116 protein-coding genes and 1 pseudogene (2 of these 117 running past the window's edge) are annotated in these 115,343 nt (G+C 43.2%); 21 read left to right on the plus strand and 96 right to left on the minus strand.

What is annotated here, in order from left to right; translation table 11 throughout:
- Together istA and istB are read left to right on the plus strand one after the other, a co-directional pair.
- A protein-coding gene (istA, locus tag ACY8DX_RS19810) for an IS21 family transposase (RefSeq protein WP_049669382.1) crosses the window boundary here: on the plus strand, positions 1-22 show its 3' portion. Its footprint begins 1,232 nt before the window's first position; 22 of the gene's 1,254 nt are visible here — the last part of the coding sequence; the start codon falls outside the window, past its left edge; the stop codon is at positions 20-22.
- Positions 19-780: an IS21-like element helper ATPase IstB gene (gene istB, locus ACY8DX_RS19815; protein WP_049669381.1), complete on the plus strand. Its 762-nt coding sequence runs from the start codon at positions 19-21 to the stop codon at positions 778-780. Before istA ends, istB begins: the two co-directional genes overlap by 4 nt.
- Positions 781-839: 59 nt before the next feature.
- On the opposite strand, the pseudogene ACY8DX_RS19820 reads toward istB, so the two are convergent.
- From ACY8DX_RS19820 to ACY8DX_RS19830, 3 genes and pseudogenes are all read right to left on the minus strand, one after another.
- Positions 840-1,647 (minus strand): annotated as a pseudogene (locus tag ACY8DX_RS19820) (NAD-dependent epimerase/dehydratase family protein); the annotation flags it as partial.
- A gap of 415 nt (positions 1,648-2,062) precedes the next feature.
- On the minus strand, positions 2,063-2,614 hold the full coding sequence (locus ACY8DX_RS19825) for an REP-associated tyrosine transposase (protein ID WP_462406991.1): 552 nt from the start codon (positions 2,612-2,614) through the stop codon (positions 2,063-2,065).
- On the minus strand, positions 2,614-4,149 hold the full coding sequence (locus ACY8DX_RS19830; RefSeq protein ID WP_462405904.1) for a YifB family Mg chelatase-like AAA ATPase: 1,536 nt from the start codon (positions 4,147-4,149) through the stop codon (positions 2,614-2,616). The genes ACY8DX_RS19825 and ACY8DX_RS19830 overlap by 1 nt, the downstream gene beginning before the upstream one ends.
- A gap of 40 nt (positions 4,150-4,189) precedes the next feature.
- Here ACY8DX_RS19830 and ACY8DX_RS19835 point away from each other — a divergent pair, with 40 nt between their 5' ends.
- Positions 4,190-4,438, plus strand: coding sequence for a hypothetical protein (locus ACY8DX_RS19835; protein ID WP_462405905.1), 249 nt, complete (start codon positions 4,190-4,192; stop codon positions 4,436-4,438).
- Positions 4,439-4,768: 330 nt separating this feature from the next.
- Here the strand turns inward: ACY8DX_RS19835 and ACY8DX_RS19840 are convergent, their stop codons facing one another.
- From ACY8DX_RS19840 to ACY8DX_RS19850, 3 genes are all read right to left on the minus strand, one after another.
- The gene (locus tag ACY8DX_RS19840) at positions 4,769-7,594 is read right to left on the minus strand and encodes a nuclease domain-containing protein (RefSeq protein WP_462405906.1); all 2,826 of its coding nucleotides are present in this window, start codon (positions 7,592-7,594) and stop codon (positions 4,769-4,771) included.
- A 24-nt stretch (positions 7,595-7,618) separates the two neighbouring features.
- Positions 7,619-9,466: an AAA family ATPase gene (locus tag ACY8DX_RS19845; RefSeq protein WP_462405907.1), complete on the minus strand. Its 1,848-nt coding sequence runs from the start codon at positions 9,464-9,466 to the stop codon at positions 7,619-7,621.
- A gap of 274 nt (positions 9,467-9,740) precedes the next feature.
- Positions 9,741-10,184, minus strand: a complete 444-nt coding sequence (locus tag ACY8DX_RS19850; RefSeq protein WP_462405908.1) for a hypothetical protein — start codon at positions 10,182-10,184, stop codon at positions 9,741-9,743.
- A 101-nt stretch (positions 10,185-10,285) separates the two neighbouring features.
- On the opposite strand from ACY8DX_RS19850, the gene ACY8DX_RS19855 reads away from it, so the two are divergent.
- The 3 genes from ACY8DX_RS19855 to ACY8DX_RS19865 all read left to right on the plus strand — a co-directional run bounded on the left by ACY8DX_RS19855 (position 10,286) and on the right by ACY8DX_RS19865 (position 13,480).
- The gene (locus tag ACY8DX_RS19855; RefSeq protein ID WP_462405909.1) at positions 10,286-10,759 is read left to right on the plus strand and encodes a hypothetical protein; all 474 of its coding nucleotides are present in this window, start codon (positions 10,286-10,288) and stop codon (positions 10,757-10,759) included.
- 3 nt (positions 10,760-10,762) lie between these two features.
- Complete coding sequence (locus tag ACY8DX_RS19860) at positions 10,763-11,341, plus strand: SLOG family protein (protein WP_462405910.1); 579 nt, start codon at positions 10,763-10,765, stop codon at positions 11,339-11,341.
- A gap of 1,506 nt (positions 11,342-12,847) precedes the next feature.
- Positions 12,848-13,480 carry a PBECR4 domain-containing protein gene (locus tag ACY8DX_RS19865; RefSeq protein ID WP_462405911.1) on the plus strand — a complete coding sequence of 211 codons (633 nt, stop codon included), beginning with the start codon at positions 12,848-12,850 and terminating at the stop codon, positions 13,478-13,480.
- A gap of 559 nt (positions 13,481-14,039) precedes the next feature.
- On the opposite strand, the gene ACY8DX_RS19870 is transcribed toward ACY8DX_RS19865, so the two are convergent.
- From ACY8DX_RS19870 to ACY8DX_RS19965, 20 genes are all read right to left on the minus strand, one after another.
- Complete coding sequence (locus ACY8DX_RS19870; RefSeq protein ID WP_462405912.1) at positions 14,040-15,080, minus strand: GDP-mannose 4,6-dehydratase; 1,041 nt, start codon at positions 15,078-15,080, stop codon at positions 14,040-14,042.
- Positions 15,081-15,557: 477 nt separating this feature from the next.
- Positions 15,558-16,547 (minus strand): UDP-glucose 4-epimerase GalE, encoded by a 990-nt coding sequence (galE, locus tag ACY8DX_RS19875; RefSeq protein WP_462405913.1) that lies wholly within the window; start codon positions 16,545-16,547, stop codon positions 15,558-15,560.
- 364 nt (positions 16,548-16,911) lie between these two features.
- The gene (locus tag ACY8DX_RS19880) at positions 16,912-17,115 is read right to left on the minus strand and encodes a hypothetical protein (protein ID WP_462405914.1); all 204 of its coding nucleotides are present in this window, start codon (positions 17,113-17,115) and stop codon (positions 16,912-16,914) included.
- 439 nt (positions 17,116-17,554) lie between these two features.
- Positions 17,555-18,583 (minus strand): dTDP-glucose 4,6-dehydratase, encoded by a 1,029-nt coding sequence (rfbB, locus tag ACY8DX_RS19885; protein WP_462405915.1) that lies wholly within the window; start codon positions 18,581-18,583, stop codon positions 17,555-17,557.
- Positions 18,583-19,437 (minus strand): dTDP-4-dehydrorhamnose reductase, encoded by an 855-nt coding sequence (rfbD, locus tag ACY8DX_RS19890; RefSeq protein ID WP_462405916.1) that lies wholly within the window; start codon positions 19,435-19,437, stop codon positions 18,583-18,585. Before rfbD ends, rfbB begins: the two co-directional genes overlap by 1 nt.
- Positions 19,437-20,000, minus strand: a complete 564-nt coding sequence (gene rfbC / locus ACY8DX_RS19895; RefSeq protein ID WP_462405917.1) for a dTDP-4-dehydrorhamnose 3,5-epimerase — start codon at positions 19,998-20,000, stop codon at positions 19,437-19,439. The genes rfbD and rfbC overlap by 1 nt, the downstream gene beginning before the upstream one ends.
- Before the next feature lie 15 nt (positions 20,001-20,015).
- Positions 20,016-20,894, minus strand: coding sequence for a glucose-1-phosphate thymidylyltransferase RfbA (gene rfbA, locus ACY8DX_RS19900; RefSeq protein ID WP_462405918.1), 879 nt, complete (start codon positions 20,892-20,894; stop codon positions 20,016-20,018).
- Between the two features lie 204 nt (positions 20,895-21,098).
- On the minus strand, positions 21,099-22,508 hold the full coding sequence (locus ACY8DX_RS19905) for an MATE family efflux transporter (protein ID WP_462405919.1): 1,410 nt from the start codon (positions 22,506-22,508) through the stop codon (positions 21,099-21,101).
- A 101-nt stretch (positions 22,509-22,609) separates the two neighbouring features.
- Positions 22,610-23,569, minus strand: coding sequence for a capsular polysaccharide synthesis protein (locus ACY8DX_RS19910; RefSeq protein WP_462405920.1), 960 nt, complete (start codon positions 23,567-23,569; stop codon positions 22,610-22,612).
- Positions 23,570-23,620: 51 nt separating this feature from the next.
- A complete protein-coding gene (locus tag ACY8DX_RS19915) occupies positions 23,621-24,274 on the minus strand; it encodes a CatB-related O-acetyltransferase (protein WP_462405921.1) in 654 nt (217 codons plus the stop codon).
- A gap of 51 nt (positions 24,275-24,325) precedes the next feature.
- On the minus strand, positions 24,326-25,474 hold the full coding sequence (locus ACY8DX_RS19920) for an EpsG family protein (RefSeq protein WP_462405922.1): 1,149 nt from the start codon (positions 25,472-25,474) through the stop codon (positions 24,326-24,328).
- Between the two features lie 51 nt (positions 25,475-25,525).
- Positions 25,526-26,440: a glycosyltransferase gene (locus tag ACY8DX_RS19925; protein ID WP_462405923.1), complete on the minus strand. Its 915-nt coding sequence runs from the start codon at positions 26,438-26,440 to the stop codon at positions 25,526-25,528.
- A gap of 91 nt (positions 26,441-26,531) precedes the next feature.
- Positions 26,532-27,629 carry a glycosyltransferase gene (locus tag ACY8DX_RS19930; RefSeq protein WP_462405924.1) on the minus strand — a complete coding sequence of 366 codons (1,098 nt, stop codon included), beginning with the start codon at positions 27,627-27,629 and terminating at the stop codon, positions 26,532-26,534.
- 33 nt (positions 27,630-27,662) lie between these two features.
- The gene (locus ACY8DX_RS19935; RefSeq protein WP_462405925.1) at positions 27,663-28,301 is read right to left on the minus strand and encodes a hypothetical protein; all 639 of its coding nucleotides are present in this window, start codon (positions 28,299-28,301) and stop codon (positions 27,663-27,665) included.
- An 80-nt stretch (positions 28,302-28,381) separates the two neighbouring features.
- Entirely contained in the window at positions 28,382-29,515 is a 1,134-nt protein-coding gene (locus ACY8DX_RS19940; protein ID WP_462405926.1) for a glycosyltransferase family 4 protein, read from the minus strand.
- A 341-nt stretch (positions 29,516-29,856) separates the two neighbouring features.
- A complete protein-coding gene (locus ACY8DX_RS19945; protein WP_462406992.1) occupies positions 29,857-30,480 on the minus strand; it encodes a sugar transferase in 624 nt (207 codons plus the stop codon).
- A 69-nt stretch (positions 30,481-30,549) separates the two neighbouring features.
- The gene (gene galU / locus ACY8DX_RS19950; RefSeq protein ID WP_462405927.1) at positions 30,550-31,443 is read right to left on the minus strand and encodes a UTP--glucose-1-phosphate uridylyltransferase GalU; all 894 of its coding nucleotides are present in this window, start codon (positions 31,441-31,443) and stop codon (positions 30,550-30,552) included.
- Between the two features lie 357 nt (positions 31,444-31,800).
- The gene (locus tag ACY8DX_RS19955; protein WP_462405928.1) at positions 31,801-32,565 is read right to left on the minus strand and encodes a tyrosine-protein phosphatase; all 765 of its coding nucleotides are present in this window, start codon (positions 32,563-32,565) and stop codon (positions 31,801-31,803) included.
- 82 nt (positions 32,566-32,647) lie between these two features.
- Positions 32,648-33,346 (minus strand): CpsD/CapB family tyrosine-protein kinase, encoded by a 699-nt coding sequence (locus tag ACY8DX_RS19960; protein WP_462405929.1) that lies wholly within the window; start codon positions 33,344-33,346, stop codon positions 32,648-32,650.
- Positions 33,327-34,082, minus strand: a complete 756-nt coding sequence (locus tag ACY8DX_RS19965; protein ID WP_462405930.1) for a YveK family protein — start codon at positions 34,080-34,082, stop codon at positions 33,327-33,329. The genes ACY8DX_RS19960 and ACY8DX_RS19965 overlap by 20 nt, the downstream gene beginning before the upstream one ends.
- Before the next feature lie 146 nt (positions 34,083-34,228).
- Between ACY8DX_RS19965 and ACY8DX_RS19970 the strand changes: the two genes are divergently transcribed.
- The 6 genes from ACY8DX_RS19970 (at position 34,229) to ACY8DX_RS19995 (ending at position 41,582) form a co-directional block, all read left to right on the plus strand.
- On the plus strand, positions 34,229-34,993 hold the full coding sequence (locus ACY8DX_RS19970) for an SGNH/GDSL hydrolase family protein (RefSeq protein ID WP_462405931.1): 765 nt from the start codon (positions 34,229-34,231) through the stop codon (positions 34,991-34,993).
- Between the two features lie 73 nt (positions 34,994-35,066).
- Entirely contained in the window at positions 35,067-37,805 is a 2,739-nt protein-coding gene (locus tag ACY8DX_RS19975; RefSeq protein WP_462405932.1) for an N-acetylmuramoyl-L-alanine amidase family protein, read from the plus strand.
- Positions 37,806-37,930: 125 nt separating this feature from the next.
- Positions 37,931-38,551: a DUF6944 family repetitive protein gene (locus ACY8DX_RS19980; protein ID WP_462405933.1), complete on the plus strand. Its 621-nt coding sequence runs from the start codon at positions 37,931-37,933 to the stop codon at positions 38,549-38,551.
- 114 nt (positions 38,552-38,665) lie between these two features.
- Positions 38,666-39,394, plus strand: coding sequence for a DUF6944 family repetitive protein (locus tag ACY8DX_RS19985; RefSeq protein ID WP_462405934.1), 729 nt, complete (start codon positions 38,666-38,668; stop codon positions 39,392-39,394).
- Positions 39,395-39,408: 14 nt separating this feature from the next.
- Positions 39,409-40,023, plus strand: coding sequence for a DUF6944 family repetitive protein (locus tag ACY8DX_RS19990; protein WP_462405935.1), 615 nt, complete (start codon positions 39,409-39,411; stop codon positions 40,021-40,023).
- An 875-nt stretch (positions 40,024-40,898) separates the two neighbouring features.
- Positions 40,899-41,582 carry a TcaA second domain-containing protein gene (locus ACY8DX_RS19995; protein ID WP_462405936.1) on the plus strand — a complete coding sequence of 228 codons (684 nt, stop codon included), beginning with the start codon at positions 40,899-40,901 and terminating at the stop codon, positions 41,580-41,582.
- Positions 41,583-41,835: 253 nt separating this feature from the next.
- Here ACY8DX_RS19995 and ACY8DX_RS20000 read toward each other — a convergent pair whose 3' ends face one another.
- Positions 41,836-42,405 (minus strand): hypothetical protein, encoded by a 570-nt coding sequence (locus ACY8DX_RS20000; protein WP_462405937.1) that lies wholly within the window; start codon positions 42,403-42,405, stop codon positions 41,836-41,838.
- A gap of 201 nt (positions 42,406-42,606) precedes the next feature.
- On the opposite strand from ACY8DX_RS20000, the gene ACY8DX_RS20005 reads away from it, so the two are divergent.
- The gene (locus ACY8DX_RS20005; protein WP_462405938.1) at positions 42,607-43,521 is read left to right on the plus strand and encodes a helix-turn-helix domain-containing protein; all 915 of its coding nucleotides are present in this window, start codon (positions 42,607-42,609) and stop codon (positions 43,519-43,521) included.
- 13 nt (positions 43,522-43,534) lie between these two features.
- On the opposite strand, the gene ACY8DX_RS20010 is transcribed toward ACY8DX_RS20005, so the two are convergent.
- From ACY8DX_RS20010 to ACY8DX_RS20025, 4 genes are all read right to left on the minus strand, one after another.
- On the minus strand, positions 43,535-44,170 hold the full coding sequence (locus ACY8DX_RS20010) for a M23 family metallopeptidase (protein ID WP_462406993.1): 636 nt from the start codon (positions 44,168-44,170) through the stop codon (positions 43,535-43,537).
- A 111-nt stretch (positions 44,171-44,281) separates the two neighbouring features.
- Positions 44,282-44,788 (minus strand): VanZ family protein, encoded by a 507-nt coding sequence (locus ACY8DX_RS20015; RefSeq protein WP_462405939.1) that lies wholly within the window; start codon positions 44,786-44,788, stop codon positions 44,282-44,284.
- 182 nt (positions 44,789-44,970) lie between these two features.
- Positions 44,971-45,300, minus strand: a complete 330-nt coding sequence (locus ACY8DX_RS20020; protein ID WP_049669351.1) for a hypothetical protein — start codon at positions 45,298-45,300, stop codon at positions 44,971-44,973.
- Positions 45,301-45,498: 198 nt separating this feature from the next.
- The gene (locus tag ACY8DX_RS20025; protein WP_462405940.1) at positions 45,499-46,401 is read right to left on the minus strand and encodes an LCP family glycopolymer transferase; all 903 of its coding nucleotides are present in this window, start codon (positions 46,399-46,401) and stop codon (positions 45,499-45,501) included.
- Between the two features lie 127 nt (positions 46,402-46,528).
- Here ACY8DX_RS20025 and ACY8DX_RS20030 point away from each other — a divergent pair, with 127 nt between their 5' ends.
- Genes ACY8DX_RS20030 through ACY8DX_RS20040 form a run of 3 tightly spaced genes read left to right on the plus strand, consistent with a single transcriptional unit; the run spans position 46,529 to position 51,193 of the window.
- Entirely contained in the window at positions 46,529-48,148 is a 1,620-nt protein-coding gene (locus ACY8DX_RS20030; RefSeq protein WP_462405941.1) for an SWIM zinc finger family protein, read from the plus strand.
- The gene (locus tag ACY8DX_RS20035) at positions 48,135-50,951 is read left to right on the plus strand and encodes a DEAD/DEAH box helicase (protein WP_462406994.1); all 2,817 of its coding nucleotides are present in this window, start codon (positions 48,135-48,137) and stop codon (positions 50,949-50,951) included. The genes ACY8DX_RS20030 and ACY8DX_RS20035 overlap by 14 nt, the downstream gene beginning before the upstream one ends.
- 59 nt (positions 50,952-51,010) lie before the next feature.
- A complete protein-coding gene (locus ACY8DX_RS20040) occupies positions 51,011-51,193 on the plus strand; it encodes a hypothetical protein (protein ID WP_462405942.1) in 183 nt (60 codons plus the stop codon).
- A gap of 23 nt (positions 51,194-51,216) precedes the next feature.
- On the opposite strand, the gene ACY8DX_RS20045 is transcribed toward ACY8DX_RS20040, so the two are convergent.
- Positions 51,217-51,549: an iron-sulfur cluster biosynthesis family protein gene (locus tag ACY8DX_RS20045; RefSeq protein WP_462405943.1), complete on the minus strand. Its 333-nt coding sequence runs from the start codon at positions 51,547-51,549 to the stop codon at positions 51,217-51,219.
- 255 nt (positions 51,550-51,804) lie between these two features.
- Between ACY8DX_RS20045 and ACY8DX_RS20050 the strand changes: the two genes are divergently transcribed.
- Positions 51,805-52,413, plus strand: a complete 609-nt coding sequence (locus tag ACY8DX_RS20050; RefSeq protein ID WP_462405944.1) for a hypothetical protein — start codon at positions 51,805-51,807, stop codon at positions 52,411-52,413.
- Between the two features lie 366 nt (positions 52,414-52,779).
- On the opposite strand, the gene ACY8DX_RS20055 is transcribed toward ACY8DX_RS20050, so the two are convergent.
- The 3 genes from ACY8DX_RS20055 to ACY8DX_RS20065 all read right to left on the minus strand — a co-directional run bounded on the left by ACY8DX_RS20055 (position 52,780) and on the right by ACY8DX_RS20065 (position 54,057).
- A complete protein-coding gene (locus ACY8DX_RS20055) occupies positions 52,780-53,337 on the minus strand; it encodes a DUF2238 domain-containing protein (RefSeq protein WP_462405945.1) in 558 nt (185 codons plus the stop codon).
- A gap of 184 nt (positions 53,338-53,521) precedes the next feature.
- Positions 53,522-53,686, minus strand: a complete 165-nt coding sequence (locus ACY8DX_RS20060) for a hypothetical protein (RefSeq protein ID WP_156185523.1) — start codon at positions 53,684-53,686, stop codon at positions 53,522-53,524.
- Positions 53,683-54,057 carry a single-stranded DNA-binding protein gene (locus tag ACY8DX_RS20065; protein ID WP_049669343.1) on the minus strand — a complete coding sequence of 125 codons (375 nt, stop codon included), beginning with the start codon at positions 54,055-54,057 and terminating at the stop codon, positions 53,683-53,685. The genes ACY8DX_RS20060 and ACY8DX_RS20065 overlap by 4 nt, the downstream gene beginning before the upstream one ends.
- A gap of 254 nt (positions 54,058-54,311) precedes the next feature.
- Between ACY8DX_RS20065 and ACY8DX_RS20070 the strand changes: the two genes are divergently transcribed.
- Positions 54,312-54,731 (plus strand): YwpF family protein, encoded by a 420-nt coding sequence (locus ACY8DX_RS20070; protein WP_462405946.1) that lies wholly within the window; start codon positions 54,312-54,314, stop codon positions 54,729-54,731.
- A 42-nt stretch (positions 54,732-54,773) separates the two neighbouring features.
- Here ACY8DX_RS20070 and ACY8DX_RS20075 read toward each other — a convergent pair whose 3' ends face one another.
- The 6 genes from ACY8DX_RS20075 to mreB all read right to left on the minus strand — a co-directional run bounded on the left by ACY8DX_RS20075 (position 54,774) and on the right by mreB (position 58,981).
- On the minus strand, positions 54,774-55,094 hold the full coding sequence (locus tag ACY8DX_RS20075) for a hypothetical protein (protein WP_049669341.1): 321 nt from the start codon (positions 55,092-55,094) through the stop codon (positions 54,774-54,776).
- A 255-nt stretch (positions 55,095-55,349) separates the two neighbouring features.
- Positions 55,350-55,772 (minus strand): 3-hydroxyacyl-ACP dehydratase FabZ, encoded by a 423-nt coding sequence (gene fabZ / locus ACY8DX_RS20080; protein ID WP_049669340.1) that lies wholly within the window; start codon positions 55,770-55,772, stop codon positions 55,350-55,352.
- A 71-nt stretch (positions 55,773-55,843) separates the two neighbouring features.
- Complete coding sequence (locus ACY8DX_RS20085; protein ID WP_049669339.1) at positions 55,844-56,134, minus strand: DNA-directed RNA polymerase subunit beta; 291 nt, start codon at positions 56,132-56,134, stop codon at positions 55,844-55,846.
- A gap of 12 nt (positions 56,135-56,146) precedes the next feature.
- Complete coding sequence (locus tag ACY8DX_RS20090) at positions 56,147-56,986, minus strand: flagellar hook-basal body protein (RefSeq protein WP_049669338.1); 840 nt, start codon at positions 56,984-56,986, stop codon at positions 56,147-56,149.
- A 12-nt stretch (positions 56,987-56,998) separates the two neighbouring features.
- A complete protein-coding gene (locus ACY8DX_RS20095; protein WP_049669337.1) occupies positions 56,999-57,832 on the minus strand; it encodes a flagellar hook-basal body protein in 834 nt (277 codons plus the stop codon).
- Positions 57,833-57,979: 147 nt separating this feature from the next.
- The gene (gene mreB, locus ACY8DX_RS20100) at positions 57,980-58,981 is read right to left on the minus strand and encodes a rod shape-determining protein (RefSeq protein WP_049669336.1); all 1,002 of its coding nucleotides are present in this window, start codon (positions 58,979-58,981) and stop codon (positions 57,980-57,982) included.
- A 781-nt stretch (positions 58,982-59,762) separates the two neighbouring features.
- Between mreB and ACY8DX_RS20105 the strand changes: the two genes are divergently transcribed.
- Positions 59,763-59,984, plus strand: a complete 222-nt coding sequence (locus ACY8DX_RS20105) for a hypothetical protein (protein ID WP_462405947.1) — start codon at positions 59,763-59,765, stop codon at positions 59,982-59,984.
- 493 nt (positions 59,985-60,477) lie between these two features.
- Here the strand turns inward: ACY8DX_RS20105 and spoIIID are convergent, their stop codons facing one another.
- The 38 genes from spoIIID to spoIIR form a co-directional block, all read right to left on the minus strand.
- The gene (gene spoIIID, locus ACY8DX_RS20110) at positions 60,478-60,744 is read right to left on the minus strand and encodes a sporulation transcriptional regulator SpoIIID (RefSeq protein ID WP_049669334.1); all 267 of its coding nucleotides are present in this window, start codon (positions 60,742-60,744) and stop codon (positions 60,478-60,480) included.
- A gap of 396 nt (positions 60,745-61,140) precedes the next feature.
- Positions 61,141-61,929, minus strand: a complete 789-nt coding sequence (locus ACY8DX_RS20115) for a stage II sporulation protein SpoIIQ (RefSeq protein ID WP_049672709.1) — start codon at positions 61,927-61,929, stop codon at positions 61,141-61,143.
- A gap of 122 nt (positions 61,930-62,051) precedes the next feature.
- Positions 62,052-63,068, minus strand: a complete 1,017-nt coding sequence (spoIID, locus tag ACY8DX_RS20120; RefSeq protein WP_462405948.1) for a stage II sporulation protein D — start codon at positions 63,066-63,068, stop codon at positions 62,052-62,054.
- 76 nt (positions 63,069-63,144) lie between these two features.
- A complete protein-coding gene (locus ACY8DX_RS20125) occupies positions 63,145-63,309 on the minus strand; it encodes a hypothetical protein (protein WP_156185520.1) in 165 nt (54 codons plus the stop codon).
- Positions 63,310-63,696: 387 nt separating this feature from the next.
- Positions 63,697-64,992, minus strand: a complete 1,296-nt coding sequence (murA, locus tag ACY8DX_RS20130) for a UDP-N-acetylglucosamine 1-carboxyvinyltransferase (protein WP_049669332.1) — start codon at positions 64,990-64,992, stop codon at positions 63,697-63,699.
- A 32-nt stretch (positions 64,993-65,024) separates the two neighbouring features.
- On the minus strand, positions 65,025-65,729 hold the full coding sequence (locus ACY8DX_RS20135; protein WP_439803228.1) for a YwmB family TATA-box binding protein: 705 nt from the start codon (positions 65,727-65,729) through the stop codon (positions 65,025-65,027).
- Positions 65,730-65,809: 80 nt separating this feature from the next.
- Positions 65,810-66,043, minus strand: coding sequence for a DUF1146 family protein (locus tag ACY8DX_RS20140; protein WP_197089885.1), 234 nt, complete (start codon positions 66,041-66,043; stop codon positions 65,810-65,812).
- Positions 66,044-66,707: 664 nt separating this feature from the next.
- Entirely contained in the window at positions 66,708-68,222 is a 1,515-nt protein-coding gene (gene nuoN, locus ACY8DX_RS20145; protein ID WP_462405949.1) for an NADH-quinone oxidoreductase subunit NuoN, read from the minus strand.
- A gap of 6 nt (positions 68,223-68,228) precedes the next feature.
- The gene (locus ACY8DX_RS20150) at positions 68,229-69,698 is read right to left on the minus strand and encodes a complex I subunit 4 family protein (RefSeq protein WP_462405950.1); all 1,470 of its coding nucleotides are present in this window, start codon (positions 69,696-69,698) and stop codon (positions 68,229-68,231) included.
- Positions 69,695-71,539: an NADH-quinone oxidoreductase subunit L gene (gene nuoL / locus ACY8DX_RS20155; protein ID WP_462405951.1), complete on the minus strand. Its 1,845-nt coding sequence runs from the start codon at positions 71,537-71,539 to the stop codon at positions 69,695-69,697. The genes ACY8DX_RS20150 and nuoL overlap by 4 nt, the downstream gene beginning before the upstream one ends.
- A gap of 16 nt (positions 71,540-71,555) precedes the next feature.
- Complete coding sequence (nuoK, locus tag ACY8DX_RS20160) at positions 71,556-71,876, minus strand: NADH-quinone oxidoreductase subunit NuoK (protein ID WP_049669327.1); 321 nt, start codon at positions 71,874-71,876, stop codon at positions 71,556-71,558.
- Positions 71,873-72,385, minus strand: a complete 513-nt coding sequence (locus ACY8DX_RS20165; protein ID WP_462405952.1) for an NADH-quinone oxidoreductase subunit J — start codon at positions 72,383-72,385, stop codon at positions 71,873-71,875. Before ACY8DX_RS20165 ends, nuoK begins: the two co-directional genes overlap by 4 nt.
- A complete protein-coding gene (nuoI, locus tag ACY8DX_RS20170) occupies positions 72,382-72,804 on the minus strand; it encodes an NADH-quinone oxidoreductase subunit NuoI (RefSeq protein WP_049669325.1) in 423 nt (140 codons plus the stop codon). The genes ACY8DX_RS20165 and nuoI overlap by 4 nt, the downstream gene beginning before the upstream one ends.
- 13 nt (positions 72,805-72,817) lie before the next feature.
- Positions 72,818-73,816, minus strand: a complete 999-nt coding sequence (gene nuoH, locus ACY8DX_RS20175) for an NADH-quinone oxidoreductase subunit NuoH (RefSeq protein ID WP_462406995.1) — start codon at positions 73,814-73,816, stop codon at positions 72,818-72,820.
- On the minus strand, positions 73,816-74,916 hold the full coding sequence (locus tag ACY8DX_RS20180) for an NADH-quinone oxidoreductase subunit D (RefSeq protein ID WP_462405953.1): 1,101 nt from the start codon (positions 74,914-74,916) through the stop codon (positions 73,816-73,818). Before ACY8DX_RS20180 ends, nuoH begins: the two co-directional genes overlap by 1 nt.
- Positions 74,917-74,919: 3 nt before the next feature.
- Positions 74,920-76,425, minus strand: coding sequence for an NADH-quinone oxidoreductase subunit C (locus tag ACY8DX_RS20185; RefSeq protein ID WP_462405954.1), 1,506 nt, complete (start codon positions 76,423-76,425; stop codon positions 74,920-74,922).
- A gap of 33 nt (positions 76,426-76,458) precedes the next feature.
- Entirely contained in the window at positions 76,459-76,971 is a 513-nt protein-coding gene (locus ACY8DX_RS20190; protein WP_462405955.1) for a NuoB/complex I 20 kDa subunit family protein, read from the minus strand.
- The gene (locus ACY8DX_RS20195; RefSeq protein ID WP_049669321.1) at positions 76,962-77,336 is read right to left on the minus strand and encodes an NADH-quinone oxidoreductase subunit A; all 375 of its coding nucleotides are present in this window, start codon (positions 77,334-77,336) and stop codon (positions 76,962-76,964) included. The genes ACY8DX_RS20190 and ACY8DX_RS20195 overlap by 10 nt, the downstream gene beginning before the upstream one ends.
- Positions 77,337-78,069: 733 nt before the next feature.
- Complete coding sequence (locus tag ACY8DX_RS20200; protein WP_049669320.1) at positions 78,070-78,477, minus strand: F0F1 ATP synthase subunit epsilon; 408 nt, start codon at positions 78,475-78,477, stop codon at positions 78,070-78,072.
- A 30-nt stretch (positions 78,478-78,507) separates the two neighbouring features.
- Positions 78,508-79,929, minus strand: a complete 1,422-nt coding sequence (gene atpD / locus ACY8DX_RS20205) for a F0F1 ATP synthase subunit beta (RefSeq protein ID WP_049669319.1) — start codon at positions 79,927-79,929, stop codon at positions 78,508-78,510.
- Between the two features lie 63 nt (positions 79,930-79,992).
- Positions 79,993-80,850 (minus strand): F0F1 ATP synthase subunit gamma, encoded by an 858-nt coding sequence (locus ACY8DX_RS20210; protein ID WP_439802898.1) that lies wholly within the window; start codon positions 80,848-80,850, stop codon positions 79,993-79,995.
- 35 nt (positions 80,851-80,885) lie between these two features.
- Complete coding sequence (gene atpA / locus ACY8DX_RS20215; protein WP_049669317.1) at positions 80,886-82,394, minus strand: F0F1 ATP synthase subunit alpha; 1,509 nt, start codon at positions 82,392-82,394, stop codon at positions 80,886-80,888.
- Between the two features lie 24 nt (positions 82,395-82,418).
- A complete protein-coding gene (locus ACY8DX_RS20220) occupies positions 82,419-82,955 on the minus strand; it encodes a F0F1 ATP synthase subunit delta (protein ID WP_049669316.1) in 537 nt (178 codons plus the stop codon).
- On the minus strand, positions 82,952-83,479 hold the full coding sequence (gene atpF, locus ACY8DX_RS20225; RefSeq protein ID WP_049669315.1) for a F0F1 ATP synthase subunit B: 528 nt from the start codon (positions 83,477-83,479) through the stop codon (positions 82,952-82,954). Before atpF ends, ACY8DX_RS20220 begins: the two co-directional genes overlap by 4 nt.
- A 131-nt stretch (positions 83,480-83,610) precedes the next feature.
- Entirely contained in the window at positions 83,611-83,829 is a 219-nt protein-coding gene (gene atpE / locus ACY8DX_RS20230) for a F0F1 ATP synthase subunit C (protein ID WP_104848543.1), read from the minus strand.
- A 54-nt stretch (positions 83,830-83,883) separates the two neighbouring features.
- A complete protein-coding gene (atpB, locus tag ACY8DX_RS20235) occupies positions 83,884-84,594 on the minus strand; it encodes a F0F1 ATP synthase subunit A (RefSeq protein ID WP_439802901.1) in 711 nt (236 codons plus the stop codon).
- 7 nt (positions 84,595-84,601) lie between these two features.
- The gene (locus ACY8DX_RS20240) at positions 84,602-84,982 is read right to left on the minus strand and encodes an ATP synthase subunit I (protein WP_049669313.1); all 381 of its coding nucleotides are present in this window, start codon (positions 84,980-84,982) and stop codon (positions 84,602-84,604) included.
- A complete protein-coding gene (locus tag ACY8DX_RS20245; RefSeq protein ID WP_049669312.1) occupies positions 84,983-85,210 on the minus strand; it encodes an AtpZ/AtpI family protein in 228 nt (75 codons plus the stop codon).
- A gap of 207 nt (positions 85,211-85,417) precedes the next feature.
- Complete coding sequence (locus tag ACY8DX_RS20250) at positions 85,418-87,598, minus strand: S8 family serine peptidase (protein WP_462405956.1); 2,181 nt, start codon at positions 87,596-87,598, stop codon at positions 85,418-85,420.
- A gap of 410 nt (positions 87,599-88,008) precedes the next feature.
- Positions 88,009-88,638 carry a uracil phosphoribosyltransferase gene (upp, locus tag ACY8DX_RS20255; RefSeq protein WP_049669310.1) on the minus strand — a complete coding sequence of 210 codons (630 nt, stop codon included), beginning with the start codon at positions 88,636-88,638 and terminating at the stop codon, positions 88,009-88,011.
- A 178-nt stretch (positions 88,639-88,816) separates the two neighbouring features.
- The gene (glyA, locus tag ACY8DX_RS20260) at positions 88,817-90,058 is read right to left on the minus strand and encodes a serine hydroxymethyltransferase (RefSeq protein WP_049669309.1); all 1,242 of its coding nucleotides are present in this window, start codon (positions 90,056-90,058) and stop codon (positions 88,817-88,819) included.
- Between the two features lie 89 nt (positions 90,059-90,147).
- Complete coding sequence (locus ACY8DX_RS20265; RefSeq protein ID WP_462405957.1) at positions 90,148-90,705, minus strand: TIGR01440 family protein; 558 nt, start codon at positions 90,703-90,705, stop codon at positions 90,148-90,150.
- 18 nt (positions 90,706-90,723) lie between these two features.
- Complete coding sequence (rpiB, locus tag ACY8DX_RS20270) at positions 90,724-91,161, minus strand: ribose 5-phosphate isomerase B (protein ID WP_049669307.1); 438 nt, start codon at positions 91,159-91,161, stop codon at positions 90,724-90,726.
- Between the two features lie 53 nt (positions 91,162-91,214).
- Entirely contained in the window at positions 91,215-91,658 is a 444-nt protein-coding gene (locus tag ACY8DX_RS20275) for a low molecular weight protein arginine phosphatase (RefSeq protein ID WP_462405958.1), read from the minus strand.
- A 524-nt stretch (positions 91,659-92,182) separates the two neighbouring features.
- A complete protein-coding gene (locus ACY8DX_RS20280) occupies positions 92,183-92,743 on the minus strand; it encodes a manganese efflux pump MntP (protein WP_049669306.1) in 561 nt (186 codons plus the stop codon).
- A gap of 63 nt (positions 92,744-92,806) precedes the next feature.
- Positions 92,807-93,853, minus strand: a complete 1,047-nt coding sequence (locus ACY8DX_RS20285) for an L-threonylcarbamoyladenylate synthase (RefSeq protein WP_462405959.1) — start codon at positions 93,851-93,853, stop codon at positions 92,807-92,809.
- 171 nt (positions 93,854-94,024) lie between these two features.
- Positions 94,025-94,462 carry a GNAT family N-acetyltransferase gene (locus tag ACY8DX_RS20290; protein ID WP_049669304.1) on the minus strand — a complete coding sequence of 146 codons (438 nt, stop codon included), beginning with the start codon at positions 94,460-94,462 and terminating at the stop codon, positions 94,025-94,027.
- 65 nt (positions 94,463-94,527) lie between these two features.
- Complete coding sequence (spoIIR, locus tag ACY8DX_RS20295; RefSeq protein WP_439802891.1) at positions 94,528-95,292, minus strand: stage II sporulation protein R; 765 nt, start codon at positions 95,290-95,292, stop codon at positions 94,528-94,530.
- A gap of 127 nt (positions 95,293-95,419) precedes the next feature.
- Between spoIIR and ACY8DX_RS20300 the strand changes: the two genes are divergently transcribed.
- Positions 95,420-95,794, plus strand: a complete 375-nt coding sequence (locus ACY8DX_RS20300; protein ID WP_462405960.1) for a DUF2500 domain-containing protein — start codon at positions 95,420-95,422, stop codon at positions 95,792-95,794.
- 10 nt (positions 95,795-95,804) lie between these two features.
- Here the strand turns inward: ACY8DX_RS20300 and prmC are convergent, their stop codons facing one another.
- The 10 genes from prmC to ACY8DX_RS20350 form a co-directional block, all read right to left on the minus strand.
- Entirely contained in the window at positions 95,805-96,665 is an 861-nt protein-coding gene (prmC, locus tag ACY8DX_RS20305) for a peptide chain release factor N(5)-glutamine methyltransferase (protein WP_462406996.1), read from the minus strand.
- Positions 96,665-97,738 carry a peptide chain release factor 1 gene (gene prfA / locus ACY8DX_RS20310; RefSeq protein WP_049669300.1) on the minus strand — a complete coding sequence of 358 codons (1,074 nt, stop codon included), beginning with the start codon at positions 97,736-97,738 and terminating at the stop codon, positions 96,665-96,667. Before prfA ends, prmC begins: the two co-directional genes overlap by 1 nt.
- Positions 97,739-98,151: 413 nt before the next feature.
- Entirely contained in the window at positions 98,152-98,772 is a 621-nt protein-coding gene (locus tag ACY8DX_RS20315; RefSeq protein WP_049669299.1) for a thymidine kinase, read from the minus strand.
- A gap of 215 nt (positions 98,773-98,987) precedes the next feature.
- Complete coding sequence (gene rpmE / locus ACY8DX_RS20320; RefSeq protein WP_049669298.1) at positions 98,988-99,203, minus strand: 50S ribosomal protein L31; 216 nt, start codon at positions 99,201-99,203, stop codon at positions 98,988-98,990.
- Positions 99,204-99,331: 128 nt separating this feature from the next.
- The gene (gene rho / locus ACY8DX_RS20325; protein ID WP_049669297.1) at positions 99,332-100,612 is read right to left on the minus strand and encodes a transcription termination factor Rho; all 1,281 of its coding nucleotides are present in this window, start codon (positions 100,610-100,612) and stop codon (positions 99,332-99,334) included.
- 324 nt (positions 100,613-100,936) lie between these two features.
- Positions 100,937-101,905, minus strand: a complete 969-nt coding sequence (gene glpX, locus ACY8DX_RS20330; protein WP_049669296.1) for a class II fructose-bisphosphatase — start codon at positions 101,903-101,905, stop codon at positions 100,937-100,939.
- Between the two features lie 26 nt (positions 101,906-101,931).
- The gene (locus ACY8DX_RS20335) at positions 101,932-103,218 is read right to left on the minus strand and encodes a UDP-N-acetylglucosamine 1-carboxyvinyltransferase (RefSeq protein WP_049672704.1); all 1,287 of its coding nucleotides are present in this window, start codon (positions 103,216-103,218) and stop codon (positions 101,932-101,934) included.
- Between the two features lie 147 nt (positions 103,219-103,365).
- The gene (gene fsa, locus ACY8DX_RS20340) at positions 103,366-104,016 is read right to left on the minus strand and encodes a fructose-6-phosphate aldolase (RefSeq protein WP_049669295.1); all 651 of its coding nucleotides are present in this window, start codon (positions 104,014-104,016) and stop codon (positions 103,366-103,368) included.
- 160 nt (positions 104,017-104,176) lie between these two features.
- A complete protein-coding gene (locus ACY8DX_RS20345) occupies positions 104,177-105,034 on the minus strand; it encodes a class II fructose-bisphosphate aldolase (protein WP_049669294.1) in 858 nt (285 codons plus the stop codon).
- 167 nt (positions 105,035-105,201) lie between these two features.
- Positions 105,202-105,582 (minus strand): response regulator, encoded by a 381-nt coding sequence (locus tag ACY8DX_RS20350; RefSeq protein ID WP_049672703.1) that lies wholly within the window; start codon positions 105,580-105,582, stop codon positions 105,202-105,204.
- 223 nt (positions 105,583-105,805) lie between these two features.
- Here ACY8DX_RS20350 and ACY8DX_RS20355 point away from each other — a divergent pair, with 223 nt between their 5' ends.
- Positions 105,806-106,351, plus strand: a complete 546-nt coding sequence (locus tag ACY8DX_RS20355; RefSeq protein WP_049669293.1) for a DUF2529 family protein — start codon at positions 105,806-105,808, stop codon at positions 106,349-106,351.
- Positions 106,352-106,696: 345 nt separating this feature from the next.
- Here the strand turns inward: ACY8DX_RS20355 and ACY8DX_RS20360 are convergent, their stop codons facing one another.
- The 7 genes from ACY8DX_RS20360 to ACY8DX_RS20390 all read right to left on the minus strand — a co-directional run.
- Positions 106,697-108,295 carry a CTP synthase gene (locus tag ACY8DX_RS20360; protein ID WP_049669292.1) on the minus strand — a complete coding sequence of 533 codons (1,599 nt, stop codon included), beginning with the start codon at positions 108,293-108,295 and terminating at the stop codon, positions 106,697-106,699.
- Between the two features lie 213 nt (positions 108,296-108,508).
- Positions 108,509-109,066, minus strand: coding sequence for a DNA-directed RNA polymerase subunit delta (gene rpoE, locus ACY8DX_RS20365; protein ID WP_439802947.1), 558 nt, complete (start codon positions 109,064-109,066; stop codon positions 108,509-108,511).
- A 93-nt stretch (positions 109,067-109,159) separates the two neighbouring features.
- Entirely contained in the window at positions 109,160-109,333 is a 174-nt protein-coding gene (locus ACY8DX_RS20370) for a hypothetical protein (protein ID WP_439802946.1), read from the minus strand.
- A gap of 163 nt (positions 109,334-109,496) precedes the next feature.
- Positions 109,497-112,742: a fused isobutyryl-CoA mutase/GTPase IcmF gene (gene icmF / locus ACY8DX_RS20375; RefSeq protein ID WP_462405961.1), complete on the minus strand. Its 3,246-nt coding sequence runs from the start codon at positions 112,740-112,742 to the stop codon at positions 109,497-109,499.
- Between the two features lie 12 nt (positions 112,743-112,754).
- The gene (locus ACY8DX_RS20380) at positions 112,755-113,393 is read right to left on the minus strand and encodes a TetR/AcrR family transcriptional regulator (RefSeq protein WP_049669289.1); all 639 of its coding nucleotides are present in this window, start codon (positions 113,391-113,393) and stop codon (positions 112,755-112,757) included.
- 71 nt (positions 113,394-113,464) lie between these two features.
- On the minus strand, positions 113,465-114,604 hold the full coding sequence (locus ACY8DX_RS20385; protein ID WP_462405962.1) for an acyl-CoA dehydrogenase: 1,140 nt from the start codon (positions 114,602-114,604) through the stop codon (positions 113,465-113,467).
- A 19-nt stretch (positions 114,605-114,623) separates the two neighbouring features.
- Positions 114,624-115,343: the 3' portion of an acyl-CoA dehydrogenase gene (locus tag ACY8DX_RS20390; protein WP_439802944.1), read on the minus strand. The gene runs 417 nt beyond the window's last position; the window shows 720 of its 1,137 coding nt (coding positions 418-1,137); the start codon falls outside the window, past its right edge; its stop codon occupies positions 114,624-114,626.

The following is a 115,343-nucleotide window of genomic DNA, read 5'->3' on the forward strand; positions in this document are numbered from 1 at the left end:
CGAGGGGAATGAATCAGAATGAAATCCAGCCTTGAAGAACGACTCATCCAGTTGGGCTGGCATGACACAGCCAGTCAATTGGATGATCTGGTAGAGAATGCTTCTACCCATAATGTATCATATTTTGATTTTCTGCACACGGTTGTTTTACAGGAATGGGAACGTCGAGAATCAGCTAAATTAGAAAATCGAATCAAGCGCGCCAAACTTCCTTATACCAAAACCATTCATGACTTTGATTTTACGTTTCAGCCAAGCATCAATGAGCAACGTGTAAAGGAAACCCTTACCTGCCGGTTTATTGCCAATGGAGAGAATCGTCTTCTTTTAGGGCCACCTGGTGTAGGGAAAACCCATCTCGCCCTCTCTTTTGCCTTAGAAGCTCTGGCAAAGGGACATACCGCCTTGTTTTTGACGGCTGACCAAATGGTGGCAGAATGCCGTAAGGCAGAAACAAAAGGAAGCATTCCTAAATTGGCACAAAAATGGAGCCGTCCAGATTTATTGATTATTGATGAGGTGGGATACTTTCCTTTTGACGAGTTGACGGCAAATGTCTTTTTTCAAGTGGTATCCAAGCGATATGAACATGGAGCGATGATTTTGACCTCGAACAAATCATATATAGAATGGGGCAAAGTGTTTGGGGATGATGTCTTAGCAACTGCTATCTTAGATCGACTCCTTCATCATGCGGTTACCTTCAATATCAAAGGAGATTCGTATCGTTTGAAGGAAAAGAAAAAGGCTGGGATTTACCCAGCAGCGTTATCGAAGTAACGGCATCAGTGGGGAATTTTATTCCGGTGATAGTGAGGAAAACTAAAACGGTATTGACACTCCGGGTTGGAGTTGCCGATGTTATACACCTTATGCGGCACCCCATGCTCATCTGCTGGCGGCGGCTGATTGAGCATTCGCTCCATCGATCCGACAATATCATCAATATAGGTGAAGTCCCGCTTCATATCGCATTATTAAAAATCTTGATTGGCTCACCAGCGAAGATTTTCTGGGTAAATCCATAATACGCCATATCCGGCCGGCCCATCGGACCATAGACCGTAAAGAAGCGCAAACCCGTTGCCGGGATGTTATAGAGTTTCGAATACGATATCGCCAATAACTCATTGCTCTTCTTGGTCGCGGCATACAAGGAAACCGGATTATCCGTCTTATCCTCCACCGAATAAGGCGTCTTCTTATTTGCGCCATAAACCGAGCTACTGGATACAATAGATGCTCAACCGGCGCGTTCCCTTCATCATAGGAATGACGGCAGCACTCAAGGATATTGTAAAAACCAATCAGATTCGATTGGATATAGGCATCCGGATTGGTGATGCTGTAACGCACCCCGGCCTGTGCAGCCAGGTTGACGACAATCTCAGGCTGATACTTTTCAAAAACCTCATCCAATGCCTTCTTATCTGAAATATCGACCTTCAAGAAGGTAAACTCATCATAATCAACAAGCAGCTCAAGACGTTTTTCCTTTAAACGGACATCATAATAGTCATTCATATTATCGATGCCAACAACACGGCATCTTTTTTCCAATGGGTTTCGAGAAAGATAATACCCAATGAACCCGGCTGCGCCGGTGATCAAATAGGTCGTATTAGAACCTGGCTTTTTGTAGGTCATTCCCCGATAGCTCCTTCGCACGGACTCGTTAAGCAGACTTTTCCAGACCGAATAATAGCTAACACTGGTCGGCTTTATCTCTGCATATTGTAGAAATTTCGTCCAGCGAACTCTATAGGCACACCAATCAATTTACAGCCTTTTTCTTATCCCTTCTAACTCACTCCACGGTGAACAATTTCATCAAAAACACCAGCATCAAATTGGGCCGCATTGAAGAGATGCTGCTTTTAAAGTATTCCATTTCTTCTGATACACATTAGGGAAATTGTATACATTGGCGAGGAGGATGTTGCTGCTATTGTAAAGGGGGTATAAAACCATCGTGATACAGAGAAAAATACTAAAAGGGATGTAGACGGTGCTAATCTGACTGGTTCTAAACAAGAAAAAGCCATTTCTGAAACCCTAAAGGTTATTGATTGATTACCACACTTCTACAATATTTCTCCCGCTTGTCACTCTCCTCCCCCTCATAATAATGAAGCACCGCTCCTATATTCAGAAACCTTAGAAGAACAGAATGGGGATAATAATAGGACACATAGCTACTCCATGGATACTGTTCAGGCTGCTTAACCATTTTCGCAACTACTGGATTTAGATGGATATACCTGCTAACCTCCAGCATTCCTTCTTTATCCTCAATCAGTTTGTCATAAAATCGTTTCTCAAAGACATGCCCGGTAAGACGGTATTTTGTATTATAGTAGTTGGCATAGCGCTTATTAATAAGTGCCATCAGCTTTGAAAGCGGTGTATCCTTGCTGCATATTTGTAGATGGAAATGATTCGTCATGAAGCAATAAGACGCCATTTCAAAAGGATACTTTTCACAAAGTTGTTCGAGAATATGAATAAAGGCTTCAAAATCAGCCGCATTTCGAAAGAGGGGATCTCGACGGTTTCCCCGGCAAACAACATGGTAATAACGGTTAGGAATAAAATTGCGTTTTGCCCTTCCCATTAAGTTTGCCTTGCCATGCTCTGTTGTTTTTGAATGCTCCACCGTCTTAAACGAAAAGCCTCCCAAAGAGCCCCATCCGTGATCTCCTTTTCCCCTGCTAAATCTGAGATGGTTCTCGCAAGGCGAATGATTTTGACTTGAACACGATTACTCCAATTCTGCTTTGCCGTTATCTTTGTTAACATCCGCTGCTGTTCCATTGTAAGAGGGCTCCTGTCTGTCAGCCATTCCAACGGAACCTTCGCATTGGACACTTCTGTCTGATAACGATCATACTGGATGCTTCGTGCCTTCTCTACCCTGGCACGAATATCATCAGAGGTTTCTTGCCGGTTAACTGGCTGATCTAAATTAATGGACTGTAAAGAGAGTAATATATCCATTCTGTCATAAATAGGACCAGATAAACGATTGCGATAAGAAAGAATTTGTTTTTCTGAGCACGAGCAGTAGTGATGATTGGAGCCTAAATATCCACATGGACATGGATTCATGGCACCAATTAATAGAAACGAGGAAGGATAGGTAACAGTGGAATGGACCCTGCTAATGGTTACGATTCCTGTTTCAAGTGGCTGGCGCAGCATATCTAACGACTTTTTTGTAAACTCAGCCATTTCATCAAGAAACAAAACACCTCGATGGGCAAGCGAAATTTCTCCCGGCCTTGGCGTAGAACCACCCCCAACAATCGCAACAGCAGATGCTGAATGATGCGGGTGGCGAAAAGGGACATGATGGTGATATTCTCGTTTCTCTCCCGCTAACTGATAGAGACTCATCACCTCCAGCTGCGCTTTATTCGTCAAAGGTGGAAGAATGGATGGAAAGGTTTCAGCAAGCAGGCTTTTTCCACATCCCGGCGGGCCACTCATTAACACATTATGCTCTCCTGCAGCCGCAATTTCCAGTGCTCGCTTAGCATACTCATGACCAATCACATGACGGAAATCTTTGGGGTAAGGGACAACATCTCGATAAGTTGAATAAGATTGTATCAAGGCTGGTTGAAGAGAAAGACTGCTCTGTCCACCAAGGTGGTTGACAACCTCCTCAATATGCTGAACAATCACGCACTCTAGCCCCTCCAGCATATGAACCGGGATAAGAGGATCACGAGGGAAATAGATTTGCTTGATCCCAAGCTTCTTAGCCGAAATAAGAGTCGGCAACATCCCATCTGCTTTTACTACCGTTCCATCAAGTGACAAAGCCCCAATAAAAGCCGTATCCTCCGGAATCTCGCATTTAATCACATCAAGCTCTTTTAACGCAGCAATCCCAATGGCTAAATCAAACAGCGGACCATTTTTCTTCTGCTCGGATGGAGATAAATTAACGACCACCTTCTGGTCCGTGACATCAGCGCCAAAATGACTCAATGCCGCAATCACCCGCTCTCGAGACTCCTTCACCGATGCATCCGGCAAACCCACAATAATCATCGACTCCGTCCCAGGGGAAATCCGGACCTCCACCTGCACACGATATCCCTCAAGCCCCTTAAGACCAATACTGGATACCTTAACCGTCACAAAAAAACCTCCAAGCTTATTTAATTTTAAACTGAACGAAATGAAAGCATGGTTTAACTTTGTAGGTAATAATAGAGGAAACAAAATAGATGAAGTGAATTCGAAGATACTAGAAAATGAAAAACAAGGAATGAGGGAGCTACTAAAGATAATCATTCGACATAACTACGCAAACCCCTTCAAAAGTCCTGAAATATTTTCAACAACAAGAAAAAAAGGCCCCATACATATAAGAACCCTTCACTCAAGAATACCTGCCCCCTGTGGAACAAGAAAAATCAGGTGGTGACAGGCACAAGAAACCGCCCAATGCAATTCCATTTTACAGGAGATTGATCTTCCGCTTGGCAGAGATGGGTCTTAAATATGTCCTACCTGGTATAAAAACATGGCAACTTTGAGTCTAAAGGGTGGCAATATCCATTGTTAAGCTTTCAATCCATTAAATAAAGTTCTTCGACAAATATCGGGGAGTGACAGGCACCTTTTCTAATTTTCTAGAAGTAAGAAGCCGATGGAATTTACTAATCGTAAGATTTCATCGGCTTCTTCACTTCAGAGATGAGACTTGTCCTAGCCCTATAAGCAAAAACTAATTATTAGTATGCAATCTTTTTAATCAAAATGGTAGATCCTCGTCAAAATCAAAATTGATGAATTCTAGCGGCGGTTCTAACATAGTGGTTATTAGTTGGGGATTTTCCTGTGCTGGCCGACCATCTCCACAACTTGGACATACGACGTACCATTTGTTTCGACTTTCTACTTGTAAATGATAGTTATTCATATGCTTTACAAGTTTATGACCATTTAAGCTGCAGTGTACCTTGACCCAGAACTCATTACACTTTTTACACGTGTAATAGTATTTCGGATACCCTCGTTGAGTTAGGAGTACACGCTCATGTACATCTCCGGCTTCTCCACAATTCCAACATACTTTATGCTCGTTAAGATGATATTCCATGATTAAACGGAACCAATTTTTAAAAACATAGGTTTTGGAAGGTATCATATAAATAGAACCATATTTATGTGCTTTCTCATCAATTAAATTTGTGTTAAAAAGCTCTTCGTTATACATCACATGATATGGGTTATACATATCTTCGGCGTTTTCAGAAATTGTTATATCTGAATGTATAATGCCGGATGCGAGAATTGGGGCTTGCCACTTTGAATCAATTGGTTGCATACTTCCATATTTATCAATAGCGATATCAACAATATCTTTTACCCACTGCTCTGCTCCCTGTGAATGATAATTACGATATTTCGCATCTAATACAACGATTCCCATAGATCTATTATTCTTTTTAAATTTCAGAACGAAGTCTGGTGTAAGGTATTGATTACAAGGTAAATCTATCCTAGGTTCATAATAGAGTTCTACTTGCCATTGCTGCCAAGTAAGTGTAACAGCAAGATTTTGGAGCCCTTTGTGACTTTTACCGAGTAAGTACTCATCTAAGCAGGCAGTCACATTCTTATAACCTTTTAAACTCCAGCCCATTTCATTAGTAAGTAGGTGTAATATTTTATAAAGGATCCAAACCTCGAAAATATGCTCTACTTTCCCTGTACTAATCTGTCGTTGATGTTGTTCAACATATAATGATGCGGAAAGTTCATGCTTAATCCGTTTGATAGCTTGCCATGCAACACGGTAAGTTGGATTATGCAAAAATACTTGAGTTGGTCTTATGGGGAGCCGTTCATTCAAATCGAGTGTTGAAAATAATGGAAACTCCAATAAAGACTCTGCAGTTTCTCGTAACTCATCAAACTCCGCAGCAGCATTTTGAATTTCCTCTTTATATCTGGTAAATGCTCGGAGTTTCTCCAGTTGCTTCAAACGCATAAACGCTTCTTCACTTTGTTCTGCACCATACATCATAACCGGTAATTCGTTATCTAGGAATTCCAAGAGAGAAAAACTATCTGCCGGAACTAGTATTTCTTTACCGTTTATATGAATGCTAGAAATATACACAAAGTCAAATGTATAATCATAAAAATCATCATATCTTGGTGTAGCGACAGCATCTATTCCATTGGTTTGTGGCCGCACTAATCCACGAATAACAATAGTTCTAGATTGATGCTCTGACTGTATTTGTGCTTCTTCACAGAAAGCCTTATAAAATCTAAATTGGGATTGCACATGATTACTACCAAGTAGAATTGTGCCAAAATGGCTATTCGGAACCTGTAGTTTTAGGCCAGATGGCGTCTCGAGAGCGTAGCCTTTAATACCTAATTGCTGTTCCCGTCTATCATACTTTAATTGCGCTCTCATACCATGAACAGATTGATGATGATAATATTGATTACTTTTGGTAAATACGCCATTCATCTCAAGCGTAAGTTCAATGAATTGCATATCTTTTAATCCTTTTGGATTTTCAGTATAGTCCGCCAAAGCTTTGTTTCTCTTGCGAATACTACTTTCTTCATCTAAGTATTGTTCCAGGTCATGGGTCAACATATTATGTATCCTATTGTATGTATAGATATCTTCTATATTTTCAACAGAACCAAGTAATCTTTGAATCTGTAAATCACTTTTACGGAAAAGCGTTTCACGCTCATCTATTACATCACGTAATAAAAACTTCGTTGTAATTTCAGTTAAACCCCTTGAAGCGGCATATCGAATTAAATCTTCTAATAGTTGTTTCATTAGTTTATTCTCGTACGTAGCGACATGAGGTATGAGGGAACGACTTCGATAATTTGGTTTTCCCGGATTCATATATTGTTCAATTTCCATACGCAGATCAAAGCGTCCATAATTATACGGCTTTTTTTTCGTCATATGCCAGTCTAGTACCATATGCGGGTTAGCATCAATCTGTTTAATTGCTATTGTTAGTTTTTTTAATTGTTCTCGCAATTCCATCACAACTTTATTTGAACTCATTCCAACTTTAGCAACATTTCGTCCATCTCGTACAAAACCCTCTCGGATCCTGTATAAATCAGCAATCATCTCTTCATAATCCTCTATTGACAAGGACGAAGGCACAAAATGGATAGTAGCAAAATTATTAGAAAGCCCATTTACTGTCCAGTTTAACTTTGCTGTGCCTGCATTTGTTATTCCAGCTAGAACACTAGATTCTTCATAAAGATAATAGCCCTTACGCTTCTTATTTGAAAATAGCGTTGGTTCAAACCATATATCCTTATCGGAATCATAGATAAAATCATGACAACATTTCCCATCAGGTGAAGCGATAGACACTTTTTCCACATTATTTTTCTTATAAACGAAACGCACACCAATTTGTCGCATGAACTTTTCATTTTGACCGCGATAATGGTTTGGAATAACCCACTCTTCTTTGTCTTTTCTTGCAATTTTATCGCCAATGTCTACAGATTTTATCGGGAGTAGTTTTTGGTTCGGGTTAACTCTATGGTCATACCACACCTTAATCATGAAAAATTCTACACACATGCCCTATCAACTCCAATATGAGTATAAGCCTGTTTGTTCAAATCTTTGCTGCATTTTTTCGAGCTTTCTCTTACTTAACAACTCATCTTTAACATGTCGCTCAACAACCTCTATTAATCTAGCAATTAGCTGCTCATCATCTACCATTTCATGAATCCTAGGTAAAAGTTTCATTATTGTAATATCATCCGATAGTTGCTTAGTAGAAACCCCTAACTTTTTGGCAGCTACATAGTACAATAGTATATGTCTTTCTACACGCTCATTATATTCAATATGCCAATTTTTAAGTTCTTGTTTTATATCATTTATTGCTTCATACAACTCATTAGAGATTCTTGGTGTTTCGGTTATATTGGTTATAAAATACTGCGCTGAAATATCGTACCTCCCAATTTCCGGAACGAGCGCTATTTCTTCCCTTTCCTGATAATGAAGCGGAATGACGAAGCTACGGTCAATTACTTTTGGGCTTAAAGCTTGTACAGCACCATCTACATTCATTGTTCCTATGATACGAACATTTTGAGGAATATTAAGAACTGGTGCATAGCGTTTTAAATTCTCAAATCTAGCAATCATCTCATAATGGCCTAGCGAATCCATCTGAATCTTTCTTAGTGCTTCATCAATTTCTAGTGTTTCTTCTTCAAATTCAGATATTTTTTGAATGAACCATTTTATTTCATTCATATTTTGGTCATATTCAAAGTCACTATATAAACGAAGTTTTCCATCTTCCAATTCCCTAATACTAAGTACATCAGCTAAATAGTATTCGATTTGTGCAAGGTTCATTTCATCTAAACATATAAAGTATAGCTGATCCTCGTTTTGCTGCGCTTCAATAAGACAATCTAAAAATGCAGAAGGCACATATAGCTTTCTAATAGGATTATAAAAACCAAGTAAATCTTGTTTATCAGTCCAACTTGGCTGAACAGGAATTATTTCGCACTTCGCATTAATAATCGACGCTAGTTGCTTCACAATTGTTGTCTTTCCAGTACCTGAGGGACCAGACAAGATAATCATTTGCTCTGTCATTAGTGCTAGTATTAGCTGACGTAATGTTTTTTTCTCATAATGATAACCACGAGCACTAAGTTGCGCTTGGATACCATTAAGTAACTCCAAAAGTGATGTTGGTGTCTCTAGAAATGTTTCATTTAACATTTCCGTTTGTACTGCAGATTGGCTCTCTAATACAAAGCCTAGTTTTTTGAGTTTTTCCTGAAGTGAATATAGATTTACTTTCGTTTTTTCCAAAAGGTCTTCCTGCTGTTTCATAATTGATAGCTGTTGATTATATTCCTCTAATTTTATATTAAGATTCTCTATATCGTTTTCTATTTTAGATTTTATGATATCTGCAGCAACATCAACAAATCGGCTTTCTCCATCTTTATATAGTGATGGTTTTGCTAAAGCGATAATACCTAAGTCCTCTTTTCTCATTCCAATTAATTCAAAAATTTCATCAGTATCTTCAATTTGATATACTTCATTATAGTTAGTATTAAATATATTTCCTTTTTTTACCTCAACATCAAATTCAGTGAGTGCAACTTTTGCAATAACTAATGTACCATCCTCATATGTTGTAGCCTTTTCCTTTGTTCGACAATAAATAGATAGAGGACGACTAAAATCACTAAAAATTCGAGACTCCAAAATTATTCCTGTATATGGGTTGATCAATTGTTCAATAAAGAAAAATGGTTTTTCTTCAAAAGGATTCCTTACACGTCCAACAAGCCATAAATCTTCTAATTTTGCTCTATTCAATATGTATGCTTCTCTATTTTTAGGAGATAATTCTGCAAAAGCTTCAATAGTAATAGTCTCAATCATCTATAACCCCCCCAAACGGTATATTATTATTTTATTATAATATCAATATCAACTTCTTGTACAACCAATCTTAGAAAAGATGTCTTTATTATGAATCCGCTTACAATTTGAATTATCGAAGCTCTAAAAAACAATATATTACTGGTATTTTTTCTTACGCACTTAGATACAGCACTAATTAAGGTGATGACAGCTCCTTTTCTTTGTTTTTAATTTATATATTTGTTCAAAAGTTGGAACAATCTTTGCCACTGTCCTACTCCCTAAAAACTCCTTACTTCTTCCATTCGTCATTTACCTTATTAACAATCGCCTGCATATTTTCATGCAATTCTACTTCTTGTATGTCTATCTCCGTTTCATATCCTTGTTCTTCATTAGGTGAATCTATTTGTCCAAATTCTCCCCCAAAATAATCGCCTCTTTTTCTTAAAATAATATTCACCTGTTGACAAGCTTCCTCAAATGTTGGTAGTTTTCCCGCTTCTATGACATCAATTTTATTTCGTACATACATTTGAATCTTTTTAATAACACTCTCGTTTGTGATGCCCCATCCTTCCGCCCCAAGATAAAGGTCTCCATCTTTTAGCAGAATGTCACAGCTAGAGTGGATAATCGGCTGATTTCCTTTAAAAATCAACATGGCACCACATAAATAATCAGCAGGTTTTATTTCGATATTTGGATGTTGGTACAAAAGTATTTTTTCAATCATTATTTACTCCTAAATAATTCATATTTATTATTTAAATATAACATATAAGTTCTGATTGAAGTTAATATTACAAATTTACATAACCGGAGGGTGAATACAACGTGATTAACTTTGCCACGATTCACGAAGATAAACTAACAAGGTTTCAGCGAAACCACTATATTATTAGTATCTCAGACTTACATAATAAGTCATCGATTGGACATGAGGATATTCATAATGAAGAACATATTACAATTGAGACAATAAAGAAAATATTTCCTCATGCTTCAACAGAGACCGTTGCAGGGCTTTTGTTATTATCTATTAAACTAAAAATAATTGAAGGAGAAACACAATTTTTATTAACTTTCACCGATGAAACAAAACCTGAATCTCTGGATTTACTAAACGGCTTAATAATCGCGTTTCAATTAGAAGCAACAACCGAGGACCAGCAAAGAAATTTTGAAATCTTACGTACATATGCAGGCAAATGGACAAAAGCAATCTGCCGAAAGAAAAGTAATATTAGCAGAATAAATAGTGCATACTATGCTTCCCAACTCTTTGATAATTCACCAAGGAGAGACTAGGTAATGGCAAAAAACATTGTAATATCATTCACAGGGCACCGACCTGAGCAATTAGGAGGATTTAATTTTCATCATCCCATTAACCTAGCAATCGCCTCCAAAATTCACAAAAGACTGCTCTATTATTTAGAACAGGAAAAATCTGTTCATGCAATTAGCGGCATGGATTTGGGGGCCGATCAAATTTTTGCTTTAACAGTTCTTAAACTAAAGAAACAGGGATACTCTATTGCATTAGAAGCAGCCATCCCTTGCGCTAATCAGCCGGATGGGTGGCCAAAAGAATCCAAAAAGATATGGCAAGACATTTTGGATCAAACAGATACAATAACGAATCTCAGTACAGAGGATTATAGTCCACAACTGATACATAAACGCAATATGTACCTAGTAAACCGCTGCGACGAAATCATCGCTGTTTTTAACGGAAAACGCGGCGGTACCGGTAATACGATTCGCTATGCCAAAAAACGAAACAGACCTATATTCCTAATAGATCCGCGCAGTTTGGTGATTCCTGTTCAAGGTGATTTACTAACTTCTGATTGTGATATTTTAATGCATCAAACCAACTGTTTATGAAAAAAAGAAATTAAGTGTTCGATATCTGGAAAGAGTTAATCAACTATTTATCTGCAGTGACGGACCCTGTAGTAATATCGCAAATCTAAGAGGGATGATTTATTTAACACTCCAAGAATTGCACGCTGAGTCAGTATGCAATCTTAATTCATTTTTAGAACATAGCGGTAAATTAGAAGATCTAAAGTAGCTGAAATATGATTCACGTATATATAAGCGGGATGGATAAAAAAATGAAGGGATGTATAATTTTGCGTTACGTTATCTTGGCTATAAGTATTTGGATGATGGTAGGATTCCTATCCACTATGAAAATGATATTAATAGATAAGACATATCAAAAATATTGTAAAATAGTAAAAGAGCCTGAAAAACCCGACTCTATAATTAAATACATAATGGTAGGTACTTTAGCTGGTTTTATCTCCCTAATATATGAAATATTCAGGAATGTTTATTTCAATAAAAACCAGAAGGGGGAATAGTTGTTTATTTACAAAGTGATAATCTTGGAAAAGGTGCCTTAAAACTGCCACTAATCCTGGATTCGTGGAGTCATACACCACATTAATATTGTGGAATAATTTAGATTATTATATAATTAAATTGTTAGTAGTGTTGTCATGGTAAAAGGACTGCTGGGATAGCAGTCCTTTCTCCATTTATAAGACTATTTCTTCTTCTCTTTCATCTTTTCCCACACACATTCTTCTGATTCTTACTTCAAAGATTACAGCGTGGCAACATTGATATAAATATACAGCGTAATCCATCTCAAAAAAGTGGGTATTACCCGAACCGATCTATTACGACCCAAAAACCACATGAAAGCCCTCAAATGCACTCCGTATCAGATTCTTATACAGCGCTTAGTCCAAGAAGGACGGACTTTAAAAAAAATGCAGCTTCATGCCGAGAAAAGGGGTATAAAGGATCCATATCTACTTTGAACACCTTGTTTGCACGAGCACGCAGAAATCCAATAAGAGAACAACCGTTATTCCTTCATCAAAAACTCCTAAAAGTATTCCAAGTCACGAGGGAAGAACCCTAAGTAAAAAAGTGACCCATTGAGGTGCTTGCCTGGAAAAACAACACCTTCAAATCGCCACTGATAAAATTCAGTCCAACCGGAACCGATAGCAGCCACCTGTTGCAAATTCCATGTAACAATAGGCAGGTAACAGGCACCTTTCCTTTTTACTTTACAAGACACCACTACATGTTATACTTATATTAGTGAGTTAGTATAGGTGACTTGCTCCGACGTAACGGCATTTCTTAAAACGTATCGAGTTTTGAAGATTATCATTGATTAGATCAAGCTTGAACGGAGAACGGCTAAGAAATAGATAAGAAATGACAAATAATATTACGGCTGCCATCCCCCTAAGGCTTAGTACGGGGCAACCTATTTATCATTCAATTTTCAAAAGAGTCTGGTCTACATAATCAGGCTCTTTTTTATAGGTTTTTTATAGGAGCAACTAGAAGGAGCAACTAGACATGTATACTATTGAATGGGCGAGAGAATTTAATGGTTTCGAAAAAAATGAACAGTTCGATTTACAAAAGTTTGTTGTTTTTTACGAAGAGTACATAACTAATAGAGTATATAGTTACAAGACTGATAATAAAAGGATTCCATCGTTTATGATTGATTCCCGACCAGACCAATTGCCACATTTATTGGGATTACAAAAATGGAACAACCTTTCTGTTCAACAGGCTTCAAAGCAATATGAGCAACTATCAAATGGTAAATGGGATATGTCTTTTTTAGCTAAGGCAGATAAAGGAACATATAAAGAATATAAAAGCCGTATTGAATCTATGCCTTATTTATATAGGATGTTGCACGAATGCAAATGTGAAATTATGCACATACATCCCGTGATAGATAGCCCCTTTAAAAGACGAAATATTCAAATGATCTTTGAAGAAAAATCCCTCAAATTGTTTCATGTTTTAGAATTAAGACAAAAGAATATACTTAATGATGATCGAAGAATCTATGTTCCTGCCAGCTTTACTGTTTATAGAAAAAATTCAAAAGCTCTAGTGGGCAAACATACAAAATTAAATATTAAATCAATCTCTTATTCAAATAATAGTAAAGAGGTTGTTTTGTCACATTAAGCGCAACAGTTAGTCCTTAAACTCCCCATATGCTCTTCTCTAACCAAGACAATTTTCTTGCTCAACCAAGTGATACCATCTTCAGGTGTCACTTGGTTGAAATTCGTTGGTTAAGGCACCAATCTATTAAATTTTGAAGTTCTTCGACAAATATCGGGGAGTGACAGGTACCTTTTCTTTGCCCCCTATGGAACAAGAAAAATCAGGTGGTAACAGGCACGAGAAACCGCCCAATGCAATTCCATTATACAGGAGGTTGATCTTCCGCTTGGCAGAGATGGATCTAAAATATGTCCTAACTGGTATAAAAACATGGCAACTTTGAGTCTAAAGGGTGGCAATATCCATTGTTAAGCTTTCAATCCATTAAATTAAAGTTCTTCGACAAATATCGGGGAGTGACAGGCACCTTTTCTTAAATACTCCCCTATTCGAATCATGCCTCTCCACTCCAATTCAATTGTCGCTTTGAGACCATTATCCGTTAATTTTGGGGAATTTTGAAACCGTTTATATTGGGGATTTTATCACCGTTGTTAACAGATCCCCCGCTCTTCTATCACTTCACATCATAATACTCACAATACCAATCCGCGAACCTTTGCAGCCCATCCCCAATCGAGGTGCTTGGCTTAAATCCAAACGCCTTCTCTAGCGGTTCTGTGTCCGCAAAGGTCGCATACACATCTCCCGGCTGCATCGGAAGGAATTCCTTCTTCGCGACAATCTCGCTACCTGCTGCTTTACTGAGCGCCTTCTCAAGTGTCTCGATGAAATACATCAATGGCTCTGGGCTGGAGTTGCCGATGTTGTACACCTTATGCGGAACTCCATGCTCATCCGCTGGCGGCGGCTGATTCAGCATCCTCTCCATCGAACCGACGATGTCATCCACATACGTGAAGTCCCGCTTCATATCGCCATGATTGAAAATCTTAATCGGCTCGCCGGCAAAGATTTTCTGCGTGAACCCATAATAGGCCATATCTGGGCGTCCCATCGGACCATACACCGTAAAAAAACGTAAACCTGTTGCAGGGATATTGTAGAGGTTTGAATAGGATCTAGCCAATAACTCATTTCCTTTCTTCGTGGCAGCATATAAGGAAACGGGATCATCCGTCTTATCCTCAACCGAATAGGGCGTCTTCTTATTCGAGCCATAGACCGAGCTGCTGGAGGCATATAATAAATGCTCCACCGGCGTGTTCCCTTCATCATAGGAATGCCTGCAACACTCCAAAATATTGTAAAAACCAATCACATTTGAGAGGATGTAGGCATCCGGATTCGTAATGCTGTAACGCACTCCTGCCTGCGCTGCCAAATTAACTACAATCTCAGGCTGATACTTTTCGAATACCGCTTCCACTGCCCTCTTATCTGAAATATCAACCTTCAAGAAGGTGAATCTTTCATATCCAGAAAGCAGCTCAAGACGCTTCTCCTTTAGACGGACATCATAATAATCATTCATATTATCGATGCCAACAACTCGGCATCCCTTTTCCAACAGATTATGAGACAGATAGTACCCGACAAACCCGGCAGCGCCGGTTACAAGGTACACTTTATGAGGGTCTGGCTGCTTGTAGCTCATTCTCCACTAGCTCCTTCGCACGGACTTTCTGAAGACCTTCTGTCAACGGAGTGACTCTGGTCTGCTATATCTCCTCTAAAGTATATTTATTCCATCCGAAGAACACTATAGGCGCCTTCCTCAATTATCAGCCCATTTTCATATAAAAGCTTTAGGTAGATTTATGGTTAAAGGCCTTTCTAGGGGATTGGGAGATTGAGAGTGATTTCACAAAAAAGCATATTACATAAAAGTACCATGAATAAATAATGCGTTAAACAACTTATTTCTTTGAATCTCCATAACTAACGTTAGCACTGTGAAGTAAATTTGAGGGGAGGTGATTATGGTGGTCAATTTAGGGGGAAGTAGTAAGACTGCTTTAGGTATAAAAAAGGTGTTTGAGGAAAAGAGATATGCTTCCTCAAACACACTTCAAGTTGATGGGAACCATCACGATTTAACTATAATAACGAATGTATTATTGTAAACACTCGCTTATTTCGTTAAATAACCTTGCGGATTGTTCTTATGCCAATTCCACGCATCCGAAATGATTTTTTCCAAGGAATCAAACTGTGGTTTCCACCCTAAAACGGTCTGCGCTTTCTCTGACGATGCGATTAAAACAGCCGGATCCCCCGCTCTTCTCTCTTTTACATCGGCAGGTATTGGATGCTCGGTTACCTTCCTTGCTACATCAATAACCTCTTTGACAGAGTAACCATTCCCATTTCCCAGGTTAAAGATATCGCTTGGATTTCCTTTTCTTAAATATTCTAATGCCAGGTAATGTGCGGATGCCAAGTCCATTACATGAATGTAATCGCGGATACATGTTCCATCCTCTGTAGGATAGTCATCTCCAAACATGTATACCTTGTCTCTTTGGCCAAGCGGCACCTGTAAAACCAATGGGATAAGATGGGTTTCAGGATCATGCATTTCTCCAATTTCGCCACTCTGATGAGCACCCGCAGCATTAAAGTATCTTAAAGAAACATACTTTACATCATAGCCTTGATCAAACCATTTCATCATCTTCTCCATAGCAAGCTTCGTCTCACCATAGGTATTCGTAGGATTCGTTTCATTTTCTTCTATGATAGGAATAGACTTAGGCTCGCCGTAAGTCGCAGCCGTGGAAGAAAAGACGATTTTGTTTACTTGATTCGTTTTCATGACGTCCAATAAACACATCATACCGTAAACATTATTATCGTAGTATTCATACGGCTTAGTCATGCTCTCTCCAACTAGAGAGTTAGCAGCAAAGTGAATAACTGCCTCAATATTATGAGCCTTAAAAACCTCATCTAAAGCGTCTTTATCTCTAAGATCAATTTCATAAAAATGCTCTACAGAAACGGCTTCTCTGTGGCCACTTTGTAAATTATCGACTACAACGACTTCTTCATTCTGGTCCAAAAAGTACTTTACTGTATGGGAGCCAATATAACCTGCTCCACCTGTAATAAGAATTGCCACCCTATCACCTGCTTGTCATATTTTATACTCTATAAATGATTATAGCATTCCAATACATACTGAGGTCCTTGAATATCTTTTGTTTTTCCAACCTCTTGCTAGTTAACAAAAAACGAATCACCCAGTTAAGGACTGATTTCTATTGTTTAATAGCCATTAAGGTATGTCACTTCTTTGGATGGTTAATAAACATTAACTAACTTGCACATACCATTTTCGGTGTATACATCACTTGATTATATACTACCTCAATTTTCAAGAACGCTTCTAGAGCCTTTTTCGTTCTCGGAATAGCAACAGCTTATTTACTTCTAGCTCTTTATCTTTGGCTGATAAATCACGTATTGTTTCTTCAAAAATACCTTTAATTTTTATCAACGGTTGGTACACTTACTTCAAGGTAATTTCCTTTTAAAAAGAAATTACAAAACTCAGGTGACCCACTTTCAATCTTATCTAAATAGGCTCTAGATATACCCAGTTCTCCTATAAATCCTTTTTCTAATGCATGACGGAGAGAAACTACATTATTGAATGTAACAAAATCCGTTAATGTAACTCCTTTCATTACAGAGGAATTATATTTCAAATAATTCTCACAATAGGCAGCGTTGATGGATAGTAGAGTTGTAAAGGGAATGCCTTTGATTTAACCATTACGGATTGCTTTTTTAGCTTGCATCAAATTGATTTTAATAGTAAAAAGCGAACCTCATTTAACAAGAAAAAGGTTCGCTTTAAAATTTAATAAATACCGCTTCTAAGCATTTAACAGGTATGACCATTAAGAATAACTGGAGTCTCCATCACCTGGCTATACTTCACTGAACAAAGTCTTTATCTTCTCAGAAAAGACCAAACAAATGTCTACATCTCTAAGGGAATCTTTAATAGGAAGGAACAGTTGTATTATGAGTCATCAAACTCTCATTTAGAAGCAACATAAACTTCAAATAATGCCACCGAAGAGTTTAAAATACCTAATTATATGATTTTCATTAAAAATATTATTTATTTATGAAAGTATACTGTTTATCAAAATAATCTTTATATTCTCCACTAATAATCTGCTCCCACCACCACTTATTATCTAAGTACCAATCAATGGTTTGAGCAATTCCAGTTTCAAAAGTATAAGTTGGTTTCCAACCTAACTTCTCTAACTTGGTTGGGTCAATTGCATAACGTTTATCATGTCCTAAGCGGTCTGTTACAAATTCAATTAACTCTTCAGATTTCCCAAGAGTTTGAATAATTGTTTTTACAACCTCTAAATTCGTTTTTTCGTTGTGACCACCTACGTTATAAACCTCTCCATTCATACCTTCATGTAAAACAAGATCAATAGCAGCGCAATGATCTAATACATGGAGCCAGTCTCGAATATTCTTTCCATCACCATATACAGGTACTTTCTCATCATTTAATACACGAGATATAGTTAATGGGATAAGTTTTTCTGGGAAGTGAAAAGGTCCATAATTATTAGAACAGCGAGTAATATTTATTGGAAGCCCAAATGTTTCATGATATGCACGCACTAACAAGTCAGAAGAAGCTTTACTAGCACTATATGGGCTATTTGGTTGAAGTGGCGTTTCTTCCGTAAAGAAGGTTGTTGGATCAAAATCCAACTCCCCATATACTTCATCTGTAGAAACATGGACAAATTTTGTAACCCCTACTTTTTGAGCTGCATCCAATAAAACTTGTGTTCCAAGAATATTCGTTTGGACAAAAATCTCTGGTTCCTTAATCGAACGATCGACATGGCTTTCTGCTGCAAAATGAGCAACATAATCAAACTTTTCTTCTTCAAATAACGACATGACAGCTTTACGGTCGGCAATATCAGCCTTAATGAAGAAGTAGTTACTTTTCTTTTCAATTTCCTTATGCTTGGCCAAATCACCAGCATAAGTTAATAAATCTAAATTATAAATATCATACTGTGGATACTTGTTCACCATATATTGAACAAAGTTACCCCCAATGAATCCCGCTCCACCAGTAACAAGTATTTTTTTCCTTGTCATTATTTCACCTCATGTAGTAACTGATTTAAGTAATGTTTTAGTGAATCTTCCCATTTAGGCAGTGGTGTAAAACCATTATCAATTAATTTTTGTTTAGACATACGTGAATTCCTAGGCCGAACAGCCCGAGTTGGATACTCAGCAGTAGTGATTGAATTTACCTTCACGTTCTTACCTGCTTGTGTGAATATTTCCCTTGAAAAATCAGCCCAACTACAAAATCCATCATTTGTTGAGTGATAGATTCCATATTTATTTGTTTGAATCATATCAATTAAAAGTCGGGATAAATCAAAAGTGTATGTTGGAGAACCTATCTGGTCACCTACAACATTTAATCTATCATTAGTTTCAGCTAATCTTAGCATCGTTTTAACAAAATTATTTCCGTTAATTCCGTATACCCAAGAAATTCGCACGATAAAATATTCAATCAATAGTTGTTGTACTAATTGTTCACCTTCATATTTTGTTTTACCGTAATATCCGACTGGATTAGGAATATCCTCTTCTATAAAAGGTATAGTACCTTTTCCATCAAAGACATAATCTGTACTGATATACATAAACTTTGCATTTACTGCCTTTGCAGATTTTGCTAAATATTTTGTTCCATTGACGTTCACATCATGACAATTTTCTTTATCATCTTCTGCCTTATCGACTGCAGTATAAGCTGCACAATGAATAATAGCATCCGGTTTAATTTCACTCACGTAGTGATAAACGTCCTTTTCATTGGTTATATCCAATTCCCTTGGACCTACACCCAGCATTTCAAGGCCTCTCTTTAACCCTTCTCTTACTACATCATATCCAAGTTGCCCTGTGTAACCAGTCACTAAAATTTTCATTAATATTCTCCATAAGTAAAATTATTATCTGCTTCATCTAAAAGTGGTGCTCTTTCATCCTTATCTGATAGAATTGGCTTAATGTCCATTGGCCACTGAATCCCAATTGATGTATCATTCCAAATAATTCCGCGGTCACATTCAGGGGCATATAATTCGTCAACTTTATATTGAACTTCAACATCATCTGTTAAGGTCATAAAACCATGGGCAAATCCTTTAGGTATTAATAATTGCTTTTTATTTTCTGCGCTAAGTTCAATTCCATACCATTCACCAAAAGTTGGACTACCTTTTCGAATATCCACGGCAACATCAAAAATAGCCCCTTTAGTACATCGAATCAGTTTTGTTTGTGCTTTTGGATTCAATTGATAGTGGAGACCTCTTAGGGTTCCTTTTGTTGCTGAATAAGATTGATTGTCTTGAATAAAGTGGTTGTTTATATTTAATTTCAACAACTCAGCCTCACTATAGGTCTCCATAAACCAGCCACGATTATCTCCAAATACTTTTGGTTCTAAAACCTTTACACCAGGTAAAGAAGTTTCGGTTTTTTTCATTAAGCTTACATCCCTTTAATATTTAATTTGTCCATTCGCTACTTTTAACAGATACTGACCATATCCTGTTTTAGCAAACTTTTCACCAGATGAAATTAACTCACTTATACCGATCCATCCATTTATATAAGCTATTTCCTCAAGTGCAGCGATTTTAATTCCCTGATGTTCCTCAATAGTTTTAACAAAGTTTGTAGCTTCTACTAGAGTTTGATGCGTACCGGTATCTAACCAGGTAAAACCACGTCCCAGAAGTTCAACATCAAGTTCCCCTAAATTTAAATAAGCTTCATTCACTGAAGTAATTTCTAATTCTCCGCGTGATGAAGGCTTAATGTCTTTAGCTATTTCTACAACACGGTTATCATAAAAATAGAGTCCTGTTACTGCATAATTTGACTTTGGTTCCTCAGGTTTTTCCTCAATCCCCAATACCCTCCCATTTTCATCAAACTCAACTACTCCAAATCGTTTTGGATCAGTGACATGGTAACCAAATACAGTAGCCCCTTTCTCCTTCTTTGCAGCACGCTGAAGGATATTTCGCATACCACTTCCGTAGTAAATATTATCTCCTAAAATCATAGCCACAGAATCATTACCAATGAATTCCTCACCAATTATAAACGCCTGAGCTAATCCGTCTGGACTAGGTTGAATCTTATATTCTAAGTTGATCCCGAATTGTCTTCCATTACCTAACAATGCCTTGAATCGCGAAGTATCTTCAGGAGTAGAGATAATTAAAATATCTCTAATCCCAGCTAACATTAAAGTAGATATTGGATAATAGATCATAGGCTTGTCATATATCGGCAATAACTGCTTGCTCGTAACCATAGTTAGCGGGAATAACCGGGTACCACTACCACCCGCTAAAATTATACCTTTCATTTTATCATTACTCCTTTTAACTTTTTCATTGAAATTAAGAATGATTGTGAAAAACATTTGCTTTAAATAAGACTTAGCATTCATTTACATCTAATTAATTTTTTCTTTCGCTATCCTATTACCCACCAGACCCTTTTTTACCATTGATAATTACTTAATAAAAAGGGCTCTTACTGTAAGTCTCCAATATGAAAATAACCTAGATTATTTTAATATCTTTTTCATATATACAACCGTTTCCGAAATTTCCCTTTTTCTCAAAAATAAATATATTAAATAAGAAAATAGATATAAAACTATTCCTTCCCAAGACCCAACAAACCAACCTGTTAATATAAATATTGCACTTAAAAGCACTTCTAAAAAGATATCATAGTGTACAGTTACATGTAGTATTTTTGATAATAATACCTCAGCTAAGATACATCTAAATGCAATTAATATTACGATTGATAGAACAGTAAGTGTTAAATTCCTTAATAATATTGTAAAAATCACAGTTGTAAATAGACTTAAGAATACTGATATCAAATTAACATACATAATCACCTTTTCTTTTCTCAGGGTCTTTAAATAAGTGTTTATCAACAATGACATTTTTCCTTCAAAGACACAGATTGGAAAAAGCAGGGCCATGTACATTAAGCTTTCAGCATATTGTGGAAGCCAAGCAGTTAAAATAACCTTTAAAGGATAAAAAATAACCAGCATTCCAAGCAGGGGAACCATCAATAATGTTCTCATTGCTTTATAAATGTCTGGCAATAATTTTTGATCAGTCCTTCTAAGTATGGGAAACATTATCATACCCATTGCATTAATAAATGTCATCATAAGATTTGAAATACTTAAAGTTAATGAAACTTTGCCGAAAGTAGATACATCCCAAGTTCTTTCAATACCAAATCTAACGATTCCAACAATTAGCATACTCGCTATATTAGCTAAGGTTAATTTAACTCCCGCATTTATGTTTCTTATCGCTTCCTGAATACTAATGTAAAAATCAGATATCCTTCTAAGCACAATTTCTTTACAATAATAAATTAAAATAACGAAAGAAACCGTCTTACCAATTAGATCAGCAAGTATCAATAGTTTGTAATCTTTAATACCGCCCGACAATAATATAATTATTAATAAACTATAAAATAATCTATCCCAAATATTCGCAAGAGAGTTTTCCTTAATTCGATTCGTTGCTTGCAGAATAAACAACAACATTGCCTTTACACCAGCTATCACTAAGCAAAAAGCTACTCCAACTAAAATAAACAACCTATCTTGATTGTTTACATAAACGAAGGAATTAATTATTAAAATACCTGCTAGTGTCAATTGGAAAAACATTAACATCCAAAACTGAGAATAAAATAAAGATTTATCAAGATCTTTATAATTTACCCCACCATATCTAAGATAGATTCCATCATTCCAACCAAATTGAAATAAACCGACGTACGAGGAATAAAATAGATAGAGTTGCCAATAACCGTAATCTTCAATTCCAATAAGTTTTGGTACAATTAATATTACAAGGGAGGATATTAGAAGTGTTATTAAGTTTGATAATAGAGCATAAAAGAAGTTATTTATTATTTTTTTAATATTCAACAGCTTTACCTCTTTGTTTTGCAGTATATAATAAATTTTAAGAAAACTTATATTATGATCATAAATTCAATTCACCTAGAAATTATATTAATAATTATTAATTACTTACTCATAATATAACCGTAAAATGTTTCTTTTTCTTCAATTGTTTTCTTAAATTGCTTTCTATAAGTTAATTTATATATTGTCGTATCACTTTTTAAGTAATCAAACATTTCACTTGAGTATTCATTAGAAAGAATATTTGCAAGTTCAAAAACCTGCGTATTGTTTTTGGGAACAGCCTCTATCAATTTGTATATTGCAGGTATATTTTCATAACCAATTGCGATAATACAATCAATTAACAGATAACATATTAGCTGGTTTTCGTTCTTCCAATATTCATAAAACATATCTCTAAAATATTTTATTGCTCTATTACCTTTACCACTCGCAATAAAAAAACCGGTCCATAAGCCTTTACAAACATGATAATCACCAAATAGACCATGTTTTATTGTATAAAATCTATATTCATTTAAATCACTAGGCAATTCTTCCGTGAGATATAATGTTGCATCCATCCAAATACCCCCGTGCGTATACAACAATTCCATACGTAAAATATCTGAAAAATGAGTGATAGTCATATCACCTTTTTCGTATTTATAAAGTATATAATCTGGAAGAGTAACATAATTTTTATAGTTATGTTTAGTAATTATATTTACACAATGTGCACCTGCATTTTGTTGAATACTAGCAACGCATTTCTTGACTGTTGATGGTGCATGCTCTAACCCTTGCCACCAAAAAACCCAAACTGGCGAATCAGATTCAATCTGAGGTAAATTATCTACGTCCAGGTCTTCATAAAGATTAACTATATGTCCATACTTTAGTAATAAATATTTTTTTATGTTCTCATGTTTGTACCATTCAAGTTTTCTTCCCCATTTACCTGTTCCTCGAAAGACAAGGCCTCGAGCGAAATCTATTGCCGCAATTTTAAATCCGAAATTTTTTATAAGAAATACATCCTGTTTTAAAATATTAATTACTTTTTTAATCTTACTCATTGTAGCCCACCTATAACTAGATTAAATTTTAGTAATAACTTCTTCACACACTCAATACTTTGATTTAAAATAATCCACTATTGTATCAACATTATCATCTGTTACCTCTAAATAGAGATAATTAATATCCTCTTTTGTTAGATTGATACTACTCAAATCAATAGGCATTAATTTTTTTATTATTTGATCAGAAAATCTGTATTTTATTACCTTAGCAGGGTTTCCACCAACAATGGAATATGGTGGAACATCACGGGTAACAACGCTTCCTGCAGCTATAATTGCACCTTTTCCAATATGGACACCAGACATGATTAACGCATTATCACCAATCCAAACTTCATCTCCAATTAAAATCGAACCTTTAGTAGTTGCTTCAGTCTCATAATTAAATTTTCTAACCTTGTATGGGTACGTAGTTATACATTTATAATTATGTTCTCCACCCAATAAGAAATTAGCCTTACTTGATATAGAACAATTAGCCCCGATAGATAAAGACTCGTTTTCATTACCAGATGAGTGCATATTAATTTGTCCATAGGTGTTGCTGCCAATTGTAACCCGTCCATTTCTAATAAATTCTATAAATAACTGGTTACTTATTGGCCCTAGTGTAGTATAGTTATGTTTATTAATGCTTCTCCAATACTTCTTTATTCTATATTTATCTATACTATATTTAATTCTAGATTTTAGCCCCATTCATATCCTCCCAAGTTTATGCAAAATAATATTCGCAAATAAAATTAATTATTAGAAAATCCAGTTATCCTTAAATAATGGTTCTATTATTGTTTTTAAATATTCTCCTTGCCCATTATAAATATAATTTATAAAAAAGGTAATTAATGTATACACTAAAATTGCTGCAATATACAGTAATTTATCCATTTTTTTGCTAACGCTATTTCTATTTATAACAATACTACTTGTAATGCAAAATACCATTAAATTTAATGGATATATGTTTCTCATAATCCTATAAAAATTTATATCCATCACATATAATGGTAAAAATACAAAAGCATAAACGTTTATCCAAAAAATCACATTACAGAAATTATATATTTTATTATAATCAGAGGATATTAACTTACTATTTGTTGCGAATACCTCTTTATTACTCACTATTATATTCCTAGATAAAAGAATTAATAAAAAATTGGTAATTTGAGTTCCCCATTGAATGATCCAACCATAATTGGTGTTTATTTGTAAAAACTTCCCCACCCCAACTAGGGTATCACTAAAATTATTAAATAGGAATTCAGCCAGAAGATAGACAACATTTTTATTTAGCCCAATCAATATACAAAAAGTAATAAACCACAGCAACATGAGCTTAATGTTTTTTCTTTTACATAATTTATCAATGAAAACTAGTGGTAAATAAACAATTGCTGTTTTCTGTATGGTAGCAGCAACAACCATAGCCATGAGATATTTCAACTTATCTTTCCTATTTGCACTCGTTAACCATGGAATAGAATAGATAAAAATCGACATAATTAAAAAGTTTCTAACTTGAACTACATCCATCATAAAAGGATATACAAAATAAAGGATATAGAATATTGGGGGATAATTCACATATTTTTTAACCGTTGAGTGAATTAATAGAATTCCTACAGTTGATAATATCAGCTTGAATACTTCGTATTTTATCCCAAAAACTTTAGATAATTCCACTAAAATTCCGAATCCAAAGTCTTTTGAGAAAAACTCACTATTATAATAAATATTATTGTATATTATTGTATCCGGATTATTAGTATTTCCTCCCATCATTAATGCTGAATATATAACTAATAAAAAAGGTAGAACTCCACTAATCCTTTTCTTACTTACACTTTCAAGAAAAAGGATTAGTAAAATTACACCTAAATATGCTAATGATAACATTTCACCCCACCCATCAATTATTTATTATAAAATGGTTTTATTTCTTCTTTCTTATGCGTTCTTCATAATATAATAAATATCTGTAAACCAGTATCTAATTCTTCCATAATATTTTATTTTTAATAAAAGTTTAAGAGTTGTAATTAACTGACATGTTTTTAATGATTCCACTCTCTTTTTATAAACTTCTTTTTGATTGTTAATAAAAACAATAGTGTTATTATTTCCCTTTTTAGTTTGTAGATAGTTTAACATATTCTCTGCAATTAAAATTTCATTTTTAATACCATTCAACCGATATTCCAGCTGTTTATTCCCTTTACTAGAGGCATTAGAACCATGTCTTCTAAACTTTATTGTATTTCTATTATATAAATATGAACTATTATTAATATTAGCAAGTCCCCATAGTAGACTATCATGTGGGTAATCTCTAAACCAAACTTTATAATAGTCGTTTAGCAGGTTCCTCCGTATACAAAAAGAACATCCAGGTCTTATAGGTTTAATCCAACGCCCACTAAAAGGGATTTTAACTAACATCCCCCCCCCAAACTTTTCATAGTTTAAAGTATTACCATTCCCTTCCATGTAAAATGGCATTACATTCGAGGCTAATAATTGAATATTTAAGTTTTCCATCATCACATGTGCCATATCCTCTAACTTATTAGGAAGCCATATATCATCTTGATCAGCTAAAAAAATTATATCTCCAGTTGCTTTCATTAAACCTTCACTGAAATTAGCCGAATAACCTTTATTATTAGAGTTTTGATAAACCTTCCATTCACTAAGCTTATGCTTTTCTATAAATTTTTTTATTATCCTGACCGTTGAATCCGCAGAATTATCATCACAAATAATAACCTCATCAGGTAATAAAGATTGTTGAAGTATAGAATCTAATTGCTCAATAATATACTTCTCTCCATTATAAGTTGCCATAACAATCGATATTTTCATATTTAAGAACCCACCTATTAACAAATTCCCTTGAAAATAATGCTAGTTACCCAATTGTAATTGCAAATTGGATTATCAAGATACACATTTATTACTCAAGAGCACTATTATATAAAGATGTATAATCATACGCCATACGAGAAGCATTTAAATCTGTTTTCATAGTATTTAATGCTGCTAATTGCTCTTTATGAATACAATCTTTGTCAATATTCTCCAATAGGGCCACTAATCCTTCAGTAGTAGTTAAATTGAACGTTTTTATTCCTTCAGAACACATAGTTAATAACTCACAATGTGACTCAATATCAGAAAGAATCGCAGGCAAACCACAAGCCATCCCCTCCATAACAGCAAGAGGCAATCCCTCAGATAAGGAAGCAGATATAATATAGTCTCCACATTTTAAATAATCAAAAGCATTATCTACCCTTCCTATCATTAATATTCTGTTATCCTTTTTCGCTCTCTCTTTTAAAGAATCATACTCTTGCCCATCGCCCAGTATCATTAAGCCTATATCATCTCTATCCAACTTTTCAAAAGCATCAAATAAGAAGGATACATTTTTTCTTTTAGATAAATATCCACAAAAAACTAAGACAACTTTGTCTTTTCCAATGCCAAGATCCTTCCTAGATATACAATTCGAAGTAGCCCCTACACCCTCCAAATCTATCCCATTTTTAATAAATTCAATTTTAAACTTTCTTTTATTCAGTAGCTTCTGAGATACCGTTTGGGAACATGCTACTGGATACTCTATCTTCTTTAGAGTATTTACAAACGCCGAAGCCTTTAAAGTTCCTATTAATCTTCCTTTTTTCATTACAAAGTCTTCATCTGGATCACAGTGAACAGTACTGAATTTCTTATAATTTCCTCTAACCCTTGTATTAACAAAATCCGCCATCCCTCCGTGTGAATGAACAATATCAGGATTTATTCCCTTGAGAATTCCCTCCACCTCTTTAACAATTGTAAATATACTTCCACCTTGTAATTCAATAACGTTACAATCAATATTTGAAAAATCTTTTTTTACTTTTTCAGGCGTGGTTCTTAAAGCAATAATAGAAACATCGAAATTCCCCTTATCTAGGTACTTTATAAGGTTGTATAACATATTAACTGGTCCGCCCTTTTTTAGACTATTAATCATATAAACAATAGAAATTTTTTTTTTCATTTTCTTTCCTTTCAGTTACAAGCTAGTCAATTATCATAGTTCTCTAAGAGTAATTCTGTTTTCTAATATGCTACTGTTAATTTGTTTAACCCTGTTTATAACATTTTCGTGTATATATATGGAATGATCTAAGAAAACCTCGTTTTTTTTGATATCATTTTGAAGTTCTGATCCCCCCGATCCTTTCCGTTTATATAATCGCTCCTTAACCAGCTCCTTACTAACTTTAATGCAGATGATCTGGTTGGCGAAATAAGGGCTTAATCTTACATGTAGTTCATCGATTTCTTTGCCTGAGCTATATGAATTATATGTTATTCCCCAAATTACTTGGTTAATGCCTTCATCTAAAACATAATTCCCATTGATATCTTTCTTCTGGCATTTATTTATAACTGCAATAATCGAAAATAAATACAAATACATTTTTAATTTGGTACTTCTTTTTTTGAATTTGATTTTTTTAAATAATCCCGATATAACTAGTAATTCTTTCGGATCATTTAATAGAAATCCAGCAAATAGTTTTAGTTTATTAATATTTTGCTTATACCTAGACTCGTTATATAAATACAGGGTTAATGGATTGCTAAAATTTATATTCTCTTTCATCAAATTATCTGCAAATGTGCTTTTCCCACTTCCAGGTATTCCCAATAGTTCTATTATCATTATTATCCACCGCATTTAATGTATTTAACTTTAATAAACAAGTGTATATTTCATCCATTCTAATTCACAGCACTATATTATTATTTTGAAGAGCAAATCTCCTTATACAAGGCTTCAGTCTCGCAAGCAACTCTTGAAATATCAAATTTCAACTTAACACATTTAAGTTGATTCAGAACAATGTTCATCCTGTAATCATCGTCCTTATATAATAATTGGGCTGCTTCATAGACGGAATTGGCATCATCTGGAGGCACTAAAATACCATTTACTCCATTTTCAATCACTTCTGGAATAGCATCAACACTAGTTGCAATTATTGGCTTTTCTGCCAACATGTACTCTGCGAGTACTAGGCCAAATCCTTCCCATCTTGATAATAGAAACGCCTGATCAAATAATGGAATATACTGCATGGGATCATCGACCCAACCAGTTATTAAAACAGATTCCTTAAGACCTTCTCTTTCAATCATAGCCTGTATTTCGGATATTTCATCTCCATCTCCAACCATTATGAAGTACGCCTTTGGTATCTGCTTCTTTATAAGACTTGCAAAATCTATAAAAATATCAGGGGCTTTTTGTTTAGCTAATCTACCTACAGTGCCAAACACATAAGCATCATCTGGAATCCCTAGATCCCTTTTTGTTAATGTATGTTTTTTACTTTTTCTGTAAGAATCTTGAACATCAATTCCATTAAAAATAACTTTAATTTTACTATCTCTACATATCCTATTTTCTAATGCAGACTCTTTCTCGTATTCTGAAATCGCAATAATTTTTGTACAAAATCTAGCAAGAAACCTCTCTATCCATCGATAAGCAGTTTTTTCAAAACAGCCACATTCCATATTAAATGACCAACCATGCGGATTATATAATGAAGTATTTTTCATCCCTAAATTAGCAAGACGCCCTATTGCTCCAGCCTTGCTACTATGCATGTAGACTACATCGGGAGAATACTTTTTAATGATTCTGCGGATTTTAATAAGTGCTTTAAAATCATTTTTTATATCTATGGAACGTTTCATTTCAACGTACTCGAATGCTGTAACAAGACCATTATAGGTCTCTTCTTTGTAATCAAATGAGCAAACTAATATATTTTCAATCTCGTCTGACTTCATGTTATTTAATAACATTAGAATATACCGTTCGACTCCCCCTGGAGCTTGCACAATATGCATTATTTTTTTTTTACCCATTTTGTTCACTTCCCTTTACTCCAAACAAGTTAGTTCATATTAGCCATACTCTTTTCCTTACATTTCTCCTTCATTTTTAAACAAGTATATATTTTATTCAAAAAAGAAGGTATGTTCAAAATGTCCCGTTACTATAAATCTTATGTGTTCCTTTTTATTATAAAAATAAAGCCAGAAAAACATGTTGTTTTCTGGCTTCCAACTAAATGTATAATCTAGCAGGTATATCCGACACTATATATTATAATCAGATTTCTATACTGCTAATTCCGAGGATTCAATATAGTTAAAAAAGGTAATATTCATATATTCATAACATTCATTTACTCTTATAAACTCTATTAAAAAGCATCCTTGGAACCAAATAACACAGCTATAGTTTTAAAAATTATTATAATGTCTAGAAGAAGATTACGTTTTTCTACATACTGAAGGTCCAACTCAACCATTTCCTTGAAACCAACACTATTTCGGGCAGTAACCTGCCATAGTCCCGTACATCCTGGTGTGACCATTAATCTTTGTCTATCATAATCAGAGTACATCTCTACCTCTCTAGGTAGAGGTGGCCTTGGGCCAACTAAGCTCATTTCTCCTCTTAAAACATTAAATAGCTGAGGAAGTTCATCAATACTTGTTTTTCGAATGAACTTACCTATTTTTGTTATACGAGGATCATCTTTCATTTTGAACATTGCCCCAGAAACTTCATTATACTTAAGGAGTTCCTTTAATTTTTCTTCTGCATCGGCTACCATCGATCTAAATTTATACATGTTAAATTCTTTTCCGTTTAAACCCACTCTCTTTTGAATAAAGAATACTGGACCTTTCGGGTCTTCGATTTTAATTAATATAGCAACGACAATAAACAATAAACTTAAGAAGATAATACCTAATAACGAACCAATAATATCGATTAAACGCTTAGTATACAAATAGCCACGACTTTCGTTTAATTGAATTGATACATTTTGATTACTAAATAATGTAACATCCTGATTTGTTTGACTAGACACTCCTAACCCCTGCCTTTACTCAACCAATGATTTTTCATTTTCAAAATTAGCAACCAATTGTTTCAAGTAATGTCGCATTTCATTATGGAGGTCTTCATGTTGTAACGCATATTCAATTGTTGTTTTCACAAACCCAAACTTCTCTCCCACATCATAACGCTTACCTTCAAAGTCATAAGCAAAAACTCTTTGAATTTCATTTAGTTTTTGAATAGCATCGGTTAACTGAATTTCTCCACCAGCACCTGTTTGTTGCTTTTCAAGAAACATAAAGATTTCAGGTGTTAATACGTATCGTCCCATGATAGCCAAGTTGGATGGAGCTGTTCCTGGTGCTGGTTTCTCCACAAAGTTACTCACTTGATACCTTCTTCCTTCTTGTGCTGCCGGATCAATAATTCCATACCGATGGGTTTCATTATCGTGCACTGTCTGAACCCCAATAACAGAAGATAAAGTTTCATCATACTGATCAATGAGTTGTCGTAAGCACGGGTTTTCATTCTGAACAATATCGTCTCCTAATAATACAGCAAATGGCTCATTTCCAATAAACTTACGCGCGCACCATACGGCATGTCCTAACCCTTTTGGTTCCTTCTGACGAATATAATGGATATCAACCTTTGATGGGGCTTGTACTTTCTCGAGAAGGTCAAACTTTCCCTTTTCCATCAAGTTATTCTCCAGCTCATACGCATGATCGAAATGGTCCTCGATCGATCTCTTACCTTTCCCCGTGACAATGATAATATCTTCAATTCCTGAAGCAATGGCTTCCTCCACGATATACTGGATGGTCGGTTTATCGACAATTGGGAGCATTTCCTTTGGCATCGCTTTCGTTGCCGGCAGAAATCTCGTGCCAAGTCCAGCAGCTGGAATAATCGCTTTACGTACTTTTTTCATCTCGTCCTCCAGTCCTATTTCAGTCTATTTCTTTTCTCATATTCATTTTTACAATTCGTGGTAAATGGCTAGGCCTATCTATTCAAAAATCGCTATTATGCCTAAAGTTATTAGACAATTACATAGCAGATGTTTCATAATCAATATGTAAGGGTATGTTATTTATCGAATAAATTTCTAATAAATCCTTTATCCTACAAACAGTTTCATTATGATAAAAATAATAGGGCATCTAACCCTTCCTCACACCATCCTATTGACGACACGCATCTAAGGAAGCAATCTTGCTTCCCACAGCATGGCCGAGTACCGTCATTGATAAAGGTCAGGCGGCATCACCTTATGTGATTATGTCGGTTAAAAGAGCCCTAGGAACTTACGCTGTCTGACCTGCTGAGGCATTTCTCGCATAATAGGCTGCCCTTCGATAACGAAGCGTGCGTTTTCTTCGAAATAATAGAGCTGGCTCATTCCGAATTGCTTTTCGATCTCATCTCTTGCTTCATTCATCCAGAACTGCCTGGATGTCACATTATGGGCATCAGAAGCGATAAAATGGATTAGGTTTGCGGCAACTAAATCATTGGAAATCTTCTTGATTTTCTTTCCAAACTTACCCGTGATGCTGCCGCTTGTCAGCTGGGAAGCGACACCCATTTGGGCAAAGTCATAAAGGAGATTTGGGTTCTCCATAATGGCAGCATTTCGTTCAGGATGGACTAAGATTGGATAGAGTCCTTTATTCAGTAATTCAAAGAATAAGGTCTTTGCATACCTTGGTATATGGTTAGACGGAAACTCGATTAAGATATACGGTGTATCATTAATCGTTTGAATGGTGCCATGCTCCCATTCTTCTAAAAGTTCGCCGTAAATGCGGACTTCCTGTCCAGGGAGGACAGTCAAGGGGATTTGGTTAATTTCAAGCTGCTTTTGAAACAAGTCAATGGAGGGCAGAATCGTCGCCTTTTCATTCTCATAGACCCCATTTTTGTGGTGAGGGGTTGCGACAATTGTCTCAATGCCTTCCCGAACCGCAAGCCTGGCCATTTCCAACGAATCTTCCATCGTTTTGGCTCCATCATCAAGGCTCGGCAATATATGACTATGTATATCAATCATTCACAATACCCCCCTAAAGTTGTCTTTACACACGAATTCTATAATACTTGTTTATTTAGTCAAAATCTACTAATAAATCCCATCATTTAGCATAATAGTAATAATGGCTGCCTTTTGTCTTTTTGTTATTCAGCACGACACCAAGAATTTTTGTACCCGTATGCTCTAATAAATCCTTCGTTTTGACAGCTTCCTCCACCTGTGTACGTCCGCTGCTGACCACAAGGATAATCCCATCGCACATCCTGGCGATAATCTGCGCATCCGTTACAGCTGTGACAGGCGGGCTATCAATAATGATGACATCATATTCCTGCTTCACTTGGTTGATTAGCTCTTTCATCGATCTTGATGATAACAGCTCTGCTGGATTCGGCGGTAACGGGCCGCTTGTTAAGACATGAAGTCCCAGCGGTTCAACCACCTGGACGGCTTTCTCTAATGTTGTTTGCTTGGTCAATACATTCGTTAACCCTGCTGTATTTAGGCAAGCAAACGTATAATGAGCGGTCGGTCGGCGTAAATCGGCATCGATGAAAAGGGTCCGTTTTCCTTGCTGGGCAAAGACAACTGCTGTATTCGAAGCCGTTGTTGATTTCCCTTCTGAAGGGCCGGAAGACGTAATTAAGATAGTCTGCAGCTCTTCATCTACAGCCGTGAACTGAATATTCGTCCGCAGCGTCCTGAATTGCTCCGATACCGGTGATTTAGGGTCTGAATACGTGACAAGCTTACGCTGATTCCCCATTCCGATTTCTTTTTTAGACTTTTTGCGTACCAATTGGTTCACCTCTTCCTGTTCTCGATCCTCTGCTTGTCGTTTCCTCTGTTTGGGCATGGTTAGCCTCAATCTCTCCAATTACCCCAATAATCGGCATCCCTAGTATTCTCTCAATATCCTGCTCTGTCTTAATTGTGTTGTCCAAATATTCAAGTAGAAAGGCTATCCCTACTCCAATCATGAGTCCGACAACGAGAGCGATGGCAATATTCATGAGCGGCTGCGGTTTAATCGGCGACGCTGAATCAGAGACCTCTGCCTTAGCTAGGATACTGACATTATCGACATTCATGATATCTACGATTTCCTTCTGGAATGTGCTCGCAACCGTGTTGGCAATCTTCGCTGCCATTACCGGATCTTCATCTGTAACAGATACCTTTACGACCTGTGAGTTCTGCTCGCTGGCAACCGTAATCTTGCTCTCTAAAGCAGACACAGACATATCCAGCTGTAATTCATCAATGACCTTGTCAAGGATGGCCGGGCTCTTCATGATGACATTGTATGTATCAATGAGCTGTAAATTTGTTTGGACCTCGTTATAGTTATAGGCTGTCGCTTCATCCTTTGACTGATTAACAAGCAATTGCGTGGATGACTGATAGATTGGTGTTAAAAGAAAATAACTTGTAACTCCGCTTACCAGCACCGCGAGGACCGCAATGGTAATAATGAGCAATGCTCGCTTCTTCAAGGTTGCGAACAGGTCCTTTAAGCTGATCGTTTCTTCCATATGTCCCTCCAACGATTTTTAGATAATAATCATTATACAACATCTGACAGAAAATTCGCCTGTTTTGTGACATTTTTTTATGATATGTTAAAAATAATTAATGTAACTGACTATTCCGTCACATAATTGGTTGGAGGATGAAAAGAATGAAATATGTTGGAACTCTACTCTTGTGCCTGCTCTGTATTGGGGTATTGGTTACCGGCCAAATGCATTGGTCGAATAAAATTGAACAAGCGAGTACACTCAAGGCTGCTACTACTAATGAGAAAGCACCCGCTAAAAAGAGTGATCCTTTTAGCAAGGTAGCGGATCACGGCTTAAAGGAAACCTTGCAATTGGCTGCCTGGGAAAATGAAAACGGCAGCGCTCGGATTCTGATTGCGGGCTCTGACTCACTCGGAACGGATAACGAAGGAACGGCTGCTTTGTTGAGTGAGCGATTAAAAGAAGCGTATGGAGATAAAGTCACTGTCGAGCATCTCGAATATGAAGGGAATTCAGTCGATTTCTTAGCGGAGGATATGGTGAAAGACTATATTGACGCCGAGCCGGATGTGTTCATTTATGAGCCATTGCTCCTCAACAGCAACGGCATCTCCTCTGCAGTAGAAGCAACGCCAGAGATGATTGATGAGGTTCTAGAGAAGCTAGAGGCGAAGAATGAATACATGTATACGATTCTCACTCCGCCGAATCCGATTTACGGGGCAACCTATTACCCGCGTGAAGTCGAGGATTTAAAGGAATATGCACAGGAGCATGAGATCACGTATGTGGATCATTGGAGCGCATGGCCTGATGACCAAAGCGAGGAAATTGTGGACTATTTAAATGAGGAGCAAAGCGCACCGAATGATAAGGGTGCGGAGATCTGGGCTGATGAGATCTTGACATTATTTGGGCTGTAAATACATAAGGAATTTCTGTTCATCGGACAGAAATTCCCTTTTTTTCTTCAATTCCAGGAAATCCTTCCGATAAATGATTCGAGGTGAAGATGAAAAAATGAACAAACGACTTCTTAAATCCATTTGTCTTATCGTCATTCTGTCATTTGTCCTTTCACAAGTCCCTGCGTCAACGGAAGCAGCCAGCTATTCTGCAAAGGTCACAGCTGATATATTGAACGTCCGCTCCAAAGCGACAACGAAATCATCCATTACATTCAAATTAAAGCAAGGATCGACGGTTACGGTTACCTCTGAGAAAAACGGCTGGTCCTTCATCAGCTATAACAAGAAGACAGGCTGGGTTTCTAGCCAATACCTGTCCTATACGAATTGGACAGGCTATTCAACTGGCTCGATCGATATCCGTCAATCTGCTTCCTCAAAAGCAAAATCACTCAGCAAGATCAATAAAGGGACAGCCTTAACCGTAAAGGACCAAAGCGGTAATTGGCTTAAAGTCTATTATTCTAGCAAGAAGATAACAGGCTGGGTGCTAGCTTCACAGATTTCGACGAAGAAACCTTCTACTTCTACTTCGGTCTCTAATCTTGGAACCTACTATGTCACAGCTACTAGCTTGAATGTACGGGAGAAAGCGACGACCTCCTCCAAGGTGATTGGCTCTGTGAAGAAGAATGCTGCCCTTACCCTGCTCAAGAAAAGCGGCAGCTGGGGACAGGTCAAACTCAGCAACGGCAAGACAGGCTGGGTTTCGATGAGTTACTTGACGACGAAGAAGCCTTCTACTGTGTCTTCTAATTTAGGAACGTATTATGTGACCGCCTCTACCCTGTATGTACGAGAAAAGGCAACCACTTCATCAAGGTCCGTTGCATCTGTGAAAAAGAATACGGCTGTTACCTTACTGAAGAAGAATGGAAGCTGGGGACAGATTAAACTGAGCAATGGCAAGACAGGATGGGTTTCGATGAGTTACTTGACAACGAAGAAGCCTTCTACTGCGGCATCCAATCTTGGAACCTACTACGTGACAGCTTCGAGCCTGAACGTACGAGAAAAAGCCACTACTTCCTCCAAGGTGATTGGCTCTGTGAAAAGGTATGCTGCCCTTACCTTGCTCAAGAAAAGCGGAAGCTGGGGACAGGTTAAACTCAGCAATGGCAAGACAGGATGGGTTTCGATGAGTTACTTGACAACGAAGAAGCCTTCTACTGCGGCATCCAATCTTGGAACCTACTACGTGACAGCTTCGAGCCTGAACGTACGAGAAAAAGCCACTACTTCCTCCAAGGTGATTGGCTCTGTGAAAAGGTATGCTGCCCTTACCTTGCTCAAGAAAAGCGGAAGCTGGGGACAGGTTAAACTCAGCAATGGCAAGACAGGCTGGGTTTCAATGAAATACTTAACGACGAAGAAGCCTTCTACTCCTGCATCCAATCTCGGGACCTACTACGTGACCGTTTCGAGCTTGAATGTACGCGAAAAAGCCACTACTTCCTCCAAAGTGATTGGCTCTGTGAAAAAGAATGCCGCCCTTACTCTGCTCAAGAAAAGCGGCACCTGGGGACAGGTTAAACTCAGCAACGGCAAGACAGGCTGGGTTTCAATGAAATACTTAACGACGAAGAAGCCTTCTACTCCTGCATCCAATCTCGGGACCTACTACGTGACCGTTTCGAGCTTGAATGTACGCGAAAAAGCCACTACTTCCTCCAAGGTGATTGGCTCTGTGAAAAAGAACGCTTCCCTTACCCTGCTCAAGAAAAGCGGCAGCTGGGGACAGGTTAAACTCAGCAATGGGAAAAAGGGATGGGTTTCAACTAAATATCTGACGACCAAAAAGCCAGAAAGCAATCTCGGAACCTATTATGTCTCTCCGAAGACACTTGCTATCAAGGAAAAGGCCTCTTCTTCCGCTAAAACGCTTGTCACCTTGAAACAGAATGAGACCGTCACGCTGCAATCCAAAAGCGGAGATTGGGGCAAGGTAAAGACAAGTACCGGCAAGGTCGGATGGACACAGCTTAAGCATCTATCTACGAAGAAAATTGTGAATACCCCGACGCCTGGGCCTGTTGCAGCACCAGCAGAGTATATGTATTTGACAGGGAAAGCCTCCGTTTACAAGGATGCCAACGCCAAATCAACTGTATTGACGACTGCTGCTTTAGGAACAAAGGTCCAAAAATTAAGCACGAAGAATGGCTTTACCCAGGTAAAACTGACCTCCGGCATAATTGGCTGGGTTTCTTCTAGTCTCCTAAAAACGAAAACGGTAAAGGGTAAAACAATCGTCATCGATGCCGGACATGGCGGTACTGACCCAGGTGCCGTCGGATCTGTCCTTAGAACCAAGGAAAAAAATATTACGCTCAGCACCGCTAACCAACTGGCTGCCCTGTTACGAAACGCCGGCGCAACGGTTATCATGACCCGCTCAAGCGATGTGTATATCACCCTTGATAACCGTGCTGCCATCAGCAATCGAAACAAGGCAGATGCTTTTATCAGCATTCATTACAATGCAGCGAGTACCTCTAATGCCAAGGGAATTGAGACGTATTACTACCTCAATTCAAGACTCGCCAGCTCACTGCAGGGTGAAATGGTGAAAACAACCGGCCTTCTAAATCGAGGGGTAAAATATGCGAAATACCGAGTTCTTTCGATTAACACTCAGCCAGCTGCATTGGTCGAACTCGGCTTCCTGACGAATGCAGCTGAAGAGAAGAAGATTTCTCAGGCCAGCTATCATAAGAAAGCTGCCCAGGGTATTCTGAACGGATTAAATGTCTTCTTCAGCAAATAACCGCTAAGCCGTCCAACTAAACATGGACGGCTTTTTCTATATGCCTATTTCCGAATATGTCCCACTCCAAACTCGTTTACTCGAATAAGCTATATGGATTCACTATATAGATGGAAGTGGTTTGGATGGGCAAGGGTAATCATACGAAAGAGATTATTGGCTCCTGGATGCAGGCGATCGGCAATGTGATCGAGGCATATGGTTCGACTCCTTCTATCCCTCTTGTCGATGAGACGCGTGATGACTTCAACCGTGTCGGCCTCACGATGCAGGCGGTCGGAAGCGGCCTGGAAGCGGACGGGCAGAGTACTCCTTACTCTTTTGAATATGTAGGCGCTGTGATTACATCCATTGGTTCAGTTGAGGAGCTACTGCCACTTCTTAGAGACTTCTCCCTTGAAGCCGATTATTTATTGGAGACTCAGGGCAATACCCTTCAAGGGCTCGGTTCTGCGCTTCAGGCTTACGATGAGATTATAAATGGAACTCCCTCAGGAGCCTATGAGGGAATCATCGGTAATTCCCTGCAATCGATTGGCTGCTTCATTTCGGTCCTTGGCATCAAGATTGAACTGACCGACCAAGAGGATGGCCAGCGCATTAATGCACTTGGCTCATGGGTTCAGGCATTCGGGGCAATCATAGCAGCTATTGGACAGCAGCTAGAGGAAGAGGCAGAGGAAGAGGAAGCTGGTTCAGAGCCAACTCAATACGGGCAAGGCAATGCCCCATTCTTCCTCAGGTAGGGCATTGTATCTGCCTGCAATCATCATGGACAAGCTGATTTTAAACAAAACCCACCCACTTTCGCATATGGTGAATACACTGTAAAAGATAAGCTATTGACGGGTGTGGTATCTGTGTTACTAAATCAATACAAAGAAATACTGGGGGCGTGGATGCAGGCGGCCGGAAATATTATCAGCGCCATCGCATCCACGCCCACCGACCGATTATCTGATTCTGCTCAAGCGAATCTCAATACGGTTGGCCTCGCCCTGCAAGCAGTCGGCGGTGGACTAGAGACTGAGGGGCAAGGTACGCCGTTCTCGCTTGAGTATATCGGGAATGCGCTTGCAACCATCGGTGTACTCGAGGACCTCACCGCTGCTGTCATTGAATTCCCTGATGAGACAGATACCACTCTCAATATTCAGGGGAATTTACTGCAGGCGCTAGGCAGTGCGATTGCCGCAGTGGATGAGACGCAGGACAGCACGACTGTCGGACAACTCGAAGGATTCATCGGGAATGTCATCCAGACCATTGGGAGCGTCATTCAAGTCATCGGAATTAAAGTTCAGTCTGCCGGGTCCCAGCAAGACCAGGACGATAATGAGCAAACGAACGAGGATGATAACCAAGACCAAGCTGATGGACAGAACAGCCAACAAAATCAAGTTGGCTCCTACATGAAATGGAATCAGCAAAATGGCTCAAATGACCAAAATCAAAATGACCAAAGCCAAAAAGAAGGGCAGAACTTAATCGCTATCGGTTCTTGGATTCAAGCCATCGGCGCTGTCATCGCTGCAATCGGACAGCAAAAAGAAGAAATGCAAGAGCTTCAGCTTGGGATTGATGAATAAAAAGGGGGATGAGGATGGAGAAAGAAAACCTGCTTCTAGAGTATATTGGTTCCTGGCTGTTGGCCCTCGGTGCAAACATCGATGCCGCTGCTGCCACCCCCACACCCTTATTAACGGATGAGCAATTAGAGGAGATTAGTCTTGTCGGCTTTGAGCTTCAAGCCCTCGGCTTCGCCCTCTTGGCAGACAGCCAAAATGAGTTGAACCTTGAATCTGCCGGTAATGGTATTGCCTCTATCGGGATGCTTGAAATTATCTCGTCTATCCTCCTTCCCTTTCCAGAGGAGACCGATACGAACCTTGAGGTATCGGGAAACCTCCTAGCATCGCTCGGGGCCTTCATGATTTTCGCTGAGGAACTCGATAAAGACCCCCGCGTGCCTGGTCAAACCTTAGAAACAATCGGCATCCTCATGCAAGCGATTGGATCAGGCGTGCTCGCAATCGCATTAAGGCTTCAAGCAAATCAGGAGGATAAGGAAGAAAGCGAACAGCGGCAAACGGCGGAGGATGAAGAAAAATCCATCTCCATCACCAATTTAATTACTTGGTCGAACTGGCTCGTCGCGGCCGGTACAATCGTCGCCTTAATTGGCGTGGGAATCAGGTTCAGCAGCGAAACACAATGAACCTGTTTCCTTCTTTATACATAAATAGAGAGACCGCTGCCCCGCGGTCTCCTTAAGTCAAAATGAAATAGAGGAGGATTCCAATCAACACCCAGATAATAATAGAAAACAGACATCCTGCCCTCATTCCTCTAATAAAGGATGTTTTATCTGTCTGAAAATGCTGCATAAGCATGCTCCTTTAATCCAGCTTGGCGCCTTGCCTCTCTATTTTACAAATATATGTAAGCTTCAACTAGTCTTTCTCATGAAATAAACTGAATAAAACACTGTATTTTCCTATCTTTTCATCGACATATCTCACCGTTATGCCCCTCTTTTACATCATTCCCTATCACATCTCCTCACATGCTGTTTAACGATACGCTATCTCCCTCTTTTTGTAGGTATTTGTTCTGTTTCAGATAGGAATTTTTACGGTATAAAGAGAGTACAAACTTAAAACAGAAGGAGGCATAAGTGATGAAGATCAGTGCAGGCAGCTGGAGGATGCTTTCCCAGCAGGAGAAATTATTTATCTTAAATGCCATTAGCAAACGTCGCTCTGCCTGAAGGAGTCCGGAAATATTTCCAATGGAGAAACGTCCTCATGCCAATTCCCCCCTCATCTCCTCTCATACGATTGACCCATCCTTCACCTCGCTAAAAGCGGGTGATTTTTTTATGCTTTTTATTAATCAAACGATTGATTAAGTCTATAACGGGTATCAGGACAATATACATGTTGTAAGGGCTTCAACTGGTCTGGCCACTAATGTTTATCGAAAAATGGATAAGTCTCATAAATATTGTTTGAAATGTTAAACAATTTACCGATATAGTAAATAGTATAGAACCAAACCCAAATACCTAAGCCTAAAGGTGGTGATTGGGAATTGAGAAAACTCCCATTATCTAAACTCCAAAAAGGCCTGATTACGGCTTGTGCACTTATTATATGTATATCCATCTATTTAATTGAACGCCCTCTTACGAAAGATGACTTAATCGAACAGGTTGAAACCGCATTCAAACAGCAAGACAGCTCCGTTCTATCCAAGGTGCTGACCTCATCCAATCAAAAACTTCAAATTGACGAGACGAGCACAAAGGCACTCATGAGCTACCTCCAAGAGAATCCTGAATACGCGCAATCAATCCTAACCGTTCTGCAAGAGCAATCCAGGTATTATGATGAACAAGACAGCGTCTCAGCAAACGATGCCACATCAGCCGAAAAGATTGAAGGCTTCCTAACACTCAAGAAAGAGGATCACCTCATCCTCCCTGACACCTACTCAATCGAAATCGAGCCTGTCTACCTAACCGTGTGTACAAATGCCGAGGATGCCGTCATCAAAATCAATGGCGAAAAAGTCACCGAAACAACGAAAAAATCATGCGAAAAGAAAGTAGGCCCCCTTCTCCCTGGAGAATACACCGTTGAGGCCGCCACAAAGGGACAGGGCACCAAAATCAAGAAAACCGAAACCGTCGTCCTATGGAACAGCGATGAAGAAATCACGATTGACCTCGTCCCAGAAGACGTAGGCCTACAAACCAATACAGACAAAAAGTAGCAGCATCTCCTGATAGCTGCTCTTTTTTAAGCGCAATAACTCACTAAATATAATTCGTTTTGTAATATTTTATACATTTCTACATGAAATGAGTAAAAAATCTCAAGAAATTGAAAGGAGGAATGCGTATAGTAAATATAATAGGTAATTATTCTATAGAAATAATAAAAACAGCGGACCCTAGGCAGATCCCCTGTTTTAGAAGATAGATGTATGAACCAATCTGTCTAGTAGACCAAATGATTGCTGAGAATCAGGAAACTTGGCTGCCGGAGCCTGTGCTTAGCATGCGTGGCGGGTCTGCTAGTGCTCCTGCTAACTCGTTTCCTACATTCAGCATACGTGGCGGATCTGCTAACGCTCCTGCTACTTGGTTGCCAACACTTAGCATACGCGGTGGATCTGCCAACGCTCCTGCTAACTCGTTTCCTACATTCAGCATACGTGGCGGATCTGCTAACGCTCCTGCTACTTGGTTACCAACATTCAGCATACGCGGTGGATCTGCCAACGCTCCTGCTACTTGGTTATCAACATTCAGCATGCGCGGCGGATCTGCTAACGCTCCTGCTAACTCGTTTCCTGGATTCAGCATGCGCGGCGGATCTGCTAATGCTCCTGCTAACTCGTTACCTGGATTCAGCATACGCGGCGGATCTGCTAACGCTCCTGCTAACTCGTTACCTGGATTCAGCATACGCGGCGGATCTGCTAACGCTCCTGCTACATTCACAGACTTGTCTTGTGGAAAAAATGCAAGCAATGAAGCTAAAACGGCAACACTTACTAGATTAGAACCAATAATTTTACTTATGTTTTTCATGTTAAATTCTCCTTTTCATTCTCTAAATCGAGAGTATAATTGGAATATATAATATATAATTCCATTTAATCACATTGTATGAAAGTATTGAAATTCAAAAAGTAAGGACTTTAGATACAAAATATATTAATTTCACGATAAAACGTAAGCTTATTGACTTAAATATAACTATAGGCATATTTTCAGAGAGGGAGGTCAATTATGGATTTCTCTATTATCGGACAAAGGATTAGAGAATTAAGGAAATCATTAAAACTTTCACAGGAAGAGTTGGCTGAGGGTATTTGTACTCAGGCCCAGATCAGCAAAATAGAAAAGGGAGACGTCTTTCCCTATGCAAATACGTTATATCTCATATCCCAAAAGCTTGGAGTAGACGTTAACTACTTCTTTGAAATTGGTTCCACTCCGAGGATTGATTATGTTAACGAAGTATTCCGCCAGCTAAGGTTAACGAGAAGGAGTCTTCAATTTGAAGAAATGGACCGGATTATTAAATTAGAAGAAAAAAACCCCCTATTCACACAAAACAATCGACATTTGCAAATGATATTATGGAATAAAGGCTTATGCGAACATGCCTTATATAAAAACACTGAAGGCGGAATCAAGATTCTATGGGAAGCGATCGAACTTACCCATACAAACAATAAAGTATGGACAGAAAGAGAAATTGAAATACTCATAGCTATCGGTTCTATTTATACAGAAGAAGGACGCACGCAGGAAGCAAGTGATATTTTCCTAGGAGCACTTGAAAATCTGCAACAACTCGTCTTTATTAGCGATAATACAATCCTGCCAAGACTTTACTACAATTTAGCCAGAGTGTACGGAATGCTGGAGAACTATGAGGAATCAATCTACTATTGTCAAAAAGGAGTTAAGTACTGCTTATCAAAGGACAACCTCTATCCATTAGGTGAATTGCATTATCAAATTAGCTTTAACTATGAACAGATGGGTCAATTAGAGGAAGCTTTATCTTATTTAGATAAAGCAGGAGTCATATTTGAACTTCTTCAGGATAATAATTACTTGCCGATGCTAAAAGAAGGCAGAGAAAAACTCCTCCATTTAATTGAAAAACAAAAAGAAACCGATCACGCCCTGTGATCGGTTTTTTCATTCACATCTTAAAGACCCTGACGCCCAATGCATCCATACCCCTTACATTCACGACCCCTGCTTCATCCGTTTTAATGCTGTACACGTCCGGCTCTGGGTTGGCAATGACCTCATAAATCAGTCCGCCATACTCAGCTGGATGAAGCATGCCGATTTCATTGCCTGATGTTGCCTCTTGCTCAATCGAATAGATGGGCCATTCGTTTTCATCAGGCGGCAGCATTATAAAGGTGCGCTCAAATGGTTTCGGCAATGACTTGTCCATATAATCCAGTGGATTGACGGCATTCTTCTTCTCCTGATTCCATCTTCCCTTGTGTATCTCAAAATGCAGATGCTGAACCTCAGCATGACCAGTTGAACCCATGTAGCCAATAATGGTCCCCTGCTTTATACTCTCTCCCACGCTGAACTTACGCGATCGCGGCCGCATATGGGTGTAGATGGATTCATAAATCTCCCCGCCAATATGGTGAACGATGAAGATGGTTTCTCCATATGTTTGGCAGTAGTATGAACGACTTATGACGCCATCGGCAGAAGCTTTGACAGACACATTCCCCGGTGCGGCGATATCGATTGCCTCATGGACTCCGAGCTCAAACCCACGGATGCAGCTGCCTAAAGCCGGTTTCATAAAATCCACATCTCTTCCCTCCTGCTTGTCCCTGCCTCACCTTTATCATATGCGACAGTTCGCGAGCCTGATTGGGCATATGAAAAAAGAACAGCCCCAGCTGTTCTTTCATCATGTATTTTGCTTCCTCCTCCTGCTCCACAGCAGAAAGAGCAACACACCGCAAATCCCGCCGACCGTATCAATAATTACGTCCTGAAAGAGCGGGGTCCGTTCCCCGTTAAAGGATTGATGCCACTCATCCGAGCAGGCATACAGAAACACAAATAGAATTGTCAGGGCCGCAAGCTTAAGCGGCTTCCTCTTCATCCAACTATGTAAGATACTTGCCACAAAAACGGAAAGGACAAGATAAATACTGAAATGAGCTCCCTTCCGAATGAAGAACTCAATGAATCCAGGAACCCCCTTCGTCTCCACACTGACAATGTGACCCGCATAGGTAAATTCAACCTTCGAGAGCAGGGATACAATCGCGTCAGGCAGCTGCACCTTCTCGCTGATCAGCGGCTGCAGATTCTGCTCCGAATACGGCTGTGAGGAGGAGTAGAAGATAATCCCGATAATCAATAGGGCAAAAACGATACGTATGATAAGCTTCTTGTTTAGATTGTTCATAGTAATATCCTATAGGAATTTTCTCCTAGCGTAAATGAGTTTGTGATAGATTATCCTTATTATTTCCAACTTAATTATTAATCAATCGATTGATTAACCGTTACAAGCCTAATTTCCCATACAATGAGAAAGACCAAACCCAGCACTCACGCTGAATTTGGTCTTTCGTTCTGTTATATGATTTATGCCATTGCGGCTACACGTTGGTCTCGATATCGGATGTTATGGATTCCGATGACGTTGAGGAATTTCTTGATCTCTTTCATTGCGGCTGTTTTATGTCCTTCCATGACCACGAGGTCGGTGACAAAGGCGATCTTAGGATATTGGTGCACGCGTTTCTTCGGATTCAGGATTGGCTCTTCTTCAATTAATTGAGCATCCATCTCCTCCTCACAGGTTAGGATGACGGCTTCTCCTATCTTCATATCAGCTTGATCAAAAAAGAACGAGAATTCAATTGAACATTCCCCATCGATAAATTTCGGTAAGACTCTTACATTCAATTCCATTGATGCCCAGCCTCCTTTATTTCCCATTTGTTAACAGTCTAACAGGTTTAGCAAATAGGTTGTCAGGCCACTGTGGTGGGAAAATCGTTGGATATGTGCATATTCATACAGGAATGCTTGTGTTTCCTTTATTTTTATAACTCGAGGAATATTCCTAGATGAATATTTTCTGCTTTCTCTATTGTACTTGTTTACGATTTAATAATCTAGGTGTTTTTGTAATAATTCAGAAATTTTCTTTATCTCGCTGTCATCCATGACGTCATAATAGACACCATTTATTTTTTTGGCATTCCCTTGCATATTTATGCTATCAAGATGCTGGAGAGCGGCCTGGTAATGCTTCTTGATTTGAAACATCTCCTTGATGGTGAAGTTTGTTTTGACATTATTCATGAGGGCGGTCGCAATCTTGTCGTAATGGGTGAGAGATTGCAGGTCAGCTCCCTTGCGGATAACCTCCTCAATGACCTTTTGCTGCCTTTCATGCCGCTCCTCTTCGCCATTCTCATTCAGCTGGCGCATCCGGATATAGGCAAGAGCCTGCTTTCCATCGAGGCTGATGCGTCCTTTTCGGAAATGGTAGCCCTCATAGGAGAAGGCCTTCTCATTCTCGACTGTGATGCCTCCCATCGCGTCAACAACATCCTCCACTCCCTCCATATTGATCTTGACGAAGTAATCAATCGGAATGTCCACAAATTCCTCCACTGTCTCCATCATCAGCTCCACCCCGCCTGTCTTATAGGCATGGTTCAGCTTATCAGGCTGGTCCTGACCAGGGATGTCCACCCTTGTTTCCCTGGGGATATGGAGAAGCTTAATGGACTGAACTGCCGGGTTAACGGTCAGCACCATGATTGTTCCGGCGTTTCTCCTGACCTCTCCATCATCATCGACCCCAAGGAGAAGAACGGAGAACGGCTCCTTCTTCTCTAATTGAAGGGCCTCATCCCGCAAGTTTGACTGCCTTTCGGCGAGCGGGTCTGAGATGGATTGGTACGCTTCATAGATGGGGATGAAGAGGAGAGCGGCGAGGAGGAGGATAAGGGCACTGATCCACACCCATTTATGTTTCCTGATCCACTGCTTACTCTTCATAGTTTCCTCTTTTACTGTTTTATTCTCTAGTGTTTTGCCAGAAGCTATCTTTTCATACGTTTTTTTCATGATGTTTGTTACAATTAAGAGTAAACTTGGTTACACTGTCGGGTAAGGAGAATGATGTATGCATGATGCACTAAAATTCTATGGCGATCGCATAGCCGGCGTGCTTTCACCAAAGTCAATGAACGATGTGAATGTTGTAACGAAAGGCCTCGTCCTATACCGGCAAGGAATGGTGACGAAGCTCCAAATAGAAGATGAACTAATCCACGGTATCGTACAGGATGTGATGAAGGTCGATGTGACGCTTGATCTGACATTTCCGAGCAATAGCTCCTGCTCTTGCCCGGCGATCGATCTTTGCCGTCATCAGTTGGCTGTTTTTTTTGCGGCCTACAGCAAATCCGCGAGCGTATCTGACTGGGTGGAGGAGTGGAAGAATAAGAATAATGCGCTGTACGGGCTGAAGAAGTCACTCGAGTCCGGTCCTGTCTTTAAAGAAACGAAGGCAAAACCGATGAATGCGAAGCCGGACCATAACTATGCCTCCTGGAGGGCCTTCTTTGCTGACGTTGCACGGGAGGAGCTGGTCCTGCCCCCTTATTTCATGATGGGCACTCATCGAATCGCCTCCTCTTATCAGCGTGCCATCCAGCGAAGCGAACCGGAGAATCGGCAATGGATTCCGCTCTACCGCAGCATGGCCTATTTCCATGGAATGCGTTATTTATTTGACCAGGATTCCGAATCGCTCGACCATTTCCGGAAAGAAATGCTTCAGCAATCGGTGCATGAGCTCTATCTAGCGCTGATTGATGAGATGAGCCGCTTTGAAACATCGATCCGCCCGTTTGATTCTGAGGAATTCATTGAGGCCTTCCTTGAGGAAACCGCGAGCCTTCTCTATGTGGATTCCTTCACCTTTTACCGCTGGCAGATGTATGTTCTGATTTGGTCCGCAAGCCTTGCCACGAAGGAGGAGCGGGCTGCTGAGATGAGACGGCTTGAGAGCCTGATTCCATCACTAGCCGAGGTGGAGGCGGAGCTTGCGAAGATGATGGTCGTTCACCTGCTGATGCTTGATGGCAAGGATGAGGAGGCACTCCAGTATATCCTTTCCATCGGTCCTGCCGCCTGCTATTATCTCACCTTCATTCTCGAGGAACTGAACGATGAGAAGCAGCATGCCCGTATGATTCCGTTTGTGGAATTCTACTCAAAGAATATTAAAGCCTTCCTGACGTACAGCTATACCCAGGAATACAAGCGCACGAATTACTTGTATAATGCCCTGCAGATCATCCGTCCGTTCAGCTCAGCGTCAAAACGTTTTGACCTGCTTGAACGAATGCTGCGCGAGACGATTCCGTATTCCTTGATTCCATACTCACATTATTTATATGAGAAAAAGGACTACAAGAAATGGGTCGAGCTGCAGGTGGCTGAGCGTATGAATGTGCTGTTTGAGTGGCCGCAGCAAACAAAGGAGATCCAGAAGGAGAACCCGGAGGTGCTGCTTCCCATCTATCACCAGCAGGTCATTCAGCTGATTAGCAGCAAGAACCGCTCATCCTACCGCGAGGCTGTCAGGTACTTGAAGAAGCTGCGGACGATTTATAAGAAATTAAAACGGGTCCCTGTATGGGAATCCTATATTACCTATATAAGTGAAACCTATAAACGATTGCGTGCATTCCAGGAAGAACTGAGGAAGGGAAAGTTAATTGATGCAGCTGATTGACACACTTTACATCCAAATTGAATTACTCGAAGACGGACGCATTTTTGTTTATGGAACAGATGAAGGCGAGGAGGTCCAGGCCGAGTTCTGGGCACCGAGCTTCTTCCTATGGGATGAGGACAGCTTCTACGGCACGAAGCTTGAGATCGCGAAGCTTGACGGTAAGAGCGGTATTATCCTCTCGGCCTATGATTGGATGAAGGTCCTATCGAAGGAGCCGTTCAACAGCTTCATTCAATGGTCATGGTCCAACTGGGCCTCGATCAGCCTTTCTCTTGCTCAGAGCTTGTTTGAGGCTGTGGAGAACGGAACGGTCATGCCGAATTTCGATGAAATGGACCCAAATGCCCTCACCTTCCCGCTCCCGCAGGAAATCATCGATGACTTCCATGAATCCTTCTGGGAGCAGGAGATGGTCAAACATATCGCTGGCGGAGAAACCATTCAGATGACGGTGCGCGATTATGCAAATGAATGGCTGAATGAGGCCGTCAAGGATCGTCCCGGCAACCATCGTGTGCGCGATCTCGTGAATATTTTTGCGGAGAAGGGGTTGCCGGTCAGGGCACTCAGCCAATTCTTCACCGAGAACCGCTGGAATGAGTGGACAGGCATGCGTGATAACGGACTTCTCTTCACCCTCGGCCTGCGCCTGAGCGAACCGGATTTCGCCGCTGGCGATGAGGTGGACCAATGGAAGCTTGAACCGTTCATGCGCGGGAAGAAGAAACCCGACCAGTTCTTCCTCTGGTCTGAGCGTCATAAGATTCCGTTCTCCTGGAAGAAACAGCTGGAGGCAGCCGAAGAGGAGCTTGCCCGCTGGAAGGCCCTATTCCCATGGATGGATGATATCCTCACTGAGGACCTGGCTTGGGACTTCCTGACCGATGCCTCCGAGGTGCTTCATATGCTCGGTGCGGAGATTCTGCTGCCATCCTGGTGGCAGGCGATCAAGGATGCGAAGGTGACGATGCGCGCCAAGGTGAAAAACACAAGCCGCCGCAAATCCTTCGTTGGCATCAATGCCCTGCTCGATTATAATTGGCGTTTCTCCGTCAATGGAGCGAACGTATCAGAGGATGAATTCAATAAGCTCGTCGAGGAAAAACGCCGCCTCATGTATGTCCAAGGCCGCTGGGTGCGTCTTGACCCGGCTTTCATGAGACGGATGCAGGAGCTGAAGCGTGAGGCCGATGAACGCGGCATTCGCATGATGGACCTCCTCAACCAAGAGCTGACTCAGGACGATGACGAGGAAGCGGTCGATGAGGACCAGTATGCCCGCATTCAATTCGAGCTGAATAATGACTTGAAGCGCTTCATGACGAAGATTCGGTCACTGGCTGATATTCCGCTTATTGATGTGCCGGATACCTTCCATGGCTCTTTAAGACCGTACCAGCAGCAAGGCATGAGCTGGCTGCTCTTCCTGCGAGAGTATGGCTTTGGCGCCTGTCTCGCAGATGATATGGGGCTTGGGAAGACGATTCAGTTAATCAGCTATCTATTGGCTGTCAGGGAGAAGAACGGACCGTCCACCTCCCCTGCCTTAATTGTCTGTCCGACATCGGTGCTCGGCAACTGGCAGAAGGAAATCGAGCGCTTCGCCCCTGACTTCAAGGTTCACCTTCATTACGGCTCAAGCCGGAAGAAGGGTGAGCATTTCACCGGCGGCTTCGCTGGAGCAGATGTCGTGCTCACAAGCTACGGCCTGCTTCATCAGGATGAAGAGGAATTCCTCTCCATCACATGGGATGCGGTTGTGCTTGATGAGGCGCAGAACATTAAGAATTCGCATACAAAGCAATCCCGCACCGCCCGCAAGCTGCAAGGGCGCCAGCATATTGCGCTTACCGGGACGCCGATGGAGAACCGTCTAAGCGAGCTTTGGTCTATTTTTGATTTCATCAATAAGGGCTATCTCGGCTCCCAGGCTCATTTTGACAAGCATTTCGCCGCGCCAATTGAAAAGGACGGCGACAAGAAGAAGATTGCCTCCCTGCAGAAGCTCATCCAGCCCTTCCTGCTTCGCCGTACGAAGAAGGATGAGGAGGTTGCCCTCAACCTGCCGGATAAGCTTGAGCAGAAGGAATTTGTTACTCTTACCACCGAGCAGGCTGCCTTATACGAGCAGCTCGTGAAGGATACGCTTGAGAAAATTGAGCAATTGAGCGGATTTGAGCGCAAGGGACTGATCCTGCAGATGCTCACCAAATTGAAGCAAATTTGCGACCATCCGGCCCTTTACATGAAGGAAGAAGCGCCAACCCATATCCTCCACCGCTCCGGCAAAATGGAGAAACTGATTGAGCTTCTAGATGCCGTGTACGAGCAGGATGAGAGTGCACTCATCTTCACGCAATACATCGAAATGGGTAATATGATCAAGCAGGTTGCCGAGCGCCGCTACGGCCATAAGGTGCCGTTTTTAAACGGCTCTGCCGGCAAGAAGCAGCGTGATGATATGGTCAGTGCCTTCCAGGAGGGCAAGTACCCGATTCTCCTCCTTTCGTTAAAAGCAGGAGGAACAGGACTGAACCTCACCGCCGCTAACCACGTCATCCATTATGATCGTTGGTGGAACCCGGCCGTTGAGAACCAGGCGACCGACCGTGCCTACCGAATCGGCCAGACACGCTTCGTGCATGTCCATAAGATGGTCGCATCCGGCACGCTTGAGGAAAAGATTGACGCTATGCTTGAGAAGAAACAAAGCTTGAATGACGAAATCGTTCAAAGCGATAACTGGATTACCGAATTGTCCGGTGATGAGCTGAAGGAATTGCTTGTGCTGGATTTATAGAGAGTAGACTGGGGCTCGGACTATTGGTCCGGGCTCCTTTTTTTAGGGGGATAATAATCATGGGGATGAGTGTATTCGTTGTGTTTATATTTTTTACGGTGCCGATTTGGGTAGTCGTACTATGTGTGAACTTCATTGCAATCTTGCAAAAGCTGAAATATGAGGAGGACCATCCGCAGAATACGTTTTGGTTTACGGTGTCGGCGACGGTGCTGATATCTCTGTCATTTTTGGCATCATAAAAAGAAGGCTGGACCAATTAGATTCAGCCTTCTTCTTTATCAGCTCGCTTAAGCGATAGATCGTACTTATACACTTCCTCCGGGCTTGAGAGCTTATATCCCAATGCCGGGTTGTAATCAATGAACAGCTCATGATGAAGATAAGCCTTGCTCTTCTCTGAGATGAAGAAAGGAATGCCCTCGAGTTCATGAACCTCATCGCCCTCCTGCCTTTGGTCGATCGATAATTGATAATCAGCGAATAAAGAACAGCTCCCGACATAGGAAGAACCGATGCGAACGCCCTCCCCTTCATTCAAATGGAGTGCTTGCAGTTCCTTTAACGCAGCAGGTCTAATCGTTATGGATAATTCCATCTCCGAAACCAGCTCCTTTCAAATAACTAATGAGTTAACATACCCTCCTTGACCTCCTCCAAAACCTTTTATTGACTAAAACTGCCAAATTTCTGTATAATATGCTACAACATTCCATTTAATGACAGACAGAATGTCTACTCTTGTCACATAAGCCAAAGGACTTCACGATGAATACTCAGCCACGGACTGGCATATACATAAAGAAAAATGCCGCACAACCAGATGAATCTTTGACAGGAGATGTTTCCTTACATGACATTACAAGAAAGAATGATGAGATCAGAGGGGTCACGAACAAGCTTACCAATCAAACAGGCAAAAACAACGCTGCGAAACCAAACCGAAATCCTTTCCGACTTGCAGCTCAAGCAAATCCTTCGTCTGCTGCATAAAAACTATAACAATCTTGGGATGACCATCTCCATCTATGAAACGGCCGACCAAGTCAAAGCCGACCGCAGCAAATATGGACAACTCTATCTTGATGACTGGTGCTACCAAGACGCCTTGAACGGCACACTCGGCGGCTACCACAAGCTCGGCACTATTGCCCTCTTCCCCTTCAACCATACCGTCAAGAACCCAGCCTATCGCAAAGGACTCATGCAATTATTCTTAATCCAAGATCTCTTCCATGAAATCCGCCACGCTTACCAGCGTATTCATATGAAAAGACAATATAACACGCCCTATATCACCACCGGCACGAACGGCTACCGCTCCCAATGGATCGAGCGCGACGCCAACCGATTCGCCTATCGCATGATGGAGAAACACCGCAGCACCCTGAACGCTATTCTCGGAATTGACTTTACGTGGAACAGCTGCTGGGGGAGGTTTTATATTACGATTGAACGATGATGGAGTTTGATTTAGGACGCCGCTTTCTCGGTTGGGAGGGCGGTTTCTGTTTTTTTGGAGTGGATATGGAGTTGGGCGGGGTTTCGCCCATACACAGGGGGTTTTCGCCCATAAACGGGTGAACTTCGCCCTTAAATCCTGAAATCATGGATATTGTCTGTGTAAATCAATGCCCATCAATGCTCAGAAGGTCAAAATAGACAAGCTATAGTGTTTTTTGAAGAGGATTCTGGCTTTTTCATTGGAATCCGGGCCAAAATAAACCCCTGATGACGATTTTTTGATTTTGCGGGCTTCTCAGGGAGGGGAATTCTTAGGAAGAGCCAAAAAAAAGAAACAAGCCGACCTCCAGGCCGGCTTGTTGTTTCACTTCTTAACCAAATAAAAGACAGCACTAATCATGCCCCCGATTAACCCGTCCATCATATCAAACATCGTGTCATCTGGATCTCGCCCTTGGGCAGTGAAGTGAAGGATTTTGTCTCCGGCAAATTCGAGCAGCTCCCAGGCTCCTGCAGTGGCCAAGGCAAAGACAATCATGATGGTGGTCCAGAAATGTTTTGGTACTTGTCCGGCGAGTTTCTTCCCGATTAACTGGCGGCCGAGCACAAGGGCCGCGTAGCCAAGCCAGATGCCTGAGGCGACATGAAGGAAGTCATCGAAATGATGAATGGCATAGGCACCTCCGAATGTTCCGATGCCAACAGATATAAAAATGAATATGTACGTCATGCTAATCAGAATGGAGTCCAGCGGGTGCTTCGACTTCCATTGCCAGAGGCTGATGACAAGTAAGGATAGACATGTCAGGATGCCCATGAAGCCCTTTGTGCTGAACCCGCTTATATACATGCACATGGTGCCCGCAAGCATAAGTACCATAACAATCCAAAATAAGATGATTTCTAGCTGTCTGCTTTTCATGGATCATATCTCCTCTCGCTCTATGTATAAGTGGTTTCCTCTCTATTATGACAGAATTTTTTGTGATATTTTGCACAAATGTATTTCCAATAGAAAAAGCCGCGCATATTCGGCGGCATCAAGAGGAGTGTATTCACTTTTCTAAAGTAATGAGGATGTTGAGTTAAGGGGTGTTGGGAATTCATCATTCTTGGTATTGATAATTACGTTCCTTCAAATCAGCGATTTCATTGATAAGCATTTGGAGAATATTCTCGATCCGTTGGAGGTCGTTTTCTGCTGTGCAAACACGGCTGTTTACACTGCCGAGGATGCGGATGAGGTCGGCAAGCATTTCGCGTTCATTCATAGGGCGGGCTCACTCGCTTCCTGTGTCCCTGCCGCCTGCTTTTTCTCGACATTCTTGCGGTCCATGAAGCTTACATTCTCCACAATGACCTCTGTGACGAAAGTTCGCTTGCCATCTGGGTTTTCGTAGGTACGGGTTTGAATCTTGCCGGTAATGCCAACAACCGATCCCTTCTGGCAATAAATCGATGTGTTTTCAGCGATTCGGTTCCAAAGAGTGCAGTTGACGAAATCGACGACATATTCTCCGTTCGCATTCCGAAAGCTCCGTTTTACGGCCAATGTAATATTGGAGACAGCCTTTCCATCAGGGGTGTAGCGCAGTTCAGGATTTTTCGTGAGCCTGCCCACGAGTGTCACTTGGTTCAGCATGTATTTTCACCTCTCTTTTTGTGAATGTATCCGTATCATAATGGGTATTCAGACCCATTGTACATTTGCCTAATTTGAAGTTTCAGCTGTTTTTTAGCGATAAACTTTATGTTTCTCTAGGCAAATTGACTTTTTGCCAATAGGAAGTAGAGTGGGTGGTCGACTTTTGACAATCTCTTCGACAAATTCCTCATTCCTTGTCATTAGCCTGCTCATGCTATAATAGAAAAAAATGGAGAAATGGAGGGGCGTCTATGAAGACCTTTAAGCTTGTTTCACTGCAGCTGGTGACAGAGGACGGGGAAGCAGAGGAGATTGAGCTTGTTGATGGCCTTATTATTAATAAGGAAAATGAGGCAAGCACCTGGCTGATTGAAGCATTAATGAACACTGAGCAATATGAAATGGTCAAAAAACAGCTTGATGGAAAAGGGGATTCCTTTATTGTCAGCTGTGTCATCACGAAGAAGGATAACACCCCTGCTTTCTTTGAGGCCTTCTTCAGAAATGCACGTGAGATGGAGGATTATGTGAGCGTATTGTTTAGCGGAAAGCTGCGCAATCGCAGACGTGAGATGGCTGAACTCCTGCTTGATGATCTAATTGATGAGGGACTGACCGGTGCGCAGTTGAAGAGCGCTTTTCGCGACAGCCTCCGCTCCGGAAACCGATAAGTAAAAAAAACTGGCGGGAATTAATCCCCGCCAGTTTTTTGTTTATCGATTGTTGTCTCTTTTATTATTATCATCCGTTCTGTCTGTCGCATCGTCGATTAAATCGTTCGTATCTGTCTCGACGTCATCCTTGATATTATCCATATCATCTCTGAGGTCGTCATCAAGTGTATCGACGCCATTATTTTCACGGTTGTTGTTCGTGTCGTTCGCGTCGTTTAAGTCATTCGCATCGTTGTTGTCGTTGATATCTGTATTGGTTTCCGGAGGAGGGTTTGTATCATTATCATCATTATTGTTACAGCCCACCATTAATACAGAAGCCATAGCCACGCCAAGCAATGCCTTTAGAATTTTTTGCATTCAGATCTTGCTCCTTTCCATTTTCAAGTCTTGACCAAAGGTCTTTTATAGAGTTCCCCGAACGCGCTTGATTATGAGAAGGCAAAAAAAAGAAGCAAGCCCAGATTCAGGCTTGCTAAGAGGGAGAAGTGATATGGTTATCCACCATGATAATATGAATGGCCAATAGCGATTCATATTCTTCTTAATAACCAACTTTCACTCCATATTAAACCTTTTTAGTCGAATTTCGACAATTTGGCCTATGTATTCGGATTACCCAAGGGCAAAAATCAGTTCCGTTTCACAGACAATTTCCCCGTCAACCGTGGCAACGCCCTTCCCTTTGCCGATGGAGCCCCGTACGCGCGTCATCTCGACTTCCAGTCTTAGTTGATCGCCAGGTGTGACCTGCTTCTTAAAGCGGCAGCTGTCAATGCCTGCGAAGAATGGCGTTTTTCCTTTATTCTCTTCCTTCATTAACACAGACACCGCGCCGACCTGGGCCAATGCCTCTACAATCAAGACGCCCGGCATGACTGGATACTCAGGGAAATGCCCGGAGAAGAATGGTTCATTGGCGCTCACATTCTTGATTCCGACTGCCCTTTTCCCCTCTTCCACCTCAATGATTCGGTCTACTAAAAGAAAAGGGTAACGGTGGGGAATGATTTCTTTGATCTGATTGATATCAAGCATATGTATCCTCCTCAATTTTTACACACTAGTCATAAAAAACAGGAGGGGTATCCGCCCCTCCCGCATCATGGTTATTCACCCGTTGTTTTCGTATCCTTGTTGACTAAGTCTGAAATATGAGTCCATGTGGATTTCTCGAAGACATCGCCGGCTTTCCCGTCACCAATGACCGAATAGCCAATCATGGCTCCGCCAATGGCTGCTGTGACAGCGAGTACGGCAACAATCAGGATGCGCGCCCAAATCGGCACAATTCGAAGCCTGATCTTCTCTTCCACCTCAGTCGTTTTCTTTCTCTCTATGCGGCTATTAGGCTCAGTTGACTCTGGCTGTTCGTTCTTCTTACTAACCACTGCTTGCATTGCTCTACTCCTTTAACGAATCCCGTTCACCAGCCCCATCATTTGATCTGCCATGCTTACGGCACGGGATTGGAATTGATACTGCCTCTGCACTTGAATTAACTCAGTCATTTCCGTGCTCACATCGACATTCGATTGCTCGAGCGCCCCTTGCGTAAGAGAAACCTGGTTTCTCAAGGCACCGGTCAGCGGGGTATAAATTTCGTTTTCTGTTACCCCCAATTGTGCCATATTATTCGGGAGAGTAAAAGTATTATCGCTCACATTTTCCAAAAATTGTGGTTTTTCAACAGAGATGATGCCTAAATCAATTGTTTCCGTGCCATTATTTTCATAGGTTACACGAATTTCACCGTCGGAGGCAAATGTCAGCTCCTTCATGTCAGATCCAATCAGGATAGCTTCATTATTCGCATTAAGAACCGGATACCCTTCTGACGTAACCAGCTGCAGCTGATCACCGACTGGGCTTAAATAAAAGGCGCCGTCCCTTGTAAAGCGCGTCTCTCGATTCGCCCCGTTTTGAACGCTTACGGTGAAGTAAAGATTCTCCTTATTGAGCGCCACATCTAAATCCCGGTCTGTTTTTTTGATCGTCCCAAGACCTGTATTCAGTTGGGACTGGCTCATGATAGCGCCGGTGCCGACTCGGATGCCATTTGGTGTCAGCCGCCCCTTCTCCTTCCCTGTCCGCTCCTGATTATTTATCTCCTGTACGAGAAAGTCAGAGAAGTATGCCTGCTTGCTCTTATAGCCGGTCGTTTCCGAATTAGCGAGGTTATGGGAAACTGTGTCGAGCTTCTTCTGCAGCTGCCCCATCGTATTTGAGGCGGTTATCATCATTCTATTCATCGCTCGCTCCCCCTATATCCGTCCAATTTCATTGACCGCTTTATCCATGCTCTTATCATATGCCTGAATAATCTTTTGATTCGCCTCAAACGTCCGGTAAGCCGTCATCAGCTCCGTCATCGTCTTCGATGAATCCACATTCGATTGCTCAATCGCACCCTGGCGCATCGTGAAACTCACATTATCCGTTTCATAGGCAGAAGCAAGCTCACCGCCGTTTAAGCGATACAGCCCGTCCCCCTCCTTAATGAGCTCTCCTTGCGGGTTCGCGCTGAAGGCTGCACCGATACGGGCCATCTGCTGACCATTCTCGGTCATATAACCATCCTTTGATACCGTAAAGTTCTCAGACGCAAGCTGAATCCTCCCGCCATTCTCATCCAATATGTATTGGCCGCTCGCGGTCGTTAAAAAGCCGCTGCCATCGAGCGTAAAGTTCCCGTTTCTCGTATAAAGAGGACCATTTGCCGACTCCACCATGAACAGGACTGTCCCAGCTGCACCTGTCTCTGGATCAATTGGCAGACGCCCGTCAATCAGGGCCAAATCCGTGCTGTTCTTCGTCTCCTTCACCCCGCCTTGAGAAAAGGAAGGAATGGACTCCTGAACATATACACCCGTATTAATCGCCCCAACATAGCTCGACTTCCTCACATCGAAGGAATTCTTGACCGGAACCTTTTCACTCTCATAGCTGTGCAAAAGCATTGCCGGAAACGAGCGCACACTCGCCTCGTCCTCTTTATAGCCGACCGTCTCCGCATTCGCCAAGTTATTCGTCAGCAACTCGGTGCGGCGCTGCTGGGCAATCATCCCTGAAGCCGCTGTGTAAAAACCCTTAAACATCTCGACACCTCTTCCAAAAGGCAATTTACTCTATATCTTTTTATATCGGGAATCCGCAGGCAATCGTACACAGACTTTCGACCTAATTACCGGCATAAAAATAAGACCCGGCCATACGTCCTGCCGGGTCCTCTAAGGAGTGATTGATTAAACTAGTTTACGTCGTGCTATTCTGTCGATGTTCTCAAGCATGATGCCTGTACCGATGGCCACGCAATCCATTGGACTTTCTGCGATGATGACAGGAACTCTCAATTCATCTGCCATCAGCTGCTCAATGCCGTGAAGCAAAGCGCCGCCGCCAGTCAGGATGATTCCGCGGTCAATGATATCTGCTGATAATTCTGGAGGAGTTTGTTCAAGAACCGTCTTAGCTGCATGAACAATAACATAAATGGATTCACGTAAGGCTTCTTCAATTTCCTCTGAACCAACCGTGATGGTTCTAGGAAGTCCAGTTACCATATCACGTCCACGCACCTCGATTGTCTCGTTGCGTGATCCCTTGAATACCGTTGCTACTTTGACTTTAATATCCTCTGCTGTCCGTTCACCGATTAATAGCTTGTATTTACGCTTGATGTAATTTAAAATCTCGGCATCGAATTTATCGCCGGCCATTTTGATGGATGCAGATGTTACGATGTCACCCATGGAAAGAACGGCGATATCCGTTGTTCCACCGCCGATGTCAATAACCATGTTACCACTTGGCTGGAAGATATCCATTCCAGCACCGATTGCCGCAATCTTCGGCTCTTCTTCTAAATAAACCTTCTTGCCGCCGCTCTTCTCAGCCGCTTCACGAATGGCCTTCTGCTCAACACTTGTGATGTTTGTCGGGCAGCAAATGAGGATGCGCGGCTTTGTTAATACACCTTTCACATCCAGCTTGTTAATGAAATACTTCAGCATGGATTCCGTCACATCAAAGTCTGCAATGACGCCATCCTTCAATGGGCGAATCGCGATGATGTTTCCCGGTGTCCGTCCAACCATGCGACGCGCTTCTTCTCCAACAGCCAGCACTCGATTTGTGTTCTTATCAAGCGCAACAACAGAGGGCTCATTTAAAACGATGCCCTTACCCTTTACGTGGATGAGCACATTCGCCGTGCCCAAATCGATCCCAATATCTCTCGAAAACATAAACGAATAATCCTCCTCAAGAAACAATCAGTTTCCTACTTCTGTACTAATTAAGAATTTTATCATATTTTGTTGAAAAAAAGGAACTTTTCGCTTAAAATTTTGGACTATTTAGGGTAAAAAATGAAATTCAAGAGTTGTTTTAAAATAATTTTTATGGTAAATAGTGCAAACGTTCTATTTTTGCTTAATTTAAGTTGTTTTTACACAAAAGGATTATTTATGGTTGGTTTATTGATAAGTGTGAGTTTGTTTGAAGTGACACTTTTGGGGAGCTTTCTAAGTGATTTTTCGCTGTAGACGGCGCTTTCCGCTGCAATCATTGGTTGGGTTTAGGATTGAGTGCGGTTCTTGCATTGCTTGTTCAAATAAGGAGAAGGATTGGGATGGAATGTAATGTACCTTTTAATCTTTGATTTTGAAATACTCCATACAAGCGAAAACTGTCCACATGTGTATAACTCAATTTGAATGGATTCTGTTATTATGTTCAGCTCGCTATTCAACATACGGCCATGTTTATATTGAATGCTTAATAACACCTTATCCACTTGGACTAACAACTAGATAGAAAAGCTGATGAATGCTACCCTTGTCTTTTAGAGGCTGTACATTCTCTCTGCCCCCACCCATTCCCGCTGGATTGGGCGAAGACTCCTGTGGGAGAAGGAAGCAGGCATGAGACCGTTCTGCCGCAGGCGAACAGGCTCAGCGCTTCCCCCGCGGAAAGCGAAGTCCAATCCTGCGGGAATGCGTTAGAACGACTCATCACATCATAAAAATGACTCGATGGAGAAGGCTGATGAATGTTAGTCCATGTATTTTAAAAGCCGCACATTCTCTCTCCACCCATCCATTCCCGCAGGATTGGGCGAAGACTCCTGTGGGAGAAGGAAGCAGGTCTGAGACCGTTCTGCCGCAGGCGAACAGGCTCAGCGCTTCCCCCACGGAAAGCGCAGCCCAATCTGGCGGGAATGCGTTAGGACCCTCTATCCACATCTAAACGAGTAGATGGCGGTGAAGCGTGAATGCTCCCCTTGTATTTTAAAAGCCGCACATTCTCTCTCCACCCACCCATTCACGCAGGATTGAGCGAAGACTCCTGTGGGAGAAGGAAGCAGGCTCGAGACACCTCTGACGCAGGCGAGGAGGCTAAAGCAGCTTCCCCCACGGAAAGCGCAGCCCAATCCGGCGGGAATGCGTTTGAACACTCATCCACATCTATTCGAGCAGATGGCAGTGAAGCGTGAATGCCCCCCTTGTATTTTTAAAATCCACATATTCTCTCTCCACCCACCCATTCACGCAGGATTGGGCGAAGACTCCTGTGGGAGAAGGAAGCAGGCTCGAGACACCTCTGACACAGGCGAGGAGGCTAAAGCAGCTTCCCACGGAAAGCGCAGCCCAATCCGGTGGGAATGAGTTCGAATATAAATCTCCCCATAATAAAAAGGCCGACAAACCGGCCCTTCAACACATCATCTGCACAGCCAGTCTCATTGAACCGGCTCCTCCTCTGCCTTCCGATACTTCTGCTTCGTCGCCTCTCCCCCTCGAAGATGCCTGATCGACTTATGGTAATCAAGAATCTCCTTCACCTCATTGGCCAACTCCGCATTAATATCCGGCAGACGCTCCGTCAAATCCTTATGGACAGTACTTTTGGATACACCAAACTCCTTCGCAATCACGCGAACAGTTTTTCTCGTTTCCACGATATACTTCCCAATCTTGATAGTTCTTTCTTTGATGTAATCGTGCAATTCACTCGCCCTCCCTATTTGTAATAAGAGGAGTACAAGATAGAGACTCGCGGCTTATAAATAAAAATGAATGCTTATATAGAAAGAGTGTTAACTTTTCTTAGATCGCTGATAGAATATGACGATTCCCACCTCTAGAGCCCTCTCTCGCTAATTCAGGTTTGTAACAGTTTATTAGCTTGGTTCCATGTTTATGCACAAAATCCACAATAAGGACAAGATAACACCTTCTTTTTCACTGGTCTGCCTATTAAATCATATGCCTGGCCATTACAAATATCGCTGGCATTCGCCTACTTTTGGAAATTAAAATGAGGATATTTCCCGAGAAATAGATGGATATCCGTCGAATAAAAACACCCCTGGGCGAATTATCGCCCAAGGGTGTGATGACCATTAGTTACCGGTTTCTTCTCCAGTTTCTGTACTGTCGCTATCTTCAGTTGTAGTTTTTTCATCTTTTTGATCAGCTGCTTTTTCTTCTGCTTTTGATTGGTCAGCTTTTAATGAACTTAACGGTTTGTCGAGATAGTCTAATGGATTGACGGCTGTTTGGTCTTTCCTGATTTCAAAGTGGACATGGTTGCCGGCTTCAGCATTGATTCCGCTTGTGGAACTTTTCGCGATTGCTTCGCCTTGTTTGACTGTTTCGCCTTCCTTGACTTCAATATCAGTTACGGAAGAGTAATGAGTTTCCATGCCTTTTTCGTGTTCAATGACGATGCTGTTTCCAAGCAATGCGTCTTCTTGAACAGATGTTACCTTACCGCTCATGGATGCGATGACTTCGAATTCTTTGCCATCTTTCATGGCGTAGTCAATGCCTGTATTTGGCTGATACGTATTATTATAGAAAACGAGTGATGCCTCTTGCTGTTTTGTATCACCGTTGACATCATAGAATTCCTTCTTGATGACAGCTGAATCAGCTTCCGCCATTGGGATTGTAAATGTTTCAAGTGAATTATTTACTTCAATGGATGGCTCTGTTCCTTCGCTTGTTATGTTCTGTCTTGTTTCAGATGGCTCTTTTGTGAATTCATCATCACTTGCTTGATACACTAAAACTCCTGTCAAAAGGACGGCTGCACTTGTGATATAGATTGCTGGTAAGAACCAACGTTTCTTTGTGATACCTTTCCATTTTGACGATTGAGAAGATCGCTTCTTTTCTTCCTCTCTCATTTTCATCACCTCTGGCATCATTCTGAACACTTTTCAGAAAATATATACATGAGACAGGAAAAATTTTTTAGTTTATGCATTTTCTATTAAAAGTATGCAAAAAAGACTGCCGCAGCAGTCCTTTATTTCTTCGCAGTGGTATAGGTGGGCAGGTAAGCAGTTGCCTCCTTGATGCTGATATCCTTATAGTAGTGCGCGAGGATGTCCTTGTAGGTCTTTCCTTCCTTTGCCATACCGTTCGCTCCGTATTGGCTCATACCGACGCCATGGCCGTAGCCCTTTGTTGTGATGACGATATCATTTCCTTTTCGGTACCAGGTGAAGTCGCTCGATTTGAGGTTGAGCTTTTCACGAACCTCTTTGCCGGTGAGTGTCTTGCCGCCGATTTTGATTTGGGCGATGCGCTTTCCTTCGGTGCGGGAGATAATCTGGCCGATGTCGGTCTTGCTGCCGACCTGGATGCCGAGCATGCGCTCAAATTCATTCAAGGTCATCTTTGTTTCTTGAAGATATTTGGGTGAATCTTTATCCCATGGACTTTCGACACTGCGTAGGTATGGGAGCGGATTCTGCCAATAGTCCTCTGAATTTTCCGTGTAGCCGTTGCTCGTGGAGAAGAAGGATGGTGTGATTAATTCATCCTTATACGTTAGAATCTGCCCTCTCGTCGCTTGGACAGCCTCTTCAATCCTTTTTCGCTTTTCCTCATATTGATTGCCCCACTGTGCCCGCAGCTCCTCATCACTTAAGTATACTTGGTCATTGACCGTATCGGTGATGTCAGCATTTGATGGGAGATCCTTTTTCTTTTGAGCCGTTAAGGTCTTTGTCACAAACGTCCTGGCCGTCAATGCCTGTGCTTTCAGCGCCTCCATCTCGAAGCTTGCCGGCATTTCAGCAGCGACGACCCCGACGACGTAATCCTCTAGATTGACGGTTTCGACCGTATTGGTTTTATTACGGAATACATTAATACTTGCCATGGGATCATCCTCCTTTGGCTTTTCCTTCGGTGTTGATGCTGGTTGTGCGGCGGTTTCCTTCTTATCTGAGAAAGGTGCCACCAGGAGAGCTGGTATAAGAATAACAACAACGGCAATGACGCTTAGTGTGACAAGGACTGGCTTCCAATGCTTCATATATGGCTTTCTCCCCTCTATTCAGTTATCCAATACTCTTCATATGTATGAACTGACAGCGGGAAATATGTACAGGTTAGCCCTTTCGTTTTTGGTATTCTCGAATAGAAGCTATGAGTATGAAGACGAAAGCTGCGGCAAGAATGAGGTTTAATAGGACATTCACTAATTTGAAGATGATGATGGCAATAACCAGCAACAGGATGATTTTGATGAGCAGACTGTTGTCTAGATTTTTCATTCTGATTCACCTCCTTCCTAACATTCTATCAAACTTTCATTATTTTCAAACAATTATCCCCATTATCAACATGCTGTGTATAACTTTGTGGATAAATCGTGGAAAAATATTTTTAGACGAATTCCTACAAAAATTTCACTCTCGAACTTAGTGTAATCATGTTTATTTTTCTGAAGTGTCATTTTTACCATTGAATATGTGGATAATCCTGTGCATAACTATGCCTATCATGTGCATAACTTGTTGAAAGTTTGTGAGTTAGTCTGTGGATAATTGTGCATAAGCTGTTGATATGTCTATTTAGGATATCCTTTTCATAGAATGGAGTACGCAATACAAAAAAGCCAGACCATGAGCCTGGCTTTCGATACATTGCTATGAATAAAATTAAGCATTTTCAGCGATAATTTCGGTTTGTTCCTTTGTTTCATTAATGCGTTCGATGTCTGCACCTAGGGATGCCAATTTTCCGTGGAAGTTTACGTATCCGCGGTCAAGATGCTTAAGCTCAGTTACGCGGGTAACGCCATCAGCCACTAATCCAGATAGGATCAAGGCTGCAGCTGCACGTAAATCCGTTGCAGAAACTTCTGCTCCTTGCAGGTTCGCATCACCGGAAATGATAACAGAGCGCCCATCAATCTTGATGTCAGCGTTCATGCGGCGGAATTCCTCCACATGCATAAAACGGTTTTCGAAGACCGTTTCTGTGATCATGCTTGTGCCTTTTGCACGAAGCAATAGGGCCATCATCTGTGATTGCATATCTGTTGGGAAACCTGGGTGTGGCATTGTCTTGATATCCACAGCTTTCATGATATCTGGACCAATTACACGAAGACCATCTTTCTCTTCCTGAACGATAATACCCATCTCTTCCATTTTGGCAACAAGGGATGATAAATGTTCTAAAACGGCTCCTTGTACTAGGACATTTCCTCCTGTAATTGCCGCAGCAACCATGAATGTTCCTGCTTCGATACGGTCTGGGATAATGTGGTGTTCTGTGCCGTAAAGTTTGTCTACACCTTCAATGCGAATCGTTGCTGTGCCAGCACCTTTCACTTTAGCGCCCATTTTGTTCAAGTAGTTCGCCAAATCAACAATTTCAGGCTCTTTTGCGCAGTTCTCAAGAATCGTTAGACCATCGGCTAGAGCAGCTGCCATCATAATGTTTTCTGTTGCACCCACACTTGGGAAGTCCAAATAAATCTTCGCACCTTTAAGACGACCATCAACCTCTGCTTCAATGAAACCATTGCCGACTCTGACTTTTGCACCCATTGCCTCGAATCCTTTTAAGTGCTGGTCAATCGGGCGGGACCCAATCGCACAGCCGCCAGGAAGTGCTACGCGAGCTTTCCCGTTACGCGCTAAAAGGGAACCCATCACGAGGACAGAAGCACGCATTTTGCGAACATATTCAAATGGCGCCTCATCAAATAACGGCTTAGAAGCATCAACGGTTACCGTATTGTTACTGAAAGTTACTTCTGTATTTAAGTTACGGATTACTTCGTTAATCGTATATACATCGGATAGTTCCGGAACGTCTTTAAGAACGCTTTTTCCTTCACTTGCTAATAATGTTGCAGCTAATACAGGTAAAACGGCGTTTTTAGCACCCTCTACTCGAACTGTACCTTCCAACCTGTTTCCGCCGCGGACAATGATCTTTTCCAAATTTATTCCCCTCCGCGTTCAATATCTCTATATTAGTATTCAAATGCTATTATCGGTGTGCCAATGGTAACGGTTGTTCCTTCCTCCTCCTGTGTTTCGCGGAATGCAAGCTGAAGGTTAACCCCATTTGGCAGCGTATTTTCAAATTGTTTGCTGTTAGCAGAAATTGATATGAAATCGCTCTCTACAGCACTTTCCACTGACGTTGCATCAAATAATTTCATCCAGTTTTTATAAACAACCTTATCCATAGTATCACCGGTTCTCACCTTTAGACAAGCGAAATAATCAGGTTCATTTTTAAATAAACCTTTCTTCCCGGTTTTCATTTGCTTACGGATATAAGCTGCATGTCCGTCTGACCATTTCTCACCCTGAATAGAGTACAAAATCGCAATTTCATTACGTTCATCAGACATTACCTTAATAGTAGAACGTACACCCAATTCCTCATCGACACGACTGCCTGTCCATGCCTGGTAATCAGAAGTATTCTCCTCTGTCCACACATAGTCAGTAAACCGTTCTTTAACCTCGGATGTCACAACTGACAGACTTCCCTTTGTACTTGAGCGCGCTAAGATACTCCAGCCCAAAACATCAGCGTCTGGATTTATCTCAAAAACTCGATCAACGATTTTTTCTAAATCACTCGTTGCCAAAGCTTCTGTCGTTTTATTCCCTACATATAAAAGCATCAAACCAACAATTACAGGTAATACGACCTTTTTAAGCATGTACCTCACTCTCCCCATAGAGCTAGTTTGCCCCAAAGAGAGGTATGTAAATACATAAGTCCGTTCGTCATCATCTGACATTACTCAAACAAAAGCGGTAATTGCCGTGAATATCCCAAATACGTCAGGAAAAATCCGCTCACTGTCGACCCAATCGCGATTGTCAGCAAAATATACAGCACTCTTGCCTGTACAACCCGGCCAGCCCGAAGCAGCTTATCGAAATGGATCGCTTGCAGCGCCCACCATGTCACCCCTATAAAAAATAAATGACTGATGATACTGATTAAAGCTTGAAATCCAAAACTACTCATGATCATTTCCCTTCTATACCCAGAGATATACGATAACAGTGTAACATATTTATTTCCTGTCTTCCTCTTTTTCTGCAATTAATCGACTAATTTCTGCAAAAAAGTCCTTAATCCCTATAAATATAAGTAATAATGTTTGGTAATATCAATCAATCCTTCAGAAAACTAGATCGATACGCCTAATAAACATCCATACTATTGTAAACCATTCCTCCCCCTAACACACTTACAAAATGGTAAGTTTCTAAACTAATTTTCGCATCTGGAACCATACACTGGAAAAATGTCAGCCCATTTGGGGAGGGAGAAAAGTTATAGACATCATCTCGAATGAATCTTCTCGTAAACAGTCTGTGTTATTTAGGTGTCCTGCGTAGATTTTTCTCTCGAAAAGGCTCTCAATATCAAAATGGCGTCATTTATAGTTCCTTTTGAAGACAATATCCTCTAAAATCTTATCTTCCAGCCGGGATCGGTCTTCGTTTCTGAAGGAAATATTGATGAATCCTTTATTTAAGAGCGAAAATATCAGGGTATGGGCGCGGCTAAACCCTTATAGGGGGGTAAATGTAGTGTATGAGCGAAACCCGTATCCCCTGCAGACACCCTCCACCCCATGACAGCACAAAAAAAGCCCGCCCAGCCAAAGCCGGACGAGCCTTCCTTATCTCAATAAATTCACCATGTCCGCGAAGTTTCCTTGATAAAAATCAAGCAGGACATTCGGGAACAGTCCGAGGAGGAGCGTTCCGCCTACGCATAATCCAATGGCGAGCCCCATCGGGAGGGAAACCGCGCGCTCTCGCCGCTCCTCACCTGGGCGGGCAAACATATGGACCATGACGTTGAAGTAGAACACATAAGAGATGACAGTGGCAATGAGCATGATTGCTGCCAAGATGTAATGACCATCCTCCTTTGCAAAGAAGCTGACGAAGATATTCAGCTTCCCGATGAAACCAGCTGTTGCCGGTATCCCAGCGAGCGATAGAAGGAAGATGCTCATTGATACAGCCAAGACAGGTGCCCGCTTATATAAGCCGGCCAAGACATACACATCATCCTCTTCCCCGTCCTTGATCATGAATTGGATGATGGCTAAGGCGCCTGCCACCATGAACACATAGGCGATCAAATAGAACCAGAGCGCTTCAATCGTATATTGGCCAAAGGCAGCCACTGCAGCTAGCAAATATCCGGCATGACCGATGCTGGAGTAGGCGAGCATTCTCTTCAAGCTTCTTTGGCGGAGGGCGATGATGTTTCCGACCAGCATCGTCATTCCCGCTAGTACCGCTACATACTGGTGATTGGCGGTGAAGATGGAGAGAAATCCGATGGAATCCATCGTTGCCGTCATAAAGACAGTCACAACAACCCGCATAAGGAGGGCGAACCCGGCTGCCTTTGAGACGATGCTCAAAAAGGCGGTAACAGGAGTAGGCGAACCCTCGTACACATCCGGTGCCCACATATGAAACGGTACGGTGGCCAGCTTGAACGACAGACCGACCAGCAGGATGAAGAAGGATAGTCCAGCTATATATTGATATTGCGCGTTCGTCTCAATCGCGAATTGGTTACTGAGCTCATAGAGATTCGTCGTTCCGCCGAGTCCGTACAAGTAGCTCATCGCGAATAGAATGATAGCTGTCGAGATGCCGCCATTAACGACATATTTCATCGCAGCCTCTGTTGACTTGACTGATGATTTTCTCATACCCGCAAGGATGTAGGAGGAGACAGAGAGCAGTTCAAGACCGACAAAGAGTGTAATTAAGTCAGCACTAGATGTCATGACCATTCCGCCTAGAAGGGCGGTTAGGAATAAATAGAAGAACTCTCCCTGATACGGCCCCATCCCTCCTGCTGGCTTATGATCGATTGCTAAAAGCAGCACGATGGCGGCCCCAATTAAGAGGACCATCTTAAAGGCTTTCGCGAATGTATCGAGCACAAAAGTATCATACAAGATTGAACCTGGCTCTGCTGAAGTCAGGCTGACAACCATCACTAAGGCAAGCAGCACACTCACGAATGCGAACCAGCCAAGGATTCTTCTCCCAACCTCCTTCGGCATAACAAGGTCCAGGATGGAGAGCAGAACCGCCGCGGCAAGGATGATAAACTCCGGCATCATTAAGCTCCAGTTAAATGAAAGCAGGGTATCCATATCCATTCCGCCTCACCCCCCTATTCCTGAAATTGCGCGCTCAAGGATGGATGGATAAACACCGATGAGCACAATAATGCCAACTAAGACAGCTGCCGGGACCCATTCGACCAAGCGAAGGTCATGGGCCTGTTCATCCCCGCTGCCGAATGTCATTTTCAGCACAGAACGGAGTACATAAACAGCTGTCAGAATAAGTCCCAGTGCTCCTATCGCACCAAGAACAGCTTCCTTCTCAAACACCCCGAGGAAGGCGAGAAATTCACTTACAAACCCTGATAATCCAGGCAAGCCGAGCGATGCCATCCCGGCGGTGAGCAAGAAGCCGGAGAACACCGGCATCCCGTTCCAAAGTCCGCCGAGCCTCCTCATATCGGTCGTTTCATAGCGATCCTGCAAGACTCCCACCAAGAGGAAGAACAAACTGGCAATCAGTCCATGGGACACAACTTGGAAGATTGCTCCCTGCATGCCCGCATCATTCATCGCGCCAAGCCCCATTAGCACAATCCCCATATGGGAGACAGACGAATAGGCGAGCAAAAGCTTGAAGTTTGTCTGGATAAGAGCAAGGAATGCCCCGTATAAAAGATTAACCACACCAAGCAGGATGATCCAAAAGGAAATCTTGCTGAACTCCTCCGGGAACAGTCCGACAGCAAATTGAATCAGACCATAGGCGCCAATCTTCAAGAGAATACCGGCATGGAGCATGACCACAGCGGGAGGCGCCTCAACATGGACCTTCAATACCCAGGAATGAAGCGGGAAGATTGGCAGTTTAATGCCGAAGGCCACAATCAAAGCAATAAGCAATCCATACTTCAATTCTGAGCTGATTGGGGACAATAATGTTTGTCCGCCGAGAGAAAGAATTTGTTTTAGAATCTCGATATTGGACGTGCCTGTCTTTGCGAACAAGACGGCAATCACGAATAGCAAGATCGCTGAACCGAGACCGTTATAGATCAAAAAACGATACGCAGCCTTCTCGCGGTCAAATCCTCCCCATTTCCCAACTAAGAAGAAGGTTGCCACAAGTGTCACCTCAAAGAAGAGGAAAAATAAAATCAAGTTCTCAGCCGCAAACACACCGAGCATCCCTGTCTCAAGCAGCAGGAACAGACTGAAATATCCTTTCCATCCCTTCTCTATCTGCCAGGTGGACGCTATTGCCGCAAGCGTACTGAGTACAGCTGTTAAAAGAATCATCACAAAGGAAAATCCATCAATCCCAAGCTCAAACGGAACAGCATACATCTGGCTGAATTCATTGCCCGTATTGCCGAGCTGGAACCAGTTCGCATAAACGGCATAGCTGCTCCATTTAAGTCCGGATACAGCGATAATTAATGAAAGAACTAGCGGGATGACTGTCCCGAGCACACCGACCAGCTTAAGTAATCGTTTGTTATCACTTGGCATGAGCCAGAGGATCAGCATGAACAGAAGCGGTGCGAAAACAAGCAAGGTCAACATCATCGTACATACCCCCCTGTCAGTGCAAAGACGACGAGGATAACGGCAAGGCCGATAAAGGCGACTGCCCCGTATAGCTGCATCTGCCCATTCCCGGCATCTGCTCCCCTAGCCCCCAGCCGGTCAATCACTCCGCTGATGAGCGAGCCAATCCCTTGCACAATATACCGGTCAAACCAAGAAAGCACATAACCAATTCCCTGCACAAGCGGAACGGCTGTCTTAGCGTACATCTCATCCACATAAAATTTATTCACGAGCATACCTGGCATCTCCAGGTCTTCACTCCCTTTTCTGCCAAACAGCCAATACGCTCCGCCGCTTCCTGCCAGAAAAGCAAGAACCGCTGCCAGCGCAATCCAGCCAGGAGCCTCTGTATGACTCGCCTCCATATATACATTCCCTTCCATTAGCCACTCCCTTAGATATTCTCCAAACCAAGGGGTATTGAGGTAGCCAGAGAAAATAGCGAGCACACCAAGCACCATCATCGGTATAATCATATTTCTTGGAGACTCCTTTACTTGCCCCTTCATTTTAGCCGGGCCAGTGAACACCAAGAAGAAGAGCCTGAACATATAAAAGGCCGTCAAGACTGCTGTGATGAGAGCTAAGGCAAACAGTACCGGATGGCCGGCATTCCAGGCAGAAATCAAGATCTCATCTTTACTGAAGAAGCCTGAAAGAAGCGGAAATCCGGTCAATGCCAATGTCCCGATGAGAAAGAGCATACCTGTCAGGCGCAGCTTTGAAAATAAGCCGCCCATCTCAAGGATGTTCTGCGTCTTTACCGCATGAATGACACTTCCTGCCGCTAGGAATAACAGCGCCTTGAAGAAGGCATGCGTCGTTAAATGGAATACCCCGGCAACATATCCGGCAGAGCCGAGCGCAAGCATCATGTAGCCTAATTGACTGACCGTTGAATACGCAAGAATTCGTTTAATATCATTTTGGCCGATTGCAATCAGTGCCGCAAAGATTGCTGTGAATGCGCCAATAATCGCAACTGTCAGCAAGGCAGCCTCGCTGGCAAGGAAGAGCGGGAACATTGTCGCAACGAGATACACACCTGCGGCAACCATGGTCGCCGCATGGATAAGGGCGGAAACCGGTGTCGGCCCCTCCATCGCATCCGGAAGCCAGGTGTGAAGCGGGAATTGCCCTGATTTCCCCATCGCCCCGATGAAGATGAGGATGGCTGTCAACGTAATCATTCCATCTGATACCGCTCCCGATTCCACTTTTGCAAAGATATCCGCGATCTCGAAGGTGCCAGTCTGCCAGAATAAGAGCATCATTCCGATCAATAAGCCAACATCCCCGATCCGTGTCATGATGAATGCCTTCTTCGCAGCATCACGGGCGGACTCCTTATAAAAGTAGAATCCAATCAAGAGGAAGGAACCTAAGCCGACCAACTCCCAAAACACATACAGCTGGAGGAGATTCGGCGACAGAACCAGCCCAAGCATTGCAAACGTAAACAATCCCAAATAGGCATAGAAGGTAGCTATTCGTCCATCCCCCTTCATATAGCCGATGGAATACATATGTACAAGTACACTGACCAGTGACACGATCACAAGCGTCAATGCATTCAATTGATTGACCTCAACACCTGCTGTCAGGCGAATATCCCCTGCCTTCAGCCACTCAAATGAGGCTCGGTAGGTTGGTGAATCGATACGCTCGACGAGAATAAAGGCCGCCCCGATAAAGGTCAGGGCCAATAGGCCGGTTCCAATATAGGCGCTCGTCTGCTTCAACCTCTGGCCGAAGAGCAAGAGAATCACAAATGACAGCAGGGGAACTAGCGGGATGACCCACACAAACTCCATCATGTATACATTTCCCCTTCTAACTAGAATGGTTCAGCTTATTCATCTCATCCACATTGACGGTTTTGCGATTTCGGTATAAAGCAATCAAAATTGCGAGCCCGACAGCCGCCTCAATCGCTGCGACGGCTATGACAAATAAGGCGAAGACCTGACCGTCAATGGCCGGGGCAGGCCCCAGCTTGCTGAAGGCAATAAGGTTGATATTGACGGCGTTCAGCATCAATTCAATGGAGACGAGGACCATGATCATGTTCCTTTTCGTCAATGCGCCGTACAGTCCGATGCAAAATAAAATCAAGGCCAATGTTAAATAGGCCGGAAGCGGTACCGTGCTCATGAATCCCCATCCTCCTTTTCATCCTTTTTCGCAAGAACAATCGCACCGACAAGCCCAACAAGAAGCAGCACAGACAAGAGCTCAAACGGAATCACATACTCACTGAAGATGGAGATCCCAATCTTCTCGGTATTATCCGCATGAAGCCGTTCGGACTGATTGCCAAAGTCCAAATCATAAATGCCGGCATACACCACAGCAGCAAAGCCGAGGATTCCAAGCAGAATCAATGCCTTGCCCAATGGCCGGACCTTTGATGGGCTCTCATCCTGGTGATTCGTCAGCATGATGCCAAAGAGCATGATGATCGTGATGGCACCTGAGTAAATCATAATCTGGACGACCGCCGTAAATTCCGCTGATAAGAGCAGGAAGATACCGGCCACGCTGACGAAGGTCAAAACAAGCGCCAGCATCATATGCATGACCTTCGTCAAGTTGATCATCATGACCGCGCCAGCGACGGCCGTAAATCCTAAAATCATAAATGCGATGACTTCCCCGCTCATTGCTGATTCACCTTTCGAATATTTTCATCATTCTCATCAAGCCACTGGAGATTCTTAAATAATTCATCCCGGCTATACTCGGCAAGCTCAAAATTATTCGTCATCACGATAGCCTCCGTTGGGCAGACCTCTGTACATAAATCACATAAAATACAAATCTCAAAATTGATATCGTAGGTGTCGATAATCTTCTTACCCTTCTTAGTGGGATCAGGGTGCTTCTTCCCGGTGAGGTGAATGCAATCTGTCGGGCAGATGTTCACACATTGATTGCAGACGATGCATTTCTCCGGATAGAATTTCTGGATGCCGCGGAACCGGTCCGGAAGCATCATCGGTTCATTTGGGTAATCATAGGTGACTTTATCCTTGGTTAGATTCTTCAGCGTATATTTCAAACCTTTGACTAGACCGAGCATAGGATATCCTCCCTTACATGATTTTCAACAATAGGGCCGTCACAAAAATATTCACAAGCGCCAGCGGCAAAAGCACCTTCCAGCCGAACTCCATTAAATGGTCCGCTCTCAGACGCGGCAGGGTGACTCGTACCCAGATGAGGAAGAAGGTTACGGCAAACCATTTCAACGCAAACCAAATTGCTCCTGGAATCACATCAAGAAACGGCAGCGGATGCCAGCCGCCGAGGAATAGTACGACAGTCAGCGCCGCCATCGCAAACATATACACATACTCTGACAGCATGAAGAATGCCCATCGGAATCCTGAGTACTCCACATGGAATCCGGCAACAAGCTCTGATTCCGCCTCGGACAGGTCAAACGGCACCCGGTTCAATTCTGCGACTGCTGCTATGAAGAAGATGATGAAGGCGAGCGGCTGCTTGACGATATTCCACAGGCCCTCCTGCCCGGCGACAATGTCATTTAAATTGAGACTTCCACTCAAGAGGACGACGCCAATCACCGACATCACAAGCGGCACCTCATAGGAAATCATCTGGGCACCGGCCCGCATCCCCCCAAGGAGCGAGTACTTATTATTGGAGGCCCACCCGGCCGCCAGGATGCCGACCGTCGATAAGCTCGAGACCGCAATATAATAGAGGAGACCCACGCCAAGGTCGGCGAACTGGAGCTTATCTGTAAACGGCAGAACAGCAACGACCATCATGGCTGGTGCAAAAGCTATCATCGGTGCAAGCTTAAAGAGCGGCTTATCAGCCATCGCTGGCACCGTGTCCTCCTTAATCAAGAGCTTCAATACATCTGCTACCGTCTGCAGCAAGCCGAAATTCCCGCCAAGCTGATTCGGTCCGTGACGGAGCTGCATATAGCCCATCACCTTCCGCTCTGCCAATATCGCAAAAGTAACAAAGCCTAAGATGACAAACATGAGCACAACCGCAGCAATGAAAAAGAACGCAAACGTTCCAAGGCTGGGCGCCGAGGTCAGTAAATCCTGCACCATCACCCATCAACCTCCCCAAGCACGATATCAATAGCTCCTAGAATCGCAACGAGATTCGCAATATTTTCTCCCTTTAATAATTTCGGCAGAATTTGAAGGTTATAGAAGGAAGGACGCCTAAATTTCAGACGATACGGCTCCTTCTTCCCCTCACTCGCTATATAGCAGCCAATCTCACCACGCGGGGATTCAATGCGGACAAACCCCTCTCCCTTTGGCGGCTTCACAATTTTTGGCACCTTCGCAAGGACCGGTCCACTCTCCGGAAATTGCTCAATGGCCTGCTCTAGGATCTTCAGGGATTCTTCCATTTCATCCAAGCGGATTTCATAGCGGGAGAGCACATCTCCTGTTTCACGTGTAACACTGCTAAAATTAAAACGGTCATAAATGGAATAGGGCGCCGTCTTTCGGAGATCTTGATCAATGCCTGTGCATCTTAAATTCGGACCGCTGAGTGAATACGCAATTGCCTCATCCGCCGAATAAATCCCAATCCCTTTTACCCGAGTCTGGAAGATTTCATTGCCGCTGACCAGATCACGATAACCGGCAAGCTGCTCACGCATATACGGGATGAAATTTGCCACCTTCTCAAGCCATCCGTCCGGTGCATCCCACTTCACGCCGCCAATACGCATATAGTTGAAGGTGAGGCGTGCCCCTGACAGTTCATTGAGAAAATTAAGAATCATCTCCCTCTCCCTGAATGCATAGATGAACGGGCTCGTTGCTCCTAGGTCAAGAACGAATGTACCCCATGCTACAAGATGGCTCGCAATTCGGCCAAGCTCCATCGCTATGATGCGCAGGTACTCCGCCCGCTCCGGCACCTCGATATTCATCATCGTCTCAACGGCATGGCAAAGCACATAATTATTCGTCATCGCAGATAAATAATCCATCCGGTCCGTGTATGGAATGATTTGCGTATATTGCAAATCCTCCGCAAGCTTCTCCGTCCCCCTATGTAAATAGCCGATAACAGGTGTCGCCTCCGTGATGATTTCCCCGTCAATCTTGACGACGATGCGCAGAACCCCATGAGTACTCGGGTGCTGAGGGCCAACATTCAACAGCATTTCCTCTGTACGAATCATCCGCTACACCTCCACATCATCATATTGGACATAATCCTTGCGAAGCGGGTAGCCTTCCCACTCCTCCCCCAATAGGATGCGTTTCAAATCCGGATGCCCGGTAAAATGGATACCAAGTAAATCATACGCTTCTGACTCGGCCCAGTTCGCCCCCGGCCATAGCGGTGTCACCGACTCAATCTCCGGCTGCTCCCGGTCTATCTTCACCTTTACGACAACATCCCGCTTAAATGACAACGATTGTAAATATAAATATACTTCAAAATGCTTCAAAAAGTCCGTTCCGTGAATTTCTGATAAGTAATTAAATTGAAGCTTTGGATGATTGCGCAAGCATGTTACCACTTCCAGATAGGCCTCCCTATTCACAACCAAGGTAGGAACATCCTTTGAAAGTCTATTAATATAGGCATCTACCAAACTATCCGCTCCAAGCTCCTCCTTAATGATTGCTGTATAAGAGTTAAGGAGCGATTGATTGGGTGAAGGAGCCGCTTCTTCGGAACTCTCTTTTGGCTCCTTTCCTGCTGCTCCCTTTAGCTTGGCTGCTGCCGCTGCTTTCGCTTTTGCCGCAGCAATGGCTTTCGCCTTTTCTTTATCTGGGTCTGTATCTCGGTTTTGTTTGGCGAGAGCCGCCGCTTTCGCTTTTGCGGCTGCTGCCGCTTTTCTCTTTGCTAAATCTTCCGCTCCTGCTTCTCCTCCCTCTGCCATTCTCTTCTGCTTGGCAAGGGCGGCCGCTTTTGCTTTCGCGGCTGCTGCGGCTTTTTTCTTTGCGAGGTCATCTGTTCCTGCTTCTTCTCCCTCTGCCATTCTCTTTTGCTTGGCGAGGGCAGCGGCCTTTGCTTTCGCGGCTGCTGCGGCTTTTTTCTTCGCTAGGTCATCCGCTTCTTCATTCTCTCCCTCTGCCATTCTCTTTTGTTTGGCGATGGCTGCTGCTTTTGCTTTCGCGGCAGCCGCGGCTTTTTTCTTCACGAGGTCATTCGCTTCTTCATTCTCTCCCTCTGCCATTCTTTTTTGCTTGGCGAGGGCGGCCGCTTTTGCTTTTGCGGCAGCTGCGGCTTTTTTCTTTATGAGGTCATCCGCTTCTTCATTCTCTCCCTCTGCCATTCTCTTTTGCTTGGCGAGGGCTGCGGCCTTTGCTTTTGCGGCTGCTGCGGCTTTTTTCTTCACGAGGTCATCCGCTTCTTCATTCTCTCCCTCTGCCATTCTCTTTTGCTTGGCGAGGGCGGCCGCTTTTGCTTTTGCGGCTGCTGCGGCTTTTTTCTTCGCTAGATCATCCGCTTCTTCATTCTCTCCCTCTGCCATTCTCTTTTGCTTGGCGAGGGCTGCGGCCTTTGCTTTCGCGGCAGCCGCAGCTTTTTTCTTTATGAGGTCTTCTGGGTCAGTAATAGGCTCAATGGCTGCCTCTGTTGGATTGGTCTTTTCAACTTTTGTCTCTTCTTTTGGCTCTACTTTCGGCTCTTCAGCGGAGCTCTTTTTTGCCCGCCGCTTCGCATTCTCTTCTGCCATTCTTTTCAGTACCTCTATATCCCGCCGGCCCACCTACATCACCTTCTTCCCGGTCTTTGCCTCATAAGCAATCTTCTCTTTTAATTTATTGATTCCATAGATTAAGGCTGCTGGATTTGGCGGGCAGCCTGGTATGTACACATCCACCGGGACAATTTGATCGACCCCTTTGACGACACTGTATGATTTCACGTATGGACCGCCAGCTGTTGCGCAGGATCCCATGGCAATGACCCATTTCGGTTCAGGCATTTGATCGTAAAGGCGGCGCAGGATGGGCGCCATTTTTTTCGTGACGGTGCCAGAGACAATCATCACATCAGATTGGCGCGGAGATGTCCGGAAAAAGGACCCGAAACGGTCAACATCATAATGAGAGGATCCGACAGCCATCATTTCAATTGCACAGCAGGCAAGTCCAAATGTTAAAGGCCACAGCGAATTCCCTCTTGCCCACCCCTTTACCTGCTCTAAGGTGGCAAAGAAGATATTGCGCTCTAGCTCGGCCTTTTCCTGAGCAGATAGCTGATTCATATTTAATTCCATTTGAGCACCTTCTTTCTCCAGGCATACGCCAGTCCAAGGATAAGCATGAAAACAAATATCAGCATCTCAATCAGTGCAAAGACGCCTAATTTCTCATAGGCTACTGCCCATGGATAGAGGAAAACCGTTTCTACATCAAATAACACAAACAAAAGCGCAAATATGTAATAGCGGACATTGAATTGAACCCGTGAATCATGAAATGGCTCAAGACCGCTTTCATAGGTGGTGCGCTTAGCCTCCGTCGGCTTATTTGGTCTGAGAATTTTCCCCATGGTGAGCGCGACGACCGGAAGCAGGATACCAAGGCACAAAAAAATCAGAACGATTATGTAATTGTTCTGATACCAATGTAACGATGCCATCTTCACCCCTCCGAATACTCGTATTTTTTCAGGCAAGAATTCTCTTATTATGCAATAAATGTAAGCGTATACATTATAACATTGCCCCGCAAGGCTGTCGATATGTCGGACGACCCTTTGGCCGGGGAAAACAGCCTATCTCCCCAATACTAGTATGTATATTACAGGCAGCGGAAGTTATGAGTACTATTGAGGAAGGCTCGAACTTCTGCCTCGGCAGGCTGGATTATTGTCGAAAACGGGGGTTTGGCAATAGCAATCTTCATTAGAATCTTCCTCGTTCAAAAACGCCGTAATTTAAGCTATTTTTGAAAAATTTAGATGAAAAATGCAGGAATTTCCTTCAAAAAAAAACCTTCAGCTAGTCTTTTTTGACCTTTTGAGCATGGAAGGGTCTAGATTTCTAAGAAAAATAACCATGATTTCATTGTTTATGGGCGAAAACTCTCCGGTTAAGGGCGAAATCATACCATTTATGGGCGAAGTCTACAGGGTATGGGCGGATATTTTGAGGTATGGTCGAAAATCTATCTGTTTGGATGGCAATCATCCCCTATGGGCGAACATCCTATATGGTAATCATCACCTGTAGGCGAACAATCATCCGTTTGCTTGGGGCAATCGCCCGATCTGAGCAACATGGACACACGCACTCCATTCCAAAATTCTCCCCATCTAAAGCAAAAACCCGCAGAATAAGCAATCGCTCATCCTGCGGGTATCTTATCAGAGATCAATGTCTTTGTTGTTCAGCAATATCTAGACGGTTTAAAGCACGCTTGAGTGCCATTTCGGCGCGGTGTGCGTCGATTGCAGCTTGTCTGTCTGCAAGACGTTTTTCTGCGCGCGCTTTGGCCTGTTTGGCGCGAGCAATGTCAATGTTCTCTGCACGTTCAGCTGACTGGGCTAGAATGGTAACTTCCTGTCCGTTAACTTCGACGAAGCCTCCGGATACAGCAACCCATTCGGTATGGTTGCCGTTTTTCAAACGGACAGCGCCAATATCAAGCGGCGCGACCATTGGAATATGTCCGGCAAGAATACCTAGTTCCCCAGTTTTTGCTTTTGTGCTGACCATTTCCACTTCATCTTCCAAAACAGGACCGCCAGGAGTAACTACAGAAACTTTAATCGTTCTCATATATGCGCCCTCCTATAGGATCCGTTTGGTTTAAGCCTCTACGCCCATTTGCTTAGCTTTTTCAACCACGTCTTCGATGCGGCCGACTAGGCGGAATGCATCCTCAGGAAGGTGGTCGTACTTACCGTCAAGGATTTCTTTGAATCCTTTAACAGTTTCTTTAACAGGCACGTAAGAACCTTTTTGGCCAGTGAATTGCTCTGCCACGTGGAAGTTTTGAGATAGGAAGTTTTGAATACGACGCGCACGCGCAACCGTCAATTTATCTTCCTCACCTAATTCATCCATACCGAGGATGGCGATGATATCTTGCAATTCTCTGTAACGTTGAAGCGTTGATTGGACGGCACGAGCTACTTCATAGTGCTCTTCTCCGACGATGTCTGGAGAAAGGGCGCGAGAAGTGGAAGCCAGCGGGTCCACCGCAGGGTAGATACCCATCTCGGATAATCTACGCTCTAGGTTTGTTGTTGCATCTAAGTGGGCGAATGTTGTAGCAGGAGCCGGGTCAGTATAGTCATCGGCTGGTACATAGATTGCTTGGATAGATGTAACAGAACCTACGTTAGTAGATGTGATACGCTCTTGTAATTGACCCATTTCAGTCGCCAATGTTGGTTGGTAACCAACGGCAGAAGGCATACGTCCAAGAAGGGCGGATACTTCAGAACCGGCTTGTGTGAAACGGAAGATGTTATCGATAAAGAACAATACGTCCTGGCCTTGAACATCACGGAAGTATTCAGCCATTGTCAAACCAGTCAAGGCAACACGCATACGTGCTCCAGGCGGCTCGTTCATTTGTCCGAATACCATCGCTGTTTTCTTGATAACGCCAGAGTCTGTCATTTCGTGGTAAAGGTCATTACCTTCACGTGTACGCTCACCAACACCGGCGAATACGGAAATACCGCCGTGCTCTTGAGCGATGTTGTTGATTAATTCTTGGATTAGAACGGTTTTACCTACACCGGCACCGCCGAACAATCCAATCTTACCGCCCTTGATGTAAGGAGCAAGCAAGTCTACTACTTTGATACCTGTTTCAAGGATCTCAACTTCAGTAGATAATTCTTCAAATTTAGGAGCTTCCCTGTGGATAGGGTCCTTTTGATAATCCCCTTCTAATGCAGGATCAAGGTCAATTTTCTCTCCCAATACGTTGAATACGCGACCAAGTGTTACGTCTCCAACTGGTACAGAAATTGGTGCTCCTGTGTCGATTACTTCCGCGTTACGGACCAATCCGTCTGTGGAAGCCATCGCAATTGTACGAACTGTATCATCGCCTAAGTGAAGAGCAACTTCCAAAGTAAGGTATTCCGCTTCATCAGCTGGAGCTCCTTTGGAAACATTAATCTTCAGAGCGTTATAGATCGCAGGCAGTTTGCCGTTTTCAAAACGAACGTCGACAACCGGACCCATGACTTGAGTAACGCGTCCTATGTTCATTCCATTCCCTCCTATTTACTCTAATGCCGAGTGAGTGCTTCAATCTATTGTTCATCCATTTATCTATTCGAGTGCGGCAGCTCCGCCGACAATCTCGGTGATCTCTTGTGTGATCGCTGCTTGACGGGCACGGTTGTATGTGAGCGTGAGTGAGGCGATAAGATCAGATGCGTTATCTGTCGCACTCTTCATCGCTGTCATACGGGATGCGTGCTCGCTGGCCTTCCCGTCCAATAGCGCGCCATAGATGAGGCTTTCCGCATATTGTGGGAGCAACACTTTAAGAATTTCTTCTTGGTTCGGTTCAAACTCGTAAAGCGTTGAGGCTGAATCTGAATCAACACTTCCAAGAGGCAACAATTTCTTTTCCGTTACCTCTTGGGAAATAGCACTGATAAAGTGGTTGTAATACATATAGATTTCATCCACTGTTTCATCTGCGAATAATTTCACCGTACTGGATGTAATTTCTTTAATGTCATCAAAAGTTGGCTGATCAGAAATCCCTGTAAGCTCTTGGATGACGTTCATTCCGCGCATGCGGAAGAATTCACTGCCCATACGCCCAAGTACGATAATGCCGTACTCATCCGGGGACTTATGGCGCTCACTGATTGTCTGATAAACCTTTCTTAAGACACTGCTGTTATATGGTCCAGCCAATCCGCGATCGGAAGTGATAACTACGTAACCAGTTCTTTTCACAGGACGCGCGACGAGCATCGGATGAGATGCATCCTTGCTTCCGTTCGCGATGCTTGATACGACCTCTTGGATTTTCTCCATGTACGGTACAAAAGCTTTCGCGTTTGTTTCGGCACGATTCAATTTGGAGGCGGAGACCATTTGCATGGCTTTTGTGATTTGGCTCGTTTTCTTTGTTGATTTTATACGCGCATCTATATCACGTAATGATGCCATTCATTCTCACCATCCTTCTATTAATGCCTATCCTGTTATTCCGATACAACAAATTGTTTTTTGAATTCAGTAATGGCTGCGTTCATATCTTGTTCTTCTGGAAGTTTGCCAGTAGAACGGATATGGTCATAAAGTTCTTTATGATTGCGGCCAGTCCATTCGATGATTTCTGCTTCGAAGCGTCTGATATCAGCGAGTGGAATATCGTCTAAGAATCCGCGAGTCAAGCAGTATAGGATTAATACTTGCTGTTCTACACGAAGCGGTTTGTGAAGGTCTTGTTTCAATACCTCAACTGTACGTGCACCACGGTTCAATTTCGCTTGTGTTGCTTTATCCAAGTCAGATCCGAATTGGGCAAAGGCTTCAAGCTCACGGTAGGATGCCAAGTCCAAACGAAGGGTACCGGCAACGCTCTTCATTGCTTTAATTTGAGCGGATCCACCTACACGGGATACGGAAAGACCTGCGTTGATGGCAGGGCGTACGCCGGAGAAGAATAAGTCAGATTGCAAGAAGATTTGTCCATCCGTGATGGAGATAACGTTTGTTGGGATATAAGCAGAGATATCGCCTGCTTGTGTTTCAACGAACGGTAATGCTGTGATGGAACCAGCACCTAATGTATCATTCAATTTAGCTGCACGCTCGAGCAAGCGGGAGTGCAAGTAGAATACGTCACCTGGGAAGGCTTCACGGCCTGGAGGACGACGAAGGAGCAAGGAAAGCTCACGGTAAGCCGCAGCTTGCTTGGATAGATCATCGTACACGACAAGAACGTGCTTGCCTTGGCGCATGAAATACTCACCCATTGTTACGCCGGAGTAAGGAGCTAAGTATAATAGCGGTGCCGGCTGAGAAGCAGATGCTGATACAACGATTGTGTAATCAAGTGCACCATACTTACGGAATGTTTCAACAGTTCCACGAACCGTTGATTCTTTTTGACCGATGGCAACATAGATACAAATCATGTTTTCATCCTTTTGGTTAAGGATTGTATCTACTGCTACGGATGTTTTACCAGTTTGACGGTCTCCGATGATTAATTCACGTTGTCCGCGTCCGATTGGAACAAGGGCATCAATCGCCTTGATACCAGTTTGAAGCGGCTCATGAACAGATTTACGGTCCATAACGCCTGGTGCGTTGTTTTCGATTGGAAGTGTATCAGTTGTCGCGATTGGACCCATGCCATCAAGCGGTTGTCCGAGGGAGTTTACAACGCGGCCAATAAGCGCGTCACCCACCGGTACCTCCATGATGCGTCCTGTGCGGCGAACTGTGTCACCTTCTTTAATGTCGCGGAAAGGACCGAGGATGATAACACCGACGTTATTCTCTTCCAAGTTTTGCGCCATACCTACTACACCGTTAGAGAACTCGAGAAGCTCTCCGGACATGGCGTTGTCCAATCCATGAACACGCGCGATTCCGTCTCCGACTGTAATAACCGTGCCGACTTCGCTCACTTCTATCTCAGATTGATAGCCTTCAATTTGTTTCTTAATCAGCGCGCTGATTTCTTCAGCTCTGATGCTCATGAATTTCACCCCTAACTTCTAATATTAACCGAGCAGACTGCGCTCTAAGCGATCGAGTTTCCCTTGGACCGTACCATCAAAAATACGGTTTCCGATGCGGATTTTGATGCCGCCTAAAAGACTGCTGTCTACGATATTTTCAATGCGCAATGCTTGTTTTCCAATTTTACGGGCAAAAACCTTCGAAATGCCTTCTTGCTCCGCGTTGGATAACGGTTTTACAGAGTACACTTTCGCGTCAACGATTCCTGTATGCTCATTCACCAGCAAGATGAATTCATCCGCAAGGTCTGGCACGATTGTTTCCCTGTGTCGTTCTACAAGAAGCATCAACAGGTTTTGGATGGAAGGAGAAGCAGTTGCGAAAGCTTCTGCAATCGCTTGTTTCTTGTTTTCCATAGAGACCTTTGGATGTTCAAGGAACTCGATAAAGCGGCCATTCGTTTCAAAAACGTCTTTAACCGTTCTGATTTCCGTTTCCAAGCGGTCGATTTGGTTTTCTTCCTTAGCAATTTGGAAAAGAGCATTTGCATAGCGTTTCGCTGCAAGTGTTTGACTCATCGCTCTTCTCCTGCCTCTTGAATGTATTCATTGATCAATTTTTCCTGGTCTTTTGCACTAAGTTCTTTTTCAATCACTTTAGACGCAATTAGGACAGACAAGGATGCAACTTGTTCACGAAGGGCAGCAACAGCTTTTTCTTTTTGCTGTTCGATTTCGCGGGTCGCTGATTCTTTCACACGTTCAGCTTCCTGGCGTGCTAGTGCCATGATTTCTTCACGCTGAGTTTCGCCATGCTTCTTAGCTTCTTCAATGATCGCTAATGATTCCTGGCGTGCTTCCTTCAGCATTGTACGTTGTTCTTCAAGCAAAGCAGCTGCTTCCGCACGGCTTTTCTCTGCCGTTTCGATTTCATTCGCAACGTGGGCTTCACGTTCTTTCATGATTCCCATAAGCGGGCCGAATGCGAATTTCTTCAATAAAAGCATCAAGATGATGAATGCAAGCAATTGGAAAAGGATATCACCTGTATTCAATCCATCATGCGATGCTGCTGCTCCGAGTACCAAATTATTAAATAACACCCCTATTTCACTCCCTTCAGAAGTCTTTACAAGCATATAGTAGAGCCATTTAACGAATGGCTGATTTTACAAAGGCATAAAGGAATGGCGAAGATACCTGACTTAAGATTCTCCGCCATCAATTTTGTCAATTATCTGTTCAATACCATGAACGCGATAACTACCGCGATGATCGGAATCGCCTCAACTAGTGCTACCCCGATGAACATTGTTGTTTGAAGCATACCACGTGCTTCAGGTTGACGTGCAATACCCTCTACTGTACGAGATACGATCATACCATTACCAATACCTGCTCCAAGAGCGGCTAAACCGATTGCGATTGCTGCTGCGATAACTCCCAAACTCATTATGAAGTTCCTCCTTTAAATTGTATAACTAGTATTTTGGATTTGTTTATATTATTAATGGTCTTCACTGACTTTATGGGCCATGTAAACCATCGTTAACATCGTAAAGATAAACGCTTGGATTGCTCCAATGAACACACTGAAGCCTTGCCAAATGATTGTTGGTGCTAACGCTAATGCGCTGCTCCAGAAATTTGTTGCTAATGACCCTGCCAATAGGCTGAGCAAGATTTCACCCGCATAAATATTACCGAATAGACGCAAGCCCAATGTAAGGGTGTTCGCGAATTCCTCAATAATCTTTAAGGGAAATAAGAATGGCATTGGTGCTACAAAGTTTTTGCCGTAACCTTTCAGTCCGCGCATCTTGATGCCGTAGAAGTTGGTTAATACGACAATCATGACAGCGAGCGTTAGGGCGACAACTGGATCAGCTGTGGGTGATTTCCACCACAGATCTCCATTATAGGTTACTGAGAACGGCAAGCCGAGCATATTCGATACGAATATGTACATGATTAAGGTCGTCCCAAGAATAAGGAAACGCCCGCCTGTGTTCCAGTCCATGTTGCTGTTGATGATGTTTCTTACGAAGTCGATTACCCACTCCATGAAGTTCTGCATTCCGGTAGGCTTCACTGCCAATTTCCGGGTGGCCAGGACAGCAATGAGAAAGACAATGACGCTCGCCACAGTAATCATCAGAACATTACCAAGGTTAAAGGTAAGACCAAAAAGTTCTGCTGTTGGTGCTCCATGATTCAATCTATATTCACCTCTTTTCCCCCCGCCAAGTGTTATGGATTAGTAAATCTATTATAACGACAAGATAACCTGCCATTAATCCCAATATCACAAAATAAATATTGAATAGTTCCGGAAACTCCATTGCAATGGCAACAGCCAGTACAGCGGCAGCCATCCTTGAAATGGTTCCGAGTGATTTCACGCCTCTTCCTTGAAGAATGGCTTCACCCAATTGATTGGTCTTTCTTGATAGCAGCCATATGTTATAAATACCAATGACGCTGCCGAGGATTAAACCTAAACTTTCTGCCTTAAATGGCGTAAAACCCCAAAGGATACAATAAATAGAGAGAAGGGTAAGCGTATGCTTCAAATATCGTTTAAATACAAAGTGGATTTCTAGCATTTAGGATTCTCCATCAAAGTAGTTGTTGATTGTACGTACGGCAGCATAAATGCCGACCGAAAGCCCAACCAGGAGACAAAGGATTAAAAAAAGAGGTTCCATTTGATAACGATCATCAAGCCATCTACCGCCAAATATCCCTATCAGTACCGGGCCGGTCAATTGTGACAAGACGGCAGAATAGAGACCCATCGCGCGGAAAGCGGACTGATTTTTCTTCTGCTGCATCCTATCTCCCAAGGGCGTATGTATTAGGCAGATTGCACTGGACATTCGTATAAAACAGCCATACGGAGATGTCAATTTGAAAACCCTACCAATTATGCCCCATGTTAGAATACAATAGGGGAATATTATTGTCAATTGAGACGGGAACAAAACTCATTCCCTTAACTTGAAGAAAATTGAAAAGTAGTGGTTTCATTGACATACTTTCTATTGTACCTCATCCCCTATATAAATAGGGACTTTGATTACCAATTCTTTGTCATCTTTTTTGAGTTTTGTCACAATTTCGTAAAAATTTGACAGATAATCCTTGTCTATCTTGATCTTTCGCTTGAAAAGTCCTTTCTTTACCCCTTTATATACTCCTATCTGATCCACAAACAGCAAGGAGTCATACTCATACAAGGAATATTCCACTTCATCTGCGCCAAAGGGCAAATAGATGTTTACCTCAATCACCTTTGTATCTTTCACATATTCCGCCTCGAGACCGCGGCCAATTGGATAATTCGGCTCCTTCATGGCGAATAGATAGGGAATCTGAATCTCTTCTCCATCCTCGTACATTTTTAAGTATCCATCTTTTAGGGCAACCTTATCCATCCAATCATTAAGTTCGAGGGTAATATCAGTAACTTTTTTCTCTCCAGGCCCAAGGGAGAACATGCGAGGCAGCCTCCAGGATATAAATCGCTCCTTCGGCGGGATTGAAAAGGCATACCGCTTCTTCCTTTTACTCTTATTATGAATAATGATCGTCTTCTTTACTGAGGAGCCATTTTCCATCAAACCAAATGTGAGCGAGGCTGGCGAAAGAAGCGTTTCTTCTTTGACTGCTTTCTGAGGGTTGACTCTTCCTGCTCCCTGCTCAAATGTATGATACCGTTTAAGTGGTGATGCCGTTGTCATTAAAGCAGACTTTATCTCCTGCGGTGTCCAATCTGGATGGGCCTCCTTCATTAATGCACAGACACCTGCCACAAATGGCGCAGCCATGCTCGTCCCCTGCAGGGCAAGATACTTTCCTCCCGGAACCGTACTGTCAATCTGAACACCAGGGGCAATCACATCCGGCTTAATGCCGAGATTATCGATGACCGGGCCGCGCGAGCTGAAGGAAGCAAGCTTTCTCTCCTCCACATGCTCTTTCATTTGAACAGCCACCGGCTTACCTGACTTTAGTGCCTGAAGAATCCGTTCTCCATCCTTCTTTGTCATCGTCGCAACCGGAATATCAGACGTCATTCCAATTGAAGCACTGAGCTCCCCTTTTTCATTATTAAAAATAAGAACACCTGCGGCATGAGAACGAATCGCCCGCTTTACTTTTTCCTTAAACGTAATCTCCCCTCTTTGGACAAGTACAAGCTTGCCATCGAGTTGTTCCTTCGAAAGATTGGCTCCATTCCCTCCATTCACAATCCGCATGGAATGAGAGAACTCCCATGGCGCAGCCCCGGCAACCGGTGAGATCTTCATATCCTTGCCAGCTCCAAGACTGATGGTTTGCGTGCGCGCCGCCTCAGAACTGGCGCCAACACTAATGGCACGCCCGCTTGTGCCAGGTGATCCAATTGTCCACACACCTGGTCCGTCATTTCCGTTCGCCACGACAGCTGTCACACCTTTTTTCACCGCCTCATCCAAGGCAACGGATGTCGGCAGGTCTGGTCCATTGACCGTATCACCAAGTGAAAGATTGATAATATCCATCCCATCCTTCACGGCACGCTCAATGGCAGCAATGACTTGGTCAGTCGTCCCTCTCCCCCCGGGCCCTAAAGCACGGTATACATAAAGATCCGCATCCGGGGCCACTCCTTTCATGCGACCATTGCCCGCAATGATGCCTGACACATGTGTCCCATGAATCGTTGCCCATTTCGGACTCCCCATTGTCTCCATCGGGTCGTCATCCTCGTCGACCACATCATACCCGCCCTTATAATTCTTCCTCAGATCTGGATGCGTATAATCCACACCTGTATCAATCACCCCTACCTTCACTCCCTTGCCCGTGAACTTCTGTGTGCCAAAGGACGGCTTTAGACGAGTAGATGATGACGGAGCTTTCTGAATAGTGGTTTGAAGGCTTTTCGTCTTATGAATGGACCATACCTCCTCCTCTTGTTCAAGCTCACGGATCAATGCTGGCGGAACAACCGCAGAGAACCCACGAAAAACAGCAGAATATTGGCAGCGCGGTATTATGGACGGATACTTGCGGGTAAGCGACTGAATCGCCTCCTCTACCGGCAACTCTTCATTCACCTCGATAATAACCGGATTATTAGAGGCACTGCTAACAACCGGTACAGCTATAGGAAAGACAAGGACTATCGCAAGGAGTCCAATCACCAGGAACCTGTAAATACATCTATATTTCATATCCATCACATCCTTGCCTTTATGATGGTTTAACGAGTGATGGTTATACATGAAGGACGGGAAGATAAATGCGCGGGTGGTTTTTAGAAGGAGACTATGATAAAAATCACTTAAGGATGAGAGGAGAATTGGTTTTCTACATTTCATGGGATATGGGCGCAAATACTGGCTTATGAGCGCCACCCGGATGGATATGGGCGAAGCGAAGGCGTTTATGGGCGCCACCCAGGTGGGTATGGGCGATAAAAACAGCTGATGGGCGCCAGCCCCAGATGGTATGGGCTGAAATATCGGAATTAGGACGAAAACGGTGGTTTATCAGGCAACAATGTTCTGAGAGCAGCCGCGAGAAACCCTACCGTCAAAATAAAAATAAAAACAAAAACCACCCCATAGGGTGGTTTTCCAAATTATTTTGTACCGAACAATCTGTCACCAGCGTCGCCAAGACCTGGTACGATGTAGCCATGGTCGTTGAGCTTTTCGTCAAGGGCTGCGATGAAGATGTCCACATCTGGGTGTGCTTCTTCAACAGCTTTTACGCCTTCTGGAGCTGCGACTAGGCACATGAATTTAATGTTTTTCGCACCGCGTTTTTTGATGGCACTGATGGCATCTACTGCTGAACCGCCTGTTGCAAGCATTGGGTCAACAACGATGAATTCTCTTTCTTCAACGTCTGCTGGGAGCTTAACATAGTATTCCACTGGCTTCAAAGTTTCTGGGTCTCTGTATAGACCAACATGTCCAACCTTTGCAGCTGGAATGATTTTAAGCATTCCGTCCACCATGCCGAGACCTGCGCGCAGGATTGGCACAAGAGCTACTTTTTTACCGGCGATAATTTTGGATGTTGCTTTGCTGACAGGAGTTTCAATTTCTACTTCTTCAAGCGGGAGATCACGCGTGATTTCAAAGGCCATAAGTGTTGCAACCTCATCAACCAACTCTCTGAATTCTTTAGTACCCGTATTCTTGTCACGTATGTACGTAAGCTTGTGTTGAATTAATGGATGGTCAAAAACGTATACTTTTCCCATTCTGATCTCTCCTTACTGGTTTAATCCTATATTTAAGCACTCGCTTCATTTTACAGAAAAACACTTATTTCTTCAATCGTGAATTTCTTCTTGTTCATCCTGCTAATTTTCCCCTTGTAGTATATCCCATTTCCTCTAGAAAAAAGCCGCAAGTTGTCCATAACCTGCGGCGATTTTCTTATAAAGAAGGATACAATTCGTATTTACCAGATAAAGCAGCTACACGTTCTGCCGCTTCCTTCAATTTCGCTTCGTCTTCTGGATGCTTGAGCGCGAGGCCAATAATGGCGCCGATCTCATCCATATCCTCGAGTCCAAAGCCGCGGCTTGTCACTGCAGCGGTACCAATACGGATTCCGCTAGTAACAAATGGGCTTTCTGGATCAAATGGGATCGTGTTCTTATTGACAGTGATGCCGATGTCATCAAGGACTTTCTCAGCTGTTTTCCCTGTCAGTCCTGCTGAACGTACGTCGATTAAAAGTAAGTGGTTATCTGTGCCGCCTGATACGAGTGTCAGGCCTTCTTTTTCCAAGCTTTCACCTAGGCGTTTTGCATTATCAATGATTTTCTTCGCATAGTCCTTAAAGCTTTCTTGAAGCGTTTCACCAAAAGCTACAGCCTTTGCGGCGATCACATGCATAAGCGGTCCGCCTTGGATGCCTGGAAAGATGGATTTATCAATTTTCTTCGCGAACTCCTCACGGCAGAGAATCATGCCTCCGCGCGGTCCGCGCAACGTTTTGTGAGTCGTTGTAGTAACAAAGTCTGCATATGGAACCGGGCTTGGGTGAAGACCAGCAGCCACAAGGCCGGCGATATGTGCCATGTCTACCATTAAGTAAGCGCCGACTTCATCCGCAATTTCACGGAATTTCTTGAAGTCAATCTCACGCGGGTACGCACTTGCGCCTGCGACAATCAATTTAGGCTTTGATTCGAGCGCCTTTTGGCGAACATCTTCATAATTGATGAGATGAGTCTTTTCATCCACACCATACTCCACGAAGTTATAAAGAACGCCGCTGAAGTTGACCGGGCTGCCATGCGTTAAGTGCCCGCCATGTGATAGGTTCATACCAAGAACGGTATCTCCCGGATTCAAGATGGTGAAATATACGGCCATATTTGCTTGAGCACCAGAGTGAGGCTGGACATTCGCATGCTCTGCCCCAAAGATTTGCTTCGCGCGGTCGCGAGCCAAATCCTCGACAATATCTACATATTCACAGCCGCCATAATAGCGTTTTGCTGGATATCCTTCTGCATATTTATTTGTCAGTACGGAGCCTTGTGCTTCCATAACAGCTTCACTGACAAAGTTCTCAGAAGCGATTAGTTCGATTTTTCCCCTTTGTCTTCCTAGTTCTTGTTGGATTGCCTTAAATACTTGTGCATCCTGCTCTTGCAAATAGCTCATCTCTTTGCATCCTCCCTTTATCAAAAGCACACTTACTTTTAAGAATTCCTACTAATTTTAGCATGAAAAGAAAGTATCGTCATTTTTTCCTAAATACGCTCATAGCACGCGCGGGCGCCCCCAATCAGCTTCGGTCTCGTCATCGCGCTTGTGACATGTGCCTTGCCGATTACCTTCACGGATGTGCGGACTGGAACAGCGACATGCTTCAAATGCATGCCAATCATCGTGTCGCCAATATCAATCCCGGCATCGGCTTTAATATTCTCGACCACAACTGGATCTGTGAAATGATTGAAGGCATAGGTCGCCATCGCTCCCCCCGCATGGCGAACGGGAACGACGGTCACCTCCTCAAGTGAGTAGCGAATGGCTGTCTCCCGTTCGACGACAAGCGCGCGATTGATATGCTCACATCCTTGAAAAGCAACGCGAACCTTCGTGCGTTCTGCGAATTCGGCTATAGCCTGATAAATCGCTCCCGCCGCATCAAGTGTCCCAGATGTGCCGATACGCTCGCCCATCACTTCACTTGTGCTGCAGCCAATTACGAGTAGACGATTCTCGTTTAAAGGGAATACACTGTGTAATTCTTCTAGAAGACGAGCTGTTTCTGATTGAATCTCTTCAAGATGCCTTTCACCCATTCTGCATTCCCCCGCTCTTTATTGTTCCAGATTGGCAATTTTATTGATGCGGTTTTCGTGGCGGCCGCCCTCAAATTCAGTTGTCAGCCATACTTTTGCAATCATGCGTGCAAGACCTGGTCCGATAACACGCTCACCCATTGTGAGTACATTGCTGTTATTATGAGCTCTTGTTGCTTCTGCACTGAATACATCATGCACAAGAGCCGCACGAATACCCTTCACTTTATTTGCTGCAATGCTCATGCCAATGCCTGTCCCGCAAATAAGGATACCGCGGTCAAATTCACCAGCAGCTACCTTTTCAGCTACGGGCTGTGCATAATCCGGATAATCAACAGATGTGTTGCAATCACAGCCAAAGTCCTCAAATTCAATACCCATTTCCTTTAATAGGTCAGCAATTTCATTCTTAATATTTAAACCACCGTGATCTGATGCAAGCGCTACTTTCATTTCTGCAAAACTCCCTTCAGCCTCTATAAGTTTGGTCACACTCTATAGTAGTACTAGTTCTTTATTTTTTCCACTAGCTCATTAATTAGTTGCTTTAATTCCATAAAGGTGCGCTCGTACATTTGCTTGCTGCCGCCGAACGGATCAGATACATCACGGTCAGACAAATCCTCACGAACAAATTCCTTCAGTGTAAAGGTGCGCTCAATCACCTGCGGGTAACGGGAAGCAATCAGCTGCTTATGTCCTTCTGTCATGGTGAAAATGTAATCGGCCCACTCCACATCATCATCGCTCAATGTACTCGCTGCATGGTCATGCCTGATTTCATGATCATCAAGAACAAGCCTCGCATTAACGGAGGCCGCATCTCCCGGATACGCATACACCCCGGCAGACCTTACCTCGACTCCTTCTAATTGATGACTTCTCAGGATTGCCTCTGCCATCGGGCTGCGGCATGTGTTCCCTGTACAAACAAATAAGATATTTTTCAAGGCGTTTTCCCTCCTGCCCCCTATTATAGATGATTTCTGCCTGATAAAAAAAGGAGGGGATTGATGTGGAATGAGGGATTCGTTTTTCCCTTTTGTTGACCTCCCCTAAATTGATGTATGTTCGCTTTTAATAGTTGAAACCTCTTCTATTACACCTTTTTGATTCACTAGCGGATTCTGCAGGAGCTGGGCATTACAACCTGATTATCACAATAAGTCGCCGATTTCGCCCATACCTTGATATTTTCGCCCTAACCCCATTCTTTTCGCCCATAATATTATGCGTTCGCCCTTAAAGTAAGAAATCTTGAAAATCACATGAGAAAATCACCTCTGAGCAATGCCCAAGAGGTCAAAATAGACAAGCTGATGTTATTTTCGAAAGAAATGAACGCCTTTTTCGGCGAAAATTATTCATAAAAGCTATCCAAACAGACCCAGACTGCCCCCCACATCAAAAAAAGCAGACAGAAAACCATCCGCGGTTTTCCATCTGCTTCGTTTTGCTCGCTTCATTTCTACTATTATAATAACTGCATCAATATTTTCATGCCAAAGGCGAAGAGAATGCTTCCTCCGATTACGAAGCTGTATTTCCCCATGAAGGAGTGTACTTTCCTCCCGAGGAGCAAGCCGGCGATGGTGAGGATACAGGCAACCACTCCGAAGCAGAGGATCGCCATAAAGGCTTGGGCGCCAATCATGCCAAGAGATAGACCGACTGAAAAGCTGTCGAGGCTGACACTTGCCGCAAATAGAATCAACCCAAACCCAACCGGCGCGATGACGGCCTCCTCCTTCCCCCGCACGCCTGAGAGAAACATTTGAAGGCCCAAAAACAAGAGAAGGGCCGCTCCGACAAAGGAGGCAAATGTCCCAAATTGACCAGAGAGAAAAGCGCCTGATAGGATTCCTAAATAGGGCATCCACACATGGAAGAGCCCGACTGTCGTGCCAATGGCAGCGACGGATTTTAAGCGGAGCTTGAAGGAACCCATTCCAAGACCAATGGAGAACGCATCCATACCGAGCGCAAAGGCCATGATAAGCATCGTAAAAAGCTCTGATACATGTTGATGATCCATAAGAAAAACCTCCCGGGACTAGCCTGCTTCAAAAGCATATGCCTGTCCGTGGAGGTTTAGAACTTAATCCTCTTTAACGATTCTTCCGCTCGCCGCCTTAAGCAGCCGATTCATGATGGCCTCGCCGATTCCTTCATGCGGGTAAACCTCGCCGAAAATGACGTCAGGCCCTTCATGGTCAAACTCTCGCAGGACACCGTACATATTTTCTGCGATTGTTCGCAGGTCCTTGAGCGTTCCTCCCTCGAGAATGATATCCGCTTCATACAAATGCTTATGCTCCGAAACCGTGTAAATGCCTACACGAAGTCCCTCTGCCCGTTTCTCATCCACCAAGGATTGAAGGAAGGACGGGCTTCCGTCTACGAGAGTTAGCGGTGCCTGCGGGGCATAATGCTTGTACTTCATGCCAGGTGCTTTCGGCGCTTCCTTCTCCTTCAGCAAACCTTTATCAACCTCGACATGGCCGATGATCTCCTGCAATTGCTCAATCGTTACACCGCCTGGGCGAAGAATGAGCGGTACGTCTCCTGTAATATCCAAAACGGTGGATTCCAAACCGACACCTGTCGCTCCGCCGTCAACAATGCCGGCAATCCGTCCGTTCAGATCCTCATACACATGCTGAGCAGTTGTTGGACTTGGTTTTCCGGATAGGTTGGCGCTCGGTGCCGCAACAGGGCAGCCTGATTCTCGAATGAGCTGAAGGGCAAGCGGATGGTCCGGCATACGAATGGCCACCGATGCAAGGCCAGCTGTAACAGTATCAGGGAATACCCCTTCCTTCTTTTTGAAAATCAAGGTAAGCGGTCCAGGCCAGAACCTTGATATCAATGTATGTGCTACATCCGGAATTTCCTCAACTAAACCGTTCAATTGTTCCTTATGCCCAATGTGGACAATCAGTGGATTATCGCTTGGTCTTCCCTTCGCCTGATAGATATTCGCCACCGCTTGGCCATTGAGAGCATTTGCTCCCAGTCCATACACGGTCTCCGTTGGGAAGGCAATAAGCTCCCCATCACGTAAGAGGGCAGCAGCATCCACAATCTGTGGATAAATTTTGTCGTTATCCACAATGTTATCCACTTTCCAAATTTTCGTTCTCATCAATCACACCTACTGTCTATTCCAATTACAAAGCTGAAAAGCCTTATAATATCACGTTTTTTCCCTATCAGTTACCATTTATCTTTCCACAGATAAAGGACTTCCTACAGAAGATTCAACCTTATCCACAGAATGTGAATAAGTCTGACTATTTCCGTGGATAAATCCTTCCTATAAATGGCGGCTCATAAAGTATACATCCTTTATTGTACACACCTTTTCCACAACAGGCGAATCTTTCACTTTGCCCGGAAGCTGCTCACATTGGCAAGGCATAAATTGCAGTGCCTCGAAAAAGGCTCTCGCCTGTTGCTTATTCGAGACAAGGAATACCTGTTCCACACCATGCTCGCGGGCGATGGCAAGCATGGCTTCAAATAAGGCTGGTACCTGCGCATGGGCCTCAGGCAGGAAAAGGAAGGAACGGAGCAGTCCGTATTCACCACAAGACTCCAGTCCGATTATCCCTTTAATAAGGTGGTCTTCATCCTTCAAGAGAATGAACTTCCCACTCTCCACCTCTTCTTCAGCCACTTCCATTCCTGCCTGTTCCATAAATCGTACTGCCAGCTCAATGTCCTGATTCTTTGCGATGGCCATATAATACATCCCTATTTCAGTCCCCTCTCTATCATTTCTACTTCCATACATATGAATTGATAGAGTGAATAGAACTAAAACAGAGAATCAAATATCTCCTTCAGGAAAAACTTCACCTCAACCTGTTCCTCATCCCGGTCCTCATAGACAACCTTCGTTTCCTCAGCTGACTCCTCTTCATCAATCGATTGATTAATGACTTCAGCCTGTGCTGCTTCTGGCTTTTCACTCTCCTGTTCAATCGATTGATTAACTGTCTTCTCCTTTGAAACCTCTTCATCAATCGGTTGTTTAGCAGCCTCCTCCTCGGTCGTTTGCGCCTTCACGGCTGTGCCGCTATTGAAGTCAAGGAAACAAAGCGGCGGGAACAGCACGCACCACCAGTTCTCCCCTTCTCCCTCTCCAAGCGTGATCTTGATCGCCTCATATTCACCTGCAGGATATAAGTATTGGCCGTATAGCTTCGTTGGGAAAACCGTTTTCCCGAACTCGACATCTACCTTTTGCACATTGCCCTCGCGCTCCATCACTTCCATTGCAATCGCCTCAATCTCGTCCAAACGAGAGGAAATGATTTTACGTGCTTCCTCAATACTTGTCAGTTCAGCCACCCAGATGTTGATTTCTGCATTTACTTCATCTCTGATCTTCCGCTTCAATTCCTGGTCTGATTCATGATTGCTGTTTGCCAGGATTCGAAGCCGAATCGCCTCAGATGGAATGACTTGAACTTCTGCATTCGTCTCCGTTGATTTAGGTGTCATTAGACCAGCCATTGTCGCCATAGATAACAATAGAATATATAGTAAGGGTAAATACGTTCTCCCTCTCATCATCATAAGCACCGCCCTTTCACTTACAAACAGTGTGGACAGCATTGCTCTATCTTAAACTATCATTATCTAATTTTTATTGTGTGTGACAATTTTTTCCTTTATGATTTGGGGAGAAAGGAGGATGAATGGGATGGAAGAATTCATTTTTGAAGAGGAGCCGGGCTTTTTTGATACGTTTGATTTATTCGGTTCAGGTTTGCCTATTTTCTTTGTCATCTTTTTTATCATTATTATTGGCATTTTTGCTTTTGCCATCATCTCCGGATTCATTCAATGGAATCGAAACAATGCCCAGGCAGAGCTGTCGGTTGTCGCTAAAGTTGTCACGAAGCGGACCAATACACGCTCTGAAAGCACCTGGTATTATGCCACCTTTGAGGTGGAAAGCGGGGATCGAATGGAGTTTAGCTTAAGCGGGAGAGAGTTTGGCCAGCTTGCTGAAGGAGATGTCGGTACTCTTCAGTTTCAGGGCACCCGCTATTTAGGATTTGAGAGGATTGCCTAAGGCACCCTCTCTATTCCTTTATCTCGGCAAATACCATCCGATCCTTGCCATTAATATCAAACACAATTTCTACCTCAGCTTCAGGTATCTCTTTCTGGATTAAGGCTGCTACACTCTCAGCCTGCCCAGCGCCGACCTCGAATCCGACTAATGCCGGCCGATTGAGTACTTGCGGCATCTTTGCCGCAAGCTCACGATAGCAATCAAGCCCGTCTTCTCCTGCAAACAGCGCAATGGACGGCTCGTGATGGGTCACAACATCAGACATCCACTCACGGTCGCTCTCCGGGATATACGGAGGATTCGATAAGAGAATATCGACCTTTCGACTCTCCTCTATGAGCGGGTCAAGAAGATTGCCCTGCCTGAATGTAATCTCTGCCCCATGCTCAGCTGCATTCTTCCTCGCCACCTCAAGGGCCTTGTCTGATAAATCCACCGCCAAGACAGACAGACCCGGAAGTTCGCACGCCATCGTAACGGCAATGATGCCGCTCCCGGTACCGATATCAGCGAGCGTTAATGCTTGTTCCCTGCCAAATAATCGCTTCATTTTTTCTATTGTATGGTAGATAAGCTCTTCTGTTTCCGGGCGCGGAATGAGACAATCGCCATTCACCGCAAAGGTCCGTCCGTAGAATTCCTCTGACCCAATGATGTGCTGAATAGGAACAGCCTCTACTCCATGCTTATGCACAGAATCCTTGAATTTCGCAGCGGTATCCGCCGGCAGCTCATCCTGCATGGATGCCAGCATTTGGGCACGTGTTTTCCCAAGCTGCGCCATCAAGAGCCATTCGCCGGCATTTTCGTCCCTTCCTTTTTCCCGTAAAAAAGAAGAAGCCCATTTAAGAGCTTCATAAATCTTCATCATTCTTGCTCCGCATTCTCAAGACGGCTTGCTTGGTCAGCCATAATGAGGGCATCAATGACTTCATCCAGCTTACCTTCCATGATCTGGTCAAGCTTTTGAATCGTGAGACCAATGCGGTGATCAGTCACACGGTTTTGCGGGAAGTTGTAGGTACGGATCCGCTCAGAACGGTCACCTGTTCCAACAGCACTCTTACGGGTTTTATCATATTCTGCCTGTGCCTCTTGCTGGAACTTATCATAAATACGCGCACGAAGGACCTTCATCGCTTTTTCCTTATTCTTGATCTGGGATTTCTCATCCTGGCAGGATACAACGATTCCAGTTGGCATATGTGTCAAACGCACGGCTGACATTGTCGTGTTAACACTTTGTCCGCCAGGGCCGCTTGATGCGAATGTATCTACACGAATATCCTTATCATGAACCTCAACTTCAACCTCTTCCGCTTCCGGGAGGCAGGCTACTGTCGCTGTAGATGTATGAATCCGGCCGCCTGATTCAGTCTCAGGAACACGCTGTACACGGTGAGCACCATTCTCGAATTTCATCTTAGAGTAGGCGCCATTTCCGTTGATCATGAAGATGATTTCTTTATAGCCGCCAAGTCCGGTTGGATTGGAATCCATGACATCAATCTTCCACCCTTGTGCTTCTGCATAACGGCTGTACATGCGATAAAGACTGCCCGCGAACAAGGCCGCTTCATCCCCGCCAGCTGCACCGCGGATTTCCATGATAACGTTCTTGTCATCATTCGGGTCCTTCGGAATTAGGAGGATACGAAGCTTCTCTTCAAGCTCTGTCATCTGGCTGCTAAGCTCGTCCACTTCCTCCTTCACCATTTCACGCATGTCTGCATCCAGCTTCTCCTCAAGCATTGCTTTTGCATCTTGATACTGAGAGCGGACCTCTTTATATTCTCTATAAGCAAAAACGGTGTCCTGAATATCAGATTGCTCTTTAGAATATTCGCGGAGCTTATTTGTATCATTAACGATATCAGGGTCACTTAATAATTCATTTAATCTTTCATATCGGTCTTCAACCGCTTGTAATCGATCGATCAATTCATTCACCTCATTAACAGGTTTAACTATCTCGGCGCTTATACCGCCATCTAATTCAATTATCTATTGTACCATACAACCCAGCAAATAAGAAAACTCACATCCGCAGACTATACAGTGAAACTTCCATCAGTTGGGTCCTCACCACTGATGGTTAGTTGAACCAATCGGGCTTTTACGGACAGTTGTTCTCCCGCCATACTTCTCTTTTTCCTCACGCTTTTTTTACTGTCCGTTAAAGCGGGATACAGTGAAACGTCCATCTGCGGTGCCCTCACCACTGAGAGTTAGTTGAACCAATCGGGCTTTTACGGATAATTGCTGCCTCTTAAGCTTCTCGATTTCCTCATGCTTTTTTTCCGTTAAAGCGGGACAAAAAAACACCCTCTCATCATGAAGGTGTTTAACTGATTTTATTCACATATACCGCCATCAAGCGGGGTTGGTACAGCCTCTTTCTTGCCAGGCACTTCATGGTGGTGACGGCATCTAGGCTCATAGGACTCGGATGCGCCAACCAAAATGATTGGATCGTCATATCCTGCCGGTCTCTCGTCGATAAGACGCTGCGTACGGCTGGCTGGTGATCCGCATACAGAGCAGACAGCCTGAAGCTTGGTCACTTGTTCCGCAAGACACATCAGCTGCGGCATCGGTCCAAACGGCTCACCGCGGAAGTCTTGGTCAAGACCAGCTAAGATGACACGATAGCCGCTGTCAGCCAAGTGCTGAGCAACCTCGACAATCTCGTCATCGAAGAATTGGACTTCATCAATGGCAATTAAATCTGTTTCCATATCAATATGTTCAAAGATTTTTGATGAATGCGTAATGGATTTCGCTATAACAGATGATCCATTGTGGGAAACGACCGCCTCCTCACTGTAACGATTATCAATAGCGGGTTTAAATACAGCGATGGATTGCTTAGCGAATACCGCTCTCCTCACCCTTCTGATCAGTTCTTCAGATTTGCCGGAAAACATGCTGCCGCAAATTAGTTCCATCCAGCCCGTTTGTTTCATTTCGTACATGCGATGGTGTCTCCCTTCCTTCACTCATACTCGATCAATTCATCATAAGAATAATGTTTACCACTGTATCCTATTATATCATGACTAAAAATCCTTAAAAATGTATAATTACGATTCTTGCTTAAATTCCAAAATGGACCATATTCATATGGAAATGGGCCCAATAAAAAACAGGCAAGCGGCTAGCCCGCTGCCTGTTCCTAGTAAAATCATTATTATTGTTGTTGTTGAGATTTGAATCCGTACTTCTTGTTGAAACGTTCAACACGTCCATCAGCAGAAGCGAATTTTTGACGTCCAGTGTAGAATGGGTGGCACTCAGAGCAAACCTCTACGCGCACTTCTTCTTTAACGGAGCCAGTTTCAAATTCATTACCACAAGCACATTTAACCATGGCTTTTTTGTAATTAGGGTGAATTCCTGCTTTCATCTTTTCCACTCCTTCCGCCCTGAGTCTTTCGAAACAGAGTTATAAGGTGCCTTTTCACACAAGTGAAGTGCACTTAAAACAGTATAACAGACATACTTTTATAAATCAACAAATCGCCTCTGTTTTATTTAGAGGATCCTTTTGTTGTTCGTTGATTTCTTCATTTCCTCATCGAGGTAGTCAAAGAACTCTTGATTTGTCTTAGTTTGCTTCAATTTACGCAATAAACGCTCGGCAAAGTCTGGCATATCGGACATCGTTTTGCGGATTGCCCATAGCTTCTCGAGATGATCCTTTGGAATGATGAGCTCTTCTTTCCGTGTGCCGGAGCGGCGGATATCGATTGCTGGGAAGATTCTTCTCTCCGCAAGCGAACGATCAAGATGAAGCTCCATATTCCCTGTTCCTTTGAATTCCTCATAGATAACATCATCCATACGTGAGCCAGTATCCACGAGTGCTGTTGCCAGAATCGTCAAGCTTCCGCCCTCCTCAATATTACGGGCCGCGCCGAAGAAACGCTTCGGACGGTGGAAGGCTGCCGGGTCAATCCCTCCGGAAAGGGTTCTTCCGCTTGGCGGGATGACCAGGTTATAGGCTCTCGCTAGTCTCGTGATACTGTCCATTAGGATAATCACGTCACGTTTATGCTCAACAAGACGCATCGCTCTCTCTAATACGAGTTCAGCCACCTTAATATGATTCTCTGGCACTTCATCAAAGGTAGAGCTGACGACATCCCCTTGTACGGAACGCTCGATATCTGTTACCTCTTCTGGACGCTCATCAATCAGGAGGACAATTAATTCCGCCTCCGGATGATTCGTTGTGATTGCATTAGCAATCTCTTTCAGGAGCATTGTTTTACCAGCCTTTGGCGGTGCAACAATCAAGCCCCTTTGACCGAATCCAACTGGAGAGATAATATCCATGACACGTGTTGACATATTGCGAGGCGTTGTCTCAAGAACGACCTGACGATCTGGGTAGAGCGGTGTAAGAGCCGGGAAATGGACGCGCTCCTTCGCTGATTCAGGATTATCACCATTGACTGCCTCCACATGAAGCAGGCCGTAATAGCGTTCATTTTCCTTAGGCGGACGCACCTTACCAGATACCTTGTCCCCATTTCGAAGATCGAAACGGCGAATTTGGGAAGCAGATATATAAATATCCTCGCTGCTCGGAGAATAATTGATTGGGCGCAGGAAGCCAAAGCCCTCAGAAGGAATGATTTCAAGGACACCTTCCATAAATAAATAACCGTCCCGCTCTGCTTGCGCCTTTAAAATGGCAAAAATAAGCTCTTTCTTCGTCAACTTACTGTAATAGGATACTTTATATTTCTTTGCTTGTTCATATAGTTCTTTCAGTTTTAAATTCTCTAAATCGGAAATCGTTAATTCCATTATGACACCACACTTTAAAATAAGTTGTATTTGTATTGCTTGTGATTGATTAAATGATACTTGGATAGGAAATCAAGAAGAAAAGAATCAGAAGGTATTAGAAGCAGTTGTGGTATAATTGTACACCTTTACATTGCGTTAATATTCTTTACAATAGCGAAACATACCTAATTGTACTCGGTTTTCATGCATACTTCAACTTTGAGTGTTCTTCTATGAAATTCACACAACTACCGCAATATTCTCAATATAACACAATTTCAAAAATATTATAACAAATCCCCCAGTTTATTTATCTGGAGGATTTGCCTGAAATTCACCAAACTACGGTTTGATGACCAGATTTGGTTTTTTCTTCAAGCTATGTTTGCCATCGATGAAGCGGACTGTTCCTGACTTCGCTCTCATAACGATGGAGTGTGTGTGACCATAATTATTGCTCTTGAATTGAACGCCTCTCAGCAATTCGCCGTCTGTTACGCCTGTAGCAGCGAATATGGCGTCATCCCCGCGGACAAGGTCTTCCATGAGGAGAATCTTGTTGACGTCAATGCCCATATTCAAGCAGCGCTCTTGCTCGGCTTCACTTTGTGGGATAAGCTTGCCTTGGATTTCGCCTCCGAGGCATTTGAGGGCTACAGCAGCAAGCACACCTTCTGGGGCTCCGCCTGAACCGAATAAAATATCTACACCTGTATTATCAAAGGCTGTATTGATTGCCCCTGCCACATCACCATCATTAATTAACTTAATGCGGGCGCCGGCTTCTCTCAGCTGGTGAATGATATGCTCGTGACGTTCACGGTTTAAGACAGTGGCAACAATGTCCTCGATATCTTTATTCTTGGCTTTGGCTACGGCTTTCAGGTTGTCAATGATTGGGGCGTTAATGTCAATTTGACCAACCGCCTCAGGTCCAACCGCAATCTTGTCCATATACATGTCAGGCGCATGCAGCAAATTCCCATGGTCTGCCACAGCCAGTACAGCCAAGGCATTCCAGCCGCCTGATGCGACGATGTTCGTTCCTTCAAGCGGGTCAACAGCTACGTCTACACGCTGGCCGTATCCCGTCCCTAATTTCTCGCCGATATAGAGCATTGGGGCCTCGTCCATTTCACCTTCACCAATGACGACCGTCCCTTTCATCGGAACCGTATCAAATACATCCCGCATAGCGCTTGTTGCGGCATCATCCGCTTCATCCTTCTTGCCGCGTCCCATCCATCTTGCAGATGCCAAGGCTGCGGCCTCGGTAACCCTAACCAATTCCATCGATAAGCTTCTTTCCATTCCTGCTTCCCCCGATTCTTTTTGGCTTACGAATTCTTCAGCTGTTCAATCTCTCGTTCTGTTAATCCTTCTCTCCAAATCGTCGCTCCAAGCCCGGAAAGCTTGTCTACGATAAAACTATAACCGCGGTCTATATGTTCTACGCCGGTTATCTCTGTTACACCTTCTGCCAGAAGCCCTGCCGCAATTAAAGCTGCTCCAGCCCGCAGATCGCTTGCCTTCACCTTCGCGCCAGTCAATTTAACCGGTCCATTCACGATTGCTGAACGACCCTCTACCTTAATATCGGCATTCATTCTCCGCAACTCATCAATATGCTTAAAACGTGCCCCATAGATGGTGTCAGTGACAACCGCTGAACCGCTCGCTTTTGTTAAAAGAGCCGTGAAAGGCTGCTGCAGATCAGTCGGAAAACCTGGGTAAACCAATGTCTTTATGTCGACTGCCTTCAATTTATCTGTCTTCGGAATGTAGATTTGATCATCCCGCTCTTCAATGACGACGCCCATTTCCCTCATCTTAGCGATAAGAGATTCCAGATGCTGAGGAATCACATTATCAATGAGAACGCCATCTCCGGCTGCCGCCGCAATGATCATGTATGTGCCTGCCTCAATCCGGTCTGGAATAATGGTATGACGGCATCCGTGCAGCTCTTCTACACCCTCGATGCGAATCACATCCGTTCCAGCTCCCTTGATCCGTGCGCCCATATTGGTTAAAAGGGTAGCCACATCAATGATTTCCGGCTCTTTGGCGGCATTCTCAATAATCGTTTTCCCTTTTGCCAAAACGGCTGCAAGCATAATATTAATCGTCGCCCCAACACTGACGACATCCAAATAAATGCGGGCACCGCGAAGCTCATCCGCACGCAGGTAAATAGCTCCCTGCTCATTGGTTACTTGTGCACCAAGCGCCTCAAATCCTTTAATATGCTGGTCAATGGGCCTTGGACCGAGGTAACATCCGCCGGGAAGCCCAATGACAGCCTTCTTGAATTTGCCGAGCATTGCGCCCATCAAGTAGTAGGAAGCCCGCAGCTGCTTAACACGCCCGTTTGGCAAAGGCATCGGAATCATCTTAGAAGGGTCCACTGTCATTTCGTTATTCTCAAGGGTAACCTTGCCGCCAATCTCTTCAAGCAATCCTTTGAGCATTTCCACGTCAGAGATCTCAGGCAGTCCCTCAATCGTAACCGATGAACCCGCCAAAATAGTCGCCGGGATCAAAGCCACAGCGCTATTCTTGGCACCACTTATGCGAACTTCCCCTTTTAACGGGTATCCACCCGCTATTTTCAGCTTTTCCATAATTACTCCCTTCAGCGCCACATGTTGGTCAATCTGCTCATACGTGTTGGCGAGAATAAGGTATTTCTTTGAATCAATCCCCTGTAAGAATCCTTGCATCTTACTATTTTACACAATTTCCCATATATAATGTATATCTTTTGGAAATTATTGTCCTTCTCTTCCTTGCCAATCTTTCAAGAAGCCTTCAATTCCTTTATCAGTCAATGGATGCTTGCATAATTGCAGGATGACCTTATATGGAATCGTCGCAATATGCGCACCGCGCAAGGCTGCCTGTGTCACGTGCTGCGGGTGACGGATGCTTGCCGCAATGATTTCAGAATCAATATCATGAATGGCGAAGATCTCCGCAATTTCAGAAATCAAATCCAGCCCATTTTGGCCAATGTCATCAAGTCTTCCAATGAACGGAGACACATAGGTTGCACCAGCACGTGCAGCTAAAAGTGCTTGATTGGCATTAAAGATGAGCGTGACATTCGTTTTGATGCCCTCATCTGTCAAAGCACGAACGGCTTTCAATCCGTCCGGAGTCATTGGAACCTTCACCGTAATATTTGGAGCGATTTTCGCAAGCTCTTTCCCTTCGCGAATCATTTCCTCTGCATCCAGTGAAATAACCTCTGCACTGACAGAACCGGGAACTAGTGCCGTAATCTCGCGGAGGCGGTCATGAAAGGATACACCTTTTTCTTTAGCCACTAATGATGGATTTGTTGTTACACCAGCAAGCACGCCTAATGCATGCGCTTCCTTTATTTCATCTAAATTAGCTGTATCGATAAAAAACTTCATCCTTTTCTTCCTCCCGTAATATGAGTTTTGGTCTGCTTATATTGTGGCACTGTTCACCCTATTAGAGCAAATAATTATACCCCCATTTTTCCAAAAATTATTTTAACTCAAAAAAAGATGCTCTCTACAAAAAGAGAGCATCTCTTGATATATGGAAAAATTAAGCTTTTCCGTTAGAACCGAATTCGCGGATTTTGCCAACAACTGTTTCTTTGATAGCTTCGCGTCCTGGTCCGATGAATTTACGTGGATCGTAAACTTCTTTGTCAGCGTCAAGCACTTCGCGAACGCGTTTTGCGAATGCAATTTGGTTCTCAGTGTTAACGTTGATTTTAGAAGTACCTAAAGAGATAGATTTTTTGATATCTGCTTCAGGGATACCAGTACCACCGTGTAGTACTAATGGCATGTTAGTAAGGTTTTTGATTTCTTCCATTTCAGCGAAGCCAAGGTTTGGTTCACCTTTGTAAGGACCATGTACAGAACCAAGTGCTGGAGCAAGGCAGTCGATGCCAGTTTTCTCAACAAGTTCTTTACATTCTTGAGCATCAGCATAGATTACGCCGTCAGCAACAACGTCGTCTTCTTGTCCGCCGACAGTTCCAAGTTCTGCTTCAACAGAAACTCCGTTAGCGTGAGCGTAGTCAACAACCTTTTTAGTTGTTTCAACGTTCTCTTCGAATGGATGGTGAGAAGCATCGATCATAACAGATGTGAAACCTGCATCGATTGCCGCTTTACATTTATCGAAAGAAGAACCGTGGTCAAGGTGAATAGCAACAGGAACAGTGATGTTCATGTCTTCTAAAAGACCTTTAACCATCATTACAACGGTTTTGAATCCGCCCATATGACGAGCAGCACCCTCAGATACACCAAGGATAACTGGTGATTTTTCTTCTTCTGCAGCAGCTAGGATAGCTTGAGTCCACTCAAGGTTGTTGATGTTGAATTGACCAACTGCATATTTACCTTCCAATGCTTTGTTAAGCATTTCTGTCATTGAAACTAAAGGCATGTTTTTTCCTCCTTGTTAATAATAAGAGAACTTAAAAAGTTGTCTCTTATCATTTTCCCAAACGGGTCGATATGTATTCCTTATCTGAGAAAAGACCTCAGAAAAGAAGCCACATATAGCATACCAAAATTGTGAAGAAAGTATCAATAATGAAGACACATTTCCTCCTAACTGTCATAATTTACTACTAGAAGGTGCTTTTTGACAGCTTTTCGAATATCATCAATGTCAAATGGCTTGGCAAAATGAGTCAATGCTCCCAGGCTGAGTGCCTCCTGAATCATATCCAGCTCTCCATAGGCTGTCATGATCAGTACACGAATATCTTTATCCGCCTGCTTCATCCTCTTCAAGATCTCGATGCCGTCCATGCCTGGAATCTTCATATCAAGCAGGACAAGATCCGGGTCCTCTTGCTTTTGGAGGACAAGTGCCTGCTCCCCATTTGCAGCCAGGAAAGTCTGGTAGCCCTCTTGCTGCAGTACTTCATTCAATAGTATCCTGATTCCGAACTGATCATCCACGATGAGTATTTTTTTATCGTTCATATTCTTCACAGCTCCTTCTAAAACCGCTAACCTGTATACCATTTCTATATATATCTTCTCTCTTAAAGCCAAAAAACCCTTTAAAATCCATAAATTGGATAACAAAAATCATATTCTCTTCTTAATCTATCATGAAAGCTTTGACAAGTTCATGAGATTCGCATACTGTATCTACTAGATATAGGCACATTCCCTAAAAAAATTGAACAGGAGCTGATTTCAGATGCTAAAGATTTTCCTGACACAATTAACAGGTGTATATAAAAAAATCGAGCAAGATGAGCAAGATACTATTGAGGATGCTGCACGCTTACTTGCCCAGGCTCTTGCAGCAAAAGGACAAGTCTACATCCATGGCTTCAAGGAAATGGAGGGCATTGTCGCTCAAGCCATTAACGGACCTGAACCATTGAAGGGCATGAAGAAGCTGTACAGCGGACAATACATGGTCCAAGCCGAGCAGCGCGACCGCGCCATTATCTTCGCCCGTTCAGCGACGGAAAAAGAAGCCGTCGCCCTGGCTGAATCTCTGCGCGGCCAGCACGTCCCATTTGTCGCCGTTTCTCAAGGTGTAACAGCTGAAGAAGAAGGCAAGCCAAACCTAGCTGAGATCGCAGATGTACACATTGACATCAAGGCTACGCGCGGTCTTGTACCAAATGAAGACGGCACAAGAAGCGGCCTTCCAACCCTTGCCGCCGCCCTCTTCGCCTACCAAGGAATCATCCTGGCAGTGGATGAAATACTGCGGGAGTATGAAGAAGAATAAGGTGTTATGAATGAAAAGACACGGACATGTTTGCCTGTTTGATGGGCGCGTGGCCGTGCCTTTTTTATTTATTGGAACGAGGAGCGGGTTTGTGCGATCTTTTGTACGTGGTTCGCCCTTATCTCTTCGGGCTCGCCCTTACGAGGATTGTTTCGCCCTTACCTATTTATTTCCGCCCATAGCCCTTTGATTTCGCCCATACACGCCTATCTTCGCCCATAAAATTTGCGGTTCGCCGTTAACCGATTTTCGTCCTTAAATCTCGTATTCAGTAAATTTTCATTCAAAAGGCCTGAAAATAAAAACAGGAGAACACTCAAATCGTGTTCTCCTGCCATTCTTTTCTTATTTCTCTGCCAATGACGCTTTGACGAAGTCGCGGAATAGCGGCTGCGGGCGTGTTGGTCTTGAGATGAATTCTGGGTGGAATTGGGATGCGACGAACCAAGGGTGATCCTTCAGCTCGACAATCTCTACAAGGCGTCCATCCGGGCTTGTACCTGAGAAGATGAAGCCTTTCTTCTCCATGTCTTCACGGTAGTGATTGTTGAATTCATAACGGTGACGGTGACGTTCGTAAACCACTTCTTCTTTGTATGCTTCGGCTGTTTTTGTGCCTGGTGTTACTTTACATGGATATAGGCCAAGACGAAGTGTTCCGCCGAGGTCCTCTACATCCTTTTGTTCAGGAAGCAAGTCGATGATTGGGTTTGTTGTTTCTGGGTTGATCTCAGAAGAGTTCGCATCAGTCAAACCGAGGACGTTACGCGCGAATTCGATGGATGCAAGCTGCATGCCTAGGCAGATGCCAAGGAATGGTTTTTTGTGCGTTCTTGCATATTCGATTGCAACGATTTTCCCTTCGATTCCACGGTCTCCGAATCCGCCAGGAACAAGAACACCTTCTACATCACCTAGAAGCTCTTCTACGTTTTCTTTTGTTACATCCTCAGAGTTGATCCATTTCACTTTCACGTCTGCATCGAATGTGTAGCCAGCGTGTTTAAGGGATTCAACTACAGAAATGTAGGCATCTTGAAGCTCTACATATTTACCGACAAGACCGATTGTAACGGTTTTGGAAAGATGCGTCACTTTCTCCACAAGCTCTTTCCATTCTGTCATGTCCGCATCTGGTGTTTGAAGTTTTAAGTGATTGCAGACGATTTGGTCCATGTTTTGGTCTTGAAGCATCAAAGGCACCTTGTAAAGAGTGTCTGCATCCGGGCACTCGATAACGGCGTTTTTGTCGATGTCACAGAATAGGGCAAGCTTGTCCTTCATATCTTGAGAAATCGGCATTTCTGTACGCACGACGATGATGTTTGGCTGAATGCCAAGGCTGCGCAATTCTTTTACACTGTGCTGAGTTGGCTTTGTTTTCATTTCGCCAGCCGCTTTTAAGTAAGGAATTAACGTACAGTGAATGTACAATACATTGTCAGAGCCGATATCGCTCTTAATTTGACGAATCGCTTCAAGGAATGGAAGGGATTCAATATCTCCAACTGTTCCGCCGATCTCTGTGATTACGACATCTGCGTTCGTGTCATGACCGGCTTTCATGATGCGTTCTTTGATTTCATTCGTGATATGCGGGATAACTTGGACCGTTCCGCCAAGATAGTCGCCGCGGCGCTCTTTTTTCAAGACATGGGAATAGATCTTCCCAGTTGTTACGTTAGAGAGCTTGGAAAGGTTGATATCGATGAAGCGCTCATAGTGACCAAGGTCTAGGTCTGTTTCTGCGCCGTCATCCGTTACGAATACCTCTCCGTGCTGATAAGGGCTCATTGTCCCTGGGTCCACGTTGATGTATGGGTCGAATTTTTGAATTGTTACTTTTAACCCTCTATTTTTCAATAAGCGACCTAGAGAAGCGGCTGTGATTCCTTTCCCTAGGGAGGAAACTACTCCTCCGGTAACAAAAATATATTTTGTCATAAAAAAATCCTCCTATCATTTCTAAACATTGCGCACGGATAATCATCTATTTCAATCTTACTTTTCGTTAAAATTAACCGACGTATCCATAAAAAAAATAAAAACGCCCCCTTGCGAACAAGGGAGCGTTAATCGCTATAATTAGTTCCTTCATGTTTAAAGGAGCCCAGATAATATTCTACAAAGATTGACACTTGAAGTCAAGGTTGATGTTTATCGATTTTCTTCCTCTTCTTCGAAGTCCTCTTCTTCCTCTTCTTCGTCTTCTTCAATAACGAATTTATCTTTAATGATTTCTTCGTCATCTTCAATCAGATCGTCATCATCTTCATCGAAATCGTCGTCGATTAAGTCTTCGTCTTCTTCCTCTTCATCATCAAAATCATCGATATCGTCGAAGTCTAAATCTTCATCTTCGTCGATAACATCGAAGTCATCAAGATCTTCATCCTCGACAACCTTCTTGCCTTTTTTCTTCTTCACTTTAGAGGCAGGAACAGTTTCTTCTTCTACTTGCTCAACTGGATACCAGCCTTTTAAGCCCCAGCGGTTATCGCCGATGCTGATGAAGCGGCCGTCCACGTTCAGGTCCGTATAGAACTGGCCAATTTTATCTGCCACTTCCTCATCAGACAATCCAAGCATTTGCTGGATTTCATCCATCATCACTTTAAAGTCTATAGCTTCTTTCTTTTCTATAAGTAATAAGTTTGCAATTTCAATGAGGGCCATTTCACGAATATCTTCCATAGACATCTTGGCTAAAGTCATTGTTCGCACATCCTTTCTATCAAATCAACATCAAAACACCCAATTATGCATATCCCATTATAACCAAACGGCTTATCATAATGCCACTTTATTTTACTTCTTGTCTCTAATTCCTTGCTTCCAATGCTGATATGCCTTGAATGCGAAGAAGATGGAGATAAGCAAGCAGCCGACCGCTCCAAGCGAATGGTCATAAAGAATCCGGAACAGCCAGAGGAATGCAAAAAGGATGAGCATGCTGCCTATTCTGCGCCGCATATCCATCATTTAACCCTCCTGTTCTCCATTATGACCCGCTTTTATGTAACTTATAAGGAAGATGACAGTTTTATCCTATCACACAAATGGAAAGGAGGGGGTCATAATTAATTGAATATTTTTGAGATGTAAAGAAAAGCGCGGAAGAAACCCTCCGCGCTAACTCTTTGGATTACATGTTCCTGCGATATTGTCCCCCAACTTCGTATAAAGCATGTGTTATCTGTCCGAGACTTGCTACCCGAACTGTCTCCATTAATTGTTCAAAAATATTCTCTCCGCTGACTGCTGCTTCCTTTAAGCGTTCAAGCGCTTCACCCGATTCATTCTCGCGCTTCTTCTGAAAGGCCTCAAGATTTCGGATTTGATGGTCTTTTTCCTCCTTCGTCGCACGGGCCAGCTGCATACTATTGACCTCTTCCTCGCTTGGAGGATTCGGGTTCAGGTACGTATTCACGCCGATGATTGGGAGCTCGCCATTATGCTTCTTCATCTCATAGTACATGGATTCATCCTGGATCTTGCCGCGCTGGTACTGCATTTCCATTGCACCGAGTACACCGCCGCGGTCATTGATCCGTTCAAATTCCTGCAAAACGGCTTCTTCTACTAGATCAGTGAGCTCATCAATAATATAGGCGCCTTGAAGGGAATTCTCATTCTTCATCAACCCGAATTCCTTCGTGATGATCATTTGAATGGCCATTGCCCTGCGCACAGATTCCTCCGTCGGGGTCGTAATCGCTTCATCATAAGCATTCGTGTGCAAAGAGTTGCAATTATCCTGAAGAGCGATAAGGGCCTGGAGCGTTGTCCGGATGTCATTAAAGTCAATCTCCTGCGCATGCAAGGAGCGTCCAGAGGTTTGAATATGATATTTCAACTTCTGGCTCCGCTCATTTGCCCCGTATTTCTCCTTCATGACAATCGCCCAAATTCGGCGCGCCACCCGTCCTAAAACGGTGTATTCCGGGTCCAGGCCATTCGAGAAGAAGAATGATAGATTCGGAGCAAAGTCATCAATCTTCATTCCTCGGCTCAAGTAATATTCGACATAGGTAAAGCCATTGGAGAGCGTGAAGGCAAGCTGGGATATCGGATTGGCGCCTGCTTCTGCGATATGATACCCAGAAATAGAGACAGAATAATAGTTCCTAACTTGATTCTGCACAAAGTATTCCTGAATATCCCCCATCATTTTCAAGGCGAATTCCGTTGAGAAGATGCAAGTGTTCTGACCTTGATCTTCCTTCAAAATATCTGCTTGAACGGTACCGCGCACAACCTGGAGGGTTTTACTTCTTACGCTTGCTGCCTCTTCCTCAGTGAGCGCACGGCCGAGCTCCTGCTCCTCCTTCTCTATTTGCTGGTCAATGGCTGTATTCATGAACATCGCGAGGATAATCGGCGCCGGACCATTGATGGTCATGGATACGGATGTACTTGGCGCGCATAAATCAAAGCCTGCATAAAGCTTTTTCATATCATCGAGCGTACAAACGCTGACGCCGCTCTCCCCGACCTTTCCGTAAATATCCGGCCGGATATGCGGATCTTCACCGTATAATGTAACCGAATCAAAGGCTGTACTCAGACGCTTCGCCTCATCATCCTTCGAAAGATAATGGAAGCGGCGATTCGTTCTCTCTGGAGAGCCTTCTCCTGCAAATTGACGTTTCGGGTCCTCTTCCTTCCGTTTGAACGGGAATACGCCTGCCGTGAATGGGAACTTGCCCGGTACGTTTTCCCTTCTTACCCAGCGCACAATCTCGCCATAATCCTTGAATTTCGGCAGGGCAACCTTCGGGATGGTCAGGCCACTTAAAGAGATGGTCTTCAGCTCTGTACGGATTTCCCGGCCGCGTACCTGTGTTACAAGCTCATCCTGGCTGTATGCCTCTCTTTGAGCTTCCCAGCCTTCAATGATCTCGACTGTTTCCGGTTCAAGCTCCTGCTTGGTCTTCTCCTTTAGCTTTTGCAGTGTTTCGGCTGGTTCTCCGTTCTCCTCCAAAGCCTCGATTGTCCCTTCAATCTGGAAGAGCTTGCGGGCAGCCTTCTCCTGCTTAGTGGTGCGCGCATGATACGAACGAACGGCATCGGCGAGCTCACGCAAATAGTATTGGCGGTCTGGCGGAATGATTGTATGCTGCTTTTCTGTCTTCGCATCCTTGCTATAACGTGTCCGGTAATCTGTACCCGTATGCTTTGCCATTGCCTCAACCAAGGCTGCGAATAAAGCATTTGTGCCTTCGTCATTGAACTGGCTCGCAATCGTTCCATACACCGGCAGCTCTGCCAGGTCGCGGTCAAAGAGAGTGCGGCTGCGCTGGTATTGCTTTTGCACCTGACGCAGAGCATCCTGTGACCCTTTTCGTTCAAATTTATTGATAACAATGAAATCAGCATAGTCAATCATGTCAATCTTCTCAAGCTGGGTCGGTGCCCCGAATTCGCTTGTCATTACATACATCGAGATATCACAGACCTCTGTGATGGCTGCATCTCCTTGGCCGATTCCGCTCGTTTCAACAATGACGGCATCATAGCCGGCTGCCTTCACAACGGCAATCGCATCCTTAATAGAAGCAGAGAGCTCTGAGCGGGAATCCCTTGTTGCCAGACTTCTCATATACACATTCGGGTGGAAAATCGCATTCATGCGAATTCTGTCCCCGAGCAGGGCCCCGCCTGTTTTTTGCTTCGTCGGATCAATTGATAAAATGGCCAAGCGGTGATTCGGAAGCTCCCGGATAAAGCGGCGAATTAATTCATCTGTGAGCGAGCTTTTCCCTGCTCCGCCTGTACCTGTTATTCCGATAACCGGAATCGTGCTGGCCTCCTTGGCAAGCTTCTCTATGACAGGTTCTACTGCTGCAGCCTCTTCTGACCTCCACAGTTTATTCTCTGCCATCGTAATCGCGCGTGCTACTGCTAGAGGCTTCTCAGGGCTGAGCGTCTCCGCTGAAATTGTCTCTAATGGCGGAAGCGGGTAATCGCATTCCTTGATTAGAACTTCCATCATGCCCTCTAGGCCTAGCTCTCGTCCATCATCCGGCGAGAAAAGACGGGCAATCCCATATTCATGAAGCTCCTTAATCTCACGTGGGATAATGACTCCTCCCCCGCCGCCATAAATGCGGATATGCGGTGCTCCTCTTTCCTTCAATAAATCATACATATATTTAAAGTACTCCATATGACCGCCTTGGTAGGAGGATACAGCAATTCCTTGTACATCCTCTTCGATGGCCGCACTCACAACCTCCTCTACTGAGCGGTTATGCCCAAGGTGAATGACCTCTGCTCCCTTTGCCTGAAGAATTCTCCTCATAATATTCACGCTGACATCATGTCCGTCAAACAGACTAGATGCCGTAACAAAGCGAATATGATTCTTCGGTTTATACTCGTTGCTCATAACGTTCCCCCTCTATCGAACTATGTTGGCTCCCTCCGTAATCCCCTTTAACAGCAAATCCGTTTGTGAGTCGATATAATCCTCAATCGTAAAATTCTTCCCGATTGCCCAGCGTCTGAACGCCCACATCTGTCCATGGACAATGATGTTATGGGCAAGTAAATATGTCTGATCTGCTCGGAGCTCAATTTCCTCATTCTCCAGGCAGGCGACAATCAATTTCTCAAACATGCGTGCCATTTCGATTTCCTTATTGAGCACATAAGGCAAGGCCGTCTTGTTTAAAGACTTAGCCTCCTGATACATGACTAATACTTCATCCTGCATTTCATCACAGATGCGGAAGTAATAGGAAATGCCAAGGCGCAGGCCTTCTAGCGTCCCCTCGCTTAATTCGAGCGCCTTTTGCAGCCGCTCCTTCACTTCCTCATAAATATTGTCGCAAACGAGATAGAGGATATCGTCCTTGGACCGGATATATTCGTATAATGTGCCGATGCTGAACCCTGCTGCTCTTGCAATCTCCCTTGTTGTGGTCCGGTGGTACCCTTTCTCAATAAATAAGGCGACCGCTCCCTTGATCATCTCGTCGCGCCGTTTCTTTACAAGCTTCTCGTCCTTGACAGATGCTTGCACCTCTATTTTCTTCAAGATCCCCCACCGCCTTTTTTAAAAGGGTTTCCTCCCGGTTTTTTCCCGGGAGGAATTGTCATGACCTCATCTTACTTCGTCAACATACGGGAAATGACAAGACGCTGTATTTCCTGTGTTCCCTCATAGATTTGGGTGATTTTCGCATCACGCATGAACCGTTCAACCGGGTAATCCTTCGTATAACCATAACCGCCGAAAATTTGCACAGCATCAGTTGTCACGCGCATGGCAGCATCTCCTGCGAATAATTTCGACATCGCCGATTCTTTCCCATACGGAAGACCTTTAGACTCAAGCCATGCTGCCTGATAAGTCAAAAGACGTGCAGCCTCCACGCTTGTCGCCATGTCAGCCAGTTTGAAGCCAACCCCTTGCTGGGCACTGATTGGCTTGCCAAACTGAACACGTTCCTTCGCATAGTCTGTTGCCGCATCAAGAGCACCTTGTGCGATTCCGACTGCCTGTGCAGCAATACCATTACGTCCGCCATCAAGCGTCATCATCGCAATCTTGAAGCCTTCTCCCTCTTCACCAAGACGATTTTCCATTGGTACGCGGCATTCTTCAAAGATTATTTCCGTTGTCGGAGAGGAACGAATACCAAGTTTCTTTTCCTTCTTGCCGACGCTGAAGCCTTTGAAATCCTTCTCAACGATAAAGGCAGTCGTGCCCCTTTGTTTTTTCTCCGGGTCCGTGAGGGCGAAGACAACGTATGTATCTGCCATCCCGCCATTTGTGATAAAGATTTTCGACCCGTTCAGGATGTAATCATCCCCATCACGGCGTGCCGTTGTTCTCATCGCACCGGAGTCAGAGCCGGAGCCTGGCTCGGTCAAGCCGTATGCGCCAATCTTCTCCCCTGTTGCCAAAGGTCGAAGGTAACGCTGTTTTTGCTCCTCCGTACCAAATTTATAGATTGGCCAGCTTGCCAGTGATGTATGAGCGGATAAGGTTACCCCTGTTGATGCACACACACGGGAAAGCTCCTCAACAGCAATGCAATAAGCGACATAATCGCTGCCGATTCCGCCGTACTCCTCCGGCCATGGAATCCCTGTCAGGCCAAGCTCAGCCATCTTATCAAATAGCTCTTTATCAAAGCGTTCTTCCTCATCGCGTTCTGCAGCGGTCGGAGCCACTTCATTCTTGGCGAAATCGCGTACCATCTTGCGGATCATCTCATGCTCTTCTGACAATTGAAAATTCATCTTCCATCCCCCAAATCTATCAATTTACTAATTGCTTACTGATGACAATTCGCTGTATTTCACTTGTTCCTTCATAAATCTCCGTTACCTTTGCATCGCGGAAATAGCGCTCGACTGGATACTCCTCTGTATAGCCGTATCCGCCAAATACTTGGATGGCCTCTGTTGTGACATCCATGGCAGTCCTTGAAGCCATCAATTTCGCCATCGACGATTCCTTCGTGCAGGATAATCCCTCACCTTTTAAGGAGGCTGCCTGATAGACGAGCAGCTTAGAAGCTTCAATCGCTGTCGCCATATCAGCAAGCTTAAAGCCGATTCCTTGCTGAGCACTGATTGGTTTGCCGAACTGCTGCCTCCCCATCGCATAACGTACAGCTTCTACGAAAGCACCTTCAGCGATTCCAAGCGCTTGAGCAGCAATGCCGATTCGGCCCGTGTTCAAGTTACTGAGTGCGATGGCTAGTCCCTGACCCTCAACCCCGAGCAGATTCTTCGCAGGAACCTTCATATCCTCAAAGGTGATTTGCACCGTACGCGAGCCATGAAGGCCCATTTTCTGCTCATCCTTGCCGATGATAAGGCCAGGTGTCCCCTTTTCCACGATAAAGGCAGAGATTCCTTTGCTTCCCTGCTCTGGTGCCGTTTGAGCGAAGACAATATACGTATCTGCCTCTCCTCCATTCGTGATGAAGATCTTGGAGCCATTGAGAATATACTCATCGCCTTGCTTAACGGC

It is taken from the genome of Gracilibacillus sp. Marseille-QA3620 (assembly GCF_054950035.1).

Excerpts from the sequence above, each read along its gene's own strand:
- ACY8DX_RS19840 (WP_462405906.1), bottom strand. The coding sequence starts at position 7,594 with ATGATTAAGGTGTGGTATGACCATAGAGTTAACCCGAACCAAAAACTA.
- ACY8DX_RS20355 (WP_049669293.1), top strand. The coding sequence starts at position 105,806 with ATGCTAAAGATTTTCCTGACACAATTAACAGGTGTATATAAAAAAATC.
- ACY8DX_RS20010 (WP_462406993.1), bottom strand. The coding sequence starts at position 44,170 with ATGAAACCGGCTTTAGGCAGCTGCATCCGTGGGTTTGAGCTCGGAGTC.
- rfbC (WP_462405917.1), bottom strand. The coding sequence starts at position 20,000 with ATGAAAAAAACCGAAACTTCTTTACCTGGTGTAAAGGTTTTAGAACCA.
- ACY8DX_RS20015 (WP_462405939.1), bottom strand. The coding sequence starts at position 44,788 with ATGAACAATCTAAACAAGAAGCTTATCATACGTATCGTTTTTGCCCTA.
- ACY8DX_RS20085 (WP_049669339.1), bottom strand. The coding sequence starts at position 56,134 with ATGCAAGCAGTGGTTAGTAAGAAGAACGAACAGCCAGAGTCAACTGAG.
- glyA (WP_049669309.1), bottom strand. The coding sequence starts at position 90,058 with ATGAGCTATTTGCAAGAGCAGGATGCACAAGTATTTAAGGCAATCCAA.
- ACY8DX_RS20350 (WP_049672703.1), bottom strand. The coding sequence starts at position 105,582 with ATGAACGATAAAAAAATACTCATCGTGGATGATCAGTTCGGAATCAGG.
- ACY8DX_RS20055 (WP_462405945.1), bottom strand. The coding sequence starts at position 53,337 with ATGAAAAGCAGACAGCTAGAAATCATCTTATTTTGGATTGTTATGGTA.
- ACY8DX_RS20200 (WP_049669320.1), bottom strand. The coding sequence starts at position 78,477 with ATGAGAACGATTAAAGTTTCTGTAGTTACTCCTGGCGGTCCTGTTTTG.
- ACY8DX_RS20005 (WP_462405938.1), top strand. The coding sequence starts at position 42,607 with ATGGATTTCTCTATTATCGGACAAAGGATTAGAGAATTAAGGAAATCA.
- spoIID (WP_462405948.1), bottom strand. The coding sequence starts at position 63,068 with ATGAAGCATTGGAAGCCAGTCCTTGTCACACTAAGCGTCATTGCCGTT.
- ACY8DX_RS20240 (WP_049669313.1), bottom strand. The coding sequence starts at position 84,982 with ATGCTAGAAATCCACTTTGTATTTAAACGATATTTGAAGCATACGCTT.
- ACY8DX_RS20050 (WP_462405944.1), top strand. The coding sequence starts at position 51,805 with ATGACATTACAAGAAAGAATGATGAGATCAGAGGGGTCACGAACAAGC.
- ACY8DX_RS20165 (WP_462405952.1), bottom strand. The coding sequence starts at position 72,385 with ATGAGCGGGGAAGTCATCGCATTTATGATTTTAGGATTTACGGCCGTC.
- ACY8DX_RS20105 (WP_462405947.1), top strand. The coding sequence starts at position 59,763 with ATGACTCGATGGAGAAGGCTGATGAATGTTAGTCCATGTATTTTAAAA.
- ACY8DX_RS19980 (WP_462405933.1), top strand. The coding sequence starts at position 37,931 with ATGGGCAAGGGTAATCATACGAAAGAGATTATTGGCTCCTGGATGCAG.
- ACY8DX_RS19870 (WP_462405912.1), bottom strand. The coding sequence starts at position 15,080 with ATGAGCTACAAGCAGCCAGACCCTCATAAAGTGTACCTTGTAACCGGC.
- ACY8DX_RS20315 (WP_049669299.1), bottom strand. The coding sequence starts at position 98,772 with ATGTACGAAATGAAACAAACGGGCTGGATGGAACTAATTTGCGGCAGC.
- ACY8DX_RS20185 (WP_462405954.1), bottom strand. The coding sequence starts at position 76,425 with ATGGCAGAAGAGAATGCGAAGCGGCGGGCAAAAAAGAGCTCCGCTGAA.
- ACY8DX_RS20095 (WP_049669337.1), bottom strand. The coding sequence starts at position 57,832 with ATGTTTAAGGGTTTTTACACAGCGGCTTCAGGGATGATTGCCCAGCAG.
- atpA (WP_049669317.1), bottom strand. The coding sequence starts at position 82,394 with ATGAGCATCAGAGCTGAAGAAATCAGCGCGCTGATTAAGAAACAAATT.
- ACY8DX_RS20040 (WP_462405942.1), top strand. The coding sequence starts at position 51,011 with ATGGGGATGAGTGTATTCGTTGTGTTTATATTTTTTACGGTGCCGATT.
- ACY8DX_RS20210 (WP_439802898.1), bottom strand. The coding sequence starts at position 80,850 with ATGGCATCATTACGTGATATAGATGCGCGTATAAAATCAACAAAGAAA.
- ACY8DX_RS19965 (WP_462405930.1), bottom strand. The coding sequence starts at position 34,082 with ATGGAAGAAACGATCAGCTTAAAGGACCTGTTCGCAACCTTGAAGAAG.
- nuoH (WP_462406995.1), bottom strand. The coding sequence starts at position 73,816 with ATGGTGCAGGATTTACTGACCTCGGCGCCCAGCCTTGGAACGTTTGCG.
- ACY8DX_RS19970 (WP_462405931.1), top strand. The coding sequence starts at position 34,229 with ATGAAATATGTTGGAACTCTACTCTTGTGCCTGCTCTGTATTGGGGTA.
- ACY8DX_RS20020 (WP_049669351.1), bottom strand. The coding sequence starts at position 45,300 with ATGGAATTGAATGTAAGAGTCTTACCGAAATTTATCGATGGGGAATGT.
- upp (WP_049669310.1), bottom strand. The coding sequence starts at position 88,638 with ATGGGAAAAGTATACGTTTTTGACCATCCATTAATTCAACACAAGCTT.
- ACY8DX_RS20385 (WP_462405962.1), bottom strand. The coding sequence starts at position 114,604 with ATGAATTTTCAATTGTCAGAAGAGCATGAGATGATCCGCAAGATGGTA.
- ACY8DX_RS20190 (WP_462405955.1), bottom strand. The coding sequence starts at position 76,971 with ATGGAATTAAATATGAATCAGCTATCTGCTCAGGAAAAGGCCGAGCTA.
- galU (WP_462405927.1), bottom strand. The coding sequence starts at position 31,443 with ATGAAAAAAGTACGTAAAGCGATTATTCCAGCTGCTGGACTTGGCACG.
- mreB (WP_049669336.1), bottom strand. The coding sequence starts at position 58,981 with ATGTTTTCGAGAGATATTGGGATCGATTTGGGCACGGCGAATGTGCTC.
- ACY8DX_RS20135 (WP_439803228.1), bottom strand. The coding sequence starts at position 65,729 with ATGCTTAAAAAGGTCGTATTACCTGTAATTGTTGGTTTGATGCTTTTA.
- fsa (WP_049669295.1), bottom strand. The coding sequence starts at position 104,016 with ATGAAGTTTTTTATCGATACAGCTAATTTAGATGAAATAAAGGAAGCG.
- ACY8DX_RS20335 (WP_049672704.1), bottom strand. The coding sequence starts at position 103,218 with ATGGAAAAGCTGAAAATAGCGGGTGGATACCCGTTAAAAGGGGAAGTT.
- ACY8DX_RS20000 (WP_462405937.1), bottom strand. The coding sequence starts at position 42,405 with ATGAAAAACATAAGTAAAATTATTGGTTCTAATCTAGTAAGTGTTGCC.
- ACY8DX_RS20075 (WP_049669341.1), bottom strand. The coding sequence starts at position 55,094 with ATGCAAAAAATTCTAAAGGCATTGCTTGGCGTGGCTATGGCTTCTGTA.
- nuoN (WP_462405949.1), bottom strand. The coding sequence starts at position 68,222 with ATGGATATGGATACCCTGCTTTCATTTAACTGGAGCTTAATGATGCCG.
- ACY8DX_RS19865 (WP_462405911.1), top strand. The coding sequence starts at position 12,848 with ATGTATACTATTGAATGGGCGAGAGAATTTAATGGTTTCGAAAAAAAT.
- ACY8DX_RS19955 (WP_462405928.1), bottom strand. The coding sequence starts at position 32,565 with ATGATTGATATACATAGTCATATATTGCCGAGCCTTGATGATGGAGCC.
- icmF (WP_462405961.1), bottom strand. The coding sequence starts at position 112,742 with ATGAGCAACGAGTATAAACCGAAGAATCATATTCGCTTTGTTACGGCA.
- ACY8DX_RS20125 (WP_156185520.1), bottom strand. The coding sequence starts at position 63,309 with ATGAAAAATCTAGACAACAGTCTGCTCATCAAAATCATCCTGTTGCTG.
- ACY8DX_RS20300 (WP_462405960.1), top strand. The coding sequence starts at position 95,420 with ATGGAAGAATTCATTTTTGAAGAGGAGCCGGGCTTTTTTGATACGTTT.
- ACY8DX_RS20345 (WP_049669294.1), bottom strand. The coding sequence starts at position 105,034 with ATGCCTTTAGTTTCAATGACAGAAATGCTTAACAAAGCATTGGAAGGT.
- ACY8DX_RS20280 (WP_049669306.1), bottom strand. The coding sequence starts at position 92,743 with ATGGATCATCAACATGTATCAGAGCTTTTTACGATGCTTATCATGGCC.
- rpmE (WP_049669298.1), bottom strand. The coding sequence starts at position 99,203 with ATGAAAGCAGGAATTCACCCTAATTACAAAAAAGCCATGGTTAAATGT.
- rpiB (WP_049669307.1), bottom strand. The coding sequence starts at position 91,161 with ATGAAAGTAGCGCTTGCATCAGATCACGGTGGTTTAAATATTAAGAAT.
- ACY8DX_RS20195 (WP_049669321.1), bottom strand. The coding sequence starts at position 77,336 with ATGGCATCGTTACATTGGTATCAGAACAATTACATAATCGTTCTGATT.
- nuoL (WP_462405951.1), bottom strand. The coding sequence starts at position 71,539 with ATGATGGAGTTTGTGTGGGTCATCCCGCTAGTTCCCCTGCTGTCATTT.
- ACY8DX_RS20030 (WP_462405941.1), top strand. The coding sequence starts at position 46,529 with ATGCATGATGCACTAAAATTCTATGGCGATCGCATAGCCGGCGTGCTT.
- ACY8DX_RS19935 (WP_462405925.1), bottom strand. The coding sequence starts at position 28,301 with ATGATAATAGAACTATTGGGAATACCTGGAAGTGGGAAAAGCACATTT.
- ACY8DX_RS19825 (WP_462406991.1), bottom strand. The coding sequence starts at position 2,614 with ATGGGAAGGGCAAAACGCAATTTTATTCCTAACCGTTATTACCATGTT.
- ACY8DX_RS20285 (WP_462405959.1), bottom strand. The coding sequence starts at position 93,853 with ATGAGAACGAAAATTTGGAAAGTGGATAACATTGTGGATAACGACAAA.
- ACY8DX_RS20360 (WP_049669292.1), bottom strand. The coding sequence starts at position 108,295 with ATGACAAAATATATTTTTGTTACCGGAGGAGTAGTTTCCTCCCTAGGG.
- nuoI (WP_049669325.1), bottom strand. The coding sequence starts at position 72,804 with ATGCTCGGTCTAGTCAAAGGTTTGAAATATACGCTGAAGAATCTAACC.
- ACY8DX_RS20045 (WP_462405943.1), bottom strand. The coding sequence starts at position 51,549 with ATGGAATTATCCATAACGATTAGACCTGCTGCGTTAAAGGAACTGCAA.
- ACY8DX_RS19940 (WP_462405926.1), bottom strand. The coding sequence starts at position 29,515 with ATGGGTAAAAAAAAAATAATGCATATTGTGCAAGCTCCAGGGGGAGTC.
- ACY8DX_RS19860 (WP_462405910.1), top strand. The coding sequence starts at position 10,763 with ATGGCAAAAAACATTGTAATATCATTCACAGGGCACCGACCTGAGCAA.
- ACY8DX_RS20220 (WP_049669316.1), bottom strand. The coding sequence starts at position 82,955 with ATGAGTCAAACACTTGCAGCGAAACGCTATGCAAATGCTCTTTTCCAA.
- ACY8DX_RS20065 (WP_049669343.1), bottom strand. The coding sequence starts at position 54,057 with ATGCTGAACCAAGTGACACTCGTGGGCAGGCTCACGAAAAATCCTGAA.
- fabZ (WP_049669340.1), bottom strand. The coding sequence starts at position 55,772 with ATGCTTGATATCAATCAGATCAAAGAAATCATTCCCCACCGTTACCCT.
- istB (WP_049669381.1), top strand. The coding sequence starts at position 19 with ATGAAATCCAGCCTTGAAGAACGACTCATCCAGTTGGGCTGGCATGAC.
- ACY8DX_RS19880 (WP_462405914.1), bottom strand. The coding sequence starts at position 17,115 with ATGAAAGGAGTTACATTAACGGATTTTGTTACATTCAATAATGTAGTT.
- ACY8DX_RS19990 (WP_462405935.1), top strand. The coding sequence starts at position 39,409 with ATGGAGAAAGAAAACCTGCTTCTAGAGTATATTGGTTCCTGGCTGTTG.
- ACY8DX_RS20070 (WP_462405946.1), top strand. The coding sequence starts at position 54,312 with ATGAAGACCTTTAAGCTTGTTTCACTGCAGCTGGTGACAGAGGACGGG.
- ACY8DX_RS19915 (WP_462405921.1), bottom strand. The coding sequence starts at position 24,274 with ATGGGGCTAAAATCTAGAATTAAATATAGTATAGATAAATATAGAATA.
- ACY8DX_RS19920 (WP_462405922.1), bottom strand. The coding sequence starts at position 25,474 with ATGTTATCATTAGCATATTTAGGTGTAATTTTACTAATCCTTTTTCTT.
- ACY8DX_RS19910 (WP_462405920.1), bottom strand. The coding sequence starts at position 23,569 with ATGAGTAAGATTAAAAAAGTAATTAATATTTTAAAACAGGATGTATTT.
- ACY8DX_RS19835 (WP_462405905.1), top strand. The coding sequence starts at position 4,190 with ATGAAAGCATGGTTTAACTTTGTAGGTAATAATAGAGGAAACAAAATA.
- atpE (WP_104848543.1), bottom strand. The coding sequence starts at position 83,829 with ATGAGTTTGGGAGTTATCGCAGCAGCAATCGCAATCGGTTTAGCCGCT.
- ACY8DX_RS20180 (WP_462405953.1), bottom strand. The coding sequence starts at position 74,916 with ATGATTCGTACAGAGGAAATGCTGTTGAATGTTGGCCCTCAGCACCCG.
- rfbD (WP_462405916.1), bottom strand. The coding sequence starts at position 19,437 with ATGAAAATTTTAGTGACTGGTTACACAGGGCAACTTGGATATGATGTA.
- rfbB (WP_462405915.1), bottom strand. The coding sequence starts at position 18,583 with ATGACAAGGAAAAAAATACTTGTTACTGGTGGAGCGGGATTCATTGGG.
- atpD (WP_049669319.1), bottom strand. The coding sequence starts at position 79,929 with ATGAACATAGGACGCGTTACTCAAGTCATGGGTCCGGTTGTCGACGTT.
- ACY8DX_RS20140 (WP_197089885.1), bottom strand. The coding sequence starts at position 66,043 with ATGAGTAGTTTTGGATTTCAAGCTTTAATCAGTATCATCAGTCATTTA.
- ACY8DX_RS20290 (WP_049669304.1), bottom strand. The coding sequence starts at position 94,462 with ATGTATTATATGGCCATCGCAAAGAATCAGGACATTGAGCTGGCAGTA.
- rpoE (WP_439802947.1), bottom strand. The coding sequence starts at position 109,066 with ATGACTTTAGCCAAGATGTCTATGGAAGATATTCGTGAAATGGCCCTC.
- ACY8DX_RS19845 (WP_462405907.1), bottom strand. The coding sequence starts at position 9,466 with ATGATTGAGACTATTACTATTGAAGCTTTTGCAGAATTATCTCCTAAA.
- ACY8DX_RS20035 (WP_462406994.1), top strand. The coding sequence starts at position 48,135 with ATGCAGCTGATTGACACACTTTACATCCAAATTGAATTACTCGAAGAC.
- nuoK (WP_049669327.1), bottom strand. The coding sequence starts at position 71,876 with ATGAGCACGGTACCGCTTCCGGCCTATTTAACATTGGCCTTGATTTTA.
- ACY8DX_RS20250 (WP_462405956.1), bottom strand. The coding sequence starts at position 87,598 with ATGAAATATAGATGTATTTACAGGTTCCTGGTGATTGGACTCCTTGCG.
- ACY8DX_RS20245 (WP_049669312.1), bottom strand. The coding sequence starts at position 85,210 with ATGCAGCAGAAGAAAAATCAGTCCGCTTTCCGCGCGATGGGTCTCTAT.
- rfbA (WP_462405918.1), bottom strand. The coding sequence starts at position 20,894 with ATGAAAGGTATAATTTTAGCGGGTGGTAGTGGTACCCGGTTATTCCCG.
- ACY8DX_RS19850 (WP_462405908.1), bottom strand. The coding sequence starts at position 10,184 with ATGATTGAAAAAATACTTTTGTACCAACATCCAAATATCGAAATAAAA.
- ACY8DX_RS20115 (WP_049672709.1), bottom strand. The coding sequence starts at position 61,929 with ATGAGAGAGGAAGAAAAGAAGCGATCTTCTCAATCGTCAAAATGGAAA.
- ACY8DX_RS19975 (WP_462405932.1), top strand. The coding sequence starts at position 35,067 with ATGATTCGAGGTGAAGATGAAAAAATGAACAAACGACTTCTTAAATCC.
- ACY8DX_RS19925 (WP_462405923.1), bottom strand. The coding sequence starts at position 26,440 with ATGAAAATATCGATTGTTATGGCAACTTATAATGGAGAGAAGTATATT.
- rho (WP_049669297.1), bottom strand. The coding sequence starts at position 100,612 with ATGGAATTAACGATTTCCGATTTAGAGAATTTAAAACTGAAAGAACTA.
- ACY8DX_RS19930 (WP_462405924.1), bottom strand. The coding sequence starts at position 27,629 with ATGAAAAAAAAAATTTCTATTGTTTATATGATTAATAGTCTAAAAAAG.
- ACY8DX_RS20265 (WP_462405957.1), bottom strand. The coding sequence starts at position 90,705 with ATGGGTGAAAGGCATCTTGAAGAGATTCAATCAGAAACAGCTCGTCTT.
- prmC (WP_462406996.1), bottom strand. The coding sequence starts at position 96,665 with ATGAAGATTTATGAAGCTCTTAAATGGGCTTCTTCTTTTTTACGGGAA.
- ACY8DX_RS20370 (WP_439802946.1), bottom strand. The coding sequence starts at position 109,333 with ATGATGGATATGCGGCGCAGAATAGGCAGCATGCTCATCCTTTTTGCA.
- ACY8DX_RS20150 (WP_462405950.1), bottom strand. The coding sequence starts at position 69,698 with ATGATGTTGACCTTGCTTGTTTTCGCACCGCTTCTGTTCATGCTGATC.
- glpX (WP_049669296.1), bottom strand. The coding sequence starts at position 101,905 with ATGGAAAGAAGCTTATCGATGGAATTGGTTAGGGTTACCGAGGCCGCA.
- ACY8DX_RS20090 (WP_049669338.1), bottom strand. The coding sequence starts at position 56,986 with ATGAATAGAATGATGATAACCGCCTCAAATACGATGGGGCAGCTGCAG.
- spoIIR (WP_439802891.1), bottom strand. The coding sequence starts at position 95,292 with ATGATGATGAGAGGGAGAACGTATTTACCCTTACTATATATTCTATTG.
- ACY8DX_RS20025 (WP_462405940.1), bottom strand. The coding sequence starts at position 46,401 with ATGAAGAGTAAGCAGTGGATCAGGAAACATAAATGGGTGTGGATCAGT.
- ACY8DX_RS20060 (WP_156185523.1), bottom strand. The coding sequence starts at position 53,686 with ATGAATGAACGCGAAATGCTTGCCGACCTCATCCGCATCCTCGGCAGT.